This window comes from Bradyrhizobium sp. SZCCHNGR1005, from assembly GCF_032489995.1.
In the GTDB taxonomy this organism is placed as follows: domain Bacteria; phylum Pseudomonadota; class Alphaproteobacteria; order Rhizobiales; family Xanthobacteraceae; genus Bradyrhizobium.
On the sequence record NZ_JAUEZC010000002.1, the window covers coordinates 1,082,062 to 1,197,404 of the forward strand.

A 115,343-nucleotide genomic window follows, 5' to 3' on the forward strand; every position below is an offset into this window, starting at 1 on the left:
CGCGTTTCTTGTTTGCTTTCGCAGCGCTGCTGGTCGCCTCTGCCGCCTTCGCCGCCGACAAGCCCGGTGAGATCAAGGGGACGATGCTGGAGCCCTCGCCCGACAATCTGGCGCTGACCTGGGCCAAGGCCAATCTGGTGCTGCCGGCCATGCTGGTCGGCGGGCGGCGCTGGGAGGGACACGCGGAAGAAGCGCCCGATGTGATCGGCATCGCGCCGCTCGTCATCGTGATGCACGGCTCCAGCGGCGTGGCGCCGGCCGTGAAGGAATTTCAGGTCTGGCTCGCTGACGAGCTCGGCGTCGCCTCGGTCGCGCCCGATAGCCTCGCGATTCCCGATCGGCTGACCTACACCTCGCCGGTCGACGTCGATACCTACGAGCGCGTGCATGCGCTGCGCCTCGCCGAACTCGATCACGCCGTGAAGGCCTCGCGCGAGTGGAGCTGGGTGGATCGGCTGCGCCTCGTTCTTGCCGGCACCAGCGAAGGCGCGGTGGCGGTCGGTCGTTACGCCGGCAAGGAGGCCGCGGCGCGGTTGATCTATTCATGGTCGTGCGAGAGCAACTACTTCGTCACCGAGCCGCGGCTCGGCGTCGGCGCGAAGGAGCCGGTGTTGAACGCGATCGCGGCCCGTGATCCTTATTTCTCGGCCGCCAATCCCTGGAATAAGGACCGGAGCGTCACCGGCTCCTGTGGCGCGGCGCTGAAGGCCGATCCGAAGGCGGAGGTCATGGTGATCGATGCGGACGTGCATACGATTCTGAACCGGCCCGAAGTGCGCGCGCGGACCGCCCAATTCCTGCGCGGCGTGTTGAATCCATGAGGTCGCGCGCATGATGCGGCATGTCCGAAGGGCGGGCAGGAGGCCGCACCGGTCGTCCGTATGAGTCGCCGATCCGGGACCCCGGTTCATCGTCCCAGATGATTTATTTTCAGCTTGAGTTGTTAGCTTGAACGCCGGCGCTTCGGAATAGACCAAAGTATCGAGCAGAATTTGCCGCCGGTGTCTGGGAAATCCCGCTGCAATGCCTAGCTCTCGCGCGCCGATATTGAACGGCGCGATCGCCCGATGGCGCGGGCTGCATCAGCAGCCGCGCTGACATCGCGCGACATTGGAGTTGTCATCATGGATCCTAACAGTCTGATCCAGCCGGCCCTCTGGGCCGCTGCCGTTATTGTGCTGCTTGCGCTGCTCAAGCTCTCCAACACTTTCTGCTACATTCCGAACAATCAGGTCGGCATCGTCGAGAAGCTCTGGACCTTCCGCGGTTCTGTCGCCGAAGGCTTATCGCGCTGAACGGCGAGGCCGGTTACGAGCCCGAAGTGCTGCGTGGCGGCCTGCACCTGTTCTTCCCCTTCATGTACCGGATCCACCGCTCCGATCTCGTTACGGTCGGCCAGGGCAAGATCGCCTATGTGTTCGCGCGCGACGGCGCGCCGCTTGGCGCCTCGCAGGTGCTCGGCGCCAATGACGGCGAGGACAAGTCCGACTTCGAGGACGCGAGGCGCTTTCTGTCCGCTGGCGGCCAGAAGGGACCGCAGCGCAAGATCCTGCGTGAAGGCACCTATGCCATCAACACCACGCAGTTTGCGATCATCACCGATGAGCGGGTCTATGGTCACGCCCTGAGCGCACAGGAGCGCACGGTGCTCGACGGCATGCAGCTCACCATCGCCGAGCGTTGGGGCTTCACGCCGGTGATCCTTGCCGCCGATCACGATCTCGTCGGTGTCGTCACCGTGCATGATGGGCCGTCGTTACCGCCCGGCGAGATCATCGCGCCGGAGGTCGGCATCGCGCTCGACGACGAGGCGACGTTTCACAACAACTACCAGGAGCCGGAGAAATTCCTCGCAGCCGGCGGCTATCGCGGGCGCCAGCTTCAGGTCATCGTCGAGGGGACCTGGTATATCAACCGGCTGTTCGCGACCGTCGAAGCCGTGCCGAAGACGGTCATCCCGGTCGGCAATGTCGGCGTCGTCATCTTCTACACGGGCCCGCGCACGGCGGACGTGTCAGGCGAGCAATATCGCCACGGCGAGCTTGTCTCCAATGGCAGCCGCGGCGTCTGGAAGGATCCGCTGCTGCCGGGCAAATATGCCTTCAACACCTACGCCGGTAAGATCGAGATCATCCCGACGGTCAATTTCATTCTGAAGTGGGTGCGCGGCGAAGTCGGCGCGATGAAGCTCGACGAGAACCTGTCGGAGATATCGCTGATCACCAAGGATGCGTTCGAGCCGACGCTGCCGCTCTCGGTCGTGATGCATATCGACTACAAGAAGGCGCCGATGATCATCCAGCGTTTCGGCGACGTGAAGAAGCTGGTCGAGCAGACGCTCGATCCCATGGTCAGCGCCTTCTTCAAGAACATCGCGCAGAAAATGACGTTGATCGAGCTGCTGCAGAACCGCGCCGCGATCCAGGAGGAATCCGCCTCCGTGATGAAGGTCAAGTTCGAGGCCTATTCGCTCGATCTGCAGGAGGTCCTGATCGGGACGCCGCGCGCCGCGCCCGGCGACCAGACTATCGAGAACATCCTGATCCAGCTGCGCATGCGCCAGGTCGCGCGCGAGCAGGTCGAGACCTTCCAGGAGCAGGAGAAGGCCGCGATCCAGGAGCGTACGCTGAACGAAGCCAAGGCGACGGCGGCGGCGCAATCGGCGCTGACGCAGTCGCTGATCCAGATCAAGGTCAATGAGAACGAAGGCGCGGCGGCACTCGCGCGGGCGCAGAAGGACGCCGAGACGCGCAAGGTCACGGCGGCCGCGGTCGGCGAGCAGTCGCGGCTGGAGGGCCAGGGCGAGGCCGATCGTGTGCTTGCGGTCGGAGCCGCCAACGCCCAGGCCACCAAGCTGTCGGTCGATGCCTATGGCGGCCCGGAGTTCCGCCTGGCCGAGCAGAACTTCGCCAAGTTCGCGGACGCGCTGACCCGGATCAACCAGCCCCTGGTGCCGCAGTTCCTGATGTCGGGCGGGCAGGGGCAGGAGACCGGCAGCGCCGGCCTGATCCCGACCGCGATGCTCAGCTCGATGTTCGGCCGCATGATGCCGGATGCGCTGGAGAGGTTGAAGGCCGAGGCGCCGCGGGCGGCGCGGTGAGCTGCGACGGTCGATTGATCTTTAGCTAAGAACAAGGCTTGCATGTCGATACGACGTGCAAGCCTATCTTCCCGTCATGAAATCAGGGTGGGGATCCTGGAGCTGCGCCGGCGCGTTGGCGCGGCATCGTTTCCAAGGGCGCATCAACCTTCGAGCGTCGGAAGGCTCATAATGGGCGTCGCCAAAAAGACCTCTCGCAACATGTCTATTGATGATCGCGCGGTAGGACCCGTCGCGAGCGTGAGATCGCTTTCAGGAACGATCCGCTGATGGATCTCCGCGCTGCTCTTGATGCGATAGCGCGGGCTTTCCGAGCTGATCTCGGGTTCCGGCATCAAGCGTATGATTTCGTACGCGCCTGTCGCGGCCGCACGCATCAGGTTCGGCTTCAGTTCGACGAACTGGCCTACGTGGAACTCATGTCTCAAAGTGAAAGACCTTCTCTATTTCTTCTTGCTGGAGCCGAATGTCGGCTGCCACGCGCCGACCTTTTGGCTCGGCGCTGCGGCGATCGCCTTGATCTTCTGCTTTTTTGGTTTCTTGGCTTCCCGATTGCCTCTCTGCTCGCCTTTGGCCATGTCGATGTCTCCTCACGTATGATGATGGGCAGGTGTTGAGGTCGGATTATCGTTGCCGGCCGTGCATCGAGAGCGATGGTGGACGCCAGGTCAGCGGGCTTCGAAAAGTGCTGCCGGGGTCGATATCATCACGGCATCGAATCGAATTCATCCGGCACCCGACCGGCGCGAAAGAACACCACGGGCTGATCGTCATAGTCACCGGTTTCGACGTCAGAGGATGTTGAAAAGGCGACCACTCCGGCCTTGGTCAGCGCGAGCTTTTCGGCGGTTCGACGCGCACCATCTTCCGAACGGCACATGATCGGCGCGCCAGCCTTCAATTGATCCCCTTTCGCAGGGTCGAAAGCTTGAACCAGGAAGTGCGTCTGGCGCGACATCGAGACTCCCTTTTCAGAACTGTGCGCCCTTTTTCGCCCAATAGCTAATCATTTGTTTGGATCGCGATCTGCATCCCGTAGGAGCGTGTTGGATGGCCACCGCCAAGTGGCTGAGAGAAAAGGAGTGGCTATTTGGCTTGAAAGCGCGCATGGTACGGCGATGCCCAGACATGTTGAGCTCGCAACGCCGGGAACGCAGGTTGATGATGACGCGTTCGCGACGGGAACCTCATCGATGGATGATGGTCTCGATCCCTCCGCCGGAATTGTCTGATGCCCATCATAGCGACGCCGCCACATGAATGAGCCGCCGATCGATCTCGACAAGCATCGCGGCATCGCCGCGCAGAAGGCGACTGATATCCGGCGCGTGCTTGCAGACGTTGAAGCGAACGCAAAGGTTCTACGGGACCAGCAAGCCGCGATCGAGGACCAACTTCTGTCCGCGCCTGCGACCTCGTGGGCGGAGGCGGCAGCAAAGGCGCGCTACGTGCTGAACCTGTATGCTGCAAGCCTTGCGGCCAATGATACCCACCATCGCGATCTGATCGCGGCCATCGTGGCGGACTTCGCCCGGCTTTCGGCGGTCCCTGGCTCCGACGACTGAACCCGCTGCCCCTGTGCTCGATGCCAAATCGAGCGCGCCACCGAAAGTATATCATGCAAAATCTCTCGCCGCGTCACGTCCAAACGGAGGAGGCGCTTCGTCTCGGTGTCGTTTCCGGTTGGTACGCGACCAAGGTCAGCGGCACCTTCGTGTCGGGCCCGCATGGGTCGTCGGCCGAATGTGTGCGCAGGATTGCCGAGATCGATCCACCGCCGGTCAAGAAGAAGACGAGAAGGCAGCCGGCATAGCGGCTTCGGAAGATCGCAGCCTTACACTTGACACGCTACGCGATGGCGATGATCTCGAGTTCTTGCTGCCCTGAGCCGACCACGTCCCCCACGGCCTTCCCCATCATGGACCTCGCCACCGGTGATACGAAGGAGATCGATCCGGCCTTCGGATCTGCTTCGTCTTCTCCCACGATGCGGTACGTCTGCACGCGGCCGTCGCCGCGGCTGAAGGTGACGGTGCTGCCGAAGGCGACCGTGTCGGTGGATGTCGGACTGGGAACAAGTTGGGCGGTTCGCAGCCGTGCCGAAAAGTAGCGCATATCGCGCAGCGGGACCGCGGCCTGACGCCGTCGCTCGTTCACGTCCTCGATTTTCTGCGCGGCGTCGTAAGCCTCGCGCGCCTCTCGAAGCTGCGCTTCCAGCGCCTTCAGCCCCGCCTCGGTGACCAGGTTCGGATGCGGCGAGATCGGGCGATCCGGAAGCAGCGTCTCGGACGCGGTCTCGGCACTTTCTTCCTTCGTGAAGGCGACGCTCAATCCTGAACTCCGTCTCAATGCATCGTGGGCGGCTTGTCCGCCCTATGCTGACGTAAGCCGCGGCGAACGACCTGCAAGGTCGCCAAGCTGACAATTCGCTGACATGGGCCGACAGGCTTCAGTCAGCGCCGATAAACCATGTTCGCGGCCGAAGGCCCGCCGGATCGGCCGGAGTGGGCCGAAGGTGAGACGCATGCGTAAACTCCTGATCGTGGTGGGGCCCTCGGAAAAGTCCCATCGACCGATGATGCCAGCCGGTCTTGCTGGTGCTGGCGAGGATCAGGACCGTCGTCCAACCGCTATTTCCACCCGAGGCGAGGCCAGCGTGGACAGGCGCCGGGCAGCTTCCCAACGACCGTTTCGGTGGGTGGTCAGTTTGGGCCGCTCGATGTCAGCAGCCCTCGCCGGGCTGAAGGACAGGATCGCAGGTCTGGCGGCCCATGCCCGACGACCCGTGCTCGAAGGGCCCGGCGTCCGGTTCCTGAGCACCTGCTCCAGGGCCGCTCCTTGGCATCGTCTAGCAAGCAACGGGCGGCGCTACCCGCCTGTTACGCGCATGCCACAGCCGGATGGAGATCTGCCGATCCGCGACGGAGTCTCGCTTCGAGATCGAGCCCGTTCGTTGCGCACCGGTCGCGCGGCGCGGCGGCGGCTGCGTCATCGTTGAGCTTGCACCAGCGCTCCATCAGTTCGCGGGCCTCCGACCAACGGGCGCCTGAGCAAACCCTCGAATGCCTTGTGGGCCCCTGTTGAACGTCTCGTAGAGGTCGTTCCGGTCGCCGGGCAGAAAGCCGCGGGTAAAATCCAGAGCCGGCGAGTGCCAATGAGCAGCCACGGCTGCATGCGAGCTCTGCATTGTCAAGGGGTTACGGGGCCGCCCCGCTGTGCCATCAGAGCCCCCATTCCGGGTCATGGACCGTCATCTGCCGGCTCGCGCGGGCTCCTCTCCCGCGCGAATGAGGAGTTTTTAACACGTCAATGTCGACCGTCGCCATCGAGACCTCTCCCGCCGTCCCGCTCAATCCACGCTCCCGCGTCATCCTGGCGAGCCTCGTCGGCACCACCATCGAGTTCTACGACTTCTACGTCTACGCCACCGCGGCCGTGCTGGTGTTCCCGCACCTGTTCTTCCCCGCCGGCAATGACACCACGGCGCTGCTCGCCTCCTTTGCCGTGTTCGGCGCGGCCATGATCGCGCGCCCGCTCGGCGCGGTATTCTTCGGCCATCTCGGCGACAAGCGCGGCCGCAAGATCACCCTCGTCGGCGCGCTGCTTACGATGGGCATCGCCACATTCCTGATCGGCGTGCTGCCGACCTTTCCGGTCGCCGGCTGGATCGCGCCGGCTCTGCTCGTCGTGCTCCGTCTCGCGCAAGGTTTTGCGCTCGGTGGCGAGTGGAGCGGTGCAGCGCTGGTCGCCACCGAGAACGCGCCCAAGGGCAAGCGCGCCATTTTCGGCACCTTCCCGCAACTCGGCGCGCCGATCGGCTTCATCATCGCCAACGGCCTGTTCCTAATCATCGCCGCGATGCTGCCGTCGGGCGATCCGTCGCGGCCGTCGCAGGCGTTCCTCGCCTGGGGCTGGCGCATCCCGTTCCTGTTCTCGGCCGTGATGGTCGTGGTGGGCCTGTGGGTGCGACTCAATCTGGTCGAAAGCAAAGCCTTCGAGAAGGCGGTGCGGACCGGGGCGGTGCACAAGCTGCCGCTCGCGGCCGCGTTGCGCACCTATTGGCGGGAGCTGATCCTCGGCACCTTCTACATGCTTGCGACCTATGTGCTGTTCTACCTGATGACCACGTTCTCGCTGTCCTACGGTCGCGCCGCGGTGAGCGCGCCGCTGCCGGGCCTCGGCTATGATTATCGCAGCTTCGTGCTGATGATGATCGTCGGCGTCGTGTTCTTCGGAATCTTCACCCTCGTGTCCGGCCCCTGGGCCGATCGTCACGGCCGCCGCAAGACCCTGATCGCCGTGACCTCGGCGATCGCGGTCTTCGGCCTGCTCTGGGTGCCGATGCTGAAGGCGGGTTTCGTCGGCGTAATGGCCTGGCTCGTCCTCGGCTTTGCGCTGATGGGCATGACCTTCGGCCCGATGGGCGCGCTGTTGCCGGAACTGTTTCCCGCCAATGTGCGCTATACCGGCTCGGGCATTTCCTACAATGTGTCGTCCATCCTTGGTGCTGCGGTCGCGCCGTTCATTGCGATCGCGCTATGGAGCGCCGGCGGCGGCTCCCCGTTCTTGGTCGGTCTTTATCTTTCCGCGATGGCCGTGTTGACGTTGATCGCGCTTCTGATCGGCAAGGAGACGCAGCACATCGACATCGACGCCTGACCAGACAAATTTCTCGCCTGATTCAGCGCGAGGTTACGTTTCAGATCCAGGGCTGTTTCGGCCGGCACGGGCAGGCATGTCATGGATCATCAGGCGTTCAAGCAATCCGCATCCGGCGCGGACACCGGCCGGCGTCCGCGCATCGCCTTTCTCGACATCTTGAAGCCGCAGGAGCTCTCGTTCCTGCGCGACATCATCGCCTATCTTGCGCCTGACCACGACATCCGCTTCCTGCATTCTCGCAACGAGCGCGAACTGCTCGAGGCGATCGCCTGGGCCGATATCGTCTGGCTGGAATGGTGTCTGGAGCATGCGGTCTGGGCCACCAACCGCGTCGACATGCGCGCGCAGGCCAAGAAAGTCATCGTTCGGCTGCATTCGACCGAGGTGATCGACGGCCGCTTTCCGCACCAGGTGAAATGGGAGGCGGTCGATCATCTTATCTTCGTCAGCGAGGATATCCGCGACGAACTGTTCAAGCAGCTGCCTGACCTGCCGAAGCACGTCAGCCACTCGGTGATCTCAAACGGCATCGATTGCAATCGCTTTGCGCCTGGGCCGGATGCAGGCGATCCCTTTCGCATCGCCTGGGTCGGCGATGTCGCGATGAAGAAGAATCCGATGCTGGCGCTGCAGATCCTGCGCCGCTTGGTCGATATCGATCCGCGTTATCACCTCCATGTGGCGGGCGAGGTCAGCTGCGCGCGCACGGCGCGCTACCTGGATCATCTGATCGGCGCGATGGACCTCAGCCGGTCCATCAGCTTCTACGGGCGGGTCGCCGATATCGAGCATTGGTACCGCGACAAGGGCGTGCTGCTCTCCACCACGCTCTATGAAAGCTTTGGCATGAACATCGGCGAAGCGATGGCGAGCGGTTGCTGGCCGGTGGTGCACGACTATCCCGGCGCCGCCAAGACCTGGCCTCAAGACGCGCTGTTCGCCAGCGTCGATCAGGCCGTCGCGCGCATTCTACAAGCCCAATCCAACGCTTATCGGTCGTTCGTCGTCGAGCGCTATTCGGTCTCGCGCCAGGAGCGGGCCGTCCGCGGGCTGCTCGGCGCGCTCGACAGATCGGCGGCGTTCGACCCGCGCGCCTATTGGGAGCAGCGGCATGTTTCGTTCAAGGGTTCGATCCGCAGCGTCGGTCATATCGGCCTGAGCGACGGACAGAATCAGGCGGATTATGCTGCTAATGCCGAGCGTCTGCGCGGGGCACTGCTTGAGAAATTCCCCGAGCCGAACGGCAAGCTCCTGCTCGATGCCGGCTGCGGCATCGGTCTCGTCTCTGCGCTCTGTGCCGCCCTCGGCTTCGACGTGATCGGAGTCGATTTCTCCGAGACCGCGATCGGAGAAGCCCGCATTCGTGTGCCGAACGGCACGTTCATCGCGGGCGCCTTCGACCAGGTCGCGGTGCCGCCGGTCGACGTCGCCATCTGCATGGACGTGTTCTTCCACATCGTCGATGACGAATTATGGGCGCGCGGCCTCAAGGCGCTCGCAAGCGCGTTGAGGCCCGGCGGTCGGCTGCTGGTTCTTGAGCATTTCCCGGACACACCGAGCGCTGCCCGGCATGTGCGCTGGCGCTCGCTCGATGCCTATCGCAATGCTGCCGCCGTGCTCGGTCTCACCTTGAGCGCAGTCGATACTTATCATCTGCAGCAGATCGGCGCCGACTAGACCCTGCTCGTGTTCGACAAGGCCGTCGCTGAGGTGGCGATGAAGGCTCCTGCGCTCGCGCCCGAGGCGGGCGATAACTTCGCCCCCATGATGCTTGCGAATTAGGTCATCCCATGCCGCGCGTCTCCGTCATCACCCGCACCAAGGACCGCCTGGTCTTCCTGGCGCGCAGCCTGCTCAGCGTACAGCAGCAGCATTTTCAGGATTGGGAGATCGTCATCGTCAATGACGGCGGCGATGCCGAGGCGCTGGACGGTCTGCTCACCCAGATTCCCGAAGGGGTGCGCAACCGCGTCTCGGTGATCCATCACGCCGAGTCCAAGGGGCGCTGGGCCGCAGCCAACGCCGGGGTTCGGGCCGCTCGCGGCGAACTCCTCGTCGTTCACGACGATGATGATAGCTGGCATGACGGCTTTCTGCCGACCATGGTCGCCGCGCTCGATCGCCAGCCGGCGTCGGTGGCCGGCGTGGTCTGCCACACTCAATGTATCGACGAAGTCGTGCTCGGCGGCACGATCACACGCAAGGGCGTGCGTCCGTTTAATCATTGGATGCGCAACGTGACGCTGTTCCGGATGGCATCGCGGAATTTCATTCCGCCGATCTCGTTCCTGTATCGAGCCGGCGTGCACGATACGCTGGGTCTCTATCGTGAGGAGCTTCCCGTTCTCGGCGATTGGGACTTCTACATGCGCCTGCTATCGCAGTTCGACATCCAGGTCGTGCCGCGCGTTCTCGCCAATTATCATTTGCGCCCTGCCGATGTTGGCGAGCAGTTCGGTAATTCGGTGAAGGCGGGATTACAGAGCCACATAGAGGTTGAAGCGCGCATCCTCAATGCCTTGCTGCGCCAGGATCTGGCGGCAGGCAGGGTCGGGCTCGGGACCATCGCCAACCTGGCTTACGACCTCCGCGAGTTGAGGGAGAACTCGTCGGCGACGATCGGCGGCCTCGCCGAGCTTGCACAGGGGGTGCGCCTTCGCGCGGCGGGTTGACCCGGAGTCCCAGAGCGGGGCCTCTGTTGCCAGGCAGAACGAACGCCGAGACCGGGTCTATTGCCGGTCGAACCAGAACGTGTCATCCGATGACGGACGCCAAATGGCTTCAGTCAGTCGAGATCGCGCCGGATGAGTCGAACCCAGGCCAAAACCCAGGTTAAGCCCCAGGTCAAGACCCGGGCGAAAGCCCAGACCAAAACCAAGCGTGCGGATCCGGTGCGACGGGTCGGCAGACCGCCCAAGGACCTGGCCGGCGACGTCGACCAGCGCATCCTCGATGCCGCGCAGCATGTGTTCCTGAAGCGCGGTTTCGGTGGTGCGACCATCGACGAGATCGCGGAAACCGCGCCGGCCAGCAAGCCGACCATCTATGCGCGGTTCTCCGGGAAGGAGGCGCTGTTCATCGCCGTCGTGGCGCGTGTCGTCCACGGCTTGACGGATTTCGAGAACTATACACCCGTGGGACGGACGCTACAGGAGAAGCTGATCAATCTTGCCAGCGCCGTCGTCGATTGCGCGCTGAAAGAGGCGGTCGGTCTGCTGCGCGTGACCATCGCGGAATCCGGCCGTTTTCCCAAGCTGAGCCGCGATGCGCACCACGCTTCGCGCGACCACGCGCAGAATGCGGTCGGCAAGCTGCTGGTGGACATGACCCGCGGGCCGACACGCACGGCCAAGCGAGCAGCCGCGGGCCGGAGCGCGGCCGCGACCGCCGAGATATTCCTGGACCTGATCCTGCTTCCCACCCTGATGGGCTGTCTCATGGGTGCCGACGAGGCCACGGTCCGCAAGGAGCTGCCGGACTTCATCCGCGAACGCGTCAATGTCTTCCTCGCGGCGTGCGGCCCGGAGGCGGGTTGACGCCAGGCCCGGTCAGCGTCTGGCGCGCGGCACCGGTTCGAGCTGCACCTGCTTCAGGCCGTCCTTGCTCACCACGATGATGACGAAATTCAACTGGCCGTCCTTGTTCGCCAATCCGCCGGCGATGGCCTTGCCTGCAGCCGATCTCTCCGCGATCAGCACCGCATCGGACATCTTGAGGCGGGCCGAGCGCAGCGCGAGCAGGTTGCGGCGGTCGATCTCGTTCAGGCCCTGCAGCGACGAGAACGGTGTGCTGTTCCTGATCTCCGCGGTTGTCCCGTCCACCTCGCATTCAAAGATCTGGCCGCTGCTGACGGTTCGGACCTTGTACAGCGGCGCGCCGAGCGCCCCATCGAAGCTGATATCCGCCGTGATGGAGCCCGGATGAGCCTTTTCGGCGATCCGCAGCGCCTGGCGCAGCGAGATCCCCGCCTTGCGAAACAGGTCGAGTTCGCGATCGACGGCCTCTTGAGACAGACTCCCGTCGTCTCCCGATTGAGCAGTCGCGGGGGACTGGGGTTCGATCGAAACGGCATGGGCCGGACCGAAGGCCAGTGCGCCGGTCAGGACAAGCGCGCGGAGATATTTGCTTGGCATCGGCTGCTCCTGGTGCATTCCTGCGTCGATCATCCCGCTCCGCACTGGCCGTACAGTGTGGCGGCAGTTTTCGATCGCAGAGCCTCATGAATAAAACTATACTGTATCGTTTATATCGAGCGTACGCAGGTGTCAACTGCGGACAATAGCAGTTCTGCGCCGTTTTGGCGCGGTTCACAGCTCGGGCGGCGAATGCTGCCAGAGCTGTTTGGAGCGGGCCATGTCATAGCCGAGACGATAGAGGCTTCTCATGTAGTCGGTCTCGAAGCCGACCCCCGGGCTCTCGGGAACCGATGCATCGATCGAGGTCATGCTGAAGGCGAGGCCGTTACGTTTGGCATATTCATATGTTGCCGCGAGATAGGATCGCGTCTCGCGCTTGCTTTTCAGCGAGAGTGAGCGAACCGCAATCGCCCGCGTGCCATTCTCCACGGGTTCGAACGCCGGCGACGTTCGCCCGTTCATGATGACGTAGATCGCGGGCTTGGGCGCAAAGCGGAGCTTTGCGCCGTCCGGCTGGCGCAAAAGGCGATCGGGAAAGGTGAAGACCTGCGTCGAGACCCCGCCATCGACGTGCATCTCATCGATGAAACGGCCATCGGCCGATGCCTGGATCATCATCGGCGGGAACGCGACCGGTGCGCTGGCCGAAGCGGTGAGCACCTGGCGGAACAGCGCGAGTGCGCGGGGGGAGGGAGAGGAGGCGATGGCTCCCATGTCCCATAACACCGGACGGGCGGCATCCAAATCCGTCGTCACCACCAGAAGTCGCCGCCCCTTGGCGTGCTCGATCGCGATCGCCTGCAGGAGTTCCGGCGTGGCATAATGGCTGATCGCCTCGTGCAGCGGCTGGCCGTCGAAGATCGAGGACCCGAACAGTGCGCCGAAAGCGTTGGGCGAGGCGGCAAAGGAACTTGCGAGGCCGCTGGTGTACAGCTCCTTCAGCGTCGCGTCATAGCTCGGTCCGAGGAATGCAAAAGGAGCGATCAGCGCGCCGGTACTGACGCCGGACACGATGGTGAATTCAGGACGGGTGCCGGTCTCGGTCCAGCCGTTGAGCACGCCGGCCCCGAAGGCGCCATCGCCGCCGCCGCCCGAGAGCGCAAGGTAGGCGAACGGCTTGTTCGGCTGTTGTCGGGGCTTGATCGACGAACGGTCAAAACTCTCCGGCGGCGCGTCGGCCCACATCCGGATTTCGCCGAAGCCGTCGATGGTCGCGCGCTTCGCCTCGGTGGCGGAGTAGGTCGCACGCTGCACCGTCGCGCATGCAGCCAGCATGCAGGCGAGGCTGCACAGCGCCGCGGCGACGAGGGATCGACGACGTTTCGAAACCATTGACACGCACGTTTCCTTTTTGAACGAAAACTAAAAGATACTGTATCGTATCATTATTGATGGCCAATAGCAAAGGGCTCTGCTGGTGTTCGATTTACCATCGCAGCCGCACGCAATGCATGTCAGCTCGCGCAACTGCTGATCATTAACGCTTTTCTCATTCCTCAAATCTATCGTCCGTGAGGTAAGCGGTTCACGTCACGAGTTCTGTGGATCGCAGAGCTTTTGGAGGCTGACCGATGTCTGATCTGACTCCACCCAGACAGGCGTTGCGTCTGCCGGCCGACTGCAGCATTGCGGCGATCCGGGCCGTGTGCGACCTGATCCGCGACGCCTTTCGCCGTCACGACAGACTCGAAATCGACTGCTCGAGCGTCGATAAGGCGGATGTGACATCGATTCAGCTGCTGCTGTCGACGGCCAAAACGGGCCGGGCCGAGGGACGCAAGGTCGTTCTGACAGCGTTCTCGCAAGCGCTCCGTAAGACCATGCGCCGCGCCGGGTTCACCAGCGACGAAATGATCGAGCATCATTTCCATTAACAAGAAGAGGCGCCCATGGCGACCATCCTGACCGTCGACGACTCTCCGAGCATGCGCCAGATGATCAGAATGACGCTGGAGCCCGCCGGCCACAGCGTGATCGAGGCAGGTGACGGCGCTCAGGGACTTGCCAAGGCTCAGGCCAGCCGGCCTGACATGGTGATCACCGACCTCAATATGCCCGTGATGAACGGGTTGGAGTTGATCCGAGCGTTGCGCAAGCAGCCGACGCTTACTGGCTTGCCCATTGTCTTCCTGACCACCGAATCCAGCGACGGCGCCAAGCAGGAAGCCAAGAGCGCCGGCGCGACGGGGTGGATTACCAAGCCGTTTGTCCCTGCGCAGTTGCTGGCCGTGGTGGGCAAACTGGTGCGGGCATGAACGTCCTCGACGCCACCGCAGTTTTCCGTCAGGAAGCAAGCGAACTGTTGGAGGCGTTGGAAGGAACGCTGCTGGATCTTGGTCAGCGTCCGGAAGACAAGGAGCTGGTCGACACTGCGTTTCGTGCGCTGCATACGATCAAGGGCTCCGGGGCGATGTTCGGCTTCGACCAGGTCGCAGCCTTCACGCATGAGTTCGAGACCGCGTTCGATCAGGTGAGGAAGGGCGAGATCAGCCCGACGGAAGATCTGATCTCGGTCGCGCTGGCGGCGAGGGACTACATCCGTGCGCTGATCGAGGCACCGGACGACACCGACGCGATCATCGGCGAAGCGATCCTGGATGATCTCAGGCAGTTCGTGGCTCCGCGGGAGCAGGCGGCGGAGCTGCCTGCCGCAACGACAGCCGTGGCGCCGGTGCAGGCGGGCGGTGTCGCGGGCTGGAAGCTCTATCTCGAGTTCGAGCAGCAGGTGCTGCGCAACGGCTCGAACCCGCTCGACCTGCTCGACGACCTCTGCAAACTGGGTCCGTGCTTTGCGGTGCCGCTGACCGACGCCATTCCGCTGCTGGATGCGCTGGAGGCGGACGACTGCTATCTCAAATGGGACGTCACGCTGCAGTGTGACTGCGAGCGGAGCGCGATCGACGACGTCTTCATGTTCGTGTGCGACGAGATGAAGCTCGTGGTGACGCCGCTGGCGGTGGCGGATCTGGCGCTGGTGCCCGTTGCTGCAGCACCAGATACGCCGGCGGCGATCGTTGCTGAGGTTGACGCGGTGCCAATCGTCTCCGTTGAGGAGGCGCCGCTTGCCCCGGCTGCCATCGCGCCCGCCGCCACCGAACCTGCAGCTGCGCCGGCCGCACAAGCTCCGGCCAAAGCGCGGCGCGAAGAGGGCAAGCGCGGCGAGGATCGCGCGGTGGCGACGGTGCGGGTGCAGGCCGAGCGGCTCGACGAGCTGATGGACCGGGTCGGCGAGCTCGTGATCGCGCAGGCAAGACTGAGCCAATTGGCGGCGGCAAGCTCGGACCTGTCGATCAAGATGATCGCCGAGGAGATCGAGCGGCTGGCCGGCAGCCTGCGCGACACCACGATGGGCGCGCGCATGGTGCCGATCGGCTCGCTGTTCGGGCGCTTCCGCCGCCTGGTGCACGACCTGTCACGCGATCTCGACAAGCCGGTCGAGTTCATCACGGCGGGCGAGGACACCGAGCTCGACAAGACCATGATCGAGTGCCTGGCCGATCCCCTGGTGCACCTGATCCGCAACGCGATCGACCATGGCATCGAGGATACGGCGAGGCGGACCGCGGCCGGCAAGACCGAGCCGGGCCGCATCGAGCTGCAGGCGATCCATTCCGGCGCCCAGGTGCTGGTGACGGTGCGCGACAATGGCGGCGGGCTCAACACCGCGCGGATCCGCGCCAAGGCCGAGGAGCAGGGCCTGATCGCGCCGGGCGCGAGCCTGTCCGACAGCGACATCCACCAATATCTGTTCCATCCGGGCTTCTCGACCGCGCAGACGATCTCGGCGCTGTCGGGCCGCGGCGTCGGCATGGACGTGGTCAAGCGCACCATCGAGAACATGCGCGGCACCATCGACCTTGCGACGAAGCCAGGGCAGGGCACCACGGTGACGCTGCGGTTGCCGTTGACGTTGGCGATCATCGAAGGGCTTTTGATCCGGGTCGGGGCAGGCCGCTACATCATCCCGCTGTCGGCGGTGGAGGAATGCGTCGAGCTGACGGCTGAGGACCAGCGCTCGCGCGGCCGCAGCTTCCTCAATGTGCGCGGCGGCCTGGTGCCGTTCCTGCGGCTGCGCGAGCTGCTGCATGCCGGCGGCACGCCGGACCCGCACCAGAAGACGATCATCATCTCGACCGGGGAGAGCCGGGTCGGGCTGGTGGCGGACCAGATCATCGGCAACCACCAGACCGTGATCAAGTCGCTGTCGAAGCTGCATTCGGACGTCACGATCTTCTCGGGCGCGACCATCCTGGGCGACGGCACCGCGGCGCTGATCCTGGATGTGGCGCAGCTGGTGGCGCTGGCGCAGGCGAAGGCCGAGAAGCAGATGAACGAGGCGGCGTGATGAGCATCGGGCAGAGCCGGGACATGACCGCGGCCGGCGACCAATCGCTGCAGGTGGTGATGATCGGGCTGGGCGAGGAGAAGTTCGCGCTGGAAGCCGAGCTGGTGCGGGAGATCATCGATCCGGTGGCGGTGACGCCGGTGGCGGGCGCCAAGCCGTTCGTGGCGAGCGTGATCAACGTGCGGGGCAATGTGATCCCATTGGCGGACCTTCGCGTCCGCTTCGGGATGCCGCAAGCCGACGCCTCGGTCGACAGCCGGATCGTGGTGATCGAGATCAAGCTGGACAACGAGCCGGTGCTGGTCGGGCTGACCGCGGACAAGGTCTACGAGGTCACCGAGATCACGCGGGCCGACGTGCAGCAGACGCCGCGGGTCGGCATGCATTGGCGGCCGGAATACATCCGCTGCATCAGCAAGTGGCGTGAAGAGTTTGTCATCGTACCGAATATGGAACGCATTTTGAACTAAGGACGTCCTGGGCTGGGACGAGTGGGGCTGATATGAGATTTACCATCAAAGCCAAGCTGGCATGTGCGTTCGGAGTGATCATCGTCCTGTCGATGGCGGCCGGCGGGATCGCTTACATGAAGCTGAGCGATATGATCGCCAATGCAGACAGCATGGCGCTGCGCGCGAAGCGGATGGAGAAGGCTGCGGAGATCGAGAAGGAGATATTGATCCAGCTTCGCAACGAGAAGAACGCCGTCCTCGGGACGGAGCAGCAGGCCGAGCAGTTTGTCGCAGACACCGCGAAGAGCCGGGAGGTCACGCAAAAGACCAGGGACGAGGTCTATGGTCTGGCAAGCGAGACCGGAAGAAAGCTTCTCGACGGCTTCTCCTCTGCCTATTCGCGAATGATGGCGTTCCAGGACGAAACGTTCAAGCTCGCCCGAACGGACAAGGCAAAGGCGACCGAGCGCACGATGAACGAGGGCCGCAAGGTGGTGGCCGAGGCTCTCGAAGCCATGACGGCCTATGTCTCGAACACGAAAAAGCTGCTGGCTGAGCAGGTGGTTCAATCGCGGGTCGAAGGCCAGCAAGCCCAATTCATGCTCATGACCATCATCGGAGCGTCGCTGGCGATCGCGATCGCGGCTGCCATCTGGATTTCACTCAGTATCAGCCGGGCTCTCGGGCGCGCGGTCGATTTGGCGGGCGCGGTCGCCAACGGCGATCTCAACCGGACCATCCCTTCGGCGAGCAATGACGAGATCGGAGACCTCATTCGTTCGCTCAACGGCATGGTGGAAAAACTGCGGCAGGTGGTCACCGAGGCGCTGACCGCGGCGAACAACGTCTCCGCCGGCAGCCAGGAGCTGTCGGCCTCCGCCGAACAGCTGTCCCAGGGTGCGACCGAGCAGGCCTCCTCGGCCGAAGAGGCCTCCTCCTCGATGGAGGAGATGGCCGCGAATGTGAAGCAGAACGCCGAGAACGCCAGCCAGACCGAGAAGATCGCGACGCAGTCCGCCAAGGATGCTGAGACCAGCGGTGCCGCGGTTGGCCGTGCCGTCCAGGCGATGCAGACCATCGCCGAGAAGATCACCATCGTGCAGGAGATCGCACGGCAGACCGACCTGTTGGCGCTGAACGCGGCGGTGGAAGCCGCCCGCGCCGGCGAGCACGGCAAGGGCTTCGCGGTGGTCGCCTCCGAAGTGCGCAAGCTCGCCGAGCGCAGCCAGGCTGCGGCGGCGGAGATCGGCACGCTATCGACCGACAGCGTCAAGGTGGCGCAGGAAGCCGGCGCGATGCTTGGGAAGCTGGTGCCTGACATCAAGAAGACCGCAGAGTTGGTCCAGGAGATTACCGCAGCCTGCCGCGAGCAGGACGTCGGCTCGGCGCAGATCAATCAGGCGATCCAGCAGCTCGATAAGGTCGGCCAGCAGAATGCCAGCGCCTCCGAGCAGGTGTCTTCGACCTCCGAGGAATTGGCCTCGCAAGCTGAGCAGCTGCAGGCCACCATCTCCTTCTTCCGGATCGACGACGCCGCAATCGATGCGGCCGGGGAAACTGGGGCGCCGATCGATCGCGCCGTCGGCCAGCTGCGCGCCAAGGCGGCCAAGATGGCGGTGGTCGAGCGTGGCGCCAAGAAGTCCGCGCCGGGGCGGGCAGCGCCGCCGCGGCGCAATCTCAAGGCAGCCGGCGGCGGCGGCTTTGCCTTTGCGATGGACGATGGCGTGGACGAGCGCGACGGCGATTTCCAGCGCTGAGCCAGGCGGCAGCGCCGGCCTGCATCGATCGCGCATCGGAGTTCATCGAAGCCGGATCAATCCGGCTTCGATGGCAGCGAGCGCATTCGCATCGGAAGACGCAGTCCGGGTGAAGGCTAAGCTCTCTCGAACTTGATGGCGATCGCGTTTGGGACTGGCGCGCGATGGCCGCGCTCAGGCCACCAGCCGTGACGGCCGGTCCTTGCGCTGGAACGGCGGCAGTGACTGCGTCGTTGCGATCGTCGCGACTTCGTCCCAGCGCGACAGGAATGCGTCGACGCAATCGGGATCGAAATGCCGGGCCCGGTTCCCGACCAGATAGTCGCGGGCGTCCAGCAGCGACATCGGCTCCTTATAGGGACGCCGCGTCGTCAGCGCATCGAAGACATCGGCCACGGCGACCACGCGCGCCGCAATCGGAATCTCCGCCCCCTTCAGTCCATTCGGATAGCCGGCGCCATCCCATCGCTCATGGTGTGCGAGCGCAATCGTTGCCGCGAGCCGGATCAGGTCGCAGTCGCTGTCCGCGAGGATGTGTTCCCCGATCTTGGCGTGAGTCCGCACGATCGACATCTCGCTGTCGGTGAGCCGGCCGGGCTTGAGCAGGATGTGGTCCGGAATCCCGACTTTGCCGACGTCGTGCAGCGGGGCGGCGAGATAGATCTCGCGACAGACGCGCGACGGCAGGCTCAGTTGCTCGGCGATGATCTGGCTGTATTTGGCGACCCGCAACGTATGCTCGCCGGTGTCGTTGTCGCGATATTCGACGGCAAGCGCGAGGCGCAGGATGATCTCCTCCTCGCGTTCCTGCAGCTTGCGCGTTGCAGCTGCGACTTCGACGGCGAGATGCGAGGCGCGGTCGTTGAGGCTTCTGACGGCCTGGCCGAGGCTGACGAGATTGCGCAGGCGCACCCTCACTTCGACGCTGTTGGGACGTTTGGGAAGGAAGTCGGTCGCACCGGCCTCCAATGCGCGCAGCTTGATGTCGTCGGAGTCGCTCGATGTGATCATTGCCACCGGCGTCTCGCTGAAGCCCGCCAGCGAACGCAGCTCGCGGATGAAGCGGATGCCGTCCATCTTCGGCATTTCATAGTCGACCAGTACGATGTCGAAATGGCGCTCGCGGGCGACGTCCAGGGCCTGGACGGGATCAAGGAATGTGCTGGCCTCGACTGCGCCGTCGGCTTCGATGAGACGCTTCAGGAAATCAAGAACCGATGGGCTATCGTCAACGATGAGCGCTTGGGTCAACATCCGCCGATCTCTGCTGAAAATTTGGACGGTAGCACCAAAGTCGCCAAAGCTAGGGGCCGGTTCTTACCTCGCGGTTAATCACCCTGTCCCTTGCAGAAGCCGGGCTCAATCGTCGACGTAAGCTCACTGCCCGCGCATTTACGTAATGATACGGGAAATTTTTCTTATCGCTTTTTAGCAATTCCCTAATCCTCCATTCCTACCCTGATGCCGTCTTGGCGCTTCGAGGGCGCGGCGAGCCAAGATCGTGTGGGGGCATGCGTGGCTGATCCTGTCGACTCGAAATTCCGGCTTCCTGTCAGTTGCGACATGGTGGCCAGCCGTAATGGCCATGGCGTCACGCAGCAGGCCGATCGACGGCCGTCGATTGAGTTCGTCTTGAGCGCCAAATTGGATGAGGCGGGACGGCCATGAGCAGTCTCGATCCCTCCGAGGTTTTTCGCCAGGAAGCAAGCGAGCTGTTGGAGGCGTTGGAAGGAACGCTGCTGGATCTTGGTCAGCATCCGGAAGACAAGGAGCTTGTCGACACTGCGTTTCGTGCGCTGCATACGATCAAGGGCTCCGGGGCGATGTTCGGCTTCGACCAGGTCGCAGCCTTCACGCATGAGTTCGAGACCGCGTTCGATCAGGTGAGGAAGGGCGAGATCAGCCCGACAGAGGATCTGATCTCGGTCGCGCTGGCGGCGAGGGACTACATCCGTGCGCTGATCGAGGCGCCGGACGACACCGACGCGATCATCGGCGAAGCGATCCTGGATGATCTCAGGCAATTCGTGGCTCCGCGGGAGCAGGCGGCGGAGATGCCGGCCGCGACGACAGCCGTGGCGTCGGCCGGTGCAGCGGGCTGGAAGCTTTACCTCGAGTTCGAGCAGCAGGTGCTGCGCAACGGCTCGAACCCGCTCGACCTGCTCGACGACCTCTGCAAGTTGGGTCCGTGCTTTGCGGTGCCGCTGACCGACGCCATCCCGCTGCTGGATGCGCTGGAGCCGGACGACTGCTATCTCAAATGGGACGTCACGCTGCAGTGTGACTGCGAGCGGAGCGCGATCGACGACGTCTTCATGTTCGTGTGCGACGAGATGAAGCTCGTGGTGACGCCGCTGGCGGTGGCGGATCTGGCGCTGGTGCCCGTTGCTGCAGCACCAGATACGCCGGCGGCGATCGTTGCTGAGGTTGACGCGGTGCCAATCGTCTCCGTTGAGGAGGCGCCGCTTGCCCCGGCTGCCATCGCGCCCGCCGCCACCGAACCTGCAGCTGCGCCGGCCGCACAAGCTCCGGCCAAAGCGCGGCGCGAAGAGGGCAAGCGCGGCGAGGATCGCGCGGTGGCGACGGTGCGGGTGCAGGCCGAGCGGCTCGACGAGCTGATGGACCGGGTCGGCGAGCTCGTGATCGCGCAGGCAAGACTGAGCCAATTGGCGGCGGCAAGCTCGGACCTGTCGATCAAGATGATCGCCGAGGAGATCGAGCGGCTGGCCGGCAGCCTGCGCGACACCACGATGGGCGCGCGCATGGTGCCGATCGGCTCGCTGTTCGGGCGCTTCCGCCGCCTGGTGCACGACCTGTCACGCGATCTCGACAAGCCGGTCGAGTTCATCACGGCGGGCGAGGACACCGAGCTCGACAAGACCATGATCGAGTGCCTGGCCGATCCCCTGGTGCACCTGATCCGCAACGCGATCGACCATGGCATCGAGGATACGGCGAGGCGGACCGCGGCCGGCAAGACCGAGCCGGGCCGCATCGAGCTGCAGGCGATCCATTCCGGCGCCCAGGTGCTGGTGACGGTGCGCGACAATGGCGGCGGGCTCAACACCGCGCGGATCCGCGCCAAGGCCGAGGAGCAGGGCCTGATCGCGCCGGGCGCGAGCCTGTCCGACAGCGACATCCACCAATATCTGTTCCATCCGGGCTTCTCGACCGCGCAGACGATCTCGGCGCTGTCGGGCCGCGGCGTCGGCATGGACGTGGTCAAGCGCACCATCGAGAACATGCGCGGCACCATCGACCTTGCGACGAAGCCAGGGCAGGGCACCACGGTGACGCTGCGGTTGCCGTTGACGTTGGCGATCATCGAAGGGCTTTTGATCCGGGTCGGGGCAGGCCGCTACATCATCCCGCTGTCGGCGGTGGAGGAATGCGTCGAGCTGACGGCTGAGGACCAGCGCTCGCGCGGCCGCAGCTTCCTCAATGTGCGCGGCGGCCTGGTGCCGTTCCTGCGGCTGCGCGAGCTGCTGCATGCCGGCGGCACGCCGGACCCGCACCAGAAGACGATCATCATCTCGACCGGGGAGAGCCGGGTCGGGCTGGTGGCGGACCAGATCATCGGCAACCACCAGACCGTGATCAAGTCGCTGTCGAAGCTGCATTCGGACGTCACGATCTTCTCGGGCGCGACCATCCTGGGCGACGGCACCGCGGCGCTGATCCTGGATGTGGCGCAGCTGGTGGCGCTGGCGCAGGCGAAGGCCGAGAAGCAGATGAACGAGGCGGCGTGATGAGCATCGGGCAGAGCCGGGACATGACCGCGGCCGGCGACCAATCGCTGCAGGTGGTGATGATCGGGCTGGGCGAGGAGAAGTTCGCGCTGGAAGCCGAGCTGGTGCGGGAGATCATCGATCCGGTGGCGGTGACGCCGGTGGCGGGCGCCAAGCCGTTCGTGGCGAGCGTGATCAACGTGCGGGGCAATGTGATCCCATTGGCGGACCTTCGCGTCCGCTTCGGGATGCCGCAAGCCGACGCCTCGGTCGACAGCCGGATCGTGGTGATCGAGATCAAGCTGGACAACGAGCCGGTGCTGGTCGGGCTGACCGCGGACAAGGTCTACGAGGTCACCGAGATCACGCGGGCCGACGTGCAGCAGACGCCGCGGGTCGGCATGCATTGGCGGCCGGAATACATCCGCTGCATCAGCAAGTGGCGTGAAGAGTTTGTCATCGTACCGAATATGGAACGCATTTTGAACTAAGGACGTCCTGGGCTGGGACGAGTGGGGCTGATATGAGATTTACCATCAAAGCCAAGCTGGCATGTGCATTTGGTCTTGTGCTGACGCTGTTCATGGTTGCAGGCGCCGTCAGTTATTTCAAACTAAGCGACATGGCGACGACAACCGAAGTTCTGGTCGGCGCAGCCGGCCGCATGGACAAGGCGGCCGCGCTGAAAGAAAACGTTCTCATGCAGATCCGGGCCGAGAAAAATGCTCTCATGGCCGCCACGGACAGCGAGACCGAGCGCTACATCGGCGAGACCGTCAATCTCCGCGCCTCGGTGATCAAGCTCCACGATGAGATCTACGCCGTGGCGACCGAAACCGGCAAGAAGATGCTGGATAAGTTCTCAGCCATCTATAGCAACGCGAATTCGGTCCAGGACCAGACCTTCAAGGTAGGCAAGGCAGACAGAGCGAAGGGGATCGAGCGTTCGGTGACGGACGACCGCAAGGCTTTTGGCGACGTCCTCGCCTCGCTCGATGACTACACTGGCTTCCTCAAGAAGCTGATGGCCGAGCGCTCCGACCAGGCGCGGGAGGATGGCGCGCGAGCGCAGATGATCATGATCAGCCTGGTGCTGGTGTCGCTGGTCCTCGCAATTGTGGCAGCGTTCTGGATTTCGCTCAGCATCAGCCGCGCGCTGTCCCGTGCCGTCGGACTCGCCGACGCTGTGGCCATCGGCGATCTCAGCCAGAACATCAGCGTCTCGATCAATGATGAGATCGGGGATCTGGTCAAGTCGCTCAACAAGATGACGGCGAACCTCAACGAGACGGCGGCCGTCGCAAACCAGATTGCGCAAGGCAACCTGACCGTCGACGCCAAGCGGCTGTCGGACAAGGATACGCTCGGGATCGCGCTGGAGCGGATGGTCGAGAAGCTTCGTCAGATCGTCTCGGAGGCATTGACCGCCGCGCAGAACGTCTCCGCCGGCAGCCAGGAGCTGTCGGCCTCCGCCGAGCAGCTCTCGCAGGGCGCGACCGAGCAGGCCTCCTCCGCCGAAGAGGCTTCGTCCTCGATGGAGGAGATGGCGGCGAACGTGAAGCAGAACGCCGAGAACGCCAGCCAGACCGAGAAGATCGCGGCGCAGTCGGCCAAGGACGCGGAAGCGAGCGGCGCCGCTGTCGGCCGCGCGGTGCAGGCGATGCAGACGATCGCGGAGAAGATCACCATCGTGCAGGAGATCGCACGGCAGACCGACCTCTTGGCGCTGAACGCGGCCGTGGAAGCGGCCCGCGCCGGCGAGCACGGCAAGGGCTTTGCGGTGGTCGCCTCCGAAGTGCGCAAGCTCGCCGAGCGCAGCCAGGCTGCGGCGGCGGAGATCGGACAATTGTCTGGCGACACCGTCAAGGTCGCACAGGAAGCCGGCTCGATGCTGGCCAAGCTGGTGCCCGACATCAAGAAGACGGCCGAACTGGTCGAAGAGATCACCGCCGCCTGCCGCGAGCAGGATGTCGGCTCCGCCCAGATCAACCAGGCGATCCAGCAGCTCGACAAGGTCGGCCAGCAGAACGCCAGCGCTTCCGAGCAGGTGTCTTCGACCTCCGAGGAATTGGCCTCGCAAGCCGAGCAGCTGCAGGCCACCATCTCCTTCTTCCGGATCGACGAGCCTGCTGCGGCCGCTGCCAGGGTCACCGCTTCCGCGCCGATCGATCATGCGGTCGGTCAGCTCCGCGCCAAGGCCGCGACGATGGCCGCGGCCGATCGCGGACCTAAGAAGGCGCCGAGCGCCGCGCCGCGCCGCGCCGCGAAGGCGGCCGGAGGCGGCGGCTTTGCATTCACGCTGGACGACGGCGGCGATGAGCGGGACGCCGATTTTCATCGTTGAGCTCGACATCGGACAATGCGGCGCGGCGCTCTGAGAGCCACGCCGCATCTGAAGTTTCCCACAGGTTCAAGGAAGGTCAGCATGGCCGCCATCTCGCAATATCTGACGCTCGGCCTCGCCGGGGAAACGTTCGGCATCAGCATCCGCAACGTCCGCGAGATCCTGGACATGCGGCCGATCTCGCGGCTGCCGCATGCGCCGCATTTCCTGCTCGGCATGATCGACGTACGCGGCAGCGGCTATCCGATCGTCGATCTCAGGCTGAAGCTCGATCTGCCGAGCGTGCCGCCGACCGATGCGACCCGCATCATCATCCTCGACGTTCCGATCGAGGACCGCATCGTCGGCGTCGGCTTCGTCGCGGATTGCGTGTTCGAAGTCACCGACATCGACGAAAGCACGACCGAGCCGGTGCCGTCCGTCGGCGGGCGCTGGCAGTCCGACTACATCGCGCGGATCGGCCGCAAGGGAGAAAAGTTCATCATCATCTTCGATCTTGCGCGTCTGATGTCCGATACCGAGATGCCGGTGGCCCGACAGGCCGAATTGGAAGCGGCCAGTGTCGTATCATGAAATGATCTCCGCCGTTCCCGCTACACAGCTGTCCGATCGTCATTTCCGTTCGATTGCCCAGCTGATCGAGACAGAGGTCGGCATCAAGCTGCCGGCGGCCAAGCGGCTGATGCTCGAGGGACGCCTGCATAAGCGCGTCCGCGCCCTGAATTTTTCCGGCATCAGCGAATACGTCGAAACCCTGTTCGAGCCCGGTCAGCTCGAGGTCGAGCTCACGCATCTGATCGATGTCGTCACCACCAACAAGACCGACTTCTTCCGCGAGCCGTCGCATTTCGAGTTCATGAGGGACGTCGCGGTGGCCGAGCTTCTGAAAGCCCGGGGCCGCAAGGACCTCAAGATCTGGAGCGCGGCCTGCTCGATGGGCATGGAAGCCTATACCGCTGCCATGGTCCTGGATGACATGACGAGAACCGGCGGCAGGTCGTTTCAGTTTCGCATCCTGGGCACCGACATTTCGACCACCGTCCTGGCGTTCGCCAAGGCCGCGATCTACACCCGCGACGTGCTCGCGCCGGTCCCGCAGGAGTTCGCGAAGCGCTATTTCCTGAGGTCGAGGGACCGCACCAGCGGCGAGGTGCGCATCGTGCCGGAGCTGCGCCGGCTGACCAACTTCATGCGCATGAACCTGATGGACGGCAGCTATCCTGTCGATCGCGACGTGGACATCATCTTCTGCCGCAACGTGCTGATCTATTTCGAGCGCGAGACCCAACGCAAGGTGATCGAGCAGCTTTGCTCGCACTTGAGGCCCGGCGGCTACCTGATGGTCGGCCATTCCGAATCGATGATCCACAGCGTCGTGCCGGGCCTGAAGCAGGTCCAGCCGACCATCTTCCGTGTCTAGCGAAAGGGGGCGTGTGGTGATCGAGCCAAAGATTCGGGTGCTGATCGTCGATGACTCCGCCTCGGTGCGTCAGATCCTGACGACGATCCTGAGCGAAGATCCCGACATCGAGATCATGGGCACGGCGTCGGACCCGTTTGCGGCGGCGCGCCGGCTGCAAAATGAGCTGCCCGACGTGATCCTGCTCGACATCGCCATGCCGCGAATGGACGGCATCACCTTCCTGCGCAAGATCATGGCGCAGCGCCCGATTCCCGTGATCATCTGTTCGTCACTGACGGAAGACGGCTCCGAGCAGATGCTCGAAGCGCTGGAAGCCGGCGCAGTGGACATCGTGCCCAAGCCCCGCATCGACACCCGGCAGGCGCTGTTCGAGAGTTCGGCGCGGCTGCGCGAAGCGGTGAAGGCGGCGGCGCGTGCGCGGGTGCGGTCGCGCCCGGCGCGCCGGACGCTGGTCGAGAAGAAGCTGACCGCCGATGCGATCATTCCGCCGCCGCTGGCCAGCCGCTCGCGGCCGGTGACTGAGCGCATCGTGTGCATCGGCGCGTCCACCGGCGGAACCGAGGCGCTTGCCGATGTGCTCGAAGCGTTGCCGCCGCATTGCCCGGGAATCCTGATCGTGCAGCACATGCCGCAGGGCTTCACGGCGGCATTCGCGAAGCGGCTGAACGGCACCTGCCAGATCCATGTCAAGGAAGCGGAAGATGGCGAGCCGGTGCAGTCGGGCTCGGCCTATATCGCGCCGGGCGCGCGCCACATGCTGCTGCAGCGGACCGGGGTTCGCTATCACATCGCCATCAAGGACGGCCCGCCGGTGTCGCGGCATCGCCCGTCCGTCGATGTTCTCTTCCGCTCGGCAGCCCAATATGCCGGGCCCAACGCGCTCGGCATCATCATGACGGGGATGGGCGACGACGGTGCGCGCGGGTTGTTGGAGATGCGCAGGCTGGGTGCGGCCACGCGCGCGCAGGACGAAGAGAGCTGCGTGGTGTTCGGCATGCCGAAAGAGGCGATTGCCCGCGGCGCTGCGGAGAAGGTGGTTTCGCTACGCCAGATTCCGCGGGAGATCATGCTGTGGCAGCAGGCCGGCCAGGCCGTCATGACGGATTGAGGCGGTGATGTCCGTGACCGACATGATGACCGATGCAAGCGCTGCGGCGGTGACCGCCATCGCGGACGTATCCTCGCGGATCGAGGAGGCGTTCGCCGAGGTTGGCGATCGGCTCGGCCGCAGCCACGCGGTCTTCAAGGAGCTCGAGGGCGGCCTGTCGGTGCTGTCCCGCGAACTGTCGGGCGGACGGATCGAAGGTGCGTCGCAGGCGCTGCAGGATATCGCGGATCGCTTGAACGCGGTGGCCGACGCGCTGCCGGCCGAAGCTGCGCTGCTCGCCAATATCGGTGAGGAGGCGAAGCAGGCCTCTGCCGTCCTCAAGCTGTTGTCCGGCCATATCCAGACCATCACGATCGTCGCGCGCAGCGCACGGATCGAGGCCGCATCGTTCGATGGCGAGCGCCAGAGCTTTCTCGATTTCACCCGCGAAGCGTTCGAACTCGGGCAGTCGGTGCAATGCTCGGTCGAGGCCTGCGCCCGCGACGGCATCCAGCTCGCCAAGGCCGTCGAGGCCGCGCTGGCGCGGCAGCGGGAATTCGAGAACCTCTATCGCAGCGAGCTGTTGTCGGTCGCCGCCGGGTTGGTAACCGCCCGTTCGGAGCTGGCCGCACAGCAGGTGAACGGGGCGAGGCTGACGGAGATGGCCGCGACGGCCGCAAGCCGTATCGCGTCGGCGATCGCGGAGGCCGTCATGGCGCTGCAATCGGGCGATGCCACGCGGCAGCGGCTCGAACATATCTGCCAGGGGCTGGGTCACACGGCCCAGCACGCGCCACCCATCGTGCCGGAGCCGCTCGGGCCGGCCGGGTCTGCGACCTGGCTGATCGGCCAGCTCCAGGCCGAACAGCTGAGGGATACCAAGCGCGCCTTCGATCTGGATCTCGCGCGCACGGTGAGCGCGTTGAGCGCGATCATGTGCGATGCCGAGGGCCTGGTCGCGCAGAGCCGCGCCATCTATGGCGGCGAAGCCGACGAACCGTCGTCCTTTCTGTCCACGGTGAAGCAGCGATTGTCGCAGGCATCGAGCCTGATCGCGGCCTGCGAGCAATCCGGCGGATCGGTCGATGAGGCGCTGTCCGTGGTCACCGAAACGGTGGCGCGCTTCCGCGAGGCGATTTCCGGCCTCAGCGATGCCGTGGACGACATCATCCTGATCGGCATGAATGCGAGCCTGCGCGCAGCCCGTGCCGGCGTGAAAGGCAACGCGTTCGTGGTGATCGCGAACGAGCTCAAGGCGTCCGCGGACCAGATGTCGGCGGGCGCCATGCGGCTGAAGCCCGTTCTTGACCGGATCGAAAGCTTTGTCGGCGAGCTGCGCGAGCGGCGCGACCAGGGCGATGCCGCCGAGCTCGCCCGGCTGGAGCCTGCGGTGCTGAGCGCGCTGCACGAGGTCGAGGCCGGCAACGCGCAACTGGCCGGGCTGATGACGCGGCTGGCGCGCGAGAGCGCCGCGTTCGACGAACTGCTGAGCCGGGCGCGCGATCGCATCACCGCGCTCGATCAGGCATCCGCCCGGCTTCCCGGCGTGGCCGCCACGATCGCCGCGCAGAACAGCGTGCCCGCGCAGGTCGCGCTGACGACAGCCGATCAGCCGCTGCTGGATGAACTGTTCGCACGCTATACGATGGAGCGCGAACGCGAAGTTCACCGCGACTTGCTGCAGAGGTTCGGCCTCGCTTCCGCCATGCCTGCGCCCGCAGCGCCGGTGGAGGAAGATGACGGCGTGCTGCTGTTCTGAAACCGCACATAAGTCGCGAGCCCCGGGTACTAGGCCCCACGCAACGATCGATATAGGCTTGATGCCCGGAGGCAGGCTCGGGCACTCTGCCGGAGCGATCTGACGAGGACGGCATCGATGGGACGGCTCAGCACGCATGTATTGGACACGGTGTGGGGAAAGCCCGCGCAAGGCGTCATGATCGAGCTTGCCATGCTCAGGCCGGACGGCGCCTGGCAGCGCCTCAACCAGGTCGTCACCAACGCCGATGGCCGCACGGACCAGCCGCTGCTCGCGGGCGATGCGTTCAGCGCAGGCACCTATATGCTGACCTTCCACATCGGGGCCTATTTCGAGGCCAGCGGTCTTGCCGTGACAGACCCGCCGTTTCTCGATTTGGTGCCGCTGCGGTTCACGGTCGCGGATGCGGACGCGCATTACCACGTGCCGCTGCTCGCCACGCCCTGGAGCTATTCGACCTATCGTGGAAGCTGAGACATGACCTCCGACCTCTATCCGCGCGACCTGATCGGCTACGGACGCACGCCGCCGCATCCCCATTGGCCGAACGATGCCCGCATCGCCGTGCAGTTCGTGATCAACTATGAGGAGGGCGGCGAGAATTGCATCCTGCATGGTGACGCGGCTTCGGAGGCGTTCCTGTCCGAGATCGTCGGCGCGCAGCCCTGGCCGGGGCAGCGCCACATGAACATGGAATCGATCTACGAGTTCGGCGCGCGCGCCGGCTTCTGGCGGCTGTGGCGGATGTTCACCGCGCGCAAGCTGCCGGTCACGGTATTCGCCATCGCGAGCGCAATGGCGCGCAATCAGGACGTTGTCGCCGCGATGAAGGAGGCGCAGTGGGAGATCGCGAGCCACGGCCTGAAATGGATCGACTACCGCGATTTCGCCGAAGAGGACGAGCGCGCGCACGTCGAGGAGGCCGTTCGCATCCACACCTCGCTGGTCGGTGAGCGGCCGCTCGGCTTCTATCAGGGCCGCACCTCGGTGCATTCGCTCGACGTCGCGATGAAGGAGCAGGGCTTTCTCTACGGCGCCGATTCCTATGCCGACGAGCTGCCCTATTGGGTCGAGGGGCCGCACGGCCCGCAGCTGATCGTGCCCTACACGCTCGACGCCAATGACATGCGCTTTGCAACGCCGCAGGGCTTCAATTCCGGCGATCAGTTCTTCGCCTATCTGAAGGACAGTTTCGACACGCTCTATGCGGAAGGCGCGGAAGCGCCGCGCATGCTGTCGGTCGGCCTGCATTGCCGGCTGGTGGGCCGCCCCGGGCGTGCGGCGGCGCTGGCGCGTTTTCTCGATTACGTAATGAGCCACGACAAGGTCTGGATGGCGACGCGGCTCGACATCGCGCGGCATTGGATCAGGACCCATCCGCCGGCTGGCGGCTATCGTCCGTCGCACATGCCGCGCGCGCTGTTCGTCGAACGCTTCGGCGACATTTTCGAGCACACGCCCGAGATCGCCGAGCGGGCGCACCGCGCCGGTCTTGCCGCGCTGGACGATACACCGGAAGGGCTGCACGTGACGCTGATGGGCGTGGTCCGTGCCATGACGCGGGCCGAGAAGCTGGCGCTGATCCGCGCGCATCCGGAGCTCGCGGGCCGCGAGGCGGTGGCCGGCGAGATGACGGCCGATTCCGCCGGCGAACAAGGCCGGCTCGGTTTCACGACGCTGTCGCGCAGCGAGTTCGATCGCGTCGCCGATATCAACCGCCGCTATCGCGAGAAATTCGGCATGCCGCTGATCGTAGCGCTGGCGTTGCATGAGGATCGGGCGTCGGTGATCGCCGAGATGGAGCGGCGCATCGATTACGACATCGAAGCCGAGATCGCGAACGCGATCGCCCAGATCGGCCACATCACCAAGGCGCGCCTCGCCAAGAAGTTCGAGGCCTCGTAAGGCGCGCGCCTTGGCTCTGCCCGCGTGCGGCAAGGATATCGCACGTGGGGACAAACTTGGGCCGACAATATCTCCCGCCGCCGTCCTTCGCGACGCTCGCCTCTGGCGAGCTCCTCAGGACGAGGTCCTTTTCGCGGCGAATTATCAGACCCTCATGGTGAGGAGGCGCAAAGCGCCGTCTCGAACCATGAGGCCCCCGGTGATCGCGCTAGCGCGTGAGGAGACCGTTGGCACCGTGGGAGCGCAGCACTCAGCTCTTGGTCGCATGCACGGCCGGCGTCTCGCCGCTATTCCATCGGCCCTCGATCGCACGCTCGATCTGGGCGCCGAGCTGCAGCAGCAGCCCGTCATTGGCCTGCTTTGCCATCGCCTGAATGCCGAGCGGCAGCCCGTGCTCGTTTTTCGCCAGCGGCAGCGAGATCGCGGGAATGCCGCAGAGATTGGCGAGCGGCGTGAAGGCGAAATTGCGCCAGAGATTGCCGAACCAGTCGAGCACGTCGGGATTGTCGCTGATGGTCAGATATTCCGTGGTGCCGACCTTCGGCGTCGGCAGCGCGGTGATCGGGGTCAGCATGATGTCCCAGTCCTCGAAGAATGCGCCGAAGCCACGCGACGTCGTGTTGAACACCGCCTGCATCGCTGCGCGTTCGGCGAAGCTGGTATCCTTGCCGGCTTCCCAGATGCGGATGTTGATCGGCTCGATCAGCTCGGCCGGCGGGCGCTGCAGCCCGCGCTGGCTGAGCATGTTGTTGATCACCATCGCGAAGTTCGAGATGTAGCAGGTGGTCTGCGCTGCGAAGGCGGCCGCATAGTCGATCTGCGGCTGCGCATAGGCGACCTCGTGCCCGAGCCCTTCGAGGAAGCGGCCGACACGTTCGAGCTCGGAGATGATCTGCGGGGTCGCGCGGTACTCGCCCCATTGGTGCGACAGCGCGATCTTCAAGCGGCCCGGATCGCGCTTGATCTGCTCGGCATAGGGCTCCGCCGCGCTCCAGTAGGGCATGAATTCGCCCGGCGCACCGCCTCGGCAGGCGTCGACAAAGGCCGCCGTGTCGCGCACCGTGCGCGACTGGCAGCCCTGGATCGAGACCAGGCCGGTGAGATCGGACAGATGCGGCGCGATGGAGAACACGCCGCGCGAGACCTTCAGTCCGATATTGCCGTTGACGCCGGCGGGGATGCGGATCGAGCCGCCACCGTCGGTCGCATGCGCGATCGGCACCGCGCCGGCGGCGACCATCGCGGCACTGCCGGCCGACGAGCCGCAGGTGGTGTAGTCGGTGTTCCAGGGATTGCGCGTGACGTAAACGGACGGATTTTCAGCGGAGCTGCAAACGCCAAATTCCGGTGTCGTGGTACGCCCGATCAGATTGAGCCCGGCCCGGCGCATCTTGGCGGTCAGGAAGGTATCGGCGCCGGCGCGGTTGCCGCGCATGAACAGCGAGCCCATCTCCTGCAGGCGGCCGGCCATGGTCGGCCCGAGATCCTTCATCAGGAACGGCAAGCCGGCGAACGGGCCGGCGAGATCGGCGCCGGCCTTGGCCGGATCGGTGAGCGCGTCGTCGAACAGTTCGACCACGCCGGACAGTGCAGGATCGACCTTGGCGATCGCAGCGGCCGCCTGCGCCGCCAATTCTGTTGCGGTCAGCTCGCCGTTCTTCACACGCTTCGCAAGCGCCACGCCGTCATGCCGGGCCCATTCGTCCCAGCTCATAGCTAAAGTCATCGCCAATTCCTCTCGAAGAGACGGCACAGTAGGTTCGCAAGACGGCAAGTCAATCAACCGTGACAGCATGCGCCGCATACGATCCGGTCATGCCGTCGGGCGGTCCCATTATGAGGAACCAGGGCACGCGCACATTTCCTGGTCCAGCGTATCGCAGGCTGACGCAGCGCATTCGATGCGCTCCTTCTCCCGTTCTTACGGGGAGAGGGCGGGGACGAACGAAGCTTTGTGGTCGTCTTCCCCACGTCGTCATGGCCGGGCTTGTCCCGGCCATCCACGTCGTTCGGCATCCTGGGAAGCACGCGGGTGCCCGGGCCTTTGCCGCGCCGAAGCGGCTTCGGCCGCGCAGGCGGGACAAGCCCGGTCATGACCGCGTAACTAATAAGCAGGCTTTGCGCAGCTTGATCACGGAACTAAGGTCATGCCCCGGCTTACGAGCAGCCCGCTATCTTAGGCGTCAGCGATGTCAGCGCGTCCGCCAAGCGCCTCGATTGATAGCAGAGCGATGAAGACAGATCGCTCTCGCTGCGCCGATGCTACGCCACTGTGTTGCGGTCTATGCGCTCGGGAGCGGCTGCAATCGCTTCGATCTCGATCACGAATTCCGGTCGCACCAGACCGGCGACCACGATCAGTGTTGTCGCCGGCGGCGTCCCCGAAAACTGCCGGTCGCGTGATTGCCTGTAGCCCGGCATGTGCTCACGCCCTGTCACATAGACGCTGAGGCGGACAATGTCCGCCATCGTCATCCCGTCTTCGGCCAGGATTGCCGCAATGTTTGCGAAACAGATGTCGGCCTGCGCTTCGCAATCCTCCGGAATGCTCTCGTCAAGGCCGATGCCGAGTTGCCCCGCCGTGATCACCAAGCGATGCCCTGCCGGCACGGCAAATCCATGGCTGTATCGTGCCAAGGGTGGGTGGGCGAATGGACGAGGGAGACAGTACGGCCTCAATTGACGGTCGTGCCTCAGTTGAAATCGCATGATTGAGTCGCAAGAAAGCAACACCCGATGAATTATTTTGGAAAAGCGCCGTTCTGCCCCTTGAAACACAAATTGTGGAACCGAATATTAGGTCTGTCGTATTATGTCTTGCGTTATGTATGGAGAGGCTTACCAATTCGAAGTCTGTCTCTTGACCTCCAAAGGAGGCAGCCGTGCCTCTAAAGTTCAAGTCGAAGCTGGATAAGGTCGTAGAGCTATTGCTTTATTTGGCCCATAAGGCGCCCGGCATAGACAAGTACCAAGCTTCCAAGTTTTTCTATCTCGCTGATCGTGAACACTTGGCCAAGTATGGCCGGCCGATTAGTTTCGAGCCCTATTTTGCACTTTGGTATGGTCCAGTGCCATCGCATGCGCTTGATTTGCTTGAGAAAGATCAGCGCGTAATGAAAGCGGCTGGCATTGAGGAATTGCCGTTTGAGACAACTATCGGCAAAGCCGAAAACGGCACCGAGACAACGTTCATTGGCAAGCCGAAAAGAGACCCGAACCTAAACTTGTTTTCGGGTAGCGATATCCGTGTGCTCGATGAAACTATTAAGAAGTATAAGAGCTATTCCTTCAAGCAACTGATGGATCTCACACACGAACACAAAGCATACAAGGCCGCTTGGGAAGAAAGAAAACCTGAGGGAGCCAAGCGTGCCGAGATGTATTATGAAGAAATGATCGAGGATGAGGGGCGCAGGAAGGCGTTTGTAGAGGATCTATCGCCGGTTTCTGCTCGGATGTAATGAACCTTGGTGAAATCTATAAATGGAATACTACCAAGGTTGTGGGTTATACTACCCGCGACAAGTATCATGTTTTCATTTGCGCGTCCGACAGTAGCAACGACAACGGTTTTTTGTTCATAAATTCGGTTGAGTGGTTTGGAGACTACCAGATCACCAAAGCTGATTACGGCTTCCTCGCATACGATTCATTCATCGGCTGCAACTCGTTGATCCCCTATAGCGACGCGGAAGTGGCCGCGATGGGTCCGGGGCAACCGGTGGGCTGCCTCTCGAAGGATCACATCAAGGGACTACGAGATGCCTTGATCGGAGCCGATAGCATGATCAGGTATGACCTTAATCGCGCTTGTAAGGCCCTTGCAGACGGGATGTAGCTCCAATGCCAAAGGGTCCGAAGGGCGAGAAGCGCCACGCCGACACCGTACAGAACGCCATGTTGACCGGTAGGATTGCGACGGGTGAGGTCGAGGATAAGCCGAGCATGGCACCGAATCGGGCTAGAGGCGGCATCGCTGCGGTGCGGCGAGAGCTGCGAGATTGCCGCCAAAGAACGTTCTCGGATTGCCAAGAAGGCAGCAAAATCAGGATGGGAACAGAAATCTCAGATTGATGTAGATTTTGATAGAGTTTCGTCGTCTGTGGGCACGTTGGCTGCGCGGGCATGGCTTTGGCGGACTTGTCCGGCGCGTTCAAGTCTTCGCCTCCATTTACACTTCCATCGCTCTTGCGTCGTCGCGTCCGATCTCTCGTCTTTGGATTATCGAGTCCCTCGACAGGGTGGTTTGCCCGGCGGGCAGTCGCGCGTCCCTGCACCGATGCGGAGCTTGATTTTCGAGGCGCAAATCGCGTGCGCCGAAAGGCTTAATTTGTTTGCGCCCTCAATCCGATCACCCCTGTCCAGTCCCTTTGCTAAAAATATATCGCTTTCGCTTTTTCAGAATTAGATGTTTCCTCATCGCATCCCGCCTCGATGAGAGGGACGCTTCGCGATCGTCACGAGCGTTGGGTGTGGGATGCGGTGGCCGTGTCGGTTGCAGCGCGCATTTCGCGAGCGGACGAACAACCTCGATACGGACGGCGAAATCGTGTGGTCCTGGCGCCTCGGTGCTGGCGCTCAGCGCAACGTTTGCGCGTTGTCGCGACGCGATGATGCTCCGCATCACGCGGACGGGGGCAAGAATGCCGATCCCCGGGGAGATCACGTATAAGCCGTAAGTCCATCGTGCAGGGAGGGCCGGGATGTTTCGGCTGAACCTGTGGTGACTGCCGCCTGCTTTCTTTGATGCAGGCGGGCCATGGGGGCGGCCAGCTCCCGGCCTTCCCTGCGCCCTCTATCAAGAGAGCGCGGACGATCGCCAAGACCCGGACGCAGATGCGCCGCGGGGCGGCGAAGCTGCGCCCCGATGGAACCTGGATGACGCGCGGCACCCGTCGCAGCGATGCCGGACTGTGACAACAACCGGTTTCCCGACGCAGGCAAAACCATTATGGTGCCGGACCGTGTTGCCGCCGGACAGATTACGATGCTTAATTATATCAATGGTTTACGGCGGCCGATGCGGGTCTGGAGAACGGTTTGACGCGCTATTTGTCCACGCGGGGCGAGGCCCCCGTGCTTTCCTTCTGTGATGTGATGCTGACCGGGCTTGCCCGGGACGGTGGCCTGTACGTACCGGAAACCTGGCCGCAGCTTTCGCCCGACACCATCGCCGCCTTCTTCGGCCGGCCCTATTGGGAGGTCGCCGTCGAGGTCATCAAGCCGTTCGTCGCCGGCGAGATCTCGGATGCCGAGCTGGGGCGGATGGCCAACGAAGCCTATGCCTCCTTCCGCCATCCGGCCGTGGTGCCGCTCGATCAGGTCGCACCGCACCAGTTCGTGCTGGAGCTGTTCCATGGGCCGACGCTCGCCTTCAAGGACGTGGCGATGCAGCTGATCTCGCGGCTGATGGACCACGTGCTGGCCAAGCGTGGCGAACGCACGACCATCGTGGTCGCCACCTCCGGCGATACTGGCGGTGCGGCGGTCGAAGCTTTTGCCGGCCGCGACAATGCCGATTTGATCGTGCTGTTCCCGCACGGCCGCATCTCCGAGGTGCAGCGTCGGATGATGACGACGGCGGGCGCGGCCAACGTGCATGCGCTCGCGATCGAGGGCAATTTCGATGATTGCCAGGCGATCGTGAAGGGCCTGTTCAATCACCACAGCTTCCGCGACCAGGTGGCGCTGTCCGGCGTCAATTCGATCAACTGGGCGCGCGTGGTGGCGCAGGTGGTCTATTACTTCACCTCGGCGGTCGCGATCGGCGCGCCGGGTCGCGCGGTCGACTTCACCGTGCCGACGGGCAATTTCGGCGACATCTTTGCCGGCTACGTCGCCAAGCGCATGGGCCTGCCGATCCGCACGCTCCGCATCGCCGCCAATGTCAACGACATCCTGGCGCGCACCTTGAAGACCGGCATCTACGAGGTGCGCGAGGTGCATGCGACCACCTCGCCCTCGATGGACATCCAGGTCTCCTCGAATTTCGAGCGGCTCCTGTTCGAGGCCTCCGGCCGCGATGCGGCCGCGGTGCGGCGGCTGATGGAGAGCCTGAAGCAGTCCGGCCGCTTCGTGCTGCCGGATGCGATGCTGGCGGCGATCCGTGCCGATTTCGACGCCGGCCGCGCCGACGAGACCGAGACCGCGGCTGCGATCCGCGCCGCTTTCCGCGAGGCCGGCGATCTGGTCGATCCGCACACCGCCGTGGCGCTCGCGGTCGCCGACCGCGACGGCACCGATACTTCGGTGCCGAACATCGTGTTGTCGACCGCGCACCCGGCGAAATTCCCTGATGCCGTGGAGACGGCCTGCGGCGTGCGCCCGCATCTGCCGGTCTGGCTCGAAGGACTAATGACCAGGCACGAGGATGTCAGGGTGATGCGCAACGATCAGGCCGAGGTCGAAAAATTCATCCTTTCGGTCAGCCGTGCGGCGAAACAGGGAGTTCATTGATGGGCGTCGAAGTCACCAAGCTCCCGACCGGCCTCACTGTCGTCACCGACACGATGCCGCATCTGGAGACCGCCGCGCTCGGCGTCTGGGCCGGCGTCGGCGGCCGAGACGAGAAGCCGGACGAGCACGGCATCTCGCATCTGCTCGAGCACATGGCGTTCAAGGGCACCACGACGCGGAGCGCGCGTGAGATCGTCGAGGCGATCGAGGCGGTCGGCGGCGATCTCAACGCGGGTACGTCGACCGAGACCACGGCCTATTATGCGCGGGTGATGAAGGCCGACGTGCCGCTCGCGCTCGACGTGCTCTCCGACATCCTCGCCAATCCGTCTTTCGTGCCCGAGGAGCTGGAGCGGGAAAAGAACGTGATCGTGCAGGAGATCGGCGCGGCGCAGGATACGCCCGACGACGTCGTGTTCGAGCATCTGAACGAGCTGTGCTATCCCGACCAGCCGATGGGCCGCTCGCTGCTCGGCACTGCGAAGACCCTGAAGACGTTCGATCGCGACAAGCTACGCAACTATCTGGCAACGCATTATCACGGGCCCGACATGGTGGTGGCGGCAGCCGGCGCGGTCGATCACAAGCAGGTGGTCGAGGAGGTGGCGCAGCGCTTTGCGGGCTTCAACGGCGCGCCGGCGCCGCAGCCGCAGCCGGCGAACTTCGGCCAGGGTGGCTCGCGCGTGGTGCATCGCGATCTCGAGCAGGCGCATCTGACACTGGCGCTCGAAGGCGTGCCGCAGAACGACCCGTCGCTGTTCTCCTTGCAGGTGTTCACCAACATCCTCGGCGGCGGCATGTCGTCACGCCTGTTCCAGGAAGTGCGCGAGAATCGCGGCCTCTGCTATTCCGTCTATACTTTCCACGCGCCCTATACCGACACCGGCTTCTTCGGTCTCTACACCGGCACGGATCCACACGATGCGCCGGAGATGATGGAGGTCGTGATCGACATCATCGGCGATGCGGTGGAAACCCTGACCGACGCCGAGGTTGCGCGGGCGAAGGCGCAGATGAAGGCCGGGCTGCTGATGGCGCTGGAAAGCTGCAGCTCCCGTGCCGAGCAGCTGGCGCGTCATATTTTGGCCTATGGCCGGCCGCAGACCCTGCAGGAAATGGTGCAGAAGATCGATGCGGTCAGCGTCGAGAGCACGCGGGATGCGGCGCGGGCGCTGCTGGCGCGCAGCCGGCCGGCGGTGGTCGCGCTCGGCAGCGGCAGGGGTCTGGACACGGCGGTCAGTTTCGCGGAAGGTCTGAGCGGGTCGAAGTCGAAGGCTCAGCTACATTGATGCAGCTCATTGCTGTCGTCCTGGCGTCGTCGCGTGATGATGCGGATTGCTGAGCCGATTCGGCGAAGACAGAGCAGGGGGAACATCAGAGGTGGCCCTGTTTCGTTTGCCATCCAACGGGCCTACCGCGCTCGCCCCGCGCGGCGGCGGGCTGCTACTGCGCGCGCCGCAGATGGCCGACTATGCGCAATGGGCGCATTTGCGCGACATCAGCCGCGACTATCTGACGCCATGGGAGCCGATCTGGCCGTCCGACGATCTCACCCGCTCCGGCTTCCGGCGGCGCCTGCGGCGCTATGCCGAGGACATCGCCGCCGACCGCTCCTACCCGTTCATGGCATTCCGGGAGGGGGATGGCGCCATGATCGGCGGCATCACCCTCGCCAATGTGCGACGGGGTATCGTGCAGGCTGGCACCATCGGTTACTGGATGGGCCAGCCCTATGCGGGCCGGGGCTACATGACGGCGGCGCTGCGGCTGCTGTTGCCGACGCTGTTCGGCGAGCTCAATCTGCACCGGGTCGAAGCCGCCTGCATCCCCACCAATACGCCCTCGATCCGGGTGCTGGAGAAATGCGGCTTCACCCGCGAGGGACTGGCGCGGCGCTATCTCTGCATCAACGGGGTCTGGCAGGACCATTTCCTCTACGGCCTGCTGAACGAGGATTTTCGCGGGTAGGGCGGCGCCTGTATTCGGTTGCGGGCGAGAGACGGCCGCTGAATTTTGCTAAGAAGCAGGTGCCTTGGCTTCGCCGCGATCGCGCTGTTAAAGCGAGACGCGGTGGCCGGGCATTGATGAAGCCAGGGACATCAGATGAATGACTTCCGTGTGATCAGGTTGGCAACGCTAGCCGCGGCGTTGGCGTTGGGAACGGCCGCTTTGGCCCCGCCGGCCGCCGCGCAATCGCTGACCGACCGGTTCAAGAGCCTGTTTGGCGGCGGTTCCGACGACAAGCCTGCCGAGCAGCAGAACGCGCCCGTCTCCGCAGGCCCGCAGGCCGATCCGACGGAGGGGCTGAGCTGCCCGCCCGTCACAGTCCGGTCCGGCGCTTCGACCTATGCGGTGGCTGCACCCGGCAAGCAGGCTGTTGGCAACGACGTGCGCTTCCAGGCCACCATCACCAAGATGGCTCGCGAGTGTGCGCTCAACGGCAACGAGATCACGGCCAAGATCGGCATCCAGGGCCGCGTCATTGCCGGCGCGGCCGGCGCGCCGCCCACCGTGGAAATCCCGATGCGCATCGCAGTGGTCGAGGGCGGCGTCGGCGAGAAGGTGATTGCGACCAAGGCCTATCGCACCACGGTGCAGATGACCGAAGACGGCAGCGTGCCGTTCAGCCTGGTGGCGGAGGACATGGTCTATCCGGTGCCGCCGCCGGGCAGCAATCCCGACAACTACGTCTTCTATATCGGCTTCGATCCCCAGGCCCTTGCGCCCGAGCCGAAGTCCCGCGGCAAGAAGAAGCGGTAGGCAAGGCCAGCGGCCAACGGGAATCCCGCCGTGACCGGGCCACCTGCCGACCCGACAACCCGACAAAAAAGCCGGCGCGATCATCTCGCGCCGGCTTTCGAAGTGATGATACTGACGGCGGGTGAGGCCCGGTCAGTTCAGCTTTTGACGGACTTCGGTGATGCCCTTGGCGATCAAGCTGTCGGCGAGGTCGCCCTTGACCGATTGCGAGAGCACGGTGGTTGCGGCCTGGACCGCGGCGTCCGCTGCGGCTGCGCGGACGTCCGCCAGCGCCTGGGCCTCGGCGAGGGCGATCTTGCTCTCGGCGGCCTTGGTGCGGCGGGCGACGAAGTCTTCCATCTTGGCCTTGGCGTCCGCGGCGATGCGCACGGCTTCCGCCTTGGCGCTGGTCACGATCTCTTCGGCCTCGCGTTCGGCGCTGGCGCGGCGGGTCTTGTACTCGCTGAGCACCTTCGCCGCCTCTTCCTTGAGGCGCTTGGCCTCGTTCAGCTCGGACTTGATCCGCTCGGCACGATGGTCGAGCGCGGTCAGCATCATGCGGTGGACGCCGAGATAGGCGAACAGCCCCATCAGGATGACGAAGGCGATCGCGACCCAGGTTTCGGGATCGGCAAGCAGGTGCATCAGGCCGCTCCCTTCAACGAGGCATCCACGGCTGCCTGGACGGACTTGCCGTCGGCGGCTTTGCCGGTCAGTTGTTGCACGATCGCGCCCGCCGCATCTGCGGCGATGCCGCGGACGTTGCTCATCGCGGACGTGCGGGTCGCCGCAATGGATTTTTCGGCGGCTTCGAGCTTGGCCGCAAGACTGTCTTCCAGGCTCTTGCGTTCGGCTTCGGAACTGGCCGCAAGCTTCTCGCGAGTCTCGGTTCCGATCGCCTGGGCGCGGGCCCGGGCTGCCGCGAGTTCGCTTTCATACGCTTTCAGCGCGACTTCCGACTCGTTCTTCAGCCGCTGTGCTTCGGCGAAATCGCTATCGATCGCCTTTTGGCGGGCGTCGATGACGCCGCCCACCTTCGGCAGCGCCAGACGTGACACGATCACGTACAGCGCGACGAAGGCGATCAGCAGCGAAACGAGCTGTGAGGGGAAGGTTTCCTTCTGGAACGGAGGGAAACCTCGCCCGCCCTCGGCCTCGGTATGTGCCGTCGTGCCGTGGGCAGCCTCTTGGGGCCCGCCATGACTTTCAGCCACGGGCTTCTCCTGTCCGGCTCAGGCCGTCTTAGACGGCGTACAGCAGGAGCAGCGCGATCAGCAGCGAGAAGATGCCGAGCGCTTCGGTCACCGCGAAGCCGAAGATCAGGTTGCCGAACTGGCCCTGGGCCGCGGACGGATTGCGCAGCGCCGCCGAGAGGTAGTTGCCGAAGATGATGCCGATGCCGGCGCCCGCGCCACCCATGCCGATGCAGGCAATGCCTGCGCCAATGTACTTCGCTGCAACCGGATCCATGAAACGAACTCCTTTGAGGGGTTTGGTGAGACGGGCCGGATCAGTGGCCCGGATGGATAGCATCGTTGAGATAGATGCAGGTGAGGATGGTGAAGACATAAGCCTGCAGGAACGCGACCATCAGTTCGAGCGCGGTCAGCGCCACCGTGAGCCCGAGCGGCAGCAGCGCGCCGACCTTGCCGACGGTGCCGAGCGTGCCGAGCATGATCACGAAGCTTGCGAACACCTTCAGCGTCACGTGGCCGGCCAGCATGTTGGCGAACAGACGGACGCTGTGCGAGATCGGGCGGGAAAAGAAGGAGATGATTTCGATCAGCACCACCAGCGGCAGGATCACCACCGGAATGCCGGACGGCACGAACAGCTTAAAGAACTTCAGGCCGTTCTTGTAGAAGCCGTAGAGGATGACCGTCAGGAACACCAGGATCGCCAGCGCGAAGGTGACGATGATGTGGCTGGAGACGGTGAAGGTGTAGGGAATGATGCCGACGATGTTCGAGACGAAGATGAACATGAACAGCGAGAACACCAGCGGGAAGAACTTCATGCCTTCGCTGCCGGCACTGGTTCTGATGGTGTTCGCGACGAATTCGTAGGACAGCTCGACCACGGACTGGAAGCGCCCCGGCACCAGCTGACGGCCTGCGCCCATCATCATGATCGCGATGATCGCGACCGCGAGCAGCATGTAGCCGGTCGAATTGGTGAAGGCGATCTCGTGATTGCCGATATGGCCGATCGTGAAGATCTTGTTGAGGTCGAATTGTTCGATCGGATCGATCATCCGCGTGGCGTCTCATTGTTCACCGGCCACGCCGGCGCCTTGGGCAATTCGTTCGACGGCATCCGCATGCCCTCATCGGCGGGTTCGGTCCGGAGCCACGCCTGCAGATCTCACCACGTTCAACACGCCGGCGGCGAAGCCGAGCAGGAAAAACACGATAAATCCGAAGGGCGATGTCGACAGCAACCGGTCGAAGCCCCAGCCGAGCACCGCACCGACAATGACGCCGGCGATCAACTCGGAAGACAATCGGAGACCTCGTGCCATCGCCGAAGCCCTGGCCGCGGAGTCCCCGCTTCCATCTCCCGGTTGGTCAGTCCCGACCTTGCGGTTGTCGCGAAATTCGGACAACCGCCGATCCAGACTTCCGAGCCTTGCGGAAAGCGCAACCTCATCAGGCGACTTGTCGCGATCCCCCTGTCCGCCGTTCTCGTTCGTGCCTTCCGCCATGATGTGGAGACCCGATCAAGCTGCCGCGGGTGTTCAGGAATTGCGCCCCATCGCCCTTTAAAGCCGCGCGGACCATACTGACCGCATCCCCCCAAGTCAAGATTGCGTGTGGAAGTGTTAGCTCCCTGATTTTGCTTAATTTCTCAGTCTGTCGCCAGATCGGTCGGCGGGTGTCACCGCGCCGCATCAACAGCCTTTCCGCACCGCGTGCGCGAGTTCGCCGCGCATCGGCCGGCCCGAGGCGCGTGTTGATTTCTCTCCGCCCTGACCCTACCTCGATGGAGCAGGAAAGTCGGGCGCGACGCCGTGACGCGGCAGTTTCTTGGGACAACGCGGCCCCGACAAAATTTCCGCGCTTGGGCACGTTATCCGGGCCGCTCCATTTGGCGGAGTTCAGCATGAGCCTTATGACGTCGTCTCTGCGTAACCTCACAGCGTCCTCGGTCGCCGCCGTCTGTTTGTTCGGACCCTTGTGCTTGTTCGGATCCTTGGCCGAGGCCGAGGAGGTGGCGTCCGATAGCGAGAACGGCCGCTATACGATGTCGACCACGGCCGACGGCGTGATCCGGCTCGATACGCGGACCGGCGGGATCGCGACCTGCAACAACAGCGCGGGCACCGGCTGGGCCTGCTACGCGGTGCCTGACGAGCGCGCGGCGATGGACGCCGAGATCGGTCGTCTTCAGGCCGAGAACGAGAAGCTGAAGGCGCAACTCGCCGCGCGTGATCAGACCGTCACCGGCAAGATCGACGAGCCGTTGCCGAAGGATCAGGCGCTGCCGAAGTCCGATCAGTTGAAGAGGGCCGAGCCGAAACCGGGAGCGAGTACACCCGATCCCAGATCCGCCGACGGATCGCGCAAGCTCGAGATTCCGCTCCCCAGCGACCAGGACATGGATCGGGCGATGACATTCCTGGAACAGGCTTGGCGGCGGCTGATCGACATGGCGATGCGGGTGCAGAAGGACGTGTCGGGCAGGATCTGAGGGCGCCTCGTCCGAACCCATCGAGGAGCTGTCGATGTCCATCAGATCATTGTCCCGCGGCGCGTCCTCGACTGCCACCGTGAACACGGTCGCGACCTCGTTGCTGACAGCTCAGACCCCGGGTCGAGGCTTCGTCGATCTCACGTCCAAGGTCGCCGCATTCCTTCGTGACGCCGGCGCCAAAGAAGGCGCGGTGACTGTGTTCGTCCGTCACACCTCGGCGTCCCTGACGATCCAGGAGAATGCCGACCCGTCGGTGCTGCAGGATCTCACCACGGCATTGTCGCGGCTAGCGCCGGAAAATGCCGGCTGGATCCATGACACCGAAGGCCCGGATGACATGCCGGCTCACATCAAGACGATGCTGAGCGGAACTTCGCTGCAGATTCCGGTCGTGAGCGGCGAGATGCTGCTCGGCACCTGGCAGGCCATCTATCTGATCGAGCATCGCAGCCGGCCGCACACTCGAGAGGTCGTGCTGCAGTTCATCGGCGCATCCTGATCCGCCACCCGCAAACAGAACGGCCGCGGATCCGATCCGCGGCCGTCTGTGTCAGTACAGGGCGGGCGGCACTCCTGCCGCGCGCGAAGGTCAGGTCGACTGGATGTCGACGTCCTTGGTTTCCGGCAGGAAGATGAAGCCGACCACCGCCGTGATCAGTGCGAACACGATCGGATACCAGAGGCCGGCATAGATATCGCCGGTCGAGGCGACGATCGCGAACGCGGTCGCGGGCAGGAGGCCGCCGAACCAGCCGTTGCCGATGTGATAGGGCAACGACATCGAGGTGTAGCGGATCCTGGTCGGGAACAGTTCGACCAGCATCGCCGCGATCGGGCCGTAGACCATCGTCACGAAGATCACGAGGATCAAGAGCAGCCCGATGATCGCGGCCACCTGCGGACGGAAGATGTCGAACGGATGCGCCATCTTCACGATCGCCGGATTGCCCGCCTTCGGATAGCCGGCCTCCGCAATCGCGGCGGTCAGCGCCGGGTTGCCGCTCTTGGCGTCGGCGTAGGGTACTTCCTTGCCGTTGAACGTCACCTTCACGCCGGAGCCCGCCGGGCCGGGAACGGTCGCGTATTTGACCGACGACTGGGCGAGGAAGGCGCGGGCGGTGTCGCAGGGCGCGGTGAAGACGCGGGTGCCGACCGGGTTGAACAGGTCACCGCAGCCGGCCGGATCCGCCACCACTTCCACCTTGGTCGCTTCGATCGCCTTCTCCAGCGCCGGGTTGGCGTTGGTGGTGATCAACTTGAAGATCGGGAAGAAGGTGAGTGCCGCGATCAGGCAACCGCCCATGATGATCGGCTTGCGGCCGATCTTGTCGGAGAGGATGCCGAACACCAGGAAGAAGCCGGTGCCGAGCAGGAGCGACCAGGCGATCAGGAGGTTGGCGGTATAGCCATCGACCTTCAGGATCGATTGCAGGAAGAACAGTGCGTAGAACTGGCCAGTGTACCAGACGACGCCCTGGCCCATGGTGCCGCCGATCAGAGCGAGCAGCACGATCTTGGCATTGCTCCAGTTGGCGAAGGCTTCCGTCAGCGGCGCCTTCGAGCTCTTGCCCTCATCCTTCATCTTCTGGAACACCGGCGACTCGTTGAGGCGCAGACGGATCCAGACGGAGACGCCGAGCAACAGCACCGAAACCAGGAACGGGACGCGCCAGGCCCATTGCGTGAACGCCTCTTCACCGGTCAGCGTGCGCGTGAAGAGAATCACCAGCAGCGACAGGAACAGACCGAGCGTCGCGGTGGTCTGGATGAACGACGTGTAATAGCCGCGCTTGTCGTGCGGCGCGTGCTCGGCGACATAGGTCGCGGCTCCACCATATTCACCGCCGAGGGCGAGCCCCTGCGCCAGACGCAGTGCGATCAGGATCACGGGCGCAGCAAAACCGATCGTCGCGGCATTCGGTAGCAGGCCGACGATGAAGGTCGACAGGCCCATGATGAGGATGGTGACGAGGAAGGTGTATTTGCGGCCGACGATGTCGCCGATGCGGCCGAACACGATGGCGCCGAACGGGCGGACCAGGAAGCCGGCGGCGAAAGCGAGCAGCGCGAAGATGTCGCGTGTAGCCGGTGGGTAGGCGCTGAAGAACTGGGCGCCGATGATCGTGGCCAGTGACCCGTAGAGATAAAAGTCATACCACTCGAAGACAGTGCCGAGGGACGACGCTAAAATGACAAAGCGCTCGTCGCTCGTCATCCCTCCCGATCTCGCTTGTGTGGCTACCATTGTCGACATTGGCATTCTCTCCCCAGAGTGTTGCTTACTTTCGCTTCGCCCGGACCGATTGCGATCGCGTGCGAAGGGCATTGGCGCCCTAAGTAACATTGCAGTGAAACCAGCCCCAATACGACTTTCGGCCCTGACCGGCTTGAGGTGGGGAGAAATGGCGCGCGGTGCTCAATTCGCGGCGGGCGTGCCCCGCGACGGATGCTGCGTTGCACAAGCAGGAGATTAACTGCTTTCACTGCAAGTGGAATTGCCTACTTGCATGCGACCACCGGTCGGGTGTGTATTCCAAGTGACAGCTTGCGACAGGTCCTGACCGGCTCATCGCCAGCCCCCGAGAGCTTTGTAAGATTATTTCCAAGTATGGTGGCTGCCAGCACCCATCTCGTCATCGCCGATGATCACCCGCTGTTTCGCAACGCGTTGCGACAGGCGGTCGCGAGCGTCGTGAGCGAGGCCGTCGTCGACGAGGCCGGCTCGTTCGAGGATCTGACCGCTCTTCTCGAGCGGGATTCCGAGATCGACCTCATCCTGCTCGATCTGATGATGCCGGGCGTCTCCGGTTTCTCGGGCCTCATCTATCTGCGCGCGCAATATCCGGCGATTCCGGTGGTGATCGTGTCGGCCACCGACGACGGCGGCACGATCCGCCGCTCGCTGGACTTCGGCGCCTCCGGCTTCATCCCCAAGCGGTTCGGGGTCGACCCGTTGCGCGATGCGATCGTCAAAGTGCTGGCGGGCGATGTCTGGGTGCCGCCCGACACCGACTTGTCGGCGGCCGCCGACCCCGAGATGAGCAAACTGCGCGACCGCCTGGTGACGCTGACGCCGCAGCAGGTCCGGGTCCTCATGATGCTGTCGCAGGGGCTGCTCAACAAGCAGATCGCCTACGAGCTCGGCGTCTCCGAAGCCACGATCAAGGCGCACGTGTCGGCCATCCTGCAGAAGCTCGGTGTCGAAAGCCGCACCCAGGCCGTGATCGCCGCGGCCAAGATCGCCGGCTCCGCCTGGCGGCAGGAGACGCCGACGGGGAAGTGATCCTTGCTCGCAAGACGCGGATACGGTGAGGATCTGAACGGACCTGACGGCCTTCCTGCCGCAGGATGGCGTGCGCGTCCCTTGGTCGTTCGTGACTCGCCTTCATGGCCTCGCGGGCGTGTCCGGCGTCCGACGCACTATCCGGCCTGCTCGCTGAACGACGCAATCGTCTGCCGTTGACGGTTGACCACCAGGCGCGTCACGTCCGGTCGCGAATAGTGGCCTGCCTGATCAAAATTCTGCCGTTCGCGCCGCACCATCCGCTGATCCAGTGTCGCGACGATCAAGTCCTCAATGTCTGTCACAGGGGCAACGATCCACTCGCCGTCCGGCCCGGCGACGCACGACCCGCCGTTCGCCAGCACATCCGGGCATCTTTCGAGCATTGCTCTTGCCGGGCTGCCCTGCGGCACGTCGGTCTTCCGCATCAGGCCAGAGACGGACAACACGTAGCTCCTGCCTTCACGGGCGAGAAAGCGCGTGGTGCCTTCGGTATTCCGCAAGTTGCCCGGCCAAAGTGCCACGTGCAGATCTTCGCCCTGCGCATAGAGTGCTGCGCGCGAGAGCGGCATCCAATTTTCCCAGCAATTGAGCCCACCGACATGGAATGGGCCGACAGGATGCACCTGTAGGCCGTTGCCGTCGCCAGGCGCCCAACTCAGGCGTTCCTCATACGTCGGCATCAGCTTGCGATGCACTGACGCGATCGTCCCGTCGCTGCCGATGTGGACGCGTGAGCAATAGACGCTGTGGCCGCCGCGATCAGCCGGGCGCTCGATGATCCCAAGCATCACTGCAAGGCCAAGTTCCTTGGCAACGTTGGTCACGGGCTCCAGGTGGCCGGCCTCAATCTGGACGGCCTGATCGAGGTAATGTGCGTGAATTTCTTTCTGAAGGCCCGATTCGAATCGGGCGCCATCGGTGTGCTCGATCCAGAACGGATAACCGGGCGCAAGCGCCTCGCCAAACGCCAGGAAGCCGCAACCCCGCTTGGCTGCCGTCACACAACAATCGACCACTTTCTGGAGTGTAGCCGTGCGTTCCAGCCAGACTGGCGCAATCTGGGCCAAGCCGACGGTCAACTGGTCGCGGTCAACGGTGGACGTCGTAGAATTCATCTTCTGCCTTCTCGCTATGCGGGACTGCTAGTTGGCGCTATAGCATCAGTCAAATTAATCGTATCGATAGGGCACGATCTTGTTTCCTAATATCACTCTGGTCCAGACCCGCTGCTTCTGCGGTGTCGCGGAGAAAGGCAATTTCACCGTCGCAGCCGAGCATCTGTGCCTGTCGCAGTCCGCGGTCAGCCAGGCGGTGGCCGCACTGGAGAGGACGTTGGGTGCTCAGCTTCTTGTGCGGGGTCGGGATGGCGTCACGCTGACGAGCGCCGGGGTTGCTGCGCTGGCCGAGGCCCGCGCAGTCCTTGCGGCGGTCGAACGCCTTGCGGGCAGCGTCCGCCGCGCGGCCACATTGAGTGGCAGCTTGCGCATCGGCGTGGTCCAGAGTGCTGCGATACGCCTGTTGCCGGGCTGGCTCCGTCAGCTCCGTGCCGCCCATCCCGATGTTTCGGTGACGCTCTATGAAGGGACCGACCCGGAAGTCACCGCATGGGTCCAAACGGGGATCGTTGACATTGGCTTCACCAGCCGCACGCACGCGGCGCTGGCCGCATCGCCTGTCTTCCAGGACGACTACGTCGTGCTGGTTCCTCAAGGGCATGCCCTCGCCGCAAGAACCTCGGTCGCCCTGCGAGATCTGGACGGGCAACGCATGTTGTTGTCTGGAGGCGGGTGCGAAACGCTCGTCCAGGAGCTCTTGGCGACCGCCTCGAGCAATCCCGACATCGTCTGCCTTGTGCGCGACAATGCAACACTGGCCAGCATGGTGAGCGAGGGGCTGGGGCTCACCATCATGCCCGAACTGGCGTTGCCGGCGGATCGGCAGGGTTTCGTTACGCTCAAACTGCGTCCGAACATGCGCCGTACACTTCATGCCGTGACGAGGAGTCCCGAGGAGCTCGGGCCTGTACCCTTGGCATTTCTGAAGCTGGTCAAGCGCAGCATGAGATCGGAAGCGAGCAGCCAATTAACACGGCGAAAGGTGAAGCTGTCACGACCGAGATGAGTCGATTTGAGTGAGGGTCGAGGGCTGGCACTTGGCGAAGTCCGTGACAATCGACTTGCCGGAAAGCGGGCTCGCTCGTCTTCCGTCCCGGTCAATGTTGCTTGCCGACCGATGCCGACGGGATCAGAAAATCTGTCATGAGGAAAAGCGCGTGTGCCGCAACTCCGAAACGCGAAGCTCGCCACCGCACCGCGTCCACTACTCCGCCGCGACCATCTGCTGGATGCGCCACTGGCCGAGCAGCGCGCGCAGCGACGCCGGCTTCACCGGCTTGTTGAGCACGGCGATGTTCTCCTCGCGCGCGGCGGCGCGGACATGCGGGCTGCGATCCGCCGTGATCAGGATCGCCGGGAGGGTTTCGCCGAAGCGACGGCGGATATCGCGGATTGCCGCGATGCCGTTGCCGCGATCGAGATGATAATCGACCAACAATCCGGTCACGGCGGCGCCCCGGGCTTCGATCGCCTCGACCGCGGACTCCGGGTCGGGCACCGCGATCACCTCGGCATCCCATGCCGTCAGCAAGGTCTTCATGCCGTCGCGAATGGCGGGGTCGTTTTCGATGCAGACGATCAGAGCGCCTGAGATCGTCGTCTTGGCAAGGGGAGTCGCGCTGGTCACCGCTGCGGTGTGGTTGATCGCCTTGGCGATCGGGACCGTGATCGAGAAGGCCGAGCCGCCGCCCGGCTGCGAGTCGAGCGCAATGCCGTGATTGAGCACGCGCGCGATGCGCTCGACAATCGACAGTCCAAGCCCGAGGCCGCGCGCGATCCGGGCGCCCTGTTCGAGGCGGTGAAACTCCTTGAAGATCTCGCCGCGCTTCTGCAGCGGAATGCCAACGCCCGTGTCGTAGACGCCGATCTGCAGCGACCGGCCGCGGCGGCGGCAGCCGACCAGCACGCGGCCGTGCGGGGTGTATTTGATCGCGTTCGAAATGAAATTCTGCAACAGGCGCCGCAACAACAGGCGGTCGGATTCGACCGGCAGCGAGCACGGCACGAAGATCAGCTCCAGCCCCTTGGCGCGTGCGGCCGGCGCGAACTCGATCTCGAGCGAGCGCATCAGGTCCGCCATCTTGAAACTCGAGATCGCGGGCGTCATGGCGCCGGCATCGAGGCGGGAGATGTCCAGGAGCGCGCCGAGGATCTCTTCGATCGCCTCCAGCGATTCATCGATGTTCTCGACCAGACGCGAGTCCTCGCCGAGCCTCTGCCGCTCGACCAGGCTGGTGACATAGAGCCGCGCGGCGTTCAGCGGCTGCAGAATGTCGTGGCTGGCGGCGGCGAGAAAGCGCGTCTTGGAGATGTTGGCATCTTCGGCGGCGCTCTTGGCCAGCGCCAGTTCCGAGTTGAGCCGGGTCAGCTCTTCGGTTCTGTCGCGCACCCGCTTCTCCAAGGTGGCGTTGGCGCGCTCCAGCGCTTCGGCCGCTTCGAAGGACGGCGTGACGTCGGTGAAGGTGATGACGAGGCCGCCGTCGGGCATCCGATTGCTGCGCACCTCGATCACCATGTGGCGATCGGCCAGGCGCTCCAGATGGGGCTCGCCCTCGGCCGTGTAGGCGGCCAGCCGGCGCGCCAGCAGCGCTTCTCCGTCCTCGTAAGTTGGGGCACCGATCGAGCCTATGAATTCGAGGATTTCCTTCAATGGGCTGCCGATCTGCACCAGATGCGGCGGCAAGCCGAGCAGCTCCACGAATTGCCGATTGGAGCAGATCAGCTGCAGATCGACGTCGAACACGGCGATGCCCTGCCGCACATGGTTGAGCGCGGTCTGCAGGATCTCGCGGTTGAAATGCAGCGCGGCATGGGAATCGTCGAGCAGCTTCAGCGCGGTCTTGGCGGAGACGGTCCGCTTGCGCAGCAGCAGCGACATCACCAGGCGCGAGGACGCCGCGCCGATCGAGGAGGCGATCAGGCGCTCCGCATGGCGCAGCAATTCGAAGTCGGCAGGGGCCGCCGGATCGAGCGTCGTGTGGTGGTTCGCCGCGAAGGCTGCGAAGGAGTCGCGGGCGCGGTCGGGCCCGAGATATTGCGCCACCGTGCTCTGGATGTCCTGCACGGTGACGGTGGACCGCCAGCGCCGGAAGCTCGGCGCGATCGGCGTAAGTTCGGCCGGAACGAACAGATCGGCCTGCACCAGCTCGATCGATGACGGCTGGCGCGCCAGCGACAGCAGCACATAGGTCAGGAAATTGAGCGACAGGCTCCAGAGCACTCCATGCAGGAGCGGCGGCAACTCGGTGCCGAGCAGGGCTTGCGGCCGCAGCGCATCGATGCCGAACGGGCCATGCTGCAGGAACAGGATTCCGGCCGTCGATGTGTCGAGGAAGCTCGGAATGAACAGGGTGTAGAGCCAGACCGCGAAGCCGATGATCATGCCGCCCATCGCGCCGCGCGCCGTGGCGCGACGCCAGAAGAGCCCGCCGAAGAACGCCGGCGCAAGCTGCGCGATCGCGGCAAAGGACAACAGGCCGATCGCGGCAAGCTGGGTGTTGCCGAGCGCGCGATAATACAGATAGGCCATCACCATGATCGCGAAGATCGCGATCCGCCTTGTGCCGAGCAGGAAGCCGGCGAAACCGCGCGTTTCACGGGTGTCCTGCTGGCGCTGCAGCACCAAGGGCACCACGATGTCGTTGCAGACCATGATCGAGAGCGCGACGCATTCGACGATCACCATGGCGGTCGCGGCCGACAGGCCGCCGACGAAGACGATGATCGAGAGCGTGGTCGCGTTCGCCTCGATCGGCAGCGCCAGCACGAACATGTCGCTGTCGACGGCGCCGAACGGGAAGGTGATGAGCCCGGCAAGCGCGATCGGGACCACGAACAGGTTGATGGCAATGAGATAGAGCGGAAACAGCCAGCGCGCCCGCGTCACCTCGGCGTCGTCGGCATTCTCGACCACGCTGACATGGAACTGGCGCGGCAGCAGCATCGCGGCGCAGAACGACAGCAGCGTCATGGTCAGGAAATTGCCGATGCCGGGAATGTATTCGATGGTGCGCTCGGCCTCCGGCGATCGCATCGCACGCTCGATCAGTTCGTGCGGCGAGAACATGATGAAGGTGACGAAGACGCCGGCGGCGAGGAAGGCGACCAGCTTCACGATCGATTCCGTGGCGACGGCGAGCATCAGGCCGTGCTGATGCTCGGTGGCGTCGGTCTGGCGGGTGCCGAACAGCACGGCGAAGGTCGCCATCGCCAGCGTCACCAGCAGCGCCATGTCGCCGACCAGCGGCATGCGCGAGAACGCCTGATCCTCGCTGAGGATGGTTTCGAGCGAGGAGGCGACCGCCTTTAATTGAAGCGCGATGTACGGCACCGAGCCGATGATCGCGATCAGCGCCACCGTCGCCGCCACCGCCTGGCTCTTGCCGTAGCGGGCGCCGATCAGGTCGGCGACCGAGGTGATGTTCTGCGACTTTGCCAGATGGATGACGCGGCGGAGCAGCGGCGTGCCGAAGCCGATCAGCAGGATCGGCCCGACATAGATCGCGAGGAAGTCGACATTGGTGCGGGTGGCGAAGCCGACCGAGCCGAAGAAGGTCCAGGAGGTGCAGTAGATCGCCAGCGACAGCGGGTAGATCAGCCGCGAGAAACGGCCACGCCCGTCCGAAGGCCGCCGGTTGCCAGCCCGATTGCCGCGGCTCGCGACCAGGAACAGGAAGCCGATATAGCCGAAGGCGGCTGCGATCACGGCCCAGTCATGCAACATCGCTCGCGTGTCTCCCGACGTCTCCTCGGCTTCGGGCTTGTCCCGTTGGCCGGGAAATCTAGCGCTTTGCGCGAGGCGAGGCGACCGCGATTTTGGGGATTAGACGACGACCTTGGCGGCAAGACGCGAATTGACGAAAGCATCCGTTAATTTACAAGTCGCTGCGACGCAACCGAGCGGAGTTTGAAGGGATGACGACGAAAACGGGCCGATCGCTGTGGCTATTTCGGATTGGATGTCTGGCCGTCGCGATGTCCTGCTCTTCTCAGGCCAACGCTCTGGATTGCGCAAGGGCCAGCACGGCGGTCGAGCGGGCCATCTGCGTCGACCCAGGCCTCAAGGCCGCCGACGCGAAATTGGCCGATCAGTATTTTTCTATGCTCAATCGGACCAAGATGATGGCCGAGATTACGGGACGGGATTCCACCCATGACAGACTGCTTGCATCGCAGCGGGCGTTCGTCTCGTTGCGAGAGAAGGAGTGTGGGGCTGCTTCGCAGGACGATATCAGGCGCTGTATCGCCGACCAGACCGCGAAGCGCGCCGTCGAACTCGACAGGCTCGCGCGCTATGAAGCCGGAGATGACGAAAACGAGCTGGCTGCACGCGATTACAAGATCGGCAGCGAGACGATCACGGTGACCAGCGATCCGAACGAGCCGGATCAGAGGTCGATGCGGCACAAAGGCGTGGAGCTCTTGTCGGGTGAAAGTCTCCACGTTTGGGACGTCTGGAAGGCTCCGGGTGTCACGGCTGTGCTGGTGGAGGCCTATGACGGAGGCACGGATCAATGCCGTTCCGTCTACATCGTTGAAACACGTCCGCCACATTCGATGAAGGCCATCGATCTCGATAAGGGCTGCGCCTACGGGCCACGTTGGCATGTCGGGAGAACGGCGACCGGCTTCGCATTCGAGACCGACGCCCAGCCGCTCCAGGACGGTGCGATCGTTGAATGGGCGGCCGCGACTGGGGTCGTGGGGAAGCGGCCGACAAGGTTTGTTCCGAATCCGGATTTGACGATGGAAGGATTGCTGCGGCTCGATAAGGCGGAATATCGCGATCCCCTCACGACCGCCGAGTTCTTCTACGCGGTGCAGACCCTGCCTGGCGCTGACAGAACCCGGGCGTTGCAGGCGCTCTGGAACATCGGCGACAGCTGCGACTGCAATAGCGATGATCGTTTGAATTTATATGGAGCTCAGATCGAAACGGATCTGGCCGCCTATTCTACCTGCGGCTGGTATTTGAGAGGTTCCGTCGTGCGTTGTCAGGACACAGACGCGCTCGCGGTATGGGACCGTAAGACGCGGAAGGCCTATGTTGCGGTCGATGACCACGTCGTCGGTGGGGGGCACACGAACTCGCCGAACGTCCGGTTCTATCCGGCGCGGGAGCTGTGGCCGCCGCGCGCCGCGGCCAAGCTCGGTACCTGGATGACCGGGGCTATCTGGGATTCCAAGAGGGGTAGCGGAAACTGAAAGGTCTACTCCGCCGCTAGCGCCTTCTTGTTCAGCGGCAGGCCGAGCCGCTCCCAGACCTGCACGAGCGACTCGGCGAGGCGGTCGATCAGGCCGTCGTCGTGATAGGGCGACGGCGTGATGCGCAGCCGCTCGGTGCCCTTGGCCACGGTCGGATAGTTGATCGGCTGGATATAGATGCCGTGCTCTTCCAGCAGCAGGTCGCAGGCCTGCTTGCACTTCTCGGGATTGCCGACGAACAGCGGCACGATATGGGTGTCGCTCGACATCACCGGCAGGCCCGCGGCCGAAAGGATCGCCTTGACCCGGGCGGCACGGTCCTGGTGGCGCTCGCGCTCCCAGCTCGAACTCTTCAGATGCTTGATCGCGGCGGCCGCGGCCGAGCAGATCGGCGGCGGCAGCGAGGTGGTGAAGATGAAGCCGGGCGCATAGGAGCGCACCGCGTCGATGATCTCGCCTTTCCCCGCGATATAGCCGCCGAGGCAGCCGAACGCCTTGGCGAGCGTGCCTTCGAGGACGTCGATGCGATGCATGACGCCGTCGCGCTCGGCGATGCCGCCGCCGCGCGGGCCATACATGCCGACGGCATGGACCTCGTCGACATAGGTCATCGCGCCATAGCGTTCGGCGAGATCGCAGATCGCCGCGAGCGGGGCGACGTCGCCATCCATCGAATACAGGCTCTCGCAGGCGATCAGCTTGGGCCGGTCGGGCCCGGCGGCGATCAAGAGCTCCTCGAGATGGGCAAGGTCGTTATGGCGCCAGATCTGGCGCTCGCAGCCGGACTGGCGCACGCCCTCGATCATCGAATTATGGTTCAGCGCGTCCGACAGGATCAGGCAGTTCGGGATCAGCTTGGCCAGCGTGGAAATGCCGGTCTGGTTGGAGACGTAGCCGGAGGTGAACAGCAGCGCCGCTTCCTTGCCGTGGAGGTCGGCGAGCTCCGCCTCGAGCTGCACCAGCGGGTGGTGCGTACCGGCGATGTTGCGGGTGCCGCCGGCGCCGGTGCCGACGCGGGTCGCGGTCTCGACCATGGCGCCGACCACCTTCGGATGCTGGCCCATGCCGAGATAGTCGTTGGAGCACCAGATCACGACGTTGCGCGGGCCGTTTGGCGAATGCCAGATCGCGTGCGGGAACCGGCCGGCGATGCGTTCCAGATCCGCAAATACACGGTAACGGCGCTCCTCATGCAGACGACCGAGGGCGGCACTGAAATACTGGCTATAGTTCATCACGAAACCTAACGTGGCGCGCTGCAGTGCAGCACCGAAAACGGAGCCTCGCGGCAGCGAAGTCTGACGATCTTATTAGAGCGTTTCCAGCTCGGCTGTCGAGTTGGAATCCCGAGCCCGGCGTTGGGCGATTTGTCCAAGCGCCAGCCCTCGGGGCTCAACCATCAAGCGCCGACGATCGCGACTGAACCGCGCTCGCATTGCGGCGACGCTGCGGCGGGATCGCAGCCGGTTCGGGCCGGCGGATTTGCCGCGGCCTCAGGTCGTCCGATACTGGAGCACGCCGCCCACTTCCGCCGCCGTGAGGCGGCCTTCGACCAGCATGTAGTTGACATGTGCGATCAGCTCGCCCGCGGCAAAGCCCATCTGGTGCGGATCGAGCACGTGCTTGTGGAACACGACCGGCACCAGCTGCGCCGAGGTCTTCGGCTCATCGAGGCAGGCTTCCGCGATCATGCGGCAGCGCTCCTCGTGATGATCGGCGAGCTGCTTGATCCGCGTCTTCAGGCCGTAGAACGGCACGCCATGGCCGGGCAGCACCAGCGCGTCGTAGGGCAGGGTGGTGGTGAGGCTCGCCAGCGAGGCCAGATATTCGCCGAGCGAGTTCTGGTCGGGCTCGACCGCCCAGACGCTGACATTGGGCGAGATCTTGCTCAGGACCTGATCGGCCGAAAGGAACAGCTTGTCGGAGGCACAATACAGCATCACCTGGTCGAGCGCATGGCCGCCGCCGGTGATCACCTTGAAGCGGCGGCTGCCGATCTGGATCTCGTCGCCGTGGGAGATGCGCCGATAGGAGGGCGGCAGCACCGAGACCCGCTTCAGATAATCCTGGCCGCGGCCGAGCAGCTTGTCGGTCAGCGTTTCGTCCATGCCGTGGCGGCGGAAGAACTGGCGCTGCGCGCCCAGCCGCTCCTCGCTGCCGCGGTTCTGGTGATAGACCGACTGCAGATACTCGACCTGCGACATCAGAAGCGGGCAGTTGAAACGCTCGACGATCCACCCCGCGAGGCCGACGTGATCGGGATGCGAATGGGTCACGATCAGCCGCTTGAGCTTCACATGCTGCAGCGGTCCTTCGAGCAGCCTGGTCCAGGCCGCAATCGACTCCTCATTGCCGAAGCCGGAATCGATGGCGGTCCAGCCGTCGCCGTCTGCGAGCAAATAGATGTTCACATGGTTGAGGCGGAACGGCAGCTTGAGCCGCAGCCAGAGCACGCCGGGCGCGACCTCGACGACCTGATCCTCCCCGGGATGGCTTTCCCAAGGGTATCGCAATGCCTCGGCGGAGGAGTGAACGGGGTGTGTCTTCGAATGCATGCCATCGGCTTAAACGCCGCCGCGGACGAGCGCCAGCCGAAAAAATCGCGGGTGGGTAGCGGCTCGGCGCAAGGCTTGGAAACGAGGCTTGGAAATGAGGTTCGGGGTGACGCTTCATCCTCCGTGTCGTCCCGGCCTTGTGCCGGGAGCCAAACCGCGGAATCCATCTTGAGGGCTCACGGCCGATACCGGCCAACGTCCTTCTGTGGATATAGATCCCAGCGTTCGCCGGGATGACCATGAGCGTGGATCACGCCGCCCTGATGTTGGTCAGGAACGCGTCGACCTCGGCGCGCAGGCTGTCGGCCTCATGTCGCAGGGCGTCGGACGCGCTGAGCACATCTGCCGCCGCGTTGCCGGCCTGGGCGGCCGCGCTGGAGACGCCGGTGATGTTGCCGGAGACTTCGCTGGTGCCGCCGGCCGCTTGCTGGATGTTGCGGGCGATCTCGCGCGTGGCGGCGCCCTGCTGCTCGACTGCGGCGGCGATCGTCGTGGTCACGTCGTTGATCTCGGCGATGGTCTCGCCGATGTTGCGGATCGCCGTGACCGCCGACGATGCGACCTGCTGCATGCCGGCGATCTGGCTGCGGATCTCGTCGGTCGCCTTGGCGGTCTGGCTCGCGAGGCTCTTGACCTCCTGCGCCACCACGGCGAAGCCGCGGCCGGCTTCGCCGGCGCGCGCGGCCTCGATGGTGGCATTGAGCGCCAGCAGGTTGGTCTGCGAGGCGATCACCTGGATCAGGTCGACCACCACGCTGATGCGGCTCGCATTGTCCGCCAGGCCCTGCATGGTGGCGTCGGTCGCGCCGGCCTCCTCCACCGCCTTCTTGGCGATCCCTGCCGAGGTCACGACCTGTCGGCTGATCTCCGCGATCGAGGATGACAGCTCCTCGGTGCCGGCCGAGACGGTCTGCACATTCGCCGAGGTCTGCTCCGCCGCCGCGGCCACCGCGCCGACCAGCGAATTCGATTGCTCGGCACTGTCGGACATGCTCTGCGCCGTCGTCTGCATCGCGTTCGCCGAGGCCTGCAGGTTGGCCAGCGCATCGCGCACCGTCGCTTCGAATTCGGCGATCCGCGCTTCCATGCGCGCGGCCCGCTCGGCTTTGACCAGGCGATCCTGATCCTGCTCGGCCGCAAGCGTACGGGCGTTGATCATGCCCTCGCGGAACACCGCGAGCGTCGCCGCCATCGCACCGATCTCGTCCTTCTGGCCGCCATGCCGGATCTCGGCGTCGAGGTCGCCGCTCGAAAGCCGCTGCATCGCCCGTTGCAGGCGGCTGATCCGGCGCAGGATGTTGCCGCCGACATAGAGCCAGACGAACAGAACCGAGCCGATCAGCGTTGCGGTGCCGGCCCCGATCATGATCAGGGTCGCGAGCTCAATGTCCTTGCCCGCGCGCGTGGTCGCGGTCTCGGTCGTGGTGCGGACACCCTCGACCAGCTGCTGCACGCTGATCTCCAGCCCGATATTGAGCTTGCGCGTCTCCTCCAGCACGGTCTGGCCGTAATCGAACGCGTCGAGTTCCTTTTCGCGCAGCTTGAACACGCGCGTCTTGCCTTCGCCGAGCGCAGCGAGCTTCGCCGCCGCCTCGCGCAACGCGGCGGTCGCGCGATTGTTCGGCAGCAGTTCGAGGTTGGATTTCAGCTGCGCCAGCGCTTCCTTGAAGGCCTTCTCGGTCGTCTCCAGCGTATCGGCATCGTTGGCGGAGAGCGCGGCGGCCATGTGCGCGGCAATCAGGTTGCCGCTGGCGATAACATTGCCGAGCTGTTCGACGAACCGCGCGGCGGCGGTCGCGTCGTCGACGGAGATCTCGGCGGCGCTGAGCACGGCGTTCAGCTCGGTCTGCGCGTCCAGCATGGGCGCGCTTGCGGCCGCGGTGAAATCGGCCTGGGCCCGGCGCAGCGCGTCGTATTGCTTGTTGTGAGTTGCCGTCACCTCCAGCCGCTCGCGCGCGGCCGAGACCAGGCTCTGGTTAGCCTCGCTGATGTTCTTGATCGTTTCGGCAAGTGGAGCGACGACACTCTTGTCGGCGCCGAGCGTTGCGATCTCCTTCAGCCGCTGCTCGGTGATCTTCTGGATCTCCTGCATCTTCTTCAGCCGCTCATCGAGGGCCTCGTGAGTCTGTGATCCCAGGAGGGCGGGGCCGAGGCTCGCAAGGCTCTGGCTCTGCGCGAGCAGCTGCAGGCTTGCGGTGAGGCGCGGAATGTCGCGGCCCGACAGGTCGACCATGGTGCCGCCGATATAGCGCAGCATCTCGCCGGCTCCGGCGCTGATGAGGATGGCCATGCCGGCAATCACGGCAAAGGCGGCGAACAGGCTGCCCTTGACGCCCCATCGCGGACGCAACAAGGCGAACGCCCTGCCGATGCTGAACCGAACCGCCATTCTGTTTCCCCCGACACACAACGACTTGGAGCCGAATTTTGGGCGCAGTATCGCGGTCGCGAGTTAACAAATCCGGGAAAACACTGGATCGATGCAGAAATTTTAGGCGCCTGCGCATTTCATCCAGCGGGATTTAACGGAACGGCAACGCTTGGTCGTGCTGCGCGGAGCGCGACGCCGTCGAAGCGACATGCGGCGACGAGCGGGTGCGCAAAAGGAAGGGGCCGGCATCGCTGCCGGCCCCCTTTGACGTATGTAGGTCGTTGGATGCGGCTCAGTAGCGCGCGGCCACCGGAGCGCCCCAGTTGAAGCGATAGTTCACGCCGGCCTTGAAGGTGTGATCGTCGGTGGTGAAGCTGCCGGTCGGCACCAGTGCCGGCGGCGCGGTGAAGCTCGCGCTGCCGAAATTGTAGTAGTCGTACTCGACCTTGGCCGACCAGCTCGGGGCGAACATGTATTCGAGGCCCGCGCCGACCGTGTAGCCGTTGCGATGGTCGCCGGTGGTGCCGAACCCGACCGGAATCCCGCCCAGCGTCACGCTCTCGTTGTTGTCGGAATAGGCGTAGCCGCCCTTCACGTAGACGAGGCCCGGACCCCAGGTGTAACCGAAGCGGCCGGTGATCGAGCCGAGCCCGCGCTGGCTGTTCTTATAGGTGTAGCCGCCGGGGAACACGGCGCCCACGTTGCCGCCGACCCAGCTGTACTGACCCTCGGCACCGATCACCCAGTTCGGGGCGAACTGCCAGTCGGCACCGACCTGCAGACCACCGAGGAAGCGGCCGTTCGAATTGTTGCCGGTGGCAAGGCCGGAGAAATTGCTGTCGCTGGAGAAGGCGCCGCCGAGATGCGCGCCGAGATAGAAGCCGGTCCAGTTATAGATCGGCGCGACATAGGCCGGAGCCTTGGTCGCATAAGGATAGGAGCGCGCTCCGAGATCGGCAGCGCGAGCGGACTGCGCGCCGGCCAGGACCGCGAGCGCCACAGTCACGAGCAGAAACTTCTTCATCGTTCATCTCCAACGCATACAAACGTCAAGTCGGACACCAAGTGCGGCGTCATCGATGCGTCAGGAGATAGATCGCTTTTGAATAAAATGCTGTCACTCGCGAAACACAGGGGTCCTTAACCCAACCTGTTGGCGTGCGAACGTTTTCTCGTGGTTAGCGGAAGCTTAAGGAAGGCTGAAGCGGGCGTTAAGGTCGGCTCGCGCCGTGTCGGTTTGAGACATCGGAATTAAGGTGCGTTAAGCGCTGCGTGAAGAGCTGCGACGGCCTCGGCCAGCTGGTCGCGATGCAAGACATCGTCCTTGGGAATCGTTCCGATGTCGGCGGCGATCTCGCGCAGGATCGCGGCGAGCAGGCCATAGTTCAGATGGAGGTGGATCGACTTGCGGACTTCCTCCGATCCCGGATGTTCCAATGTCAGCGCGAGCCCGCTCGGTTCGAGACGAGCCTCGAAGCGGGAGGAGTGCTCGAAGGTGCCGACGTAGAATTTGTCGGGATATTCGAGCGCGACCTCAGCCTTGTCCGGAACCGGTTTTGACATCAGGTACCTCATTCAGATCGAGCGAATGTTGGCGGGATGGCGCCAATCGGCTTTGCGCCAGATCATGTCCTGCGCCTGCGGCTCGCAGTGGGCACCCGCAGTTCTAGAGCATGATCCGGAAAAGTGGAAACCGGTTTTCCCTCGCGACAAACGCCATAGGCGTTTGCGCGGAGATCATGCTCAATCAAAGAGATGAGATCATGAGGCGAGCCCAAGGAGCGATCGCCTTTCCGGAGGCGAGCAACGTTCCATCAGTACTGTCCATTTTGAGTTCCCGCGGCTCGCTGCTGGTCATCTCACCGCTGCGTAGCGGCTTCAATTCCTCATCGGCTGATCGAAGATAAGGGGACGGCTGCCGGGATCTTGGATGTATCCTGCTAAGCGATATCGTCGATATCGACGCGGAGCGCAGCCGCGATCTTCTTGAACGTATCGATCGTTCCCTCACGATTGCCGGTTTCGAGTTGCGAAATGTACGGCGCGGCAAGGCCGGTTTTCTCGGCCAACTCTTTGCCGGTCATGCCGCGATATTCGCGCCAGACACGGATCTTGTTCTCGCCGTTGATGAGTCTGTCCGCGAATTCAGCGGGGATCAGCTCCTCCTCACCCGTCGCAAGCTTGCGCTTGATCTCATCAACAGCGCGCGCGTCGGCAGCCTCCTCGGCAGCTTCGATCAGGCGCTCATATTCTTCGAAAGGAATCACCACCATACGATCCCCGCTCGGGGAGGTGATGATGTTCAGTTTGCGCATGATCCTAATCCTCGTAAACGCTGCCGCGCGGGCCCACCTTCAGGACGTCCATGACAACGCCGTCTTGGGTAAAGATGACGCGCCAATCACCCACCCGCAGCCGCCATTCGTCCTCGCGCCCTTGAAGCTTCTTCACGTTGTTCGCCAAACTTGCCGGATTCTCCGCGTATTGACGGATTTTCTCCTGGATCAGCTGCGCCGTGTTGCTTGGCAATTTCGCTAGGGCCTTGATGGCGGCTTTGGTGTAGCGAATTTCCATGGGTTGAATATTAGCAAATAGCTAATCGATGTCAATTTCAAAATAGCAAATCGCTAATATTTGTAACTGCCCCTTTTAGCTCGGGCAAAATGCCGCTCCTGAGTTTCTTGCCAGCTACAAGGACATCGGACCGCCTCGATCCGGGCGTTCACGGCACGCGCAGCGATGCCGGAACAGGGCCGGGACCGCGGCAGCGGCCCCGACCGCCAGTTTAACGCTTCAGGAACGCTGTCATTCCGAGGCAGTAGCGCTCCATAGTTCGATACTGTCGCATCGCTCCGGAATGACGCCTGCTAGTTGGTTTGCCGCACCAGGTCGCTGATCCGCACCGGGAAGCGCCGGATCCGCACGCCGGTGGCGTGCCACACCGCGTTCGCCACTGCACCGGCCGAACCGGTGATGCCGATCTCGCCGACGCCTTTGATGCCGAGCGGATTGACGTACGGATCGTGCTCCTCGACCGTGAACGCTTCCATCGCCGGGATGTCGGCATTCACAGGCACATGATACTCGCCGAGATTGGCGTTCATGATGCGCCCGGTGCGTCGGTCGGTGATCGCCTCCTCGTGCAGCGCCAGCGAAATGCCCCAGATCATGCCGCCGAGCAGCTGGCTCTCCACCAGCTTCGGATTGATCACCCGGCCGGCTGCGAATGCGCCGATCATGCGGCTGACCCGGACCTGGCCGAGATCGGGATCGACCTTCACCTCGGCGAACACCGCGCCATGCGAATGCATGGCATATTGCTCGTTGAGCGCCGGATCGGGCGCGCCGCTGCCGGAGGCGTCAATCTCGGCGAGGCCGGCGCGCGCCAGGATGTCGCCGTAAGCTTCGCCGCGGCCCTCGTCGTCGCGCCGGAACAGCCGGCCGTTGCGCGCGATGACGCCGGCATTGCCGGCGCCGAACAGCGGTGAGCGTTCGTCCGAGGTCGCAAGCTCCGCGAGCTTGGCGATCACGGCCGCGCCGGCGTTGTGGATCGCGGTGCCGACGGTGGCGGTATGCGCCGAACCGCCGGCGATTCCGGCATCCGGCAGGTCGGAGGTGCCGGCCTTGTACGCGACCTGATCGATGTCGAGTGCCAGTGCATCGGCCGCGACCTGCGCCAGCGCCGTCCAGGCACCCTGGCCCATGTCGTGCGAACCGGTTTCGATGGCGCCAGTGCCGTCGCGGCGGATCACCGCGCGGGCTTGGCCTGCGAACATCAGCGCGTGGAAGGTCGCCGTCCCCATGCCCCAGCCGACCAGGAAGCCGTCCTTGTCGCGCATCATGCGGGGCTTCAGCGGCCGATCCCACCAGCCGAAGCGCGCCGCGCCCTGCGTGTAGCATTCGCGCAGCGCTTTCGAGGAGAACGGCTTGCCGGTGGCCGGCTCGACCTCGGCGTAGTTCTTGACGCGGAAGGCGAGCGGATCGAGGCCGCAGGCTTCCGCCATCTCGTCCACCGCGCTCTCCAACGCGATCGATCCCGGCGCGATGCCGGGCGCGCGCACGAACAGCGGCGTGCCGGTATCGACGCGCACGGCGTCATATGTGGTCGCGATCGCCGGCGCCGCATACAGCGTATGCGTCAGATGCGCCGCCCCCTCGTAGAAGTCTTCGAAGCTGGAGGTCACCACCCGGGCGTGATGATGAATCGCCGACAACTGGCCTTCGGCGCTCGCACCGAGCCGCAGCGTCTGACGGGTCGGCGAGCGATGGCCGAACGGACCATAGAGCTGCTCGCGACGGACCACGAGCTTCACCGGACGTCCCACCAGTTTGGCGGCGAGGATGCCGAGCACCTGCGGCCCCGCCATGATCCCCTTGCCGCCGAAGCCGCCGCCGAGGAATGGGCTGCGGATCAGGATGTTCTCCGGCGGGATGCCGAACAGGCCGGCGATGCGCGCCTGCATCATCGCAAGCCCTTGCGTCGGCGTGTCGATCACCAGCCTGTCGCCCTGCCAGTTCGCTACGATCGCGTGCGGCTCCATCGCATTGTGGTAATGCGGCGGCGTCTCGTAGGTGGTCTCGATCGACTTGTCGCTGCCGGCCAGCGCCGCCTCGACGTCGCCATGGCGGCTTTCCGCGGGAAAGCCCATGCCGACCACGGGAGGCGCATAGGCCCCGTCGGCATCGAGGCCGATGCGCACCGGCTCGACTTCATAACGCGGCGCCAGCAGCGCCGCGCCTTCGGTCGCGGCCTCCAGTGTCTCGGCGATTACGACTGCGATCGGCTGGTTTACATAGCGGACGCGATCGTTCTGCAGCGCCTCGAACCTGAAGGCGAACGGATTGGGCTTGCCGTCGGGATCGTCCGCGAGCGGCGGACGGTTGGCTGAGGTCATCACCTCGATCACGCCGGGATGAGCCTTGGCCGCTTCGACATCGAGCGAGACCACGCGGCCGCGCGCGATACTGCTCACGGCAAGCACCGCATGGAGCAGGCCAGTCGGATTGTTGTCGGCGGTGTAGCGTGCGGCGCCGGTGACCTTCAGCACGCCGTCGCGGCGGGACAGCGGCTGGCCGATGGTCGAGCCGTGCCGGACGTGGGCTGGATCACGGGACAGGTTGAGTTCAAGCATGATGGAGAACTCCTGGAACGGAGGAAACGGGAACGGAAGAAAACGGAGAGGCGGGTAGCGCCGGCACGCGGTCGGGCGTGCCTTGGGCGGCGGCTTGCAGCGCGCGTACGATCAGGTTGGTTGCGAGCGGGATCTTGTAGGCGTTGTCGCCGGACGGCTTTGCGCCGGCGAGTGCCGCAGCGGCCGCGCGTTGAAACGCGCCGGCTTCGGCGGCTTGGCCGGCGAGCAGGGCTTCGGCTTCGCGCGCCCGCCACGGCTTGGCGGCGACGCCACCGAGCGCGAGGCGCGCTTGCTTGATCGCGCCGTTCTCGACGATGAGACCGGCTGCGGCCGAGACCACGGCGAAGGCGTAGGAGGTGCGCTCGCGTACTTTGAGATATCGCGCGTGTTTGGCGAAGCTGCGCGCTGCTGCCGGCAGCCTGATCCCGACGATCATCTCGCCCGGCTCCAGCACGGTCTCGCGCTCTGGCGTGGTGCCGGGCAGAAGGTGCAGCGCCTCCAGCGCGACCTCGCGCTTGCCGGTCTTGCGTTCGATCTCGACCACCGCATCGAACGCCGCGAGCGGCACGCAGAAGTCGGAGGGGTTGGTGGCGATGCAGGCCTCGCTCCAGCCCAGCACCGCATGCTGGCTGTTCTCACCATCACGCGCATCGCAGCCTGCGCCAGGCGTACGCTTGTTGCAGGCCGAGGCCGGGTCGTAGAAATAGGCGCAGCGCGTCCGCTGCAAGAGGTTGCCGCCGACGGTCGCCGCGTTGCGCAGCTGCGCCGAGGCGCCGGAGAGCAGCGCTTCCGCCACGGCCGGGAAGTCGTTTGCGAACACCGGATGGTGCGCAAGGTCGGCATTGCGCACCAGCGCGCCGATCCTGACGTCGCCATTGCCGAGCCGCTCGATGCGGTTCAGTTCGGGCAGGCGGGAGATGTCGACCAGCCGTGATGGCCTGACCACATTGCCCTTCATCAGGTCGAGCAGATTGGTGCCGGCGGCGAGATAGGCGGCGCCGGGCTGGCTCGCGGCAGCAATTGCTTCGGCAATGCTCGCCGGCTTCACATAGTCGAACCGGTTCATGCCGCGCGCTCCGCCTTCGTCTTGCTCGCAAGGGTCTGCTGGGCGTCCTGCACCGCCTCGACGATGCCGACATAGGCGCTGCAGCGGCACAGATTCCCGCTCATGCCTTCGCGGATGCGCTCGGGGTCATCGCCGGCCTGGCCTTCATTGATCAGGCCGATCGCGCTCATGATCTGGCCCGGCGTGCAGAAGCCGCATTGCAGGGCGTCATGGACGATGAAGGCGTCCTGCACCGGGTGGAGCTGGTCGCCGTCGGCCACGCCCTCGATCGTGGTGATCGCGGCGCCGTCGAGGCTGGCGGCCAGGGCGAGGCAGGAATTGATGCGGCGGCCGTCGACCAGCACGGTGCAGGCGCCGCATTGGCCGCGGTCGCAGCCCTTCTTGGTTCCGGTGAGGTCGAGGCGTTCACGCAGGAGGTCGAGCAGCGTGACACGGGGGTCGTCGAGCGCAAGCGTTCGCGGCTCACCGTTGACGGTGAGTCTCACAGTCCAATTCATGCGTTGTTCCGATCGAAGCTATGGCCTAATCGGATCGCGGGCGGCCACGCCTTACGAGCGGTGGTCCGTGCGGATCCGGCACCCGGGGGCTTGGCAGGGAAGTGACTGGCCCGGGGTGACACGCCCATTTATACGGAGGATGCCTCCGTTTATCAAGGGGGGACCTCACAGGGGTTCATCAAGAGCTGGTGAGATGGCGACCAAATCACAAGAGCGGCCCCGGAAGCCGCGTGCCGATGCCCTCCGCAACCGCGAGCGCGTGCTGGAGGCGGCCAAGGTCGTGTTCTCGGCCGGTGGCGCGGACGCGAGCCTCGAGGCGGTGGCGCGGCAGGCCGGCGTCGGCATCGGCACGCTGTATCGGCATTTCCCGACCCGCGAGGATCTGTTCGAGGCGGTCTATCGCCGCGAGGTCGAGCAGCTCTCCGAGCTGGCTGAGCAATTGAAGAGCGAGCCCTCGGCGCTGGAGGCGCTGCGGCGCTGGCTGCGCTCGACCGTGCAATTCGTCGCCACCAAGAAAGGCATGATGGCGGCGCTCGCCATCGTCATGAATGCCAATTCCGAGCTCGCCGCCTATTCGCATGCGCATCTCATCGCTTCGATCGGCGCGTTGCTGTCGCGCGCGGTCGCGGCCGGCGAAGTCCGCGGCGACGTCACCGCGGACGACCTGCTCCGCGCCCTCATCGGCATGTGCTACATGCACGACCAGACCGGCTGGCATCAGAGCGTGCTGCGGCTGCTGGATGTGTTCGTGGATGGGTTGCGGGTGACGAGACCTGGAGCAACTCCATCAATTGATTGATGCTCGCCGATGTCGCCGGCGTTGTGCGCTATGATCTAGGAAGATGAAGCGGCCCTACCGCTTCGGGCAAAATGGCTGCGCCTTTCGCCAGCGCGGATCCCCGGGGATGACGGCGCTCTGTCGGCTCCAACGCGAGCCATCTCAGCCCCGCAGCCACTCCACCAGCGCCTGCGCGGTTTCCTCCGGCTGCTCGAGCTGGGGCAGGTGGCCGCAATTGTCGAGCACGACCAGCCAGCTGCCGGCGATCTCGTCGGCCATCTCGGTGGACAGACTGTTCGGGATCATGTCGTCGGTGTCGCTGGTCAGCACCAAGGTCGGGCAGCGGATTGCGGTCAGCGTGGGGCGAGAGTCCGGTCGTGCGATCATCGCGGTCTGCTGCCTGACGAAGCCGTCGACGCCGACATCGTCGGCCATATCGCGCACGAGCCTGCGCAAGCGTGCATCCTCGCGCCGCGACGGATGCACGAAATTCACGGCTAGCCCGTCGACGATGGCGTGATACTCGCCTTCCCTGGCGCGGGTGATCATGGTGCGGCGTCGCGCACCGGCTTCCGGCGCATCCGGCCGCGCCTGGGTGTTGATCAGCGCCAACTTGGCGACGCGCTCCGGAGCCTGGCGCATGATCTCGAAGGCGATGTAGCCGCCCATCGAATGGCCGGCGAGCGCGAAGCGCGGCGGCGCTTCTGACAGGATGCGGCGCGCGATCGCGCCCATGCTGTCGTCGCGGATGTGGTTGGCGATCATCACCGGCCCGTGCCGCCACAGCGCGGGAACAAGAGGCGCATAGATCCGGGGCGAGCAGATCAGCCCGGGCACCAGCACGATCGGCAAAGTTTCCGTCATCAGCCTCCCCCCCATGTGTGCGCGTTATTGATCCGGCCACGCCGGCGGCCTAGCCTTTGCCGCCACCTGCGATGCGGCGGTCTGCTACCTCAGTAACACTGCGTCATTGCGCGGACATTCTGCGGCACTATCGCCGGATGACCGGAGCGTATCACAGCCAAATCGGGAAACGCCATGCGCCATCTGCTTGTCCTGCTCGTCTTCGGTCTTGCCGCCTTGCAGCCCGCCGCCGCCGCCGAGCCATGGGAGATGCTGCCGCCGACGCCGCAGCCGGTTGCTACGCAGCGCGCCGGTCAGGCCGCCGTGAACGGCATCAAGATCTATTATCGTGTTTACGGCCAAGCGCCGCAGCAGGGCGGCACGCCGGTGATCCTGCTGCATGGCGGCCTGGCGAACGCCGATTATTGGGGGCATCAGGTCGAGGCGCTGGCGCCGCATCACATGGTGGTGGTGATGGACAGCCGCGGCCATGGCCGGAGCACCCGCGATGCGCGCGCTTACGGCTACGATCTGATGGCCGACGACGTCGTGGCGCTGATGGACGAGCTCAAGATCGCCAAGGCCGACATCGTCGGCTGGAGCGACGGCGGCATCATCGGCCTGGATCTCGCGCTTCGCCACAAGGACCGCGTCGGCAAGGTGTTCGCCTTCGCCGCCAATTCCGTCACCTCGGGCGTCAAGGACGGCGTCGAGAAGAATCCGACCTTCGCCGCCTTCATCGAGCGCGCCGGCCACGAATACCGGTCGAATTCCGCCACGCCGAATGCCTATGAGGATTTCGTCGCCCAGATCAGTAAGATGTGGGCGGAGCAGCCGAACTGGAGCGACGCGCAGCTGCAGTCGATCACTTCGCCGGTGTGGATCGTCGACGGCGACCATGACGAGGCGATCAAGCGCGAGCACACCGAATATCTCGCCGCCACGATCCCGCATGCGGGGCTGTTGATCCTGCCGAATACCAGCCACTTCGCCTTCCTGCAGGACCCGGAGCTGTTCAACGCCGCGATGCTGCGCTTCCTCGACGGCAAATAGCGCGACCGAAGGACGCGCCCGGCTCCGCATTACTACGGAGAGTGGTCCGTACTTAGCCAATTGTTAGTTGTCCAGGTCACATGTTCCAAACAAATGATAAACATGTGGTGGAAGCCGGACCTATGAAGATCGGTCAGTTGTTTGCGGTGTCGATGCTGTCGGTGACGGCGCTTGCCGTCGTGCCCGCGGCGGAGGTCGTGGTTGGGCAATATCGGATCCTGGCCGATAGGGCGGATGCCATCAAGACAGTCGAGGCGTTCGGGGCGGTTCTCCTGTTTGCGCAGAACATGGTGGGCAACCGGGCGCCCTACATCACCCCGTTGTTTGCGGAGGGGCCGGCCACCGAAGCGCAGCTGGCGGTGATCGCCAAGACCAGGCAGTCGACCGATGCGGCGTTGGCGAAGGCGCGAAGCGCCATTGCGGAGCTCGGCGACGGCAAGGCGGTTGGCCAGACTCTCGATCAGGCCGGAGCCAAATTCGCCGAGATCCGTGCCGCGACGGACGCCGCGCTCTCCCGTCCGCTGAGCGCCCGCGACCCGGCCGTGACCAAGGGCTTCCTGCCTGGCGTCGCCCAGGTCGCGGTGATGATCGAGCCGATTCTGAACCGCCTGCAAAATGATGTCGCCAACGCGGATGCCTCGCTCACGACGCTGCTCGACGTCTCGCGCACGGCTCAGGACTTGCGCGTCACGGCCGGTGGCCGCGCGGCCCTGCTGTCGCCTGCGCTGAGTGCTCACCGCCTGGTGACGCCGACGGAGAAGGCCACGATGGACCGCGGCCAGGGCCGCATCGAGACGGACCGCGACCGCATGGAAGCGGGCGTCCAGCAGCTCGGCGATCCGGCCGGCCTTGCGGCGGCGCTGAGGAACGCCAAGGAGTCCTATTTCGGGCAGGCGGGGCCGCTGATCGACAAGGAGATCGCGGCGGGGCTGAGCGACACCAATTATTCCATCACCGCCGAGCAGCTGGGTGAGCGGGTGGTTCCGGCGGTCGAAAAGTTCTTCGCGGTTCGGGATGCCGCGATCGCGGAAGCGCGCGACCGCGCCAGCGCCTCGCGCGACTCGGCGCGCGTGATGCTGGCCGTCGCCGCCGCGCTCGTGATTGCCTTGCTCGGGCTCCTGGTCGGCGTCACCATGCTGCTACGCCGCCGTGTGATCGCGCCGATCGTGAACCTGACCAAGGTGATCGGCGAGATGGCCCAAGGCCGCGACGATGTCGCGATCCCTGCGAGCGATCGCGACGACGAGATCGGAGCCATGGCAGGATCGCTGGAGACGTTCAGGGAAGCGCTGCTGGCGAACAAGGCCGCCGAAGCCGCGGCTGCGGCCGATGCGCAGGCCAAGATCGAGCGCGGCCAGCGCGTCGAGCGCTTCACGCGGGAGTTCGAGACCGCGATCGGCGAGGTCATCAGCGTGGTCTCGGAGGCCGCAGGCGAATTGGAGCGCTCCGCCGGCACGCTGACCGCCACCGCCGGACGCTCGCTGGAATTGGCGACCGTGGTCGCCGGCGCCTCCGAGGAGGCGTCGACCAACGTGCATTCGGTTGCTGCAGCGGCCGAGCAGATGACCTCCTCGGTCGACGAGATCAGCCGCCAGGTGCATGATTCCGCGCGCATCGCCGGCGAAGCCATGGAGCAGGCCCGCCGGACCACCGATCGCGTCGGCGAGCTCGCCAAGGCGGCGTCGCGGATCGGCGACGTCGTCGAGCTGATCAACGCGATCGCCGGCCAGACCAATCTCTTGGCGCTCAACGCCACCATCGAGGCGGCGCGCGCGGGCGAAGCCGGCCGCGGCTTTGCCGTGGTCGCCTCGGAGGTGAAGGCGCTCGCCGAGCAGACCGCGAAAGCGACCGGCGAGATCGGCCAGCAGATCGGCGGCATCCAGAGCGCGACGCAGGAGTCGGTGGGCTCGATCCAGGAGATCAGCGAGACCATCTCGCGCATGTCGGAGATCGCGTCCGCAATTGCCTCCGCAGTCGAAGAACAGAGCTCGGCGACGCGCGAGATCTCCCGCAACGTCCAGCAGGCCGCCCACGGCACCCAGGAGGTGTCCGCCAACGTCGCCGATGTCCGCAAGGGCGCCGACGAGACCGGCTCGGCCTCCTCGCAGGTGCTGTCGGCCGCGAAGTCGCTCGCCGGCCAGAGCAGCCGCCTGCGCAGCGAAGTCGCGCGCTTCCTGGATTCCGTCCGCGCGGCGTGACGGCAGAGGACGAGTAGTTGGGCAAAGCGACTTGTCCGTCGTAGCCCGGGGGCGAAGGCGGAAGCGCGCCCGCCGCCCAGCTACCAACTCAGTGTGGTAGGCTTCAATGTGATGCCCTTGGTCGGTGATCGCTGAATGGCATTCAGGCTCGGCATCATCTCCGATACGCACGGCCTGTTGAGGCCGGAGGCCGTGCATCGGCTCGCCGAGGTCGATCACATCATCCATGCCGGCGATATCGGCCGCCCAGATGTGTTGGACGGACTCCGCCGCATCGCGCCGGTCACGGCGATCAGGGGCAATGTCGATAGCGCCGAATGGGCCAGAGGCTATCCCGAGACGGCGACGGTGCAGCTTGAGGGCCGATCGTTCTATGTCCTGCACGATGTCAATGCCCTGAGCATCGACCCAGTCGCGCGCGGCATCGACGCGGTGATCTCCGGCCATTCACACAAGGTTCGCATCGAGACGATCGGCGGCGTGCTCTATCTCAACCCCGGCAGCGCCGGCCCGCGGCGCTTCCGCCTTCCCATCCCGCTGGCGACGCTCGACCTCGGGCTGGGTGACCTGCAGCCGGTGATCCACGACCTCAGTGGTGGTTGAACGGATGAGTGCGGCGGTGCGCTCCCGTCGAGCACTGTCAGGCACTTCTCCTGCACTGCGGCACACTGGGTTTTGGCTGCGCGGAGGCTCGCGCCGGCTTGGAAAAGGCGCTACGATGGAAAACGTGATGTCAATTGAGCCCAGGGAGGCTCGTCATGAAATCACAAGCTGTCCCCTTCGAAAATCGCTGGACCAACGGTGAGCACGCCCGGCAGTGGCATCGCGAGCTCGAGCGGCTCGGCGTGCAGAATGTCAGGACGATGTTTTGCGAGCACGAAACGCATCATGGCGAGGAGTGCGCCGTCGTCTTCGATATCCCTGCGGGATTTGTGCGAGACTGGCTCGCCTTCCACGACCGCCAGACCGCGCGTCAGCAGCTCCTCTGGCGCGGCGGCGTCATTGCATTGGGCCTGATCGCCGCCTCAGGAGCCGTGCTCGGGCTTTTGAGATAGAGGCGCTTGACTGGCTTCGCCGGATTGCGCCCGCGAATATCCCGTTGCCGAGTTGAACGCAACTGATAGGCGCCAGTGGCGCGGTGACGGCTTAGTCGGAACTATAAACGTGTTCTTCTAATTGGAATGGCGGGGCAATAGGGGAGTAATTCTCGCAAGCTCGTTGCAGAACCGGTTTTGATGGCCGTTTCCCGGGAAAGGGAGCGAATAGACGGTAGCATTGCTTCCGGCTGCTCTGGCGGCTTCCGCAACAAAAGGCGCAATGCTTGTCATCAGAGATACAATCGCTTGTGGCTGATAGATGGCGATGCGATCACGTAGACTGCTTACCGCGTTCCGAAGCTCGGCTTTGCGCGCAGCGCCTTTGAGGCGGTCGACCGGCTTGGTTAGAACAAGGTCGTCGAGATACCAGCCGTAGGCCTTGAACCGCTCGAAGAAGTCCCGCGTGTCAGGTAGCGCAGTTTCGATTGCTCGCCGCGTGTACGTCAGCATCGCGTTATTTCCATTGTAGAAGAACTTGCCGCCCGTTGGGGCGGACTCGCCTACGAAAAGAGTCATGACTTTGGCCGGTCGATGGGAGAGTCGCGCGGCCTCTATCGCTTCGATCGCATCGGACATTTCGAGTTCACCCAAGTGATGGTCGCCGCCAATTCGCGCTTTGTTGAAGGCCCGTGATGACATTTCTCCTATGGCCCGACGCTCTAGGATCTACGGAGCCGTGTCTGCTCGGCTCCTATCATAGGGAGAAGACAAATGACCAAATTTAACTTGGTGTCGGTCGCGCTGATTGCGGCAGCCGTATTTGTAACTGAAGCCCAGGCGGCCCGCAGCAACAATGCCGCGGCACATCGTGCCATGAGCAAGACCCATGCTATCACGGATTGTGTGCGGGCTCCGAAAGCGGGCGCGTTTGCCTCGGATCCCTACACCGAACCTCCTTGCATGCCAAACACCATCAACTGAAAGCACAAGAAGTCGGGTTGGCGGAAATCCGCCAGCCCCGATCATGCGCAATCCGACTTTCGGTGACAGTGCACTCAACCGGATGGGTGAGCTAAGGTCGTATAAGGGCGGATCGGTGAGCGCACAGGTCACCAGTGCGTCTCATCCAGTGCCGCAGTGGAATTTAGTGGACTGGACCGTCGCCGGAATTGGATGCCACCCATAATGAGAGGGGAGTTGTCGTGTGTGCCGCTTTCGTCGATGTAAACTGTGATCAACATTGGTCTAAAGAACTAGCCCTCCTTACCGGCTCAGGCAGCTACGTTGTGCCTCTCTCTGAAGGAAGGTGCTTGCGTGGGTCCTGCGACCGCTGGCAGCGGGTGGGAGGCTGTGTCACTCAACAGCTGAATACCCATGATGCGGCGGCGCCCTTGCTCAGTCGTTCCCTGCGTTAGCTTGATTGCGAATGCTCGCAAGTCTTCGATGCGCCGGTCGATTTCCTTATCGAGGGATTGAAAGACCTGAGTCGCCGTGGTGTGACGAAATGCCTGCGACCAGCCTCTTACCGTCTTGTGAAGCAAGACCATTGCCTGATGATAGCCCTGTCCATTGGTCGGAGATTGTCCCATCGCCGCTAGGCTCATTTGCTTCTTGGCCTGTTCTACGATGACATCGCACCTCTTTCGGAACGCCTGAATGGCCGCTGCGGAAGGTTGCCGAGATGTGCCTGACACCCTGTAGCCAAGCACGTCGGTGCCGTCGTACACGTTGCCTTCATCGAACTTCCCTGCGCGTCGAGCGGCTTCGTCGGCATGATCGTAGACATCCATGCCTAATCGTGCGAGGTGCTCGCGTGCTGCGTTGTACGCCGCTCCGACCTTCGTGCGGGATGCACCCAGCATGATGAAGTCGTCAATGTAGCGGACGCAAACGATCCCGCGGCCATTCATCAGTTCGTCAAAGGACCGAAGGGCAACGTTTGCCGCAAGAGCAGACAGCGCCGACCCCTGAGCTACACCGACGTCTTCGTCGGGGAATAGCTTAAAGTGTTTGCGCTCCTCCAACTGTGCCCTGTTCCTCAAGTTCGTGGCTAGTGCCGACCTGAAGATGTCTACGAACTGCCGATCAGGTACCGCCTCAGCGATGAACGCATTCACGTCCGCGAGCGGAATGCGGGTGAAGAAGTTCTTGATGTCAGACCTCACAAACCAAGTTTTACCATTGCGGACCGCTTCATCAATCAAGGATAGTCCATGAGGAACGCCCCGATCTTTGATCCCGCCGACGCTGGTTCTTGTTTCCATGATCTGTCTGACCGCAGGAACACCTAGCCAAGCCTTTCGCGAGTTGTCGGATCCATAGCCTTGCAGCACTTCGAGGATAGCTCGACGTACGATCCGGTTCGCGATCGGAGCCATCACCACCGGGCGGAGACCTTTTCCTTTCCCCTTGGGGATGGTGATCCCCTCTTCTCCATCGAAGCGGAGCTTGCCGCTTCGGAGCCGCTTGCTGATTTGCTCGAGATTGCTCAACCACGCATCATCATAGCGCCTGATTGCGCTCACGGTGGTCTCGCTGGGCGATGTGAGCCCGCTCTGTTTCACAGCCGCCCACGATCGATGAAGAACCTCTCGGGACCTGAGCCTCTTGTAGAGATCGTCGGCCATCAACAAGCCTGTGGTGTGAGGGCCTATCGGTTCGCCCGCCCTCGGCCAGAGCTCTAAGTCCGATCCCCAAGGCTCCGAAGGCGCAGTGTGCATCCCTCGGGTGCGACCTGATCCGATGTAGCAACAGCCACCCGGACCTCACCCCCGGAACAACCGACGCTCAGATCGAGCCCGGCCCCCAGAAGCGAGTGGACCACTGCTGCGAAGCACGCCGCAGTTGTAGCGAGTGCCGATCGACTGGCACCTTTTTGCATGTTCTGGTCATCTGAAGCGCTCCTTCGAGTTCCGCCTACCTTTTTGGCGGTGCTGGTCAAGAGCTGCCCGCGACCCTCCACGCCGGCGGAGAAAGAAAAGCTACCAACCGTCCGATAGGTCCCCGTAATGGTGAGGGCTACGGTCAGCTTCCAATCCGCCGAGGGCGAAGTCCGATCCCCAAGGCTCCGAAGGCGCAGTGTGCATCCCTCGGGTGCGACCTGATCCGATGTAGCAACAGCCACCCGGACCTCACCCCCGGAACAACCGACGCTCAGATCGAGCCCGGCCCCCAGAAGCGAGTGGACTGGATGTTCCTACGATAACTGATTCGGTTCGCTACCACAATGGGTAGTGGCGATGGATATCGGTTAACCCTATATGCTGTGGGTACCTGCAGGGACTGCAAGTGGAAAAGCGCTGATTGCACCGAATGGAACCTTATACCGTGAGTCGTGCCGCAACCCGAGCTACCTGTGTTGCTGTCCACTGATTTCCTCGGCGCGGCGTGGGGGTGCGCCGCGCGTTGAGTGCACGTGCGATAGAGCTCCACGAGGTGATGCCATGTCGTTTCAACTCGCTGAAAATGGGACGAGGTCAGCGGCGCGATTGCGGGCTCTCGCTGCTTGCGCGTCGCGGCCCGCTTTGCGAGCAACCTGCGAAAGCCGAGCGCCACGGTCGCCGCCAAGCCTCACTCCACGCTTCTTCGCTTCCGCCAGGGCGGCCTTGGTTCGCTGCGAGATCATGTGCCGCTCTTCATCCGCCACCATCGCCATGATGCCTACAGTCAAATGATTTGCGTGCGGCATGTCCGCTGCTACGAAGTCAACGCCTGCTTTCTCCAAGCCCAGTAGGCAGTGCGCGTCACGGGACAGTCGATCCAGATTATAGTGACAGTGCACTCAACAGGATGGGTGAGCTAAGGTCGTATAAGGGCACATCGGTAAGTGCACAGGTCATCAGTCCCATTCAGCAGGCGGCAATGATGATGACGCTAGCCGAGGTAACGCGGGTATCTCCCGTCGGTTGCGGGAATAAGGCCGCTGCTGGATTGAGGAACAGCCACCATGACCCCAAATTCCTCTTTCGTTTTTTCAGAAATCATGCTATATCCCCCACATCCCGCCTCGGTGCGAGGGGCGTATCGCGGTCGTCACGAACGTGGAGGCGGGGAGCGGTGGCCGTGCGGGCGCGCAGCATTCTCTTGAATGCCGACGAGCGGGCTCGTGCGGACGGCGAAATCGTGTGGTCCTGACCTCCCGGTGCTGGGGTCAAGCTCGCGTGCTTCGACGCGCATGCGGGTGATGGGGGCAAGAGAGCCGGTCCCCAAGGAGAGCGCGTATAAGCCGTAAGCCCATCGCGCAGGGAAGGCCGGGTGTTTTCGGCCCAACCTGTGGTGACTGCCGCCTGCTTTTCTTTCTGCAGGCGGGCCACGGGCGCGGCCGGCGCCCGGCCTTCCCTGCGCCCTTGCGTTTTCGCGAGGGCGGTCGACCAGCAAAGCTCGGACGCGAAACGCGCCGCGAGACCGCGAAGCTGCGCGTTCGGCCAATTCAATGGATCATGAAGGGGAGGAGCCCTGGGTCCCATGGTGCTGCCGGACAGGATTGAACTAAGGTCTCAATCCTGGTTGGTATTGATTTTATTGTATTTTTTGGTCCGGCGATCTGCTTTTGTGTGGCACTTTTTGGTGGCGTCGTCGAAACATGATAACTTCGAAGGGCCGCCGTTGCATTATTTTTTTCGCTGCCGGTCTAATTGTGCTGGGTGTTACTCCATCGAAACGGTTGCACTAGCTGCTTCTGGAGCCGTACCACTCACGAATACGATACCCCTGATCAGACCGAGAGATTTGTTCTGACCAGGAACAGCGGCACACGCGGCTGGGGGGCCGATGGACAATCCATTTTTTGATCATCCGATTCTGAACTCGCCCTATGCCTATCCCACACGTCATTGGGAGCTCGACGAGACCGGGCAGCCCACGCAGCTGATCATCGAAAGCCGCCGATCCGCGAAGTTCGTCACTCCCATCCCCAAGCCGAAGAAGCGCAAGCCTGCCGCCCAGAAGGGGTTCGTCTTCGACGAGGGCAAGGGTCTTTCCACGGCCGAGCAGCAATATGACATTACCTCGATCATCAACGAGGTCCGTAGCCACGTGGACTCCTGGCGAAATCTGCCGAACCCGAATCAATGGCAAGTCACGCAGGAGACGGCCCGTCTGCTCCAGCATTGGCGTCATCACGATTCCGGCGGCGTGCGCCCGTTCTTCTGCCAGATCGAAGCCGTCGAAACCGCGATCTGGCTGACCGAGGTTGCTCCGGGCACACGGCAAGGGAAACGCCTGCTCGATCATCTCGCTGCTGCGAACAAGGATGCCAATCCCGAGCTGATGCGCCTCGCCCTGAAGCTCGCGACCGGCGCTGGCAAGACCACCGTGATGTCCATGCTGATCGCCTGGCAGACCATCAACGCCTGCCGGCACGAAGGCAGCAAGAACTTCACCCGCGGGTTCCTGATCTGCGCTCCGGGCCTGACAATCAAGGACCGGCTACGCGTCCTGCAGCCTAACGACCCCGAGAACTACTATTCCGAGCGCGCCATCGTTCCAACGGACATGCTCGACGATCTTCACCGAGCGAAAATCGTGATCACCAATTATCACGCCTTCAAGCTCCGCGAGCGCGTGGAGCTGTCGAAAGGTGGTCGTCAGCTGCTGCAGGGCCGCACCGGCGACGAGTTAAACACGCTGGAGACCGAAGGGCAGATGATCCAGCGCGTCATGGGCGAGCTGATGGGCCTGAAGAACATCATGGTCATCAACGACGAGGCGCACCACTGCTACCGAGAAAAACCCAAGGAGCCCGACGATGAGGATTTGAAGGGCGACGAGAGGAAGGAGGCCGAGAAAAATAACGAGGCCGCCCGGCTCTGGATTTCCGGCATTGAGGCGGTGAACCGCAAGCTCGGTGTCGCCCGCGTCATTGATCTCTCCGCAACCCCGTTCTTCCTCCGCGGTTCAGGTTACGCAGAAGGCACCCTCTTTCCCTGGACCATGAGCGACTTCTCGCTGATGGACGCGATCGAATGCGGCATCGTCAAGCTGCCGCGCGTTCCCGTGGCCGAAAACATTCCCGGCAATGAAATGCCGATGTTCCGCGATCTCTGGGAGAACATTCGAAAGGACATGCCCAAGAAGGGCCGCGGCCAGGGCGAAGAGCTGGACCCGCTCCGCCTTCCGACCCGTCTGCAGACCGCGATCGAGGCGCTCTATGGGCATTACGAGAAGACGTTCAAGCTTTGGGAGGAGAAGGGGATCAAAGTCCCTCCCTGCTTCATCATCGTGTGTCAGAATACAGCCATCTCGAAGCTGGTCTATGACTTCGTCTCTGGCTTCCACCGGAAGAACTCGGACGGCTCGACGACACTTCAGAACAGCCGCTTCGCACTGTTCCGGAACTTCGACGATGTCACCGGCAATCCGCTGCCGCGACCGAACACGCTCTTGATCGACAGCGAGCAGCTCGAAGCCGGCAATGCGCTGGATGACAATTTCCGCGCCATGGCCGCCGACGAGATCGACCGGTTCAAGCGTGACATCATCGAGCGCACCAAGGACGCACGCGCCGCCGACAACATCAGCGAAGCGGATCTGCTTCGTGAAGTGATGAACACAGTTGGCAAACACGGTCAACTTGGCGGCTCGATCCGCTGCGTCGTCTCCGTATCGATGCTGACCGAGGGGTGGGACGCCAACACGGTCACTCATGTTCTGGGCATTCGCGCCTTCGGGACGCAATTGCTCTGTGAGCAGGTCATTGGCCGCGCTCTGCGCCGACAGTCCTATCAGCTCAACGAGGAAGGGCTGTTCAACGTCGAATACGCCGACGTGTTCGGCATCCCCTTCGACTTCACGGCCAAGCCGGTCATCGCTCCTCCTCAGCCGCCGCGCGAAACCGTTCAGGTCAAGGCCATCAGCCCAGATCGGGATGCCCTGGAGATCCGCTTTCCGCGTGTCGAGGGCTATCGTGTCGAGCTGCCGGAGGAACGGCTGACGGCGGATTTCAACGACGACTCCGTGCTCGAACTCAGCCCGGATCTCGTCGGTCCCTCGATCACCCGGAACTCGGGCATCATTGGCCAAGGTGTCGACATGAGCCTCGAACACCTTGGCGACATGAGGCCCTCTTCGCTCGTTTACAACCTCACACACCGGCTGATCACTACGAAATGGCGCGACCCCGGCGAGGAGCCGAACCTGACCTTGTTCGGTCAGCTCAAACGCATCGTGAAGCAATGGCTCGATACATGTTTGGTCTGCAAAGGCGGCACTTATCCGGCGCAGCTCATGTATCAGGAGCTGGCGGACATGGCCTGCAACCGGATCACCACCGCCATCACCCGACACTTCATCGGGGAACGGCCGATCAAGGCTCTGCTCAACCCTTACAATCAAGTCGGATCGACCCGTCGCGTCCGGTTCAATACCTCGCGAGCCGAGCGATGGGATACGAGCGGACCGCCGCCGAAGAACCACGTGAACTGGGTCATCCTGGATTCGGACTGGGAGGCAGAGTTCTGTCGCGTGGCGGAATCTCACCCGCGCGTCATCGCCTATACCAAGAACCATAATCTTGGATTCGAAGTACCCTACCGTTACGGCTCCGAGAACCGGAAATATTGGCCCGACTTCATCGTGAAGGTCGATGATGGCCGCGGTCCAGATGATCCGCTCAATCTGATCGTCGAGATCAAGGGCTATCGGCGCGAAGATGCCAAGGAGAAGAAAGCCACGATGGAGACCTATTGGGTGCCCGGCGTGAACCATCCCGGCACCTTCGGGCGATGGGCCTTCGCCGAGTTCGGAGAGATTTACCAGATCGGCACGGACTTCGAAGCCAGGGTGAAGGCCGAATTTGACAAGCTGATCGATAAGCACCGCATCAAGGAACCGGCCTGAGATTTATCAGGGCAACAGGCCGAGAGGATCGTATGGCAAAGAACGGAAAGAAGCAGGCCGCAAAGTCGGTTGAGACGCTCAAGCACGATGAAGCCAAGCGGAAGAACATTCCGACGGCGGAATACCAATCCGTGCTTGAAAAGGAGCAGCAAAACCCAAAGAAGGTGTTCTATCCTCGCAATCGCGACCTCGATCCGCAACTTGTCTGGCGCGGCAAGGACGAGCAGGACTGGAGCGATCTAGTCGTCCAGGCGCCCCCGCTCTACATCCAGGAAAAGGTGCACCCGAAGGCCCTGATCGATGACCTGCTCCGCGCTACCAAAGAGCGCGAGCATGAGAGCGGCGAGATGACACCGGATCTCTTCGCCGACTTCAACGGCATTCCTAAAGACGCTGACAAGACCGATTTCTACAAGCACGACCAAAACTGGTCCAACCGCATGATCCTCGGCGACTCGCTTCAGGTCATGGCTAGTCTTGCAGAGCGCGAAGGACTACGCGGCAAGGTACAGTGTATCTATTTTGATCCGCCTTATGGGATTAAGTTCAATAGCAACTTCCAATGGTCGACAACCAGCCGTGATGTGAAGGACGGCAAAGTCGATCAGATCACCCGTGAGCCAGAGCAGGTAAAAGCATTTCGAGACACCTGGCGCGACGGCATTCACAGCTATCTCACTTATCTACGCGACCGCCTAACGGTTGGGCGTGATCTTTTGACAGATTCCGGGTCAATATTCATACAGATCGGCGATGAAAACTTGCATCTCGTACGATCTTTGCTCGACGAGACTTTTGGGCCCGAAAACTTCGTTTCACTCGTCGCGTTTAAAAAGACCAGCAGCGCCTCGAGTGAGTTGCTCGCTGGCGTTTGCGATTATCTGTTGTGGTACGCGAAATCCAGACAGCAGATGAAGTATCGCGCGCTCTACCACGAAAAGTCAGCGGCAGGCCGTGGTGGAGACCAATACAATCTCGCGATGTTGCCGGATACAAGCGTAAGGCCCGCTCGGACGGCAGAAGCCTTAGCAGACATGCCCGAAGGTACACGACTATTTCGCCACAGCCCGCTCACGAGCCAACGACCGCCCGGCGATTTCCCCGTCCAGTTGAATGGCCGCACGTACAATCCGCGGACAGGATATTGGAAGACTGGCGAGCCGGGAATGCTCAAACTCAGCATGGCAAACCGTTTGATGGCATTCGGAAATACGTTGGAGTATGTACGGTATTTGAGCGACTTCCCTGCGATACCTATGACAAACGTCTGGGAAGACACGGTCACATCTGGTTTTGCTGACCCGAAGATTTATGTTGTTCAGACAAACGCGAAAATCGTTCAGCGCTGCATCTTAATGTGCAGCGATCCGGGCGATCTAGTACTTGATCCAACATGCGGATCGGGAACCACCGCGTTTGTCTCGGAGCAATGGGGGCGTCGCTGGATCACAATTGACACCTCGCGCGTCGCGTTGGCATTGGCTCGCGCTCGCATCATGGGCGCGCGGTATCCGTTTTATTTGCTTGCTGATACGCTTGAAGGACAAATCCGGGAAGGCGAGGTTACACGAACCGCTCCAAGCACCAAGCAGGTGCATGGCGACATCCGCCACGGTTTCGTCTATGAACGCGTGCCGCACATCACGCTGAAATCCATAGCAAACAATGCCGAAATCGACGTCATCTGGGAGCAATGGCAGGTGAAGCTGGAGGCTCTGCGAGAGGAGCTTAACGCTGCGCTCAAAAAGAACTGGCTAGAATGGGAGGTTCCGCGCGATAGCGAGGAGTCTTGGTCTGCCTCCGTGAAGAAACTGCACGCCGAATGGTGGGAAGCCCGCATTGCGCGACAGACAGAGATCGACGCCTCGATCGCCGCCAAGGCCGAGTTCGAATACCTCTACGACAAGCCCTACACCGACAACAAGAGAGTCCGTGTAGCGGGGCCCTTCACCGTGGAAAGCCTCAGCCCGCACCGCATCTTGGGCGTAGATGAGAACGACGATCTGATCGATGGCCTTGAGGATCATGGCGCCCAATACGGAGCCAAGAAGTCCTTCCCCGAAATGGTCCTCGAAAATCTCAAGATCGCCGGTGTCCAGCAGGCACACAAAGAGGATCGGATCACTTTCATATCGCTCTCGCCTTGGCCGGGCGATCTCGTCTGCGCCGAAGGGCGTTACATGGAAGGCGAAACCGAGCGACGAGCGGCGGTATTCATCGGCCCGGAGTTCGGCACCGTCCTTCGCGCCGATCTAGTCGCTGCCGCCCGCGAGGCCGGTGACGCTTCCTTCGACGTGCTGATCGCCTGCGCTTTCAATTATGAGGCCCACACCACAGAGTTCAACAAGCTCGGCCGCATTCCCGTGCTCAAGGCGCGCATGAACGCCGACCTGCATATGGCAGACGATCTCAAGACGACCTCAAAGGGCAACCTGTTCGTCATATTCGGCGAACCCGATATCGATCTTATTCACGAGAAGGACGGCCGCCTCCGCGTGAAGGTCAACGGGGTGGATGTGTTCAAGCCGCAAACCGGCGAGGTCATCAGCGACAACGCCGGCGGCATCGCTTGCTGGTTCATTGATACAGACTACAACGAGGAAAGTTTCTTCGTCCGCCACGCCTACTTTCTCGGCGCGAACGATCCCTATGGCGCGCTAAAGACCACGCTGAAAGCCGAAATCGATCCGGAAGCCTGGGCTACGTTGAACAGCGACTCATCGCGCCCGTTCGACCAACCCAAGAGCGGCCGAATTGCCGTCAAGGTCATCAACCACCTCGGAGACGAGGTGATGAAGGTCTTCAGGGGCTAGATCTGGCTTGATCCGATGCAGTATTCTGTTTGGGCAACCGCACATCTGGACAGTAAGAGCGAACAAAAATTGCGAGACTTCTTCACCAAGATCGTTGGCATTCCCAGCAGCTTGATGAAGCGAGAGCTGCACGTGACGGTCTACCATGCGAGACGCAACATGCGGAATCTAAGCAATACGACTGAAGCGGTGAGCTTTGCTATTCCCGGGTCGGAATTGCGCATGATGGCGATGGCACCCGGTGGTGAGAATCCGCGGGATGATGTAGATCCGTCGCGATGCATGATAGGCCTCCGCATCAGACGCGCCAACGGAGCTTCCGCGGCAATCGAAGGTTTAAGGGAACGCTTTTACTGCCACGAAACTATCGATGTGCTCGGAACGAGGAGGCCGAGTGATCACCGACGGAGTGCTTTTGGAGCACATCATTTTCAGCCTCACATCTCGGTCTTGAAGCCGGGTGCAATCGCAGACCCTAACCTCTCGGGACTTGGCAAGCTCTTGAGAGACAGCATCGACGAGATCAGTTTCGACCGCTTCTCCGTGAAATGTCGTGCGCGGTGAGAGGGGGCGTGATCATATTTCACGCATGGCGACGACAGATTCACAAGAGGGCGTCTGATGGGGCTTTCCAAAAACTTTGATGAGGCATTGGTCTATGCGGCCAACCTGCATCGCGATCAGATCAGAAAGGGAAGTGGAATCCCCTACATAGCCCACTTGATGGGCGTATCGAGTCGCGTGCTCTCCGCAGGAGGTAGCGAAGTTCAAGCAATCGGTGGCCTTCTGCACGATGCTGCAGAGGATCAAGGAGGTGAAGCAACGCTTGAAGTCATAAGAAAACGCTTCGGGCCGGATGTAGCCCGGATTGTAGCCGATTGCACCGATTCCTGGACCGAACCTAAGCCAGAGTGGCGCACGCGGAAGGAGGCTTACCTTTCGAAACTGCCGACCAAACCGACGACGTCGCTTTTGGTTTCGCTCGCCGACAAGGTCGACAACGCGGAAGCGATCCTCAGTGACTATCGCCAGATTGGTGACGGCGTCTGGCAGCGCTTCACCGGGGGAAAGGAAGGTACGATCTGGTATTACCGCACGCTCAGCGCAATCTTTGATCGAGCGCTGCCTATCCCTCTTGCGCGGGATCTCTCCCGCTTAGTCTCATCTTTTCGAGACGATAAAGAACGGCGACCAGAACTCATTTAACAGAACACCTCCTGATTCTTGCTGCTTGGGGTTGACAATGAAGATTACTCCGACGTCGCTTACATTGAATCAATTGTTCGGCTCCACGAACGAGCAGTATGTCATTCCCACATACCAGAGGAGATATTCATGGCATGAACGTCAGGTAGGGGAGCTTATGGACGACATCGCCGCAATCGAAAATGGCGACACTCATTTGCTTGGCAGCATCGTGTGCTTGGCCGGCCATCACAAAGCTGGCCTAAATCATCTGGAGCTGGTCGATGGGCAGCAACGACTCACTACCGTAAGCATTATCCTTGAGTGCATTCGAGAGCGGCTCGAAGCGGAGGGAACGTCGGACGAAACGTTTGAGATAGATCAACTCCTGAACGCAAAGCCGCTCAGTGGAAAAGCCGTAAAGAAAATTGCACTTGAATCGATTGATGCAGATGAATTTGCACAGCATCTGCTCCAAGGTGAAATAGCGGGCGTCAAGAATCAGAATTTGGCTAGCGCGTTTAGCTTTGTTCGTGAACGGGTAGCCGATGCCTCGTTGAAAGATGTCCGTGAGTTCCTTTACATGCTCCGCAATCAAGCGGTCATAATCAGGCTCGATGTTGGTAGCGCCAAAGACGCTTTCAAGCTGTTCGAGACGATCAACAATCGCGGCCTAAAACTAAGTCCGACGGATATCGTCAAGAACTTTCTACTTGGCAATGCGGCTAGGCTCGGATCGGATTCGCTCGAATTTGCCCGCAAACATTGGAGCAAGCTGCTAGTTAATCTGGATGGAACAAGCTCTGATGCGTTCTTTCGTTACTTCTTGATGGCCACTCTCCAGCGCAGAGTGATGACTTCGGAAGTCATCGCCGAGTTCAAGAGCCTCTTCATGAATCAGGTGAAGGAAGCAGAGACGCTTCCTGAGCACGGCTTTTACAACGATCCAGAGGATGACCAGGACGAAGATGCCGCGATAACTGATGCTGTTGTAGCCGAGGTCCCTGTCGCTCAATCGCCGGCTCTCAAGAAGGTTGGATTCAATGAGTTCGTATCGCGACTGACATTGTGTTCCGAGGTTTACAGCGACTTGATATTCGCTCGAACCAAGGACAATCGCATCGATCGCCATCTTCGCAATTTGCAGATGATCAAGGCGGTTCAAACGTACGGATTTTTAATGCACCTGCGCTCCAACGGCTGCAGTGATAAGGACTTCCGTGAAATATTGAAGCTTACGGAGAATTTCGTGCTCCGCCGGCACGTCTGTCGAGAGCGATCGAACGATACTGAAGCCCTGTTCGCGCGGCTTTGCGCGAATTCTCCGAAAAATCCTATTGAGTCAACCAAGGTTGCCTATCGTGAACTTTGTCCGACCGACGACAAATTCCGCGCCGAGTTTGCTGACGCCCATTTTTCGGCGAACCTAATAGATCGGGCGCGGTATTGCCTGGAAAAGATAGAAATTGCAAAACACGGCGAACATGACGAATTGCAGGTGCTGGGATCTGATGACGTTCACGTCGAACACATCATGCCGCAAAAAATTAGAACCAAGAAAGCAAAGGACGAATACGGCGATTGGGTTTCCTATCTGGGCAATAATGCTGAATCCGCGCATTCGAGGTACGTAGACCGGATCGGAAATCTTACGCTTTTTGCCGGCCCCCTCAACATAGGAGCCTCCAACAACCCCTTTGGGCGAAAGAAGACTGCTTATAAGGATTCCGCGATCAAGCTCACGCAAGACTTGGCGAAGCTGTCGAATTTCAAATTCAGCAATATCGATGCGCGATCGAAATCCTTGGCGGAAATCGCTGTATCACTCTGGCCTCGCCCATGACGGAGTTTCGGATCTCTGATACCTTCACTGACAGCCTCGCTCGACTGACAGGCGAGGAGCAGAAAGCTGTGAAGACAACAGCGTTCGATCTGCAGCTTAATCCAGCCAATCCGGGTATGAGCTTTCACAAGCTCGACAAGGCTAGGGACAAGAATTTCTGGTCTGTTCGGGTGAACAGCGACATCCGGCTGATCGTGCACAGGAGCAAAGACAGCCTCCTGCTCTGCTATGTCGACCATCACGACAGGGCCTATGACTGGGCCGAGCGGCGCAAGCTGGAAACTCACCCGAAGACTGGGGCGGCGCAGCTGGTCGAAATCCGCGAGACGGTGAAGGAGGTCCTCGTCCCCATCTATGTGCAGGCCGAGCTGCCCCCGGCTCAGCGAGCCGCGACGACCAAGCCCATCCTGTTCGCCGGCGTCTCGGACGACGAACTGCTAGGCTTCGGCGTGCCACCAGAGTGGCTTGCAGACGTGAGAGTTGCGACCGAGGATACACTTCTGGTGCTGACTGACCATCTGCCGGCGGAGGCATCCGAGGCCCTGCTGGAGCTGGCCACTGGCGGGAGACCTGGGAGACCAACACCAGACGTTATGTTTTCGGACTTCGCCGAGTTCATCTCAAGTGATTCTCCGGCAGCATCTGCTGTTGTATCCGATGATATAAACGCTGGGGCGGATCTCCACCGTCTCACAAAGCAGCTCGAAGATTTGCTCGCGACGTCGCCTCCGAGCGCCTTCGATCACCCAGACGCAAAGCGTCGGTTCAGGACGATCCGCGATGCCGATGAGCTCCGCGCCGCCCTCGATGCTCCCTGGGACAAATGGACGGTTTTTCTGCATCCGGACCAGCGCGACCTGGTCGAGCGCGATTATGCCGGACCGGCCCGGGTGTCCGGCTCGGCGGGCACCGGAAAGACCATCGTAGCCTTGCACCGGGCTGTGCATCTGGCGCGATCTCATCCGCAGTCGCGCGTGCTGCTGACCACGTTTTCGGACACCCTCGCCAACGCCCTCCAGGCCAAACTCCGGCGGCTGCTCGGCAGCGAGCCGCGTTTGGGGGAGCGGATCGACGTCCATTCGCTCAACGGCATCGGGCTTCGGCTCTACCGGTCGCACGTCGGTCCGGCTGCCATTGCAGAGACGGCTGTCGTCCGCGAGTTGATCAAGACAGAAGCCGACAGGGCTGGCGCCCACAAATTCAGCCTGCGCTTCCTGGTCACCGAATGGGACGAGATCGTCGACGCTTGGCAGCTCGGCTCATGGGAGGCCTATCGCGACGTGGCGCGCCTGGGACGCAAGACCCGTCTGTCGGAGGCACAGCGTCGGCAGCTTTGGTCGATCTTCGAGCGTGTCCAGCATGAGCTTCGATCGAAAAGCTTGATCACGTGGCCTGAACTCTTCACCACGCTGGCCGGTGTGATTTCCCGTGACCAACGGATTGTGTTCGATTTTGCCGTCGTCGACGAAGCACAGGACGTCAGCCCGGCTCATTTGAAATTCGTGGCAGCGCTTGGTGCCGGCCGCCCCAATGCGTTGTTCTTCGCGGGCGACCTGGGCCAGCGCATCTTCCAGCAGCCGTTCTCCTGGAAGTCAGTCGGGGTCGACATTAGAGGCCGCTCACGAACGCTGCGGGTCAACTATCGGACGTCGCACCAAATCCGCAGCCAGGCCGACCGTCTGCTCGGACCCACCGTGGCGGACGTCGACGGCAACAGTGAACGGCGGGACGATGCCATCTCCGTCTTCAACGGCCCGGAGCCGACCATCATGGCTCTCCCGGACGACGCCGGAGAATGCGCGGCCGTGGCGCAATGGATCACAGACCAGGCCGCCGGCGGGGTGCTGCCCCATGAATTCGGCGTCTTCGTTCGTTCCGAGGCCCAACTCGACCGTGCACAAGCCGCGGTCGAGAAAGCAGGCCTTCCCTTCCGGGTGCTCGACGATCGCGTCGAAACGGCCACCGGACAGGTCTCGATTGCGACAATGCACCTGGCGAAGGGTCTGGAGTTTCGTGTCGTTGTGGTGATGGCCTGCGACGACGAGGTCATTCCGCTCCAGGAGCGCATCGAGAACGTAGGGGACGAGGCCGACCTGCAGGAGGTCTATGAGACTGAGCGGCACCTTCTCTATGTCGCCTGCACCCGCGCCCGCGATCACCTGCTCGTCTGCGGCGTGACGCCGGTCTCCGAGTTCCTAGACGACTTCGACGTGGTCTAAGGTAGCAGCAATCGACGGCTCGATCAGCGCGCCTCTGCGCGGGACTCGCAGTCGCCCGCGATATTCGTCGGTATTACTCCAGCATCGTCACTAGGTTCGCTCTCATGGCCTCGAAAGCCGATCAAGGCGGGACGTAGCGGGGCGATCTCGTACGGCTGCTCTGATCATCCGCACGTCCATCGCTGATACGGCCGGACAGGCAAATATTTGACAACGTTCCTGGTTTGTGCTACGGAACGTTACATCGCTACACATTCGCTGAGGAAGGCCCCGCCACAAGTGGGGCTTTTTTCGTCACCCCGTCCGCGCCTGGGCAATCCCGCCTGGGCGTTTTTCGTTTTGGAGGAACCATGAGCCGTCTCTTTTACGATCCCGACACGGCACGACCCTACGTCGGGTTCAGGCTGTCGGCGCACCAACTGGCGGCGCTGGATGAAGCGCGCCTGAACCTACGTCAGGGCCGGTCGGAGTTCGTGAGGCAGGCCTTAGAGCAGCGTCTACAAAGACTACAGACCACCGCAAGTGACTACTAACGAGAAAGCCCACGGCGTTGGCGCGCCATGGGCTTCAAATCTCATCTATCCTTATGTTCAACCTTCTAGATCGAACGAATATAACTATGCCAGAAAATCGCGAAAAGCACAACAGCAAAAGCAAATTCTACGTCTCGCCCACCGCGCGGTTAGACATGATTTTTGCTTTGACAAAGGCACAAGCGAAAGAGGAGGCCAAAGGAAAAAAGCACAGGAAGCTCTTGGAGCAAGTAGACCTGCTCGTCATGGTGGCTCTGATCGGCCATCGCAATAACCGGACCGGGCGGTGCGACCCCTCCTTTGCAACGATTGCCGCTGAGATCGGGGTCTCCATTTCCACCGTCCAGCGGTCCTTCAAACGGCTCAAAGCCGCCGGCTTCGTGAAGGTGCACGCCAAATATTCAGGGAAACTTCGCGAAAGCAGTCAGGTCGATATTCAGTTCCAGAAAGGTGAGCAGTGGCTCCCTAAGCACTGCGTCGCTCGGTCATCGGTGACCGAGCGCTCGGTCACTGGTGACCAGGTGACTGGTCATGGGTGCGATCGCCGTTCGGTCACCGATGACCTGTTAGACCGGTCGCTGATGACCGACGAACACGGTGAACTGGAACACAGTAAAGAACACAGTGAATCAAACACTGCCCCGAACGCCTCGCGTAGGGGTGTGCCGGCCGGTTTAGGTTCGGAATCTCAGGTCAGAGAGCCGCAACCAAAGGCGGGCAACGATAACCTGAGGCTCGACCAGACTGCGCAATCTGCCAGCCGGAAGACGGCGCAATGGCCGACCGACTACAAGGAACAGTTCTGGGACGCGGTTCCCATCAAGGTTGGGAAGGACGCAGCGTTCTCTGAGCTTGAGCGCATCGAGCGATCTGACGCAGTCGAGTTCAAGGACGTTGTCAATGGAATGCGGCGGTATGCTCAAAGTCCAGGTGTCCGCAGAAACGTGAGGGACCCCGACCGTTGTCAGTTCGTCAGCCATCCAGCAACCTGGCTCTCAAAACGGCGCTGGACGGATGAGCATGACTTGCCGGGCGAGACGACGGAGGAGCGGCACCGTCGGGTTATGGCGCGCCGGACTGTAGCTATCTGAACGGCAGCCGGTCTCCACGGACCTTTCGTATTCGGAAGCCGGTCAGCCCGGCCCCTGCGGGCCTCACCGGTGCGTTCTATGCGACCTCACGGCCCAACCCGCCGGCCAACTCGTCCAAGGCGCTCCAGAGCCAGCATTCAGGCTCTGGAGCACGGACAGACGACGGTCGAAGCGTACTAGCGCCGGTTTCGACCGAACTAAGTCAACTCAGGTTGAGTCCCCACCAGTAGCTAACTAAACCTCGGTTGCGGCCCTGCCGTTCGCTCGATTCCGATCGCATAAAAAGGGCCATTTGATTTTCGCGTCTCGATGCCGGCCGTTTGCACGCCCTTGACGCAAGGCCGTATATTTGGTAGTATTACAGATAGATTGCTACAAGTTCACGATGAATAATGGCCGCCTCTTATAGGCGGCCATTTCCATTTCTGCAACCGTCACTTCAGCCCGCCGGGTCAACCGAGCGGGCTTTTCGATTCATGGAGTCCCCGCATGGCCACTATCAAGTTCGATCCATCTGACCTCGTCGCCAGCCCGATGGAGAACGTCAGTCTTGTAATTCCGAAGCTACTGCTGGAACAAATCGACCGAGCAGCCGCGCAAGACGACCCATCGAGCCCGAACCGCAGTTCGTGGATGCGGCGCGCCTTGATCGACCGTTTGAAGCGGGAGGCCAGCCGATGACCGATCTGGAGTCGCTGGTAGTCGAGGCTGCCAAGAAACAGGGCTATGGCGCTACCGCAGACGCGATCCGTCAGGCTGCCGTCGATCTTGCCGGGGCTGTCTTAACGCCTCAGGGCCTGATCATGGTGCCCGGCAAAGGCGCGCTTGCACCGGCCGACTATGCCCGTGCGCTGCTAGAAGCGATGCCGACCGCTTTCAAGCCCCTCGATGCACGCCAGCCCGACGATCGACCATCCGGCAATGTGACCATGACTGAACAGATGCGGTCTGCCGTGACTGCGTCTCGCAGGCAGGCCTTGCCGGGTGACTTCAACGCGGTCCGCGAGCGCTATGCCGCCGGCACCGTTACCCGGGCTCACATGGATGCAGTTGCGGCAAGCCGCCGCCAAGGAAAATGACATGACGAATTACACATTCCGCCGGCCACGGTCGGTTCATGCTACTGCCGACCTGATCGAAAGCGTCCCGTCCGATGTTCGGGCAGAGCGTGCCAGAGCCATCCAGGATTTTGAATGGCGTCGCGCCCTTGAGGCAGCCCGACAGGAAGTTGAAGCCGCTCGCGTGGCGCTGAACCGGGTCCGGGACGCCGCCGCAGAGGAAGCCGCGCTGGATGCCGCACTGACGAAGCTGGCAGAGATCGAAAGAGAGGGGAAGGCGCTACAGTAGTAGCGCCCCCACTATGCGATTAGCCGTCTAGTACTTCGACCAGTGGAGGCGCGACGGTTTGAGAAACGCTGGATCGCTCGCCCGGTCGCGTCGGCTCTCACCGTTGCGCTTCCTGCCCTGCTTCCCCCAACGCACGATAGACCGACGCACGACCGATCTTGAGCTGTTTCGCAATCGCTGCAGGACCCACCCCGGCCGCCTTCAGCTCTCGGACCTTCGCCACGTCGATAGAGGGCTTACGACCCTTGTAGACGTTGTTCGCCTTGGCCTTGGCGATACCCTCCAATTGACGTTCCTTCCGGAGGTTCGTTTCGAACTCCGCGAACACCCCAAGCATGTCAAGGAAGGCCTTGCCGGCTGCCGTGCTGGTGTCGATCGGCTGCTCGGTGGCCTTCAGGGCTGCGCCCTTCGCCTTGATCTCGCGGACGATGTCTTGCAGGTCGCCAATCGACCGCGCGAGCCGATCAACGCGGGTGACGACTAGCACGTCCCCCTTGCGCATGAAGTCCAGGACGGTCCGAAGCTCCTCGCGGCCCGCAGTGGTGGTACCGGACCGCTTCTCCGTTCTGATGATGTCGCAACCAGCAGACCGGAGAGCGGCTTCCTGGATCGTCAGGTCCTGGTCGGTGGTGCTGACGCGAGCGTATCCGATAACGGTCATGGCGAGGGCTCCTGTCTCGTTTGGCTTTAGACCATGAGACAATGGCGTCTCAGATATCCGGAGTCAACCCTATTGAGACATAATTTTCGTCTCACCGCGTCGTCTCGCTACCGTATACCCTAAAGAAACGGTCCGGGACGACGGGACTTGCCAGCCGGCAAGGGCCGCGCGCGGGATCGGTGGCCAGCCCGGCTTGCACGACCGGCCACCTGCCCATGGGCTTCAGAGTGTGCAGGCGAACGCCTCTGCTTGGTCTAACGTGGCCTCATATGGATGATGCCAGCATCCTTCCCGGACGACGTTGTTGTGGTCCAGGACCATGTAGCCCGGCCCATATTCTTGGCGCAGCCAAGATCGTGACGGTGTCTTGGCCAAGCTATAACCGCGCTTGGAGAGGCGGCGGCGGAGTCGATCTTCACGGATTTTGACTGTGGTCATGGCAAAGGGAGTCCTGGTTAAGGATACCCAACCCTTGCCATGATCCGGACGGGTCGATCTGTTGGGAAGATGATCGAGGCCGGGGGCGCGAAAACCCAATGGTCTACATTGTAGCGTGATCTACATCGCGACGCAACTTCCTGGCTGCATAGACGAGCTACACCGCTGCTGTTTGTCCAAACGGTTTCCCAGCACTGGAATCGACGGGACGAGCCGAGACTTTTATGGCGACATGCCGCCGGCATCGGGAAACAAGCGCCGACTAGCCACCGACAAAAGGACCTTGTTTCCGACCCCACCGGCCGAACTCAAAGTACCCCCCTTTGACAGATCGCGTTTTTGATAGCGCATCCCAAAAGGCCAATTTCGCGTCCTGTGAGTTGGACGTGCCAACACCAAGCAAGAAAACACATGGCAGAAAACCTCGATATCCAGGCCCGCCTGACGGCCGTCAATGAAATGTCACCGGTCCTCAAGCGAGTGATCGCGGACTTTAAGCAGTTTGAAAACATCGCTAAGCGGATCAACAATCATCTATCTGTAGTGGGACGCGCCGGCCTGTCGTCGATGGACGGCTTCAACCGAGCAGCGCAGGCAGCGGCGCAACAAATGCGAGGTCTCGCGAACAACGGGAAGTCCGCGGCCCGCTCCATGTCTGACGACTGGCGCAAGGCGGCGGATCAGCGTGTCAGCGATACACGCCGCATGTTTCAGTCTCTTGAGCGGATGGAAGCCAGCTATCTGCGTCAAGTCGAGCGTCGCGCTGCTGCAGAGCGCAGAGCCGAACGATCGGCTGGACGTGGTGGCGATGGCCGATTTGGATATGGTGATGTTCGCCGCATTCCCGGACCGACTGCCCGCCAACTCGCGATCGGTGGCGTAGCCACGGCAGGCGGCATCGGAGCGGCCCTTAAGCGCCGTATGCAATCCGACCTGAGCGAGGTGAAGGCCTCCATTTTCGGTGATCTTAGCCGCGATGAGATCAAGAGCGAGCGAAAGGACTGGATCGACAAGTCTTCTATCAAGTTCGGCGAGTCCGCCAGCAAGATCATCGACAGCTTCACCGAGTCGCTGAAAGCGGGATTCGGTAGGGGGGCTGCTCGCCAGATCACGCAGGGCGCGCTAGAGGCGACGTCTGCGCTTGAGTTAGACGTCAACCAACTGATCAAGCTCAGCGGCAAGGTGGCCACCATCTTCGGCGGAGATGTCAGGAAGGTCGATCCGAACCGCGTGCTGGCGATGATGAACGCGATCGGCGTAGCAGCCGCAGAGACGGCCGCTGATCCTGATGAGGTAATTCAGGGCTTCAAGAAGGGCAACGCTGCGCTTTCGATGAGCAAGCTCAACGAACGTGACCTTGCAACGCTCCTGTCCGTCGCCGTCTCTAGCGGTGTGCAGCCGGGAAAAGCGGGCAACGCGGTCAGCAACCTGATTTCCACGCTGGTCGGCGGCAGCAGCGCGAGAGGTCAGAAGGCAAAGGATCTAGATCAGGCAGCGAGACTGCTAGGGCTTGGCAGCAAGTCTGCAATGTCGAACCGCGCGGCCGACGATCCCATGAATCTTCTGATCGACATGTTCACGCGCATGAAGTCGCTTTCCGACCAGAAAAGAACCCAAGTTGCCCGGCTGCTTGGAGGCGAGTCTTGGGACGATGAAATCTTGCAGATCGGGAACGCCGTCGATCAGATCATCTCAACCCGGAAAGCCGTCCAGCAGAAGGCAGACAAGATCGCAGAAGCATCGAAGCTCAAAACCAACTCGCTACAAGGTCGGTGGAACAGCATCGTCCAGGGCTTTGCTCTCGCATTTGAGCACATCGGCGGCGGCTTCACCGATGCGTTTGAAGAGATAAGCGAATGGCTTCGTGACTTCAGCAACGCATTCAACTACAGCCGTTTGACCGAGAACGTCCGGAACTTCGTTGCTGGCATCCGGACCGGATTCGGATACGGCTCTTGGAAACGACTTCTCGATGATGCTTTCGGTGGCTCGTCGGGAGGCGATGCCAAGAAATACGGCGAGATAGGCCGGGGGAGTGCTGAAGGCATCAAGGCGGTCTGGTCCACGATAAGAGCCGTGTTCACGGAAATCGCGAAATTTTCCGGCGTCAACGTCGGTGACACGAAGGCAATGGCGAAGTTCGCGACAGAACTACTCGGCTTCACGTTGGTGCTTCGCTTCCTCGCGCCGCTCGTTACGGTGCTCGGAGCCGTTACGGCGTTCCTATGGCGCATCGGCAAGTGGGTCGAATGGATCGCCAGCTTGATTCCTGGTAAGGAATTCATCAAGAAAGCAGCTCCAAAGGTGGCCGGACGTGTAGCGGCCCCATTGACCGGGTGGCTCGGCATGCTGCTCTACGGCGATGGCAGGCCGGATAGCAGCCCCGAAGATTTCAAGGCGCTGCAAGAGGAGTTCAAAAAGGAACGAGAGAAGCGCCTCAAGAAAGAGCAGGGTCAAGGCAAGGATGGCGCACCTACGGACTTCTCCGGTCGCCGCAGAACGTCCTCTGCCGTCGATGAGCTGAAGGATGAGCTCGCAAAATATGGTGCCATCGTCGAGCAATCTTCATTCATCGCTGGTGGTTCTGGTGGATCGCCTGTTCAAATCCGGCCGACGCTTGGTAGCGCCCGCCCGACCGCTCTGTTTAAGAGCACGCCCGTCAGCATCCTTCCGAACTTTGGTGTTGGGTCCAGTGGCATTATCCGCCGCGATCGGATGCCTTCGTTCTCCGGAATGGGTGGCAGCATGGCGAGTGGCCTGAACAGGTCGGCATTCGCATGGGTGTTCGCTGGCACTGCGATGGCAGACAAGTACGATCAGGTCGTATCCGCAGCGAAGGCGAACGGCATCAGTCCTGCGCTCTTGGCGGGCATCATGGCGCATGAGACTGGTCAGGGTAAGAACCTGAACTGGAACAACCCCGGTGGTCTCATGATGTCGGCCGGCAAGATGCGGTTCGGTAGCCTCGATGCCGGTATTGAGAGGACGGCTTCGGTTGTCGCCAAAAACTGGTCCAGGGCTGGTGGCGATCTCGGTCGTTTGGGCCACATCTACGCGCCGATTGGAGCCGCGAACGATCCGAATGGACTGAATAAGCATTGGGTCGGCGGTGTGGGCAAATTCATGAGGCGGATGGCTGAAGGCCAGTCTGGTAGCTCCAACATCGCGCCCGGCGCTTCGGCCGGCTTGGCTGAGAAGCTCGGCATTAAAGGTGCAGCCAACTTCATGCACGGTCAGTATGGCGGTATTGGCGAAAACCAAGTCTCAATCGCCACTGCCACCGGCAAGAGGTTCACAGTCAACGCCGCTGCGGCGGAGTCCTTCAAAGGTTTCGTCGATGAACTCGAATCCTCGGGCTACAAGATTAAGTCGCTAGGAGGATACAGTCCCCGCAAGAAGAAGGGCGCATCCGGTTGGTCTCAGCATGCCTACGGTAACGCGATCGATATCAACCCGGCGGCGAACCCGCAATACGGCGGCACTGACATGCCGGCGAACGTCAGCGACATGGCTGCTAAGCACGGCCTGTCGTGGGGAGGGGACTGGTCGCGACGCTACCGTGATCCGATGCACTTCGAATGGATGGGAAAAAAGCCTTGGTTGGACAAGATTCCGATACCGGCCGACACGGTGAAGAACGTACCTCCAGCAACGACGTCTGGAGTAGGTGCAGGGGATGCTCGCTCGGTGCCCGGAAATGTCGCGATTCACATTAACGGTGGTTCGCATGATCCGGAAGCTCTGGCGACCCTGGTACAGCGACGCATCGATGAGTCGATGAACTGGCGTGCTCACGACAGTGAGACTGAATACACCTGAAGGCAGTGGCTTTCGCACTCGCAATAGGCGGCCGCGTTACGTGATCCACGATAATGCAAATTGATATGCAAATGGGGATTCACGACAATCAGGTGGTCGGCCGTCCGGTCTGCCGAACCTCACGTTGGGCAGACCATGAGCGGCAGCAATTCATAGGCGCTCGAATTGACAAAGAAGCCAGACCAGACTGACGCGATCGACCTGCGTAACGTCGATTCGACGACTCCGCTGAGGCTAGATGTCGCTGCAAGCCTAGCTTTTCCAGACGGCTCCATGACGCTCTCTGGCCTGCGCTGCGAGATAACCCGCGGGCGCCTTGGCTATGAACTGATCGCGGGAAAGTACTACACAACACTGGGGGACATCGAGAATATGCGGCGGCTCTGCCGTATACAGACGGCAGGGCCTAATTCATTCGGAAATCAAGGTATAAAGCCCATCGGCTCACCTTTCGGATCGGTCTCTCCTTTTGGGAGGGCGCACGGAGCAAGATCAAGGGCATCGTTGCGGGCAAAGATTAGACAATGTCTGTGTAACGAAGTGGGCAGCTCAGCCACTTTGCCGACTGTTCACGGAGAGCGGCGCTCCAGGGATATCGATGAGATTCCAATTGCTGACGTGCTGGCCGTCTACCTGGAGGATCAGTGCGATCCGAAATGTTCTCAGACCGTGCTGACCATAAAGATGCGCGCTCTGATACAACACATCAGCCGTCTCAATGACTATTGGGGCGATTTAACCCTGGCTGGAATCAACACACCGGCCGCAAAGGCTTATGTCAAGCACCGGATCTATGAAGGCGGCGGAGAAGGTGGCGCCCGCCGCGACCTTGAGGTTATGCGGGCTGCCATCAATCATCATTCGAGAGAAAATCTCCATTACGGTAACGTAAGTTTATGGCTTCCCGATCGCGGTGAACCACGAGACCGATGGCTGACCCGCTCCGAGGTGGCTCGCATGATCTGGGCGGCCTATCGGTACCGCGAGGTTCAAACCATTCATGTCGGCCGTAGGAAAGGACAGAAGGTCGTGACCGAGCGGCGGCCCCTCCGTCACGTGGCTCGTTTTCTCCTCCTCGGCTGCTATACCGGCAGCCGTGCGGGTACAATCGCCTCAGCTTCTCATCGACAAGTCCCGGGACATTCGTTCGTGGATTTGGAGCGCGGCATTCTCTATCGAAAGGCGATCGGCAAGAAGGCGACCAAGAAGCGTCAAACCACGGCTCCCATACCGCCACGCCTGCTGGCGCATCTTCGACGATGGGTGCGCACGGGTATTGCAAGCGAGCGCTTCGTCGAATTCAACGGACGTCCCATCGCTTCGATCAAGAAGGCTTTCCGAAAGGTTGTTGATCTGGCGAGGATCGATACATCAATCGGTCCCGTCGTGCCGCATACATTGCGTCACACCGCAGCGACCTGGTTGATGCTGAACGGCACCAGCATCTGGGACGCAGCTGGCTATCTTGGGATGACCGTAGAGGTGCTAGAGCGAGTCTACGGCCATCACCATCCCGACTACCAAGCGAGCGCCGCAGCACGAATTGCGCGTAGACCTCCGACATCGACTCGGCAGAGTCGGAGTCCCGATTTGCCTCGTCCCGAACCGGCGGATTGACTCATTCATGCGGTGGCTTTGATCTTCGGAAGCGCTGCTATCACCCGAGCCATGGCCATGACAGAGATGTCGCCGTAATCCTCGCCAGAAGTGCGGGCCGCATGGCCCTGGATTGCATCGACGACCCGGTGATCAAGCCCAAGGTTGCGACTGATCGTCTTAAATCTGTGCCTCCAAGCGTGGTTTGGCTGAACCCGTTCGTCTTTCACGATGGTCCGGACGAAGTCGAGGACACGCTTATAGCTGCCTTTTGCGAACAGTGGCCCATCGCTGGAGCTTTTGACGAAGCTGAGGAAGCCCAAGTCGATTAGGTGCTTATGCAGAGGCACGAGCCTGTACGTTCCAGACTTGATGCTGCCTGCAAGCGGATTGAGGTCGAAAACGTGGTGTCCGGCATCCGTTCGAACGTCTTCTTTGCGGAGCTGCAGCGCCTCGCTGATCCGACAACCGGTATAGGCAGCTATCAGCGGAGCCCAGCGCTTGGCAGCAGCCGTCTGCGCGTCTTCTTTCGGCTTTGGAACGTATGCAAGACAGGCATTGACTACCGCGCTTGCCTCATCATCTGTAAAGCCTTTCGGGCGGGTGAGGACCTTTTTCTCTGCCTTGACCTTGATCGCGCTTGCGGGATTCTTCGCGAGCTTCCGATTGTCGACGGCCCAGCCGAACACGGACTTGATCCCCGGCAGATCACCATCTTTGAGCGTCTTAGCGGAGACCACCTTTAGGCGAGCGTCCTTGAAATCCAGCATGTCCTGCTCGGTGACGCGACCAGCATCATCGTGCCCGAGCTTCTTGATCAAGCGGTCAATTGCTCCTTTGTAAGTTTCGTAGGTCTGCTGACTGCGGCCTGTCCTCTTTGCTTCTGTCCACCATGAGTCGAGGAGCCCCGTAATCGTCTGCTTCGGCTTCAGCGCTGCGACTGTTTCGATGGGCGGAAATCGCTGCGCTTTCGCATCGGGCGAATAATCTCCAGTCGCGTTGCGCTTGAGATTGTAGCCGGCATCGAGAGAAGCGGTGCCGATCAGCTGCAGGAAACGACGGCGATCGGCAGGCGCTAGGTTAATGCGCTGGCGGATCAGGACCCAATCTCCGAGCAGCCCAAATCGCGCTTCCAGGGCGTCATGATGGCCGGCGGGAAGGGCGTTGACGGCCTCTGTGAGATCGCCAGAGCCAAAAAGCTCAATTGCCTTGGCGGCATCGTCAAGCGTAAGCGTCGCTTCCGGAGGGTTCTGTATGCGCCCTTCAAGTGATGCCCGGTGCAGGGCTTTGTGATAGGCCCAAGCTGACGGCTCGCCCGGATTGTCGCCGTGAATCTCGTTGTAGATCTGGTAAGCCGTCCCGCTCAATGCGACCATCTCTTTGAACGAGAGAGCGATCGGCGCTGACTCGGTCAGTTCAAAGAGCCGGCTTAAGTGATCGAGAGCATTCGCTTGCCGCGCTGCTGCAACGATGCGGTCGCTGGTCTCAAGGGAGAAAGCGACATCGCTCCCGATGGTCGGGACCTTGATAAATGGCGGATCGTTTTTGCTCGCCAGATTGAGCAGCACACGCTTGCCGCGTAGCCGATCAACGACCTTCGCAGGGACGCGAACTCGGAATTGAGGAACGTTGGAACGGGCTCTTTTAGCCATCGAAAACTTCAAGGAAACCATTGGTCTGCGTGGCACTTTCGTGTGGCACCCAGGACCGAAAAGTCAATAAAATCAATGGCTGCAATGGCATAGATGGTGCTGCCGGACAGGATTGAACTGTCGACCTCTCCCTTACCAAGGGAGTGCTCTACCACTGAGCTACGGCAGCAGACGGGACATCGCGGGAATCGGCCCTCGAGGGCCGCGACCAAGCGCGGGCGGTTCTTGCCACAAGGTCTCCCCAGGTGCAAGCGCGGCGGCAGGGTGTCGAGGCCAAGAATGGGCCGACGGCGCACCAAATCGGTGAGAATCCTCGCCATTATGCACAAATGCCTGGGCCCGGGCTTGATCCAGGCCGGCGGGCGTCCGGTTGCGAGGCGGGACGGGGGGCTGCCTGTCTGCCGCAACCTCCCCATTAGGGCAGGAGACGCTGGCCGCGGTGGAACTTACCTGTGCCGGCGCTTGCGGGCCTGGTCTTTGCTTGGCGCTTGCTCGGCTCTTCCTTGGCTTTTGACCGCGTGGCCCCAATTGTGCCTTGAAACGACGTGACGGGACGCTACCTGACGGTGCTTTACTTGACGGGACTTGGGCATGACGGACCAGAAGCAGAGTGGGGCAATTCCCGTGACAAGTCCGGTGAAGGGATCGCGGCAGGAGCGGTTGAAGCGGGCGCTGCGCGAGAATCTCAAGCGGCGCAAGGCGCAGACGCGCGAGCGCAAGCCCGACGACGCGGCGCCTGCGAGCCTTCATGACGCTGGATCGGATGATGCCACCGATCGCGGGCCGGACGGGTCCGCGGGCGGCGTGTGAACTCAGTGACGAAAAGGGGGAGAGCGATGACTGCGGAAAACGAATGGGACAGCGCCGCGGCGGGGCGTGCCGATCTCGCCAAGACAATGCCCCGCTTCGACCAGACCTTTCCGGAGCTGACGGCGCAGGAAATCGAACGGCTGCGCGGCTTCGGCGAGGTCAGGCGCTATCGTGACGGCGAGCAGCTGTTCGCGACCGGCAAGCCGGGGCCCGGCATGTTCGTGATCCTGTCCGGGCATGTCGCGATCACCCAGCGCGACGGCCTCGGCCGAATCACGCCGGTGATCGATCAGGGGCCGGGCCAGTTCCTGGGCGAGATCGCCCAGCTCTCCGGCCGCGCCGCGTTGGTCGATGGCCATGCCGAGGGCGACGTCGAGGTGATTCTGATCCCCCTGGAGCGGTTGCGTGCGCTCTTGATAGCCGAGGCCGAGCTTGGCGAGCGCATCATGCGCGCGCTGATCCTGCGCCGGGTCAATCTGATCCAGGGTGGCGCGGGCGGGCCGGTGATGATCGGGCCGCCGCAATCGGCGGCAACGGCGCGGCTGCAGAGCTTTCTCACTCGCAACGGCTTTCCGCATCATCTGCTCGATCCCGCCAGCGATCACGACGCCGCCGACCTGATCGCGCGCTATTCGCCGCGTCCGTCCGATCTGCCGCTGGTGGTGGTTGCCGACGGCAGCGTGCTGCGCAATCCGAGCGAGACCGAGCTGGCGCGAGCCATCGGCATGATCGGCGGGCCGCGCGGCGAAAAGGTCTACGATGTCGCGATCGTCGGCTGCGGGCCGGCGGGGCTCGCCACCGCGGTGTATGGCGCCTCTGAAGGCCTGTCGGTCGCCGTGCTGGATTCCCGCGCGTTCGGCGGCCAGGCCGGCGCCAGCGCGCGAATCGAGAACTATTTCGGCTTCCCGACCGGCATCACCGGGCTGGCGCTGACGGCGCGCGCCTTCAACCAGGCGCAGAAGTTCGGGGCCGAGATCATGATCCCGGTCTCGGTGACCTCGCTCGATTGCCAGCGCCAGAACGGCGCCTTCGTGCTCTCGCTCGATTGCGGCGACGAGGTGCGGGCGCGCTCGGTCGTGGTGGCGAGCGGGGCGCGCTACCGGCGGCCCGACATCGATCGCCTGAAGGAGTTCGAGGGCCGCGGCGTCTGGTATTGGGCCTCGCCGATCGAGGCGCGGCTGTGCTCGGGCCAGGAGGTCGCTCTCGTCGGCGCCGGCAATTCGGCGGGGCAGGCCGCCGTGTTCCTGTCCGGCCACGTCAACAAGGTGCGGATGATCATCCGTGGCGGCGGGCTCGCCGCCAGCATGTCGCGCTATCTGATCGAGCGCATCGAGGCGACGCCGAACATCGAGCTGATGTTCAACACCGAGATCGTGGCGCTCGATGGCGGCGCCGACACCGGGCTGGAGCGCATCACCTGGAAGAGCCGGCTGTCCGCCGAGCAGACCACGGCCGACATCCGCAACCTCTTTCTGTTCGTCGGTGCCGATCCCGCCACCGGCTGGCTCGACGGCTGCGGCGTCACGCTGGATCGCGGCGGCTTCATCGTGACCGGCGCACAGTCGGAGCAGAATGCCGGACGCCTGGTGTCGTCCTTGGAGACCTCGGTTCCCGGGGTCTATGCGGTGGGGGACGTGAGGTCGGGGTCCGTCAAGCGCGTCGGCGGTGCGATCGGCGAGGGCGCGCAGGTTGTGGCGGCATTGCACGGGTTTCTCGCCGACAAGCTGACGCCGCCGGTCTGACGAGGAGGGGCTTACGAGGAGGGCTTATTTGTTGCACCGCTGTGGAACCTTCGCGGGTTCCGTGTGGCAATACCCATTTTCGCCATATCGATCCTGGCATTGTGGCGGGCTCGTCACGGGGGAGGAGCCTGCGCCATGATGCTCGGATTGAGCCTGTCCGCGTTCACCACGCTTCACGTCATCATCAGCCTGATCGCGATCGTGACGGGTCTTGCGGTCATGTTCGGCATGCTCGGCTCGCGCCCGCTGCCGGCGCTGACCGCGACCTTTCTGTTGTTTACGATTCTGACCAGCGTCACCGGCTTCATGTTTCCGTTCACCGGGCTCTTGCTGTCGCACATCTTCGGCATCGTCTCGCTGGTGCTGCTCGCAGCCGCCTGCATCGCGCTCTATGGGATGAAGCTGAAGGGCCTGTGGCGGCCGATCTATCTCGTGACCGCGTTGCTCGCGCTCTATCTCAACGTGGTGGTGCTGGCGGTGCAGGGGTTCCTGAAAGTTCCCGCGCTGCATGCGCTCGCGCCCGGCAATCCGCCGGATGGCACCATCTTCCTGATCGTGCAGGGGGCGTTGCTGCTGTTTTTCGCCGGCCTGGTCGCGGGCATCCTGTTGCGCTTCCGGCCGAGGCCGCTCGTTGCCTAGCCGAGGAGCACGTTCCCCGGCCATTGCGAACTCATGAAATCGCCGTAATGTCGCGACTCTTGCCGGAACCCTCCCTTTCCTCCCGGCAGTCTCAGCAGGATCAGTATGGATCGCATTCGCATCATCGGCGGCAACCCGCTCAATGGCACCATCCCGATTTCGGGGGCGAAGAACGCCGCACTGCCGTTGATGATCGCGGCTCTTTTGACCCCGGAGACGCTGATCCTGGACAATGTCCCGCGGCTCGCCGACGTCGCGCAGCTGCAGCGCATCCTCGGCAACCACGGCGTCGACATCACCGCAGTGGGCAAGCGGCACGGCGATGGCGAGTATCAGGGCCAGACCTTGCAGATCTCGGCCGGAGAGATCATCGACACCACCGCGCCTTACGAATTGGTCTCGCGGATGCGGGCGAGCTTCTGGGTGATCGCCCCGCTGGTGGCCCGCATGCATGAGGCGCGGGTGTCCTTGCCCGGCGGTTGCGCCATCGGGACCCGGCCGGTGGATCTTTTGATCATGGCGCTGGAAAAGCTCGGCGCTCAGATCGAGATCGACGGCGGCTACGCGGTCGCCAAGGCGCCCGGCGGCCTGCGCGGTGCCGAGATCGCATTCCCGAAGGTCACGGTGGGCGGCACCCATGTGGCGGTGATGGCAGCGGCCCTCGCCAGGGGGACGACCGTCATCAGCAATGCCGCCTGCGAGCCGGAGATCAAGGATCTTGCGGACTGTCTGAACAAGATGGGCGCGCGGATCGAAGGCGCCGGCACGCCGCGCATCGCGGTCGAGGGCGTCGAGGCGCTGCACGGCACCCGGCACAGTGTGCTGCCCGACCGGATCGAGGCCGGCACCTATGCGATCGCGACCGCCATGACCGGCGGCGATGTCCAGCTCGCCGGCGCCAGACCCGAATTGCTGCAGTCCGCGCTCGACGTGCTGGCGGAGGCCGGCGCCGAGATCACGGTCAACCGTGAAGGCATCCGCGTCACCCGCAACGGCGGCGGCATCCGGCCCGTTCAGGTGACGACCGCGCCGTTCCCGGGCTTTCCGACGGACCTGCAGGCCCAACTGATGGCCTTGATGGTGCGGGCGCAGGGGGCCTCGGCAATCACCGAGACCATCTTCGAAAACCGCTTCATGCACGTGCAGGAGCTCGCCCGCTTCGGCGCCAAGATCAGCCTCGACGGCGAGACTGCCCGGATCGAGGGGATTTCGACCCTGCGCGGGGCGCCGGTGATGGCGACCGATCTGCGGGCCTCCGTATCTCTTGTGATTGCGGGACTTGCGGCGGAAGGCGAAACCATGGTCAATCGTGTCTACCATCTCGATCGCGGCTTCGAGCGGCTCGAAGAGAAGCTGCAGGCCTGCGGAGCGGCGATCGAGCGCATCCGCGACTGACGAATGAGGGTGGGATGCCGTGACCGACCGCCTCAAACTGATCGCGCTCGACGCCGATGATCTCGCGGTCATTTCCACCCATGTGCAGGATGCGCGGGTGCAGATCGCCGACATCATCTGGCGGCAGGCCGAGAAGCGGCTGGTCATCGGCATCAACCGGCTGGATTGGGAGCAGACGCTGTCCGGCCAGACCGAGCCGCGCCGGCTGGTGGCGGCGCTGAGGTTCGACCGGGTGCTGGCCTGCAAGTCCCGCAAGATCGACCTCGAGACGCCCGATGCCGTGCTGGAGCTGATCGGGATCGAATTCCATCCGACCGAGCCGCCCGGCGGCTGCGCGCTTCTGCTGTTCTCCCATGGCGGCGCGCTGCGGCTCGACGTCGAATGTCTGGAATGCGAGCTGACCGATCTCGGCCCGGATGAACTTGGTGCCGCCGATCCCGGCGAAGGCGAGGAGGCGGGGCCGGGCGGGAAGGGTTGACGGCCCGGCGCCGCCGCGCCATTGAGCAATGCTGGGTCGCACACCCAAAATCCTGCCGGAAAGCTCCAGAGATGCCCATCCGCCTGACCCGTAACAGCGCCGATTTCGACGAGAATTTCCGGCAGTTTCTCGCCGCCAAGCGCGAGGCCTCCGCCGACGTCGAAGCCGCCGCGCGCGTCATCGTCGATGACGTTGCCAGGCGTGGCGATGCGGCGCTGATCGAGGCGACGGCAAAGTTCGACCGGCTCCAACTGGATGCTTCGTCCCTCCGCGTCAGCCCTGCCGAGATCGCAGCGGCGGTGAAGGCTTGCGATTCCACCACGGTCGAGGCGCTCAAATTCGCCCGCGACCGCATCGAGGCCTTTCACCTCAAGCAGAAGCCGGCCGACCAGCGCTTCACCGACGAGGCCGGCGTCGAGCTCGGCTGGCGCTGGACGGCGATCGAATCGGCCGGCCTCTATGTGCCCGGCGGGACCGCCGCCTATCCGTCCTCGGTGCTGATGAACGCGGTGCCGGCCAAGGTCGCCGGCGTTGCGCGCCTCGTGATGGTGGTGCCGGCGCCGGACGGCAGGCTCAATCCGCTGGTGCTGGCGGCCGCCCAGCTCGGCGGTGTCTCCGAGATCTACCGCGTCGGCGGCGCGCAGGCGATCGCCGCGCTGGCCCATGGCACCGCGACCATCGCGCCGGTCGCCAAGATCGTCGGGCCCGGCAACGCCTATGTCGCGGCCGCCAAGCGGCTCGTGTTCGGCAAGGTCGGCATCGACATGATCGCCGGGCCCTCCGAGGTGCTGGTGATCGCCGACGACACCGGCAATGCCGACTGGATCGCCGCCGATCTGCTGGCGCAGGCCGAGCACGATGCCAGCGCGCAGTCGATCCTGATCACCGACAGCCGGCGGCTGGCGGATGACGTCGCCCGCGCCGTCGAAGGCCAGCTCAAGACCCTGCCGCGCGCCGCGATCGCCGGCGCCTCCTGGGCCGATTTCGGCGCCATCATCGAGGTCGATCATCTCGACCAGGCGGTGCCGCTGGCGGATGCCATCGCCGCCGAGCATCTGGAGATCATGACGCGCGACCCCGACGCCTTCGCCGCCAAGGTCCGCAACGCCGGCGCGATCTTCCTGGGCGCCCATACGCCGGAGGCGATCGGCGATTATGTCGGCGGCTCCAATCACGTGCTGCCGACCGCGCGGTCGGCGCGGTTCTCTTCCGGGCTCGGGGTGCTCGACTTTATGAAGCGCACCTCGCTGCTGAAATGCGGACCCGACCAGCTGCGCGCGCTCGGACCGGCCGCGATGACGCTGGGCAAGGCGGAAGGGCTCGACGCCCATGCGCGCTCGGTGGGATTGCGCCTCAATCTGCCATGACCCAGAACCCGCCAGCCGACGATGCGACCAATCGGATCGTCGCGGTGACGCTCGACGAGGAGTCGATCGGCCGCTCCGGTCCGGACATCGAGCATGAGCGGGCGATCGCGATCTACGATCTCATCGAGCAGAACCTGTTCGCGCCGGAGGGCGCTTCCGGCACAGGGCCGTTCACGCTGCATCTCGGCATCACCTCGAACCGGCTGATGTTCGACATCCGGCGCGAGGACGGCACGCCGGTGGTCACGCACCTGTTGTCGCTGTCCCCGTTCCGGCGGATCGTGAAGGACTACTTCATGATCTGCGACAGCTACTACCAGGCGATCCGCACCGCGACCCCGGACAAGATCGAGGCGATCGACATGGGCCGGCGCGGCATCCATGACGAGGGCTCGCGCACCCTGCAGGAGCGACTCAAGGGCAAGGTGCGGATCGATTTCGAGACCGCGCGGCGGCTGTTCACGCTGATCACCGTCCTGCACTGGAAGGGCGAGGGCGGCTGATGCGCGCGATCCCGTATCTCGCGGCGGCCCTCCGGGCCGAAGGCCCGTAAGCGCATGGCGGAGGCTCCGCGTGCGCACCATCCGCAGGCGGTGCTGTTCGCCTGCGGCCAGAACAGCGTTCGTTCGCCGATGGCCGAGAGCCTGTTGCAGCACATGTTCCCCCAGGCCCTCTACGTCCGCTCCGCCGGCGTGAAGAAGGGCGAGCTCGACCCGTTCGCGATCGCCGTGATGGCCGAGCTCGGCCAGGACATCTCGCACCATAAGCCCATGACGTTCGAGGAGCTGGAGGACTGGGAGGGGCTGAATTTCGACCTCATCATCACGCTGTCGCCGGAGGCGCATCACAAGGCGCTGGAGTTGACCCGCACGCTCGCCGCCGATGTCGAATATTGGCCGACGCCCGATCCGACCGGCGCTGAGGGCAATCGCGAGCAGAAGCTCGCGGCCTATCGCGAGGTCCTGGACGGTCTGCTGGCGCGGATCCGCAGGCGTTTCGCCCGGCCCGCCGGATTGTGATCGGCTGCGGCCGGTTCCACCCCGGCTGTCATCGAACCGAAACATCGACGTCGCGTCCCGCTCACGTTACCGTCTTAGACGGAACGTGAATCGCCTCATCTGCAGCGCCGGCGTCGGGTTGTGGAATGACAGCCCATCCGATAGGTTCCGCGCGCCTCATTCATCCGAACGAATCTGTTTAGCCCCTCACGCATGCTCGGCCGCCCCAAAATCGTTCTCGCATCCGGTTCGCCGCGGCGTCTGGCGCTGCTCAATCAGGCCGGCATCGAGCCCGACGCGCTGCGTCCGGCCGATGTCGACGAGACCCCGAAGCGGGGGGAGCTGCCGCGCGCCTGCGCCAACCGGCTGGCGCGGGTCAAGGCCGAGGCGGCGCTGAAATCGGTCCAGCTCGACGACGAGCTGCGCGGCGCCTTCATCCTCGCCGCCGACACCGTGGTCGCGGTCGGCCGCCGTATCCTGCCCAAGGCCAATCTGGTCGACGAGGCCGCGCAATGCCTGCGGCTGCTGTCGGGCCGCAATCACCGGGTCTACACCGCGATCACCCTGGTGACGCCGCGCGAAGGCTTCCGCCAGCGCCTGGTCGAGACCCGCGTCCGCTTCAAGCGCCTCAGCGACGAGGACATCCAGGCCTATATCGGCTCGGGGGAGTGGCGGGGTAAGGCCGGCGGCTATGCCGTGCAGGGCATCGCCGGCTCCTTCGTGGTCAAGCTGGTCGGCTCCTACACCAATGTTGTGGGGCTGCCGCTCTATGAGACCGTGAGCCTGCTCGCCGGCGAGGGGTTCCCGATCCGCTTCGGCTGGCTCAACACGGTGGGCGTGTAAGCTGCCTTCCGGCAGGGATGGACCCGCGGGCCATCGTGCCTAGATAGAAGACGATGTCGAACGAATCGCACCTTCAGTCCAAGGGCGCCGTGAAGGCCTCCGCCAAGCCCGTCCGCCGCTGCCCGATCTGCTCCCGCCCGGCCGCCGACGACGTGCGCCCGTTCTGCTCGCCGCGCTGCCGTGACGTCGACCTGCACCGCTGGCTCGCCGGCGCCTACGTCATCCCCTCTCGGGAGGGCGAGGAGGACGACGTCGAATAGGCCAGCTTTTTCAGTCTCTTGTCTGCGCGGCGTGCCTTCGTCACGGAGCCGCCAGCCCGGTTCAGCGATGATCCCCGGCATGTGGAAACAATCCGTGCGCAGGCGGTAGACAGCGCCGTCCCGGCCCACTATAACCCGCCGGCTCGTCGGGCTTTTTTCCGCCCCGGCGAGTTCGCCCAGGTAGCTCAGTTGGTAGAGCATGCGACTGAAAATCGCAGTGTCGGTGGTTCGATTCCGCCCCTGGGCACCACGCTTCGCCCGTTGGGCTACGCGTGGCGCGGCCACGCTCGACGCTCTCTTCGACCGCAAAGCGGTGAAGCTTACCCGGCGAAGCTCCCGAGCGAAGCCGGACCGCTCCGCATTCTGATTCAACTGTCAAACAGCTCCGAATTGATGGCCGCCGTCACTTCGGCTGTCATCGCCCGGTTCAACCGGGCGATCCAGTATCCCGGAGACGGCAGTCTTTGCCCGCAACGCCTCCCAGAGCTCCGTCATGGCGAGGCGCAGCGCGCCGAAGCAATCCAGGGCCGGGCACGAGATGCTGGCAAGAGATTCTGGATTGCGTCGCTTCGCTCGCAATGATGGCGGCATAGGTCCGCAGCCTCGCGGCGCGATCGGCGTCCGAGCTCTGCATCAGGCCGCCCTTTCGAAATCGAGAGGGCGCGGGGAAGGCCGGGCATCGGCTGATGCCCGTGGCCCCCGTGCGAACAAAAAGCACGGGGCAGGAACCACAGGTCCAGCCGGATGATCCGGCCTTCCCCGCGCGATGGGTTACGGCTTACTCCGTGCTCTCCCCGGGGATCGGCATTCTTGCCCCCGTCCGCGTGATGCGAGGCATCATCGCGTTGCGACAACGCGTGAAGCGTTGCGCAGAGCGCCAGCACCGAGGCGCCAGGACCACACGGCTTGACCGTCCGCGAAAGCCTGCGCGCGCGAACCGAACCGACGGACTTGGTACCTTCCCGTCGAAGTCCCGCGCGAAAGCCGATCAACTCGTTCGTCGGCGTCATCAGACGCGCTTCGAGCCGTCGCGGCCACCGCTCCCCGCCTCACGTTCGTGACGATCGCGATCCGTCCCTCTGCTCGAGGCGGGATGCGCGAGAAGATGCAGGTGATTTGCCCGACGACACAACGGGCGCAGGCTGCGACAGAGTGGCACGACGGGCAGTTTGGGGATGGGGTGGTGTGCGCCTTGAGCCGCTCGCTGCACGGATGATCGGATAAGCGCGCTGAAGCTCGGGCCAGTGGAAATGATTAGGGGAAAGCCGTTCTTGCTCTCATGCATCCCATAAGTACGAGAAAATGATTGACCGCACCTCCCAACCACACGCTAGGGTAGCCACAACGAATAGTGGATGACTGATGCTGATGAGGCCCGCTAGGGCGCCTGACGTTGCCACTGAATGACGGGCCGAACGAATGATTTGCTCGTCAGCGGAGCATCCGAGATAGCGCGAGCTGTGCACGATTTAACAGTAGTCACTGAGAGACCCAGGTAACGTTATGAACTGGACTGATACAAGTTTATGGAAAGCTATTTTGAGCCGCGGCAATCAGAATGCTCGCCTTACCCTTGAAAATTGCATGCCACAGATCGAGACTGTAATCGGCTCCGCCGGAACATCCCCTGTCGACTTTACCTTACATGACGATCAACATAGCTTCCGTGTCGCGGAGCGCATGTTTGCCATTCTCGGACAGCAAGGTGCTTTGCTGACCGACGTAGAGCTTTGCCAATTGCTGCTAAGCGCATATCTTCACGACATTGGCATGTCTCCATCTCGATCTACGATAACCTCCCACTATCAATATCTGTGCAGCGGCGACGATCGACTTCTAAATCCGATCGAGCGACAGTTGCTCCAACATTGGCTCGATGAAAGCTGGCCCGGCGTTGATATCCCTATGAGCGGAATAAACACGGCGACGGGAATTGCGCTAGCCGAGGAGATTTGCGGGTATTACTGCCGAGCTCGCCATAATGATTGGAGCGAAGAATGGATCGACGAAAACCTGAAGAGCGTTAGCCCCGGCCTCTATCCCGGATGGGCCAGTGATTTGATCACTTTATGCAAGAGCCATCATGAGGGCTATTCAGAACTCCTAACTTCGAAATATGACGCCCGCTTGGTCGGCTCCAGAGCTGAGACGCTCAACCTGAGATATTTGGCGGCGATCCTTAGGATGGCCGATGTATTGGAATTCGATCCCGAACGCACACCCGAGATAATCTTGCGGCATAGGAATATCGCGCCGAACAGCCGAATTTATTGGTATCGAGATCACGGCATCGCGTTTTCGATGAATGTAGATGGAGGCGAATTAATCTTCTCGGCTCGAACGCCAAACGCCGTGATTCACAACGCCGTACTGTCCGTAGCCGATCTCGTGAATGCAGAATTGGTCCTGTGCCGCAATCTGAGCTTGTATGGCGCATATCTGCGTGGCGCAATGAAGCCTGATGACCGAGAGCGATACGCCTGGAAATTGCCTATGCAATTAAGTTTGGACGTTCGGGAGCAGGAAGGAAAATTTACCTACATTGATGGAACATTCCAGCCAGAGGTAACAAAGCTGCTTGAGCTTCTTTCCGGCACGCAGCTGTACAGCAATCGGCTTGCTGCTGTTCGCGAGCTAGGGCGTGGACTCATAAACTCTAGTCCAGAGGCGCGCTGAGGCGAGTGCGACCGCAGCGAGGAAGTTGCATGCGAGCTTGTCGAAGCGGGTAGCGATACGTCTGAAATGCTTGAGCTTGCAGAAGAAGCGCTCGACCAGGTTGCGCTGGCGATAGATGCGGCGGCTGACAGAGCGTTGGATCACTCGCTGGCTGGTGGAAGGAATATGAGCCTTGGCACCGCTGGCCCGGATCATGTGGAGGAGAGCATCGGCGTCATAGCCACGATCGGCGACGACATCGCGGCATTTGAGGCCTTCCAGCAGAAACGACGCAGCGCGCAAGTCGTGAGCCTGACCGGGGGTAAGCATCAACCGAACCGGCAACCCATTCTCATCGACGACGGCGTTGATCTTGGTGCTCAGTCCTCCACGAGAACGGCCGATGGCGTGATCTTCGCCCCCTTTTTACCCCCGGCAGCGTGCTGGTGAGCCCGGATGATTGAACTGTCGATCAGCGCCATCGAGTGCGGCGAGCGGGCCGCCAGGGTCTCGAAAACCCGCAGCCAAACGCCTGCCTTGGCCCAGCGATTAAAGCGGTTATAGACCGTCGTGTAAGGACCGTAGCGCTCCGGGAGGTCGCGCCAGGGCGAACCCGTTCGAAGCACATAGAAAATGCCGTTAAGGACCCGCCGGTCATCCACTCGCGCGACGCCGCGAGACTTGTTCGGCAATAGAGGCTTGATCAAAGCCCATTCTCCGTCGCTCAGATCGAACCGCGCCATCCCACCCCCCAAATCTCTGCGGGAGTGAATCACTGTTCGCCAGCTAACGGAATCCCTTTATGAGTACAGAACCTAATTCAAAATGCGGCAGATTCAATTGCTGAGCAGATCGCATATGAACGATTGCAGCAGGACGACCCAGGTAATCCGGAATATGAGGTTGCGTTTGCATCGCTACATAAGATTAGAATCACGTTTGAGTTTGATGGCGCTCGGTACTGGTTGCGCTGTAATGATGACGGCGTTGGCTTGACAAAGCGACACATCCAAACACGATTGCTCCGTAGCGGTTCGAGGAACAGGCCTGACTTCAAAGCTCTAGAGCGCGAGGCGGAAAACCGCGGGTTCAAGGTCTTTCGCACTGGACAATTTGGGATAGGCCTTCTTAGCTACTTTATGATCGCCGACCTTGTTGAGTTTACAACGAGGCGGAGCGATGCAACCAAAGATGGCGGGGACGCATCTTGGGCTTTTGTTACTGAGGGGGTGGCGAGTTTCGGAGAGCTAACGAAGGGGGCGCGCGAAAAGCACGGTACGGACGTTCGATTGAGGCTTCGAGAAGAGGTTATCGATGGCGATTCCGAAGGATGGTTTGATCTACTGTTGGACTACATCAGGCGGACCGTTCGTCATTTGCCATGTAAAATTGAGATTAGAAGCAACCTTCGGAATCCTGCAATACAGTGGTCAGTCGGTCCGGGCTGGACGGCACTTCCGACCGAATTCGATGACAAGCTAATTAGTGAATTTTGTGAGGATCGCTATTTCGGACCTAATGCGCTCCTGACTTTTGAAGAGGAGGCGTCAAAACAGAAGACTGAGGGCCGATTTGCGGAATTGCGGAGCTCTGCGCGAGAGCGGCTTCGCTGGTTCGGTCCTATCGAAGCAAGAGGTGAAAGCTGGCAAATACGGTATTGGCTGCCATACTTCGAGCTTAATGGCGGAGCTTCTGTCGCATTCATTGATCTCGTAGATTCCAACGTTCAGCAGATTCCGGACGATAGGGATGCCCTTTTCCCGAAGGCGCGCGTCCTAACCTCGTGGAAGGGCTTCGCTCTAGAGGCGCCGCACTTACGGCTTGAATATGGGGTCGCTGAAATCGATCTCCTTTCTGGCGCAGAGATCGCAATAGACCGCACACACATATCCAATCTCGACAGGGCGGCAATAACTGAGGCAGTTCGCGGGGTCCAACGCGACGCGCGCGATCGATTCTTAGCCGAGCACAAGAGCTCTCACTTCCAAGTCATTAATAGGCAGGCTTTCAAGTTTATTCGCAAATACGCTGCGCCACTCTTGCCAAATTCGTACTGGATCAATCATGGCAAATTGCAGCCTGTTTCGTATCCATTCGTCGTCATGCCGGTTGCGTCATACGAACGCCGCGCCGAGCGCAACTATCTTGGCTGGAACGGAAAAAACATTCCCGTTATGTCTCCAATAGTGTTCTCTTCGAGCTCCTATTTAAACCTTGCGCGCGAGATCGGTAGTCCGCAATTGGGTCTTCATGGCGTATCTCACATCAGACCTGTAGGTCTTTGGACGGCGCCGCCCGCTCAGAATCAACTCTTCTGGACTTCGAGCTTTCCTTTGGGGTGGGAGAAGCTTCTTTATGTGAGAGCCAATGGAATCCAGTTTTGGAATGCCGGGCACGATCTAACGCGGCTACTAAGCAAGCATCCTAACGTTAGACTCAGAGCAGATAATGTGGAGGGGCAATTTAGAGAAAGTCTATCTTCGGATGTTCTCGCAGTACGTTTCTTGTTTTTGATGATGACTGAGGATATTCGCCCGCTGCAAGCGCTGAAGGATCGTTATCCATCGGAGTTTGAACGGTTTGTAGTCTTGTTGGGCGGAGATAAGCGTCCAATCTACTGGTGGTCTTTCGATTCCATCTACTCCCCTGCTACTAAGACCTGCATGCTGTCTCATGATAAGGTGTTGGAGCAGCGGGCACTCTATGAGCAACGGTACGTATTGTTGCTGCCAGACGGAGAGACATTATCCCCGCCCAAAGACGGGCCTCACGTTCTAAATGATCCTCATGAGGTTTGATGGCCATCTTGTACCGCGCCGCACATAGCGGAGAATGCGAGTATGAGCGCAGCGGTGTTGGGGCTCCGAAGAATTATCAAACGCGGTTAGGTCCTCATCGGACCGTACGACGCCTCTTGACTGATCGCCATCAGCTGCTCCGGTAAGCTGGCCGGTAGCACATTATCGCGGCAGCTCGTAGCAACCAATAAGTTGAGGCACCACTTGCGACGCGCCCATCTTAGTGAGTGCTACAGCTTACAGCCGCGACTCGGCCTTTGACTCAAGGTTGCCGAAGTGATCTTCTTCGCCTGAAGCGGGAGATTCGGAATTCAGCAATCCACACATGTCGAGGGGAGGGCGACCATGAACGGCAACGGCAACAAGCTTGTGGCGGAGGCGATCGGGACGTTCTGGCTGACGTTCGGCGGATGCGGCAGTGCGGTGATCGCGGCCGGAGTGCCCGATGTGGGAATCGGAATGCTCGGCGTGGCCCTGGCGTTCGGTCTCACCGTGCTGACGATGGCCTATGCGATCGGGCACATCTCCGGCTGCCATCTCAATCCGGCGGTGACGGTGGGGCTGGCCTGCGGCGGGCGGTTTCCGACCGGCCTGATCGTGCCTTACATCATCGCGCAGCTCATCGGCGCGATCGTTGCCGCTGCCGTGCTGTATGCGATCGCCAGCGGTGCGCCCGATTTCAGCCTTGCCGACGGCTTTGCCGCCAATGGCTATGCCGATCATTCGCCGGGCAGATATGGGCTCGGTGCCTGCCTGCTCAGCGAGTTCGTGCTGACGATGATGTTCCTGTTCGTCATCATGGGCTCGACGCACGGCAAGGCGCCGGCCGGATTCGCGCCGATCGCGATCGGCCTGGCGCTGACGCTCATTCACCTGATCAGCATCCGCGTCACCAACACCTCGGTGAACCCGGCGCGCAGCACCGGGCCGGCGCTGTTCGTCGGCGGCTGGGCGCTGGCGCAGCTCTGGCTGTTCTGGGTGGCGCCGCTGCTCGGCGGCGCGGCCGGCGGCTTCATCTATCGCTGGCTGAGCCCGGAGCCGGCCGGCGAGGTGATGGGACAGAGCCTCGTCGAGAAGGGCGTATAGGAGGCCGCGGCGCTGATAGGGTCGGCGGTGATGAAACCAGCTCGCGCTCGCTGGCTCCGCTGACCCGGGACGGCAGCGCCCTGCGTGCCGCGGTACGCTGCTTTCGCCTCACGCCTTCACGTCGAGCAGCGCCTTGGTCATCTGGTCGTCCGCCTTCATGACCTTCAGATTGGCCACGTAACTATATTTGGCGACCATCTGGCCGATCATCTCCTGCGCGAGGTCGACATTGGGCGCGGCGACGAGGCCGTTCTGGTTGGCGAAGGGCGCCTGCGGGTCCGAGCTTGCGACGGTGGACGGATTGCTGGTCCTCACGCTGGTCTGCGTGCCGCCATCGGCGCTCGCAGTCTGCACCACATCGAGCGCCGCATAGGCCTGCGGCGCGCCTGAAGGCACCGTGCCGTCGGTGTTCGGCAGCGCGCCCGTGCTCATGACATTGGCGACGTTGCTCGCGGACACCTCGAGCCGGCGCGACGCCGCATTCATGCCGGACAATGCGATGCTGGAAATGCTGCTCATCGACGGGACCCGCGGAGGACGATTCGTGCCGTCATCTAACTAGCGCCTGCAACCGCAAGCAGGACCTAAAATAGAGCGCGGCATTTGCGCGCGGCCGGTGAGGCGCCGTTTACCATGAAGGCCGAACCGGCCGGGATCAGCCCGAGCGCAGTGCGCCGGCGTGCAAAAGCGCAGGTCGCCACTTGCGGGAAGCTTTACCGCGCTACCTTAAGGTTTGGCTTACTCTCTGCACCGATACTGCCGCCAGGGGAAGTCGTGCTGCTTCGATCCGGCAGATCGGAGCGCGTTGCGCGCGCCGGATGAGACCTTGCAATCTGCACGGCCCGCGCGTCGCAAAGCATCTGATTGGGGACCGGAGATGAGACTGACTGTCAAGACGAAGTTGGCCGCGGCTTTTGGCCTCGTGATCCTGCTGTCCGCCGTTGCAGGTGCGGTCGCCTACCTGAAGCTCAACGATCTGGCGACGACGACGGAGGTTCTGACCGGCGCGGCCGGCCGCCAGGACAAGGCCGCCCAGCTCAAGGAGCTGATGCTGCTGCAGATCCGTGCCGAGAAGAACGCGCATCTCGCCTCTGCCGAGGCCGACGTGGAGCGCTACACCAACGATGTGCGCGATCTGCGTGTGAAGTTGCTGAAGACCAAGGACGACGTCTACGCCACCGCCACCGAGACCGGCAAGAAGCTGCTCGACCGCTTCGTTGCCGCCTATGCCCAGATGAACAATGCGCAGGACCAGGCGCTGAAGATAGCCAAGACCGATCGCGCCAAGGGCGTCGAGGTGTCGACCACCGAGGTTCGCAAATCGGTCGGCGAAGCAGGCGCCATTCTCGATGAATATGTCGCCTTCCTGCGCAAGCTGATGGCGGACCGCTCGGACGAGGCGAAACAGGAAGGCGCCCGCGCGGAGATGATCGTCGTCAGCCTGGTCCTCGTCTCCCTGCTGGTCGCGATCGCCGCCGCCGTGCTGATCGCGCTCAACATCAGCCGCGGCCTCGGCCG

100 protein-coding genes, 2 tRNA genes and 1 pseudogene (2 of these 103 only partly in view) are annotated in these 115,343 nt (G+C 62.8%); 67 read left to right on the forward strand and 36 right to left on the reverse strand.

The annotated features are described in order from the left end of the window. Both QXZ85_RS11110 and QXZ85_RS11115 read left to right on the forward strand, forming a co-directional pair. Positions 1 to 821: the 3' portion of a hypothetical protein gene (locus QXZ85_RS11110; protein ID WP_315728930.1), read on the forward strand. 10 nt of this gene lie to the left of the window's left edge; the window shows 821 of its 831 coding nt (coding positions 11-831); its start codon lies beyond the left edge, outside the window; the stop codon is at positions 819 to 821. Positions 822 to 1,124: 303 nt separating this feature from the next. After that, a pseudogene (locus QXZ85_RS11115) lies at positions 1,125 to 3,100 on the forward strand (SPFH domain-containing protein). A 143-nt stretch (positions 3,101 to 3,243) separates the two neighbouring features. Here QXZ85_RS11115 and QXZ85_RS11120 read toward each other — a convergent pair. From QXZ85_RS11120 to QXZ85_RS11130, 3 genes are all read right to left on the reverse strand, one after another. Then, a complete protein-coding gene (locus QXZ85_RS11120; protein WP_315701806.1) occupies positions 3,244 to 3,528 on the reverse strand; it encodes a hypothetical protein in 285 nt (94 codons plus the stop codon). 15 nt (positions 3,529 to 3,543) lie between these two features. Further along, entirely contained in the window at positions 3,544 to 3,678 is a 135-nt protein-coding gene (locus QXZ85_RS11125; protein ID WP_315742355.1) for a hypothetical protein, read from the reverse strand. A 128-nt stretch (positions 3,679 to 3,806) separates the two neighbouring features. After that, on the reverse strand, positions 3,807 to 4,058 hold the full coding sequence (locus tag QXZ85_RS11130) for a hypothetical protein (protein WP_315767576.1): 252 nt from the start codon (positions 4,056 to 4,058) through the stop codon (positions 3,807 to 3,809). A 298-nt stretch (positions 4,059 to 4,356) separates the two neighbouring features. Here QXZ85_RS11130 and QXZ85_RS11135 point away from each other — a divergent pair, with 298 nt between their 5' ends. Then, positions 4,357 to 4,665, forward strand: a complete 309-nt coding sequence (locus tag QXZ85_RS11135) for a hypothetical protein (RefSeq protein WP_315701803.1) — start codon at positions 4,357 to 4,359, stop codon at positions 4,663 to 4,665. Between the two features lie 53 nt (positions 4,666 to 4,718). Next, positions 4,719 to 4,913 carry a hypothetical protein gene (locus tag QXZ85_RS11140; protein WP_315701802.1) on the forward strand — a complete coding sequence of 65 codons (195 nt, stop codon included), beginning with the start codon at positions 4,719 to 4,721 and terminating at the stop codon, positions 4,911 to 4,913. Positions 4,914 to 4,948: 35 nt separating this feature from the next. On the opposite strand, the gene greA is transcribed toward QXZ85_RS11140, so the two are convergent. Continuing rightward, positions 4,949 to 5,431 carry a transcription elongation factor GreA gene (gene greA, locus QXZ85_RS11145; RefSeq protein ID WP_315701801.1) on the reverse strand — a complete coding sequence of 161 codons (483 nt, stop codon included), beginning with the start codon at positions 5,429 to 5,431 and terminating at the stop codon, positions 4,949 to 4,951. A gap of 978 nt (positions 5,432 to 6,409) precedes the next feature. On the opposite strand from greA, the gene QXZ85_RS11150 reads away from it, so the two are divergent. The 4 genes from QXZ85_RS11150 (at position 6,410) to QXZ85_RS11165 (ending at position 11,298) form a co-directional block, all read left to right on the forward strand. Further along, positions 6,410 to 7,759 carry an MFS transporter gene (locus tag QXZ85_RS11150; protein ID WP_315701800.1) on the forward strand — a complete coding sequence of 450 codons (1,350 nt, stop codon included), beginning with the start codon at positions 6,410 to 6,412 and terminating at the stop codon, positions 7,757 to 7,759. 81 nt (positions 7,760 to 7,840) lie between these two features. Beyond that, complete coding sequence (locus tag QXZ85_RS11155; protein WP_316174090.1) at positions 7,841 to 9,439, forward strand: glycosyltransferase; 1,599 nt, start codon at positions 7,841 to 7,843, stop codon at positions 9,437 to 9,439. Between the two features lie 113 nt (positions 9,440 to 9,552). After that, positions 9,553 to 10,434 carry a glycosyltransferase family 2 protein gene (locus QXZ85_RS11160; protein WP_315763963.1) on the forward strand — a complete coding sequence of 294 codons (882 nt, stop codon included), beginning with the start codon at positions 9,553 to 9,555 and terminating at the stop codon, positions 10,432 to 10,434. A 132-nt stretch (positions 10,435 to 10,566) separates the two neighbouring features. After that, entirely contained in the window at positions 10,567 to 11,298 is a 732-nt protein-coding gene (locus tag QXZ85_RS11165) for a helix-turn-helix domain-containing protein (RefSeq protein WP_315701797.1), read from the forward strand. A 12-nt stretch (positions 11,299 to 11,310) separates the two neighbouring features. Here QXZ85_RS11165 and QXZ85_RS11170 read toward each other — a convergent pair whose 3' ends face one another. Continuing rightward, on the reverse strand, positions 11,311 to 11,895 hold the full coding sequence (locus tag QXZ85_RS11170; protein WP_315701796.1) for a PepSY domain-containing protein: 585 nt from the start codon (positions 11,893 to 11,895) through the stop codon (positions 11,311 to 11,313). Positions 11,896 to 12,069: 174 nt separating this feature from the next. Beyond that, entirely contained in the window at positions 12,070 to 13,230 is a 1,161-nt protein-coding gene (locus QXZ85_RS11175) for a patatin-like phospholipase family protein (protein ID WP_315701795.1), read from the reverse strand. 239 nt (positions 13,231 to 13,469) lie between these two features. On the opposite strand from QXZ85_RS11175, the gene QXZ85_RS11180 reads away from it, so the two are divergent. The 5 genes from QXZ85_RS11180 to QXZ85_RS11200 are packed head-to-tail and all read left to right on the forward strand — an operon-like array spanning position 13,470 to position 18,452. Beyond that, positions 13,470 to 13,772 (forward strand): STAS domain-containing protein, encoded by a 303-nt coding sequence (locus QXZ85_RS11180; RefSeq protein WP_315701794.1) that lies wholly within the window; start codon positions 13,470 to 13,472, stop codon positions 13,770 to 13,772. 15 nt (positions 13,773 to 13,787) lie between these two features. Beyond that, on the forward strand, positions 13,788 to 14,153 hold the full coding sequence (locus QXZ85_RS11185; protein ID WP_315701793.1) for a response regulator: 366 nt from the start codon (positions 13,788 to 13,790) through the stop codon (positions 14,151 to 14,153). Next, a complete protein-coding gene (locus tag QXZ85_RS11190) occupies positions 14,150 to 16,243 on the forward strand; it encodes a chemotaxis protein CheA (protein ID WP_315767573.1) in 2,094 nt (697 codons plus the stop codon). The genes QXZ85_RS11185 and QXZ85_RS11190 overlap by 4 nt, the downstream gene beginning before the upstream one ends. Continuing rightward, positions 16,243 to 16,713 (forward strand): chemotaxis protein CheW, encoded by a 471-nt coding sequence (locus QXZ85_RS11195; protein ID WP_315701791.1) that lies wholly within the window; start codon positions 16,243 to 16,245, stop codon positions 16,711 to 16,713. The genes QXZ85_RS11190 and QXZ85_RS11195 overlap by 1 nt, the downstream gene beginning before the upstream one ends. 32 nt (positions 16,714 to 16,745) lie before the next feature. Next, positions 16,746 to 18,452 carry a methyl-accepting chemotaxis protein gene (locus QXZ85_RS11200; RefSeq protein ID WP_315767571.1) on the forward strand — a complete coding sequence of 569 codons (1,707 nt, stop codon included), beginning with the start codon at positions 16,746 to 16,748 and terminating at the stop codon, positions 18,450 to 18,452. A gap of 174 nt (positions 18,453 to 18,626) precedes the next feature. On the opposite strand, the gene QXZ85_RS11205 is transcribed toward QXZ85_RS11200, so the two are convergent. Then, positions 18,627 to 19,706 carry an HD domain-containing phosphohydrolase gene (locus tag QXZ85_RS11205; RefSeq protein ID WP_315765525.1) on the reverse strand — a complete coding sequence of 360 codons (1,080 nt, stop codon included), beginning with the start codon at positions 19,704 to 19,706 and terminating at the stop codon, positions 18,627 to 18,629. 410 nt (positions 19,707 to 20,116) lie between these two features. On the opposite strand from QXZ85_RS11205, the gene QXZ85_RS11210 reads away from it, so the two are divergent. The 9 genes from QXZ85_RS11210 (at position 20,117) to puuE (ending at position 30,698) form a co-directional block, all read left to right on the forward strand. Beyond that, positions 20,117 to 22,201: a chemotaxis protein CheA gene (locus QXZ85_RS11210; RefSeq protein WP_315767569.1), complete on the forward strand. Its 2,085-nt coding sequence runs from the start codon at positions 20,117 to 20,119 to the stop codon at positions 22,199 to 22,201. Beyond that, positions 22,201 to 22,671 carry a chemotaxis protein CheW gene (locus QXZ85_RS11215; protein ID WP_315701791.1) on the forward strand — a complete coding sequence of 157 codons (471 nt, stop codon included), beginning with the start codon at positions 22,201 to 22,203 and terminating at the stop codon, positions 22,669 to 22,671. Before QXZ85_RS11210 ends, QXZ85_RS11215 begins: the two co-directional genes overlap by 1 nt. Positions 22,672 to 22,703: 32 nt before the next feature. Next, on the forward strand, positions 22,704 to 24,524 hold the full coding sequence (locus tag QXZ85_RS11220) for a methyl-accepting chemotaxis protein (RefSeq protein WP_316174094.1): 1,821 nt from the start codon (positions 22,704 to 22,706) through the stop codon (positions 24,522 to 24,524). Positions 24,525 to 24,605: 81 nt separating this feature from the next. Beyond that, the gene (locus QXZ85_RS11225) at positions 24,606 to 25,097 is read left to right on the forward strand and encodes a chemotaxis protein CheW (protein WP_315701789.1); all 492 of its coding nucleotides are present in this window, start codon (positions 24,606 to 24,608) and stop codon (positions 25,095 to 25,097) included. A 1-nt stretch (position 25,098) separates the two neighbouring features. Continuing rightward, on the forward strand, positions 25,099 to 25,944 hold the full coding sequence (locus tag QXZ85_RS11230; protein WP_315703111.1) for a CheR family methyltransferase: 846 nt from the start codon (positions 25,099 to 25,101) through the stop codon (positions 25,942 to 25,944). A gap of 16 nt (positions 25,945 to 25,960) precedes the next feature. Further along, a complete protein-coding gene (locus QXZ85_RS11235; protein ID WP_315701788.1) occupies positions 25,961 to 27,055 on the forward strand; it encodes a chemotaxis response regulator protein-glutamate methylesterase in 1,095 nt (364 codons plus the stop codon). A gap of 7 nt (positions 27,056 to 27,062) precedes the next feature. Next, positions 27,063 to 28,793, forward strand: coding sequence for a chemotaxis protein (locus QXZ85_RS11240; protein ID WP_315767568.1), 1,731 nt, complete (start codon positions 27,063 to 27,065; stop codon positions 28,791 to 28,793). 117 nt (positions 28,794 to 28,910) lie between these two features. Then, positions 28,911 to 29,267, forward strand: coding sequence for a hydroxyisourate hydrolase (uraH, locus tag QXZ85_RS11245; RefSeq protein WP_315701786.1), 357 nt, complete (start codon positions 28,911 to 28,913; stop codon positions 29,265 to 29,267). A 3-nt stretch (positions 29,268 to 29,270) separates the two neighbouring features. Then, positions 29,271 to 30,698: an allantoinase PuuE gene (gene puuE / locus QXZ85_RS11250; protein ID WP_316174096.1), complete on the forward strand. Its 1,428-nt coding sequence runs from the start codon at positions 29,271 to 29,273 to the stop codon at positions 30,696 to 30,698. A gap of 250 nt (positions 30,699 to 30,948) precedes the next feature. Here the strand turns inward: puuE and QXZ85_RS11255 are convergent, their stop codons facing one another. Together QXZ85_RS11255 and QXZ85_RS11260 are read right to left on the reverse strand one after the other, a co-directional pair. After that, on the reverse strand, positions 30,949 to 32,424 hold the full coding sequence (locus QXZ85_RS11255; protein WP_315765520.1) for an amidase: 1,476 nt from the start codon (positions 32,422 to 32,424) through the stop codon (positions 30,949 to 30,951). 536 nt (positions 32,425 to 32,960) lie between these two features. Continuing rightward, positions 32,961 to 33,407 (reverse strand): RidA family protein, encoded by a 447-nt coding sequence (locus tag QXZ85_RS11260; protein WP_410051376.1) that lies wholly within the window; start codon positions 33,405 to 33,407, stop codon positions 32,961 to 32,963. A 173-nt stretch (positions 33,408 to 33,580) separates the two neighbouring features. Between QXZ85_RS11260 and QXZ85_RS11265 the strand changes: the two genes are divergently transcribed. From QXZ85_RS11265 to QXZ85_RS11290, 6 genes are all read left to right on the forward strand, one after another. After that, positions 33,581 to 34,159 carry a Panacea domain-containing protein gene (locus tag QXZ85_RS11265; protein WP_316174098.1) on the forward strand — a complete coding sequence of 193 codons (579 nt, stop codon included), beginning with the start codon at positions 33,581 to 33,583 and terminating at the stop codon, positions 34,157 to 34,159. After that, positions 34,159 to 34,536, forward strand: a complete 378-nt coding sequence (locus tag QXZ85_RS11270; protein WP_316174100.1) for a hypothetical protein — start codon at positions 34,159 to 34,161, stop codon at positions 34,534 to 34,536. The genes QXZ85_RS11265 and QXZ85_RS11270 overlap by 1 nt, the downstream gene beginning before the upstream one ends. Positions 34,537 to 35,738: 1,202 nt before the next feature. After that, a complete protein-coding gene (gene thrC, locus QXZ85_RS11275) occupies positions 35,739 to 37,154 on the forward strand; it encodes a threonine synthase (protein WP_315742373.1) in 1,416 nt (471 codons plus the stop codon). Next, positions 37,154 to 38,443, forward strand: coding sequence for a pitrilysin family protein (locus tag QXZ85_RS11280; RefSeq protein ID WP_315701781.1), 1,290 nt, complete (start codon positions 37,154 to 37,156; stop codon positions 38,441 to 38,443). The genes thrC and QXZ85_RS11280 overlap by 1 nt, the downstream gene beginning before the upstream one ends. 91 nt (positions 38,444 to 38,534) lie before the next feature. Then, a complete protein-coding gene (locus QXZ85_RS11285; RefSeq protein ID WP_315701780.1) occupies positions 38,535 to 39,122 on the forward strand; it encodes a GNAT family protein in 588 nt (195 codons plus the stop codon). 135 nt (positions 39,123 to 39,257) lie between these two features. After that, positions 39,258 to 39,914, forward strand: coding sequence for a hypothetical protein (locus QXZ85_RS11290; protein ID WP_315701779.1), 657 nt, complete (start codon positions 39,258 to 39,260; stop codon positions 39,912 to 39,914). Positions 39,915 to 40,046: 132 nt separating this feature from the next. Here QXZ85_RS11290 and QXZ85_RS11295 read toward each other — a convergent pair whose 3' ends face one another. The 5 genes from QXZ85_RS11295 to QXZ85_RS11315 all read right to left on the reverse strand — a co-directional run bounded on the left by QXZ85_RS11295 (position 40,047) and on the right by QXZ85_RS11315 (position 42,597). Next, entirely contained in the window at positions 40,047 to 40,538 is a 492-nt protein-coding gene (locus QXZ85_RS11295; RefSeq protein WP_315730171.1) for an ATP F0F1 synthase subunit B, read from the reverse strand. Further along, positions 40,538 to 41,107, reverse strand: coding sequence for a F0F1 ATP synthase subunit B' (locus tag QXZ85_RS11300; RefSeq protein WP_315730170.1), 570 nt, complete (start codon positions 41,105 to 41,107; stop codon positions 40,538 to 40,540). The genes QXZ85_RS11295 and QXZ85_RS11300 overlap by 1 nt, the downstream gene beginning before the upstream one ends. A gap of 28 nt (positions 41,108 to 41,135) precedes the next feature. Continuing rightward, a complete protein-coding gene (locus QXZ85_RS11305) occupies positions 41,136 to 41,363 on the reverse strand; it encodes a F0F1 ATP synthase subunit C (RefSeq protein ID WP_006615622.1) in 228 nt (75 codons plus the stop codon). Between the two features lie 40 nt (positions 41,364 to 41,403). Next, complete coding sequence (locus QXZ85_RS11310) at positions 41,404 to 42,147, reverse strand: F0F1 ATP synthase subunit A (protein ID WP_315701776.1); 744 nt, start codon at positions 42,145 to 42,147, stop codon at positions 41,404 to 41,406. A 72-nt stretch (positions 42,148 to 42,219) separates the two neighbouring features. Continuing rightward, entirely contained in the window at positions 42,220 to 42,597 is a 378-nt protein-coding gene (locus QXZ85_RS11315; protein WP_315701775.1) for an AtpZ/AtpI family protein, read from the reverse strand. 398 nt (positions 42,598 to 42,995) lie between these two features. Between QXZ85_RS11315 and QXZ85_RS11320 the strand changes: the two genes are divergently transcribed. After that, a complete protein-coding gene (locus QXZ85_RS11320; protein ID WP_315701774.1) occupies positions 42,996 to 43,583 on the forward strand; it encodes a hypothetical protein in 588 nt (195 codons plus the stop codon). A 34-nt stretch (positions 43,584 to 43,617) separates the two neighbouring features. Beyond that, on the forward strand, positions 43,618 to 44,085 hold the full coding sequence (locus QXZ85_RS11325; RefSeq protein ID WP_315701773.1) for a secondary thiamine-phosphate synthase enzyme YjbQ: 468 nt from the start codon (positions 43,618 to 43,620) through the stop codon (positions 44,083 to 44,085). A gap of 90 nt (positions 44,086 to 44,175) precedes the next feature. On the opposite strand, the gene QXZ85_RS11330 is transcribed toward QXZ85_RS11325, so the two are convergent. Then, positions 44,176 to 45,801: an MFS transporter gene (locus QXZ85_RS11330; RefSeq protein WP_315701772.1), complete on the reverse strand. Its 1,626-nt coding sequence runs from the start codon at positions 45,799 to 45,801 to the stop codon at positions 44,176 to 44,178. A gap of 393 nt (positions 45,802 to 46,194) precedes the next feature. On the opposite strand from QXZ85_RS11330, the gene QXZ85_RS11335 reads away from it, so the two are divergent. Further along, complete coding sequence (locus tag QXZ85_RS11335; protein ID WP_315730168.1) at positions 46,195 to 46,869, forward strand: response regulator transcription factor; 675 nt, start codon at positions 46,195 to 46,197, stop codon at positions 46,867 to 46,869. Positions 46,870 to 47,006: 137 nt separating this feature from the next. On the opposite strand, the gene QXZ85_RS11340 is transcribed toward QXZ85_RS11335, so the two are convergent. Continuing rightward, entirely contained in the window at positions 47,007 to 47,987 is a 981-nt protein-coding gene (locus QXZ85_RS11340; protein ID WP_315767563.1) for a carbon-nitrogen hydrolase family protein, read from the reverse strand. A gap of 79 nt (positions 47,988 to 48,066) precedes the next feature. Here QXZ85_RS11340 and QXZ85_RS11345 point away from each other — a divergent pair, with 79 nt between their 5' ends. Beyond that, positions 48,067 to 48,993: a LysR family transcriptional regulator gene (locus QXZ85_RS11345; RefSeq protein WP_315701769.1), complete on the forward strand. Its 927-nt coding sequence runs from the start codon at positions 48,067 to 48,069 to the stop codon at positions 48,991 to 48,993. Positions 48,994 to 49,191: 198 nt separating this feature from the next. On the opposite strand, the gene QXZ85_RS11350 is transcribed toward QXZ85_RS11345, so the two are convergent. Then, positions 49,192 to 52,710, reverse strand: coding sequence for a PAS domain-containing hybrid sensor histidine kinase/response regulator (locus QXZ85_RS11350; RefSeq protein ID WP_315742376.1), 3,519 nt, complete (start codon positions 52,708 to 52,710; stop codon positions 49,192 to 49,194). Positions 52,711 to 52,961: 251 nt separating this feature from the next. Between QXZ85_RS11350 and QXZ85_RS11355 the strand changes: the two genes are divergently transcribed. Next, on the forward strand, positions 52,962 to 54,191 hold the full coding sequence (locus QXZ85_RS11355; RefSeq protein ID WP_315767562.1) for a lysozyme inhibitor LprI family protein: 1,230 nt from the start codon (positions 52,962 to 52,964) through the stop codon (positions 54,189 to 54,191). A gap of 5 nt (positions 54,192 to 54,196) precedes the next feature. Here the strand turns inward: QXZ85_RS11355 and hemA are convergent, their stop codons facing one another. From hemA to QXZ85_RS11405, 10 genes are all read right to left on the reverse strand, one after another. Continuing rightward, positions 54,197 to 55,426 carry a 5-aminolevulinate synthase gene (gene hemA, locus QXZ85_RS11360; protein WP_315765513.1) on the reverse strand — a complete coding sequence of 410 codons (1,230 nt, stop codon included), beginning with the start codon at positions 55,424 to 55,426 and terminating at the stop codon, positions 54,197 to 54,199. A 258-nt stretch (positions 55,427 to 55,684) separates the two neighbouring features. Further along, a complete protein-coding gene (locus QXZ85_RS11365; protein ID WP_315742379.1) occupies positions 55,685 to 56,746 on the reverse strand; it encodes an MBL fold metallo-hydrolase in 1,062 nt (353 codons plus the stop codon). Between the two features lie 250 nt (positions 56,747 to 56,996). Then, on the reverse strand, positions 56,997 to 59,135 hold the full coding sequence (locus QXZ85_RS11370) for a HAMP domain-containing methyl-accepting chemotaxis protein (protein ID WP_316174102.1): 2,139 nt from the start codon (positions 59,133 to 59,135) through the stop codon (positions 56,997 to 56,999). Positions 59,136 to 59,409: 274 nt separating this feature from the next. Next, positions 59,410 to 60,141: an outer membrane protein gene (locus tag QXZ85_RS11375; protein WP_315701764.1), complete on the reverse strand. Its 732-nt coding sequence runs from the start codon at positions 60,139 to 60,141 to the stop codon at positions 59,410 to 59,412. A 227-nt stretch (positions 60,142 to 60,368) separates the two neighbouring features. Continuing rightward, positions 60,369 to 60,680: a hypothetical protein gene (locus tag QXZ85_RS11380; RefSeq protein ID WP_315701763.1), complete on the reverse strand. Its 312-nt coding sequence runs from the start codon at positions 60,678 to 60,680 to the stop codon at positions 60,369 to 60,371. A gap of 377 nt (positions 60,681 to 61,057) precedes the next feature. Continuing rightward, positions 61,058 to 61,432, reverse strand: coding sequence for a helix-turn-helix transcriptional regulator (locus QXZ85_RS11385; RefSeq protein WP_315701762.1), 375 nt, complete (start codon positions 61,430 to 61,432; stop codon positions 61,058 to 61,060). Positions 61,433 to 61,436: 4 nt separating this feature from the next. Continuing rightward, on the reverse strand, positions 61,437 to 61,691 hold the full coding sequence (locus tag QXZ85_RS11390; RefSeq protein WP_315701761.1) for a type II toxin-antitoxin system RelE/ParE family toxin: 255 nt from the start codon (positions 61,689 to 61,691) through the stop codon (positions 61,437 to 61,439). Between the two features lie 293 nt (positions 61,692 to 61,984). Beyond that, a complete protein-coding gene (locus QXZ85_RS11395) occupies positions 61,985 to 64,249 on the reverse strand; it encodes a xanthine dehydrogenase family protein molybdopterin-binding subunit (protein WP_316174103.1) in 2,265 nt (754 codons plus the stop codon). Then, positions 64,242 to 65,315 carry a xanthine dehydrogenase family protein subunit M gene (locus QXZ85_RS11400; RefSeq protein WP_315765510.1) on the reverse strand — a complete coding sequence of 358 codons (1,074 nt, stop codon included), beginning with the start codon at positions 65,313 to 65,315 and terminating at the stop codon, positions 64,242 to 64,244. The genes QXZ85_RS11395 and QXZ85_RS11400 overlap by 8 nt, the downstream gene beginning before the upstream one ends. Then, entirely contained in the window at positions 65,312 to 65,812 is a 501-nt protein-coding gene (locus QXZ85_RS11405; protein WP_315701758.1) for a (2Fe-2S)-binding protein, read from the reverse strand. Before QXZ85_RS11405 ends, QXZ85_RS11400 begins: the two co-directional genes overlap by 4 nt. Positions 65,813 to 66,005: 193 nt before the next feature. Between QXZ85_RS11405 and QXZ85_RS11410 the strand changes: the two genes are divergently transcribed. Further along, complete coding sequence (locus tag QXZ85_RS11410) at positions 66,006 to 66,611, forward strand: TetR/AcrR family transcriptional regulator (protein WP_315701757.1); 606 nt, start codon at positions 66,006 to 66,008, stop codon at positions 66,609 to 66,611. 141 nt (positions 66,612 to 66,752) lie between these two features. On the opposite strand, the gene QXZ85_RS11415 is transcribed toward QXZ85_RS11410, so the two are convergent. After that, positions 66,753 to 67,454, reverse strand: coding sequence for an alpha/beta fold hydrolase (locus QXZ85_RS11415; RefSeq protein WP_315701756.1), 702 nt, complete (start codon positions 67,452 to 67,454; stop codon positions 66,753 to 66,755). 174 nt (positions 67,455 to 67,628) lie between these two features. Between QXZ85_RS11415 and QXZ85_RS11420 the strand changes: the two genes are divergently transcribed. The 4 genes from QXZ85_RS11420 to QXZ85_RS11435 all read left to right on the forward strand — a co-directional run bounded on the left by QXZ85_RS11420 (position 67,629) and on the right by QXZ85_RS11435 (position 71,739). Then, positions 67,629 to 68,486, forward strand: coding sequence for an alpha/beta hydrolase (locus QXZ85_RS11420; protein ID WP_315701755.1), 858 nt, complete (start codon positions 67,629 to 67,631; stop codon positions 68,484 to 68,486). Positions 68,487 to 68,608: 122 nt separating this feature from the next. After that, complete coding sequence (locus QXZ85_RS11425) at positions 68,609 to 70,684, forward strand: HAMP domain-containing methyl-accepting chemotaxis protein (protein WP_315701754.1); 2,076 nt, start codon at positions 68,609 to 68,611, stop codon at positions 70,682 to 70,684. Positions 70,685 to 70,819: 135 nt separating this feature from the next. Then, entirely contained in the window at positions 70,820 to 71,287 is a 468-nt protein-coding gene (locus QXZ85_RS11430) for a metallophosphoesterase family protein (protein ID WP_316174105.1), read from the forward strand. A 155-nt stretch (positions 71,288 to 71,442) separates the two neighbouring features. Beyond that, positions 71,443 to 71,739, forward strand: coding sequence for a hypothetical protein (locus QXZ85_RS11435; RefSeq protein WP_315701752.1), 297 nt, complete (start codon positions 71,443 to 71,445; stop codon positions 71,737 to 71,739). Between the two features lie 117 nt (positions 71,740 to 71,856). Here the strand turns inward: QXZ85_RS11435 and QXZ85_RS11440 are convergent, their stop codons facing one another. Next, positions 71,857 to 72,420 (reverse strand): hypothetical protein, encoded by a 564-nt coding sequence (locus QXZ85_RS11440; protein ID WP_315701751.1) that lies wholly within the window; start codon positions 72,418 to 72,420, stop codon positions 71,857 to 71,859. Between the two features lie 72 nt (positions 72,421 to 72,492). Here QXZ85_RS11440 and QXZ85_RS11445 point away from each other — a divergent pair, with 72 nt between their 5' ends. Then, positions 72,493 to 72,702, forward strand: coding sequence for a hypothetical protein (locus tag QXZ85_RS11445; RefSeq protein WP_315701750.1), 210 nt, complete (start codon positions 72,493 to 72,495; stop codon positions 72,700 to 72,702). Between the two features lie 290 nt (positions 72,703 to 72,992). Here the strand turns inward: QXZ85_RS11445 and QXZ85_RS11450 are convergent, their stop codons facing one another. Together QXZ85_RS11450 and QXZ85_RS11455 are read right to left on the reverse strand one after the other, a co-directional pair. Next, a complete protein-coding gene (locus QXZ85_RS11450) occupies positions 72,993 to 74,348 on the reverse strand; it encodes a reverse transcriptase domain-containing protein (protein WP_315729470.1) in 1,356 nt (451 codons plus the stop codon). Between the two features lie 824 nt (positions 74,349 to 75,172). Next, positions 75,173 to 75,502, reverse strand: coding sequence for a recombinase family protein (locus QXZ85_RS11455; RefSeq protein WP_315701748.1), 330 nt, complete (start codon positions 75,500 to 75,502; stop codon positions 75,173 to 75,175). A gap of 989 nt (positions 75,503 to 76,491) precedes the next feature. Here QXZ85_RS11455 and QXZ85_RS11460 point away from each other — a divergent pair. From QXZ85_RS11460 to QXZ85_RS11505, 11 genes are all read left to right on the forward strand, one after another. Continuing rightward, entirely contained in the window at positions 76,492 to 79,557 is a 3,066-nt protein-coding gene (locus QXZ85_RS11460; RefSeq protein ID WP_316174108.1) for a BPTD_3080 family restriction endonuclease, read from the forward strand. Between the two features lie 32 nt (positions 79,558 to 79,589). Then, positions 79,590 to 82,370 carry a site-specific DNA-methyltransferase gene (locus QXZ85_RS11465; RefSeq protein WP_316174109.1) on the forward strand — a complete coding sequence of 927 codons (2,781 nt, stop codon included), beginning with the start codon at positions 79,590 to 79,592 and terminating at the stop codon, positions 82,368 to 82,370. A 15-nt stretch (positions 82,371 to 82,385) separates the two neighbouring features. Then, entirely contained in the window at positions 82,386 to 82,934 is a 549-nt protein-coding gene (locus QXZ85_RS11470) for a hypothetical protein (RefSeq protein ID WP_316174111.1), read from the forward strand. A 57-nt stretch (positions 82,935 to 82,991) separates the two neighbouring features. Continuing rightward, a complete protein-coding gene (locus QXZ85_RS11475; protein ID WP_316174113.1) occupies positions 82,992 to 83,576 on the forward strand; it encodes an HD domain-containing protein in 585 nt (194 codons plus the stop codon). A gap of 37 nt (positions 83,577 to 83,613) precedes the next feature. Next, positions 83,614 to 85,398, forward strand: coding sequence for a DUF262 domain-containing protein (locus QXZ85_RS11480; RefSeq protein WP_316174115.1), 1,785 nt, complete (start codon positions 83,614 to 83,616; stop codon positions 85,396 to 85,398). Next, positions 85,395 to 87,617 carry a 3'-5' exonuclease gene (locus tag QXZ85_RS11485; RefSeq protein WP_316174117.1) on the forward strand — a complete coding sequence of 741 codons (2,223 nt, stop codon included), beginning with the start codon at positions 85,395 to 85,397 and terminating at the stop codon, positions 87,615 to 87,617. The genes QXZ85_RS11480 and QXZ85_RS11485 overlap by 4 nt, the downstream gene beginning before the upstream one ends. Positions 87,618 to 87,967: 350 nt before the next feature. Further along, entirely contained in the window at positions 87,968 to 88,150 is a 183-nt protein-coding gene (locus QXZ85_RS33750; RefSeq protein WP_410052716.1) for a ribbon-helix-helix protein, CopG family, read from the forward strand. Between the two features lie 86 nt (positions 88,151 to 88,236). After that, positions 88,237 to 89,241 (forward strand): helix-turn-helix domain-containing protein, encoded by a 1,005-nt coding sequence (locus QXZ85_RS11490; RefSeq protein ID WP_316174119.1) that lies wholly within the window; start codon positions 88,237 to 88,239, stop codon positions 89,239 to 89,241. Positions 89,242 to 89,730: 489 nt separating this feature from the next. Beyond that, complete coding sequence (locus tag QXZ85_RS11495; RefSeq protein WP_315722369.1) at positions 89,731 to 89,922, forward strand: hypothetical protein; 192 nt, start codon at positions 89,731 to 89,733, stop codon at positions 89,920 to 89,922. After that, positions 89,919 to 90,320: a hypothetical protein gene (locus tag QXZ85_RS11500; protein ID WP_316174121.1), complete on the forward strand. Its 402-nt coding sequence runs from the start codon at positions 89,919 to 89,921 to the stop codon at positions 90,318 to 90,320. Before QXZ85_RS11495 ends, QXZ85_RS11500 begins: the two co-directional genes overlap by 4 nt. Before the next feature lies 1 nt (position 90,321). After that, positions 90,322 to 90,588 carry a hypothetical protein gene (locus QXZ85_RS11505; RefSeq protein ID WP_316174123.1) on the forward strand — a complete coding sequence of 89 codons (267 nt, stop codon included), beginning with the start codon at positions 90,322 to 90,324 and terminating at the stop codon, positions 90,586 to 90,588. Between the two features lie 97 nt (positions 90,589 to 90,685). Here QXZ85_RS11505 and QXZ85_RS11510 read toward each other — a convergent pair whose 3' ends face one another. Further along, positions 90,686 to 91,249: a recombinase family protein gene (locus QXZ85_RS11510; protein WP_316174125.1), complete on the reverse strand. Its 564-nt coding sequence runs from the start codon at positions 91,247 to 91,249 to the stop codon at positions 90,686 to 90,688. Positions 91,250 to 92,098: 849 nt separating this feature from the next. On the opposite strand from QXZ85_RS11510, the gene QXZ85_RS11515 reads away from it, so the two are divergent. Together QXZ85_RS11515 and QXZ85_RS11520 are read left to right on the forward strand one after the other, a co-directional pair. Continuing rightward, a complete protein-coding gene (locus QXZ85_RS11515) occupies positions 92,099 to 95,506 on the forward strand; it encodes a M15 family metallopeptidase (protein ID WP_316174127.1) in 3,408 nt (1,135 codons plus the stop codon). Between the two features lie 618 nt (positions 95,507 to 96,124). Beyond that, positions 96,125 to 97,123: a site-specific integrase gene (locus tag QXZ85_RS11520; protein ID WP_316174130.1), complete on the forward strand. Its 999-nt coding sequence runs from the start codon at positions 96,125 to 96,127 to the stop codon at positions 97,121 to 97,123. A 5-nt stretch (positions 97,124 to 97,128) separates the two neighbouring features. Here the strand turns inward: QXZ85_RS11520 and QXZ85_RS11525 are convergent, their stop codons facing one another. Next, the gene (locus QXZ85_RS11525) at positions 97,129 to 98,775 is read right to left on the reverse strand and encodes a tyrosine-type recombinase/integrase (RefSeq protein WP_316174132.1); all 1,647 of its coding nucleotides are present in this window, start codon (positions 98,773 to 98,775) and stop codon (positions 97,129 to 97,131) included. A 73-nt stretch (positions 98,776 to 98,848) separates the two neighbouring features. Beyond that, positions 98,849 to 98,923: transfer RNA gene (locus QXZ85_RS11530), tRNA-Thr, on the reverse strand. 422 nt (positions 98,924 to 99,345) lie between these two features. On the opposite strand from QXZ85_RS11530, the gene QXZ85_RS11535 reads away from it, so the two are divergent. From QXZ85_RS11535 to QXZ85_RS11590, 12 genes are all read left to right on the forward strand, one after another. Further along, on the forward strand, positions 99,346 to 99,564 hold the full coding sequence (locus QXZ85_RS11535) for a hypothetical protein (protein ID WP_315701747.1): 219 nt from the start codon (positions 99,346 to 99,348) through the stop codon (positions 99,562 to 99,564). Between the two features lie 26 nt (positions 99,565 to 99,590). Beyond that, a complete protein-coding gene (locus QXZ85_RS11540; RefSeq protein WP_315767548.1) occupies positions 99,591 to 101,306 on the forward strand; it encodes an FAD-dependent oxidoreductase in 1,716 nt (571 codons plus the stop codon). A gap of 135 nt (positions 101,307 to 101,441) precedes the next feature. Beyond that, on the forward strand, positions 101,442 to 101,945 hold the full coding sequence (locus tag QXZ85_RS11545; protein ID WP_315730166.1) for a hypothetical protein: 504 nt from the start codon (positions 101,442 to 101,444) through the stop codon (positions 101,943 to 101,945). A gap of 105 nt (positions 101,946 to 102,050) precedes the next feature. Continuing rightward, the gene (murA, locus tag QXZ85_RS11550; RefSeq protein ID WP_315730165.1) at positions 102,051 to 103,340 is read left to right on the forward strand and encodes a UDP-N-acetylglucosamine 1-carboxyvinyltransferase; all 1,290 of its coding nucleotides are present in this window, start codon (positions 102,051 to 102,053) and stop codon (positions 103,338 to 103,340) included. Between the two features lie 19 nt (positions 103,341 to 103,359). Further along, positions 103,360 to 103,818: a DUF2948 family protein gene (locus QXZ85_RS11555; protein ID WP_315728916.1), complete on the forward strand. Its 459-nt coding sequence runs from the start codon at positions 103,360 to 103,362 to the stop codon at positions 103,816 to 103,818. Between the two features lie 71 nt (positions 103,819 to 103,889). After that, on the forward strand, positions 103,890 to 105,185 hold the full coding sequence (hisD, locus tag QXZ85_RS11560; protein WP_315767546.1) for a histidinol dehydrogenase: 1,296 nt from the start codon (positions 103,890 to 103,892) through the stop codon (positions 105,183 to 105,185). Then, positions 105,182 to 105,688: a UPF0262 family protein gene (locus tag QXZ85_RS11565; protein ID WP_315701741.1), complete on the forward strand. Its 507-nt coding sequence runs from the start codon at positions 105,182 to 105,184 to the stop codon at positions 105,686 to 105,688. The genes hisD and QXZ85_RS11565 overlap by 4 nt, the downstream gene beginning before the upstream one ends. 54 nt (positions 105,689 to 105,742) lie before the next feature. Beyond that, entirely contained in the window at positions 105,743 to 106,204 is a 462-nt protein-coding gene (locus QXZ85_RS11570; RefSeq protein ID WP_315701740.1) for an arsenate reductase ArsC, read from the forward strand. Positions 106,205 to 106,396: 192 nt separating this feature from the next. Further along, complete coding sequence (locus QXZ85_RS11575; RefSeq protein WP_315728914.1) at positions 106,397 to 107,026, forward strand: Maf-like protein; 630 nt, start codon at positions 106,397 to 106,399, stop codon at positions 107,024 to 107,026. A 53-nt stretch (positions 107,027 to 107,079) separates the two neighbouring features. Further along, the gene (gene yacG, locus QXZ85_RS11580; protein WP_315701738.1) at positions 107,080 to 107,286 is read left to right on the forward strand and encodes a DNA gyrase inhibitor YacG; all 207 of its coding nucleotides are present in this window, start codon (positions 107,080 to 107,082) and stop codon (positions 107,284 to 107,286) included. Between the two features lie 174 nt (positions 107,287 to 107,460). Then, positions 107,461 to 107,536: transfer RNA gene (locus tag QXZ85_RS11585), tRNA-Phe, on the forward strand. Between the two features lie 1,253 nt (positions 107,537 to 108,789). Continuing rightward, positions 108,790 to 109,962 carry an HD domain-containing protein gene (locus tag QXZ85_RS11590; RefSeq protein WP_316174135.1) on the forward strand — a complete coding sequence of 391 codons (1,173 nt, stop codon included), beginning with the start codon at positions 108,790 to 108,792 and terminating at the stop codon, positions 109,960 to 109,962. On the opposite strand, the gene QXZ85_RS11595 is transcribed toward QXZ85_RS11590, so the two are convergent. Continuing rightward, positions 109,921 to 110,684, reverse strand: a protein-coding gene (locus QXZ85_RS11595) for an IS5 family transposase (RefSeq protein WP_315704591.1) whose coding sequence is annotated in 2 segments (ribosomal slippage) — positions 109,921 to 110,360 and positions 110,360 to 110,684 — 765 coding nt in all. Because the reading frame shifts where the segments join, the coding sequence is not laid out codon by codon here. The two genes, QXZ85_RS11590 and QXZ85_RS11595, sit on opposite strands and share 42 nt — an antisense overlap. Positions 110,685 to 110,807: 123 nt before the next feature. On the opposite strand from QXZ85_RS11595, the gene QXZ85_RS11600 reads away from it, so the two are divergent. Together QXZ85_RS11600 and aqpZ are read left to right on the forward strand one after the other, a co-directional pair. Next, the gene (locus QXZ85_RS11600) at positions 110,808 to 112,739 is read left to right on the forward strand and encodes a hypothetical protein (protein WP_316174137.1); all 1,932 of its coding nucleotides are present in this window, start codon (positions 110,808 to 110,810) and stop codon (positions 112,737 to 112,739) included. Between the two features lie 345 nt (positions 112,740 to 113,084). Continuing rightward, positions 113,085 to 113,825 (forward strand): aquaporin Z, encoded by a 741-nt coding sequence (gene aqpZ / locus QXZ85_RS11605; RefSeq protein WP_316174139.1) that lies wholly within the window; start codon positions 113,085 to 113,087, stop codon positions 113,823 to 113,825. Between the two features lie 108 nt (positions 113,826 to 113,933). Here the strand turns inward: aqpZ and QXZ85_RS11610 are convergent, their stop codons facing one another. Next, complete coding sequence (locus QXZ85_RS11610) at positions 113,934 to 114,344, reverse strand: flagellar basal body rod protein FlgC (protein WP_316174141.1); 411 nt, start codon at positions 114,342 to 114,344, stop codon at positions 113,934 to 113,936. Positions 114,345 to 114,702: 358 nt separating this feature from the next. Between QXZ85_RS11610 and QXZ85_RS11615 the strand changes: the two genes are divergently transcribed. Beyond that, positions 114,703 to 115,343: the 5' end (the start) of a methyl-accepting chemotaxis protein gene (locus tag QXZ85_RS11615; RefSeq protein ID WP_316174143.1), read on the forward strand. It continues 1,294 nt past the right edge of the window; the window shows 641 of its 1,935 coding nt (coding positions 1-641); the start codon lies at positions 114,703 to 114,705; its stop codon lies beyond the right edge, outside the window.

Bases quoted from the DNA above. Each gene is read 5' to 3' on its own strand.
- QXZ85_RS11180 (WP_315701794.1), top strand. From the start codon at position 13,470: ATGTCTGATCTGACTCCACCCAGACAGGCGTTGCGTCTGCCGGCCGAC.
- QXZ85_RS11175 (WP_315701795.1), bottom strand. From the start codon at position 13,230: ATGGTTTCGAAACGTCGTCGATCCCTCGTCGCCGCGGCGCTGTGCAGC.
- QXZ85_RS11310 (WP_315701776.1), bottom strand. From the start codon at position 42,147: ATGATCGATCCGATCGAACAATTCGACCTCAACAAGATCTTCACGATC.
- QXZ85_RS11445 (WP_315701750.1), top strand. From the start codon at position 72,493: ATGACCAAATTTAACTTGGTGTCGGTCGCGCTGATTGCGGCAGCCGTA.
- QXZ85_RS11440 (WP_315701751.1), bottom strand. From the start codon at position 72,420: ATGTCATCACGGGCCTTCAACAAAGCGCGAATTGGCGGCGACCATCAC.
- QXZ85_RS11195 (WP_315701791.1), top strand. From the start codon at position 16,243: ATGAGCATCGGGCAGAGCCGGGACATGACCGCGGCCGGCGACCAATCG.
- QXZ85_RS11140 (WP_315701802.1), top strand. From the start codon at position 4,719: ATGCAAAATCTCTCGCCGCGTCACGTCCAAACGGAGGAGGCGCTTCGT.
- QXZ85_RS11470 (WP_316174111.1), top strand. From the start codon at position 82,386: ATGCAGTATTCTGTTTGGGCAACCGCACATCTGGACAGTAAGAGCGAA.
- QXZ85_RS33750 (WP_410052716.1), top strand. From the start codon at position 87,968: ATGAGCCGTCTCTTTTACGATCCCGACACGGCACGACCCTACGTCGGG.
- QXZ85_RS11230 (WP_315703111.1), top strand. From the start codon at position 25,099: ATGATCTCCGCCGTTCCCGCTACACAGCTGTCCGATCGTCATTTCCGT.
- QXZ85_RS11150 (WP_315701800.1), top strand. From the start codon at position 6,410: ATGTCGACCGTCGCCATCGAGACCTCTCCCGCCGTCCCGCTCAATCCA.
- QXZ85_RS11500 (WP_316174121.1), top strand. From the start codon at position 89,919: ATGACCGATCTGGAGTCGCTGGTAGTCGAGGCTGCCAAGAAACAGGGC.
- QXZ85_RS11365 (WP_315742379.1), bottom strand. From the start codon at position 56,746: ATGCATTCGAAGACACACCCCGTTCACTCCTCCGCCGAGGCATTGCGA.
- QXZ85_RS11225 (WP_315701789.1), top strand. From the start codon at position 24,606: ATGGCCGCCATCTCGCAATATCTGACGCTCGGCCTCGCCGGGGAAACG.
- QXZ85_RS11505 (WP_316174123.1), top strand. From the start codon at position 90,322: ATGACGAATTACACATTCCGCCGGCCACGGTCGGTTCATGCTACTGCC.
- QXZ85_RS11155 (WP_316174090.1), top strand. From the start codon at position 7,841: ATGGATCATCAGGCGTTCAAGCAATCCGCATCCGGCGCGGACACCGGC.
- QXZ85_RS11490 (WP_316174119.1), top strand. From the start codon at position 88,237: ATGCCAGAAAATCGCGAAAAGCACAACAGCAAAAGCAAATTCTACGTC.
- QXZ85_RS11480 (WP_316174115.1), top strand. From the start codon at position 83,614: ATGAAGATTACTCCGACGTCGCTTACATTGAATCAATTGTTCGGCTCC.
- QXZ85_RS11465 (WP_316174109.1), top strand. From the start codon at position 79,590: ATGGCAAAGAACGGAAAGAAGCAGGCCGCAAAGTCGGTTGAGACGCTC.
- QXZ85_RS11400 (WP_315765510.1), bottom strand. From the start codon at position 65,315: ATGAACCGGTTCGACTATGTGAAGCCGGCGAGCATTGCCGAAGCAATT.
- QXZ85_RS11240 (WP_315767568.1), top strand. From the start codon at position 27,063: ATGTCCGTGACCGACATGATGACCGATGCAAGCGCTGCGGCGGTGACC.
- QXZ85_RS11260 (WP_410051376.1), bottom strand. From the start codon at position 33,407: ATGCGATTTCAACTGAGGCACGACCGTCAATTGAGGCCGTACTGTCTC.
- QXZ85_RS11295 (WP_315730171.1), bottom strand. From the start codon at position 40,538: ATGCACCTGCTTGCCGATCCCGAAACCTGGGTCGCGATCGCCTTCGTC.
- QXZ85_RS11125 (WP_315742355.1), bottom strand. From the start codon at position 3,678: ATGGCCAAAGGCGAGCAGAGAGGCAATCGGGAAGCCAAGAAACCAAAA.
- QXZ85_RS11160 (WP_315763963.1), top strand. From the start codon at position 9,553: ATGCCGCGCGTCTCCGTCATCACCCGCACCAAGGACCGCCTGGTCTTC.
- QXZ85_RS11165 (WP_315701797.1), top strand. From the start codon at position 10,567: ATGAGTCGAACCCAGGCCAAAACCCAGGTTAAGCCCCAGGTCAAGACC.
- QXZ85_RS11280 (WP_315701781.1), top strand. From the start codon at position 37,154: ATGGGCGTCGAAGTCACCAAGCTCCCGACCGGCCTCACTGTCGTCACC.
- murA (WP_315730165.1), top strand. From the start codon at position 102,051: ATGGATCGCATTCGCATCATCGGCGGCAACCCGCTCAATGGCACCATC.
- QXZ85_RS11450 (WP_315729470.1), bottom strand. From the start codon at position 74,348: ATGGCCGACGATCTCTACAAGAGGCTCAGGTCCCGAGAGGTTCTTCAT.
- aqpZ (WP_316174139.1), top strand. From the start codon at position 113,085: ATGAACGGCAACGGCAACAAGCTTGTGGCGGAGGCGATCGGGACGTTC.
- QXZ85_RS11210 (WP_315767569.1), top strand. From the start codon at position 20,117: ATGAGCAGTCTCGATCCCTCCGAGGTTTTTCGCCAGGAAGCAAGCGAG.
- QXZ85_RS11290 (WP_315701779.1), top strand. From the start codon at position 39,258: ATGAATGACTTCCGTGTGATCAGGTTGGCAACGCTAGCCGCGGCGTTG.
- QXZ85_RS11415 (WP_315701756.1), bottom strand. From the start codon at position 67,454: ATGACGGAAACTTTGCCGATCGTGCTGGTGCCCGGGCTGATCTGCTCG.
- uraH (WP_315701786.1), top strand. From the start codon at position 28,911: ATGGGACGGCTCAGCACGCATGTATTGGACACGGTGTGGGGAAAGCCC.
- QXZ85_RS11320 (WP_315701774.1), top strand. From the start codon at position 42,996: ATGAGCCTTATGACGTCGTCTCTGCGTAACCTCACAGCGTCCTCGGTC.
- QXZ85_RS11185 (WP_315701793.1), top strand. From the start codon at position 13,788: ATGGCGACCATCCTGACCGTCGACGACTCTCCGAGCATGCGCCAGATG.
- yacG (WP_315701738.1), top strand. From the start codon at position 107,080: ATGTCGAACGAATCGCACCTTCAGTCCAAGGGCGCCGTGAAGGCCTCC.
- QXZ85_RS11325 (WP_315701773.1), top strand. From the start codon at position 43,618: ATGTCCATCAGATCATTGTCCCGCGGCGCGTCCTCGACTGCCACCGTG.
- QXZ85_RS11335 (WP_315730168.1), top strand. From the start codon at position 46,195: ATGGTGGCTGCCAGCACCCATCTCGTCATCGCCGATGATCACCCGCTG.
- QXZ85_RS11215 (WP_315701791.1), top strand. From the start codon at position 22,201: ATGAGCATCGGGCAGAGCCGGGACATGACCGCGGCCGGCGACCAATCG.
- QXZ85_RS11200 (WP_315767571.1), top strand. From the start codon at position 16,746: ATGAGATTTACCATCAAAGCCAAGCTGGCATGTGCGTTCGGAGTGATC.
- QXZ85_RS11575 (WP_315728914.1), top strand. From the start codon at position 106,397: ATGCTCGGCCGCCCCAAAATCGTTCTCGCATCCGGTTCGCCGCGGCGT.
- QXZ85_RS11545 (WP_315730166.1), top strand. From the start codon at position 101,442: ATGATGCTCGGATTGAGCCTGTCCGCGTTCACCACGCTTCACGTCATC.
- QXZ85_RS11205 (WP_315765525.1), bottom strand. From the start codon at position 19,706: ATGTTGACCCAAGCGCTCATCGTTGACGATAGCCCATCGGTTCTTGAT.
- QXZ85_RS11370 (WP_316174102.1), bottom strand. From the start codon at position 59,135: ATGGCGGTTCGGTTCAGCATCGGCAGGGCGTTCGCCTTGTTGCGTCCG.
- QXZ85_RS11270 (WP_316174100.1), top strand. From the start codon at position 34,159: ATGAACCTTGGTGAAATCTATAAATGGAATACTACCAAGGTTGTGGGT.
- QXZ85_RS11340 (WP_315767563.1), bottom strand. From the start codon at position 47,987: ATGAATTCTACGACGTCCACCGTTGACCGCGACCAGTTGACCGTCGGC.
- QXZ85_RS11540 (WP_315767548.1), top strand. From the start codon at position 99,591: ATGACTGCGGAAAACGAATGGGACAGCGCCGCGGCGGGGCGTGCCGAT.
- QXZ85_RS11420 (WP_315701755.1), top strand. From the start codon at position 67,629: ATGCGCCATCTGCTTGTCCTGCTCGTCTTCGGTCTTGCCGCCTTGCAG.
- QXZ85_RS11460 (WP_316174108.1), top strand. From the start codon at position 76,492: ATGGACAATCCATTTTTTGATCATCCGATTCTGAACTCGCCCTATGCC.
- QXZ85_RS11590 (WP_316174135.1), top strand. From the start codon at position 108,790: ATGAACTGGACTGATACAAGTTTATGGAAAGCTATTTTGAGCCGCGGC.
- QXZ85_RS11355 (WP_315767562.1), top strand. From the start codon at position 52,962: ATGTCCTGCTCTTCTCAGGCCAACGCTCTGGATTGCGCAAGGGCCAGC.
- QXZ85_RS11565 (WP_315701741.1), top strand. From the start codon at position 105,182: ATGACCCAGAACCCGCCAGCCGACGATGCGACCAATCGGATCGTCGCG.
- QXZ85_RS11570 (WP_315701740.1), top strand. From the start codon at position 105,743: ATGGCGGAGGCTCCGCGTGCGCACCATCCGCAGGCGGTGCTGTTCGCC.
- QXZ85_RS11315 (WP_315701775.1), bottom strand. From the start codon at position 42,597: ATGGCGGAAGGCACGAACGAGAACGGCGGACAGGGGGATCGCGACAAG.
- QXZ85_RS11350 (WP_315742376.1), bottom strand. From the start codon at position 52,710: ATGTTGCATGACTGGGCCGTGATCGCAGCCGCCTTCGGCTATATCGGC.
- QXZ85_RS11135 (WP_315701803.1), top strand. From the start codon at position 4,357: ATGAATGAGCCGCCGATCGATCTCGACAAGCATCGCGGCATCGCCGCG.
- QXZ85_RS11385 (WP_315701762.1), bottom strand. From the start codon at position 61,432: ATGCGCAAACTGAACATCATCACCTCCCCGAGCGGGGATCGTATGGTG.
- QXZ85_RS11610 (WP_316174141.1), bottom strand. From the start codon at position 114,344: ATGAGCAGCATTTCCAGCATCGCATTGTCCGGCATGAATGCGGCGTCG.
- QXZ85_RS11170 (WP_315701796.1), bottom strand. From the start codon at position 11,895: ATGCCAAGCAAATATCTCCGCGCGCTTGTCCTGACCGGCGCACTGGCC.
- QXZ85_RS11405 (WP_315701758.1), bottom strand. From the start codon at position 65,812: ATGAATTGGACTGTGAGACTCACCGTCAACGGTGAGCCGCGAACGCTT.
- QXZ85_RS11380 (WP_315701763.1), bottom strand. From the start codon at position 60,680: ATGTCAAAACCGGTTCCGGACAAGGCTGAGGTCGCGCTCGAATATCCC.
- QXZ85_RS11395 (WP_316174103.1), bottom strand. From the start codon at position 64,249: ATGCTTGAACTCAACCTGTCCCGTGATCCAGCCCACGTCCGGCACGGC.
- QXZ85_RS11525 (WP_316174132.1), bottom strand. From the start codon at position 98,775: ATGGTTTCCTTGAAGTTTTCGATGGCTAAAAGAGCCCGTTCCAACGTT.
- QXZ85_RS11130 (WP_315767576.1), bottom strand. From the start codon at position 4,058: ATGTCGCGCCAGACGCACTTCCTGGTTCAAGCTTTCGACCCTGCGAAA.
- QXZ85_RS11390 (WP_315701761.1), bottom strand. From the start codon at position 61,691: ATGGAAATTCGCTACACCAAAGCCGCCATCAAGGCCCTAGCGAAATTG.
- QXZ85_RS11255 (WP_315765520.1), bottom strand. From the start codon at position 32,424: ATGACTTTAGCTATGAGCTGGGACGAATGGGCCCGGCATGACGGCGTG.
- QXZ85_RS11375 (WP_315701764.1), bottom strand. From the start codon at position 60,141: ATGAAGAAGTTTCTGCTCGTGACTGTGGCGCTCGCGGTCCTGGCCGGC.
- QXZ85_RS11435 (WP_315701752.1), top strand. From the start codon at position 71,443: ATGAAATCACAAGCTGTCCCCTTCGAAAATCGCTGGACCAACGGTGAG.
- puuE (WP_316174096.1), top strand. From the start codon at position 29,271: ATGACCTCCGACCTCTATCCGCGCGACCTGATCGGCTACGGACGCACG.
- QXZ85_RS11330 (WP_315701772.1), bottom strand. From the start codon at position 45,801: ATGACGAGCGACGAGCGCTTTGTCATTTTAGCGTCGTCCCTCGGCACT.
- QXZ85_RS11410 (WP_315701757.1), top strand. From the start codon at position 66,006: ATGGCGACCAAATCACAAGAGCGGCCCCGGAAGCCGCGTGCCGATGCC.
- QXZ85_RS11495 (WP_315722369.1), top strand. From the start codon at position 89,731: ATGGCCACTATCAAGTTCGATCCATCTGACCTCGTCGCCAGCCCGATG.
- QXZ85_RS11220 (WP_316174094.1), top strand. From the start codon at position 22,704: ATGAGATTTACCATCAAAGCCAAGCTGGCATGTGCATTTGGTCTTGTG.
- QXZ85_RS11425 (WP_315701754.1), top strand. From the start codon at position 68,609: ATGAAGATCGGTCAGTTGTTTGCGGTGTCGATGCTGTCGGTGACGGCG.
- QXZ85_RS11485 (WP_316174117.1), top strand. From the start codon at position 85,395: ATGACGGAGTTTCGGATCTCTGATACCTTCACTGACAGCCTCGCTCGA.
- hisD (WP_315767546.1), top strand. From the start codon at position 103,890: ATGCCCATCCGCCTGACCCGTAACAGCGCCGATTTCGACGAGAATTTC.
- hemA (WP_315765513.1), bottom strand. From the start codon at position 55,426: ATGAACTATAGCCAGTATTTCAGTGCCGCCCTCGGTCGTCTGCATGAG.
- QXZ85_RS11515 (WP_316174127.1), top strand. From the start codon at position 92,099: ATGGCAGAAAACCTCGATATCCAGGCCCGCCTGACGGCCGTCAATGAA.
- QXZ85_RS11190 (WP_315767573.1), top strand. From the start codon at position 14,150: ATGAACGTCCTCGACGCCACCGCAGTTTTCCGTCAGGAAGCAAGCGAA.
- QXZ85_RS11535 (WP_315701747.1), top strand. From the start codon at position 99,346: ATGACGGACCAGAAGCAGAGTGGGGCAATTCCCGTGACAAGTCCGGTG.
- QXZ85_RS11430 (WP_316174105.1), top strand. From the start codon at position 70,820: ATGGCATTCAGGCTCGGCATCATCTCCGATACGCACGGCCTGTTGAGG.
- QXZ85_RS11510 (WP_316174125.1), bottom strand. From the start codon at position 91,249: ATGACCGTTATCGGATACGCTCGCGTCAGCACCACCGACCAGGACCTG.
- QXZ85_RS11305 (WP_006615622.1), bottom strand. From the start codon at position 41,363: ATGGATCCGGTTGCAGCGAAGTACATTGGCGCAGGCATTGCCTGCATC.
- QXZ85_RS11475 (WP_316174113.1), top strand. From the start codon at position 82,992: ATGGGGCTTTCCAAAAACTTTGATGAGGCATTGGTCTATGCGGCCAAC.